The organism is Streptomyces sp. NPDC019531 (genome assembly GCF_044903305.1).
Lineage (GTDB): Bacteria > Actinomycetota > Actinomycetes > Streptomycetales > Streptomycetaceae > Streptomyces.
Genome location: NZ_JBJDQL010000005.1, coordinates 129,274 through 244,616 on the forward strand (window position 1 = coordinate 129,274; position 115,343 = coordinate 244,616).

General features: G+C 69.8%; 93 protein-coding genes, 2 tRNA genes and 4 pseudogenes (1 of these 99 running past the window's edge). 33 read left to right on the plus strand and 66 right to left on the minus strand.

Annotation, left to right across the window (positions count from 1 at the left end):
* From ACI2L1_RS08555 to ACI2L1_RS08580, 6 genes and pseudogenes are all read right to left on the minus strand, one after another.
* Positions 1-258 carry the 5' end (the start) of a glucose-1-phosphate thymidylyltransferase gene (locus ACI2L1_RS08555; protein ID WP_404738555.1) on the minus strand. It extends 810 nt beyond the left edge of the window, so the window shows 258 of its 1,068 coding nt (coding positions 1-258); it begins with the start codon at positions 256-258; its stop codon lies off the left edge, out of view.
* Between the two features lie 211 nt (positions 259-469).
* Entirely contained in the window at positions 470-4,465 is a 3,996-nt protein-coding gene (locus tag ACI2L1_RS08560) for an Rne/Rng family ribonuclease (protein ID WP_404738556.1), read from the minus strand.
* Positions 4,466-4,727: 262 nt separating this feature from the next.
* On the minus strand, positions 4,728-5,492 hold the full coding sequence (locus ACI2L1_RS08565; RefSeq protein WP_404738557.1) for a TIGR03936 family radical SAM-associated protein: 765 nt from the start codon (positions 5,490-5,492) through the stop codon (positions 4,728-4,730).
* Positions 5,493-5,540: 48 nt separating this feature from the next.
* Positions 5,541-5,778: pseudogene (locus tag ACI2L1_RS08570) on the minus strand (hypothetical protein); the annotation flags it as partial.
* A gap of 46 nt (positions 5,779-5,824) precedes the next feature.
* The gene (locus ACI2L1_RS08575; RefSeq protein ID WP_404738558.1) at positions 5,825-7,369 is read right to left on the minus strand and encodes a diguanylate cyclase domain-containing protein; all 1,545 of its coding nucleotides are present in this window, start codon (positions 7,367-7,369) and stop codon (positions 5,825-5,827) included.
* Between the two features lie 4 nt (positions 7,370-7,373).
* The gene (locus ACI2L1_RS08580; RefSeq protein WP_404738559.1) at positions 7,374-10,160 is read right to left on the minus strand and encodes a response regulator; all 2,787 of its coding nucleotides are present in this window, start codon (positions 10,158-10,160) and stop codon (positions 7,374-7,376) included.
* 231 nt (positions 10,161-10,391) lie between these two features.
* On the opposite strand from ACI2L1_RS08580, the gene ACI2L1_RS08585 reads away from it, so the two are divergent.
* Together ACI2L1_RS08585 and ACI2L1_RS08590 are read left to right on the plus strand one after the other, a co-directional pair.
* Positions 10,392-10,766: a hypothetical protein gene (locus tag ACI2L1_RS08585; protein ID WP_404738560.1), complete on the plus strand. Its 375-nt coding sequence runs from the start codon at positions 10,392-10,394 to the stop codon at positions 10,764-10,766.
* Positions 10,767-10,832: 66 nt separating this feature from the next.
* The gene (locus tag ACI2L1_RS08590; protein ID WP_404738561.1) at positions 10,833-11,321 is read left to right on the plus strand and encodes a glycoside hydrolase family 16 protein; all 489 of its coding nucleotides are present in this window, start codon (positions 10,833-10,835) and stop codon (positions 11,319-11,321) included.
* 23 nt (positions 11,322-11,344) lie between these two features.
* On the opposite strand, the gene ACI2L1_RS08595 is transcribed toward ACI2L1_RS08590, so the two are convergent.
* The 6 genes from ACI2L1_RS08595 to ACI2L1_RS08620 form a co-directional block, all read right to left on the minus strand.
* Entirely contained in the window at positions 11,345-13,444 is a 2,100-nt protein-coding gene (locus ACI2L1_RS08595) for an ATP-binding protein (protein WP_404738562.1), read from the minus strand.
* On the minus strand, positions 13,441-14,919 hold the full coding sequence (locus ACI2L1_RS08600; RefSeq protein ID WP_404738716.1) for a glycosyltransferase family 2 protein: 1,479 nt from the start codon (positions 14,917-14,919) through the stop codon (positions 13,441-13,443). The genes ACI2L1_RS08595 and ACI2L1_RS08600 overlap by 4 nt, the downstream gene beginning before the upstream one ends.
* Positions 14,920-14,924: 5 nt before the next feature.
* Positions 14,925-16,025, minus strand: coding sequence for a HEAT repeat domain-containing protein (locus ACI2L1_RS08605; RefSeq protein ID WP_404738563.1), 1,101 nt, complete (start codon positions 16,023-16,025; stop codon positions 14,925-14,927).
* Positions 16,022-16,396: a response regulator transcription factor gene (locus ACI2L1_RS08610; protein WP_404738564.1), complete on the minus strand. Its 375-nt coding sequence runs from the start codon at positions 16,394-16,396 to the stop codon at positions 16,022-16,024. The genes ACI2L1_RS08605 and ACI2L1_RS08610 overlap by 4 nt, the downstream gene beginning before the upstream one ends.
* Positions 16,396-16,776 (minus strand): response regulator, encoded by a 381-nt coding sequence (locus tag ACI2L1_RS08615; protein WP_404738565.1) that lies wholly within the window; start codon positions 16,774-16,776, stop codon positions 16,396-16,398. The genes ACI2L1_RS08610 and ACI2L1_RS08615 overlap by 1 nt, the downstream gene beginning before the upstream one ends.
* Before the next feature lie 153 nt (positions 16,777-16,929).
* Positions 16,930-18,120 carry an MFS transporter gene (locus tag ACI2L1_RS08620; protein ID WP_404738566.1) on the minus strand — a complete coding sequence of 397 codons (1,191 nt, stop codon included), beginning with the start codon at positions 18,118-18,120 and terminating at the stop codon, positions 16,930-16,932.
* Positions 18,121-18,581: 461 nt separating this feature from the next.
* On the opposite strand from ACI2L1_RS08620, the gene ACI2L1_RS08625 reads away from it, so the two are divergent.
* The 4 genes from ACI2L1_RS08625 to ACI2L1_RS08640 all read left to right on the plus strand — a co-directional run bounded on the left by ACI2L1_RS08625 (position 18,582) and on the right by ACI2L1_RS08640 (position 26,347).
* Positions 18,582-21,758 (plus strand): putative bifunctional diguanylate cyclase/phosphodiesterase, encoded by a 3,177-nt coding sequence (locus ACI2L1_RS08625; RefSeq protein WP_404738567.1) that lies wholly within the window; start codon positions 18,582-18,584, stop codon positions 21,756-21,758.
* Between the two features lie 77 nt (positions 21,759-21,835).
* Positions 21,836-25,111, plus strand: a complete 3,276-nt coding sequence (locus tag ACI2L1_RS08630; RefSeq protein WP_404738568.1) for an amino acid adenylation domain-containing protein — start codon at positions 21,836-21,838, stop codon at positions 25,109-25,111.
* Positions 25,105-25,908 (plus strand): leucyl/phenylalanyl-tRNA--protein transferase, encoded by an 804-nt coding sequence (locus ACI2L1_RS08635; protein ID WP_404738569.1) that lies wholly within the window; start codon positions 25,105-25,107, stop codon positions 25,906-25,908. The genes ACI2L1_RS08630 and ACI2L1_RS08635 overlap by 7 nt, the downstream gene beginning before the upstream one ends.
* A gap of 139 nt (positions 25,909-26,047) precedes the next feature.
* Positions 26,048-26,347: a hypothetical protein gene (locus ACI2L1_RS08640; protein ID WP_404738570.1), complete on the plus strand. Its 300-nt coding sequence runs from the start codon at positions 26,048-26,050 to the stop codon at positions 26,345-26,347.
* A gap of 249 nt (positions 26,348-26,596) precedes the next feature.
* Here the strand turns inward: ACI2L1_RS08640 and ACI2L1_RS08645 are convergent, their stop codons facing one another.
* From ACI2L1_RS08645 to ACI2L1_RS08705, 13 genes are all read right to left on the minus strand, one after another.
* On the minus strand, positions 26,597-26,980 hold the full coding sequence (locus ACI2L1_RS08645) for a hypothetical protein (RefSeq protein WP_404738571.1): 384 nt from the start codon (positions 26,978-26,980) through the stop codon (positions 26,597-26,599).
* Between the two features lie 594 nt (positions 26,981-27,574).
* Positions 27,575-28,258, minus strand: coding sequence for a DUF4389 domain-containing protein (locus tag ACI2L1_RS08650; protein ID WP_404738572.1), 684 nt, complete (start codon positions 28,256-28,258; stop codon positions 27,575-27,577).
* A gap of 349 nt (positions 28,259-28,607) precedes the next feature.
* A complete protein-coding gene (locus ACI2L1_RS08655; protein WP_404738573.1) occupies positions 28,608-30,578 on the minus strand; it encodes a TIGR03960 family B12-binding radical SAM protein in 1,971 nt (656 codons plus the stop codon).
* An 88-nt stretch (positions 30,579-30,666) separates the two neighbouring features.
* Positions 30,667-32,166 (minus strand): CHAD domain-containing protein, encoded by a 1,500-nt coding sequence (locus ACI2L1_RS08660; protein WP_404738574.1) that lies wholly within the window; start codon positions 32,164-32,166, stop codon positions 30,667-30,669.
* An 81-nt stretch (positions 32,167-32,247) separates the two neighbouring features.
* The gene (gene rodA, locus ACI2L1_RS08665; protein WP_404738575.1) at positions 32,248-33,447 is read right to left on the minus strand and encodes a rod shape-determining protein RodA; all 1,200 of its coding nucleotides are present in this window, start codon (positions 33,445-33,447) and stop codon (positions 32,248-32,250) included.
* Positions 33,444-35,699: a penicillin-binding protein 2 gene (mrdA, locus tag ACI2L1_RS08670; RefSeq protein WP_404738576.1), complete on the minus strand. Its 2,256-nt coding sequence runs from the start codon at positions 35,697-35,699 to the stop codon at positions 33,444-33,446. Before mrdA ends, rodA begins: the two co-directional genes overlap by 4 nt.
* An 80-nt stretch (positions 35,700-35,779) precedes the next feature.
* On the minus strand, positions 35,780-36,457 hold the full coding sequence (gene mreD / locus ACI2L1_RS08675) for a rod shape-determining protein MreD (protein ID WP_404738577.1): 678 nt from the start codon (positions 36,455-36,457) through the stop codon (positions 35,780-35,782).
* An 11-nt stretch (positions 36,458-36,468) separates the two neighbouring features.
* Complete coding sequence (gene mreC, locus ACI2L1_RS08680) at positions 36,469-37,416, minus strand: rod shape-determining protein MreC (RefSeq protein WP_404738578.1); 948 nt, start codon at positions 37,414-37,416, stop codon at positions 36,469-36,471.
* A 115-nt stretch (positions 37,417-37,531) separates the two neighbouring features.
* Positions 37,532-38,551, minus strand: a complete 1,020-nt coding sequence (locus ACI2L1_RS08685; RefSeq protein ID WP_004931372.1) for a rod shape-determining protein — start codon at positions 38,549-38,551, stop codon at positions 37,532-37,534.
* A 307-nt stretch (positions 38,552-38,858) separates the two neighbouring features.
* Complete coding sequence (gene ndk / locus ACI2L1_RS08690; RefSeq protein ID WP_404738579.1) at positions 38,859-39,272, minus strand: nucleoside-diphosphate kinase; 414 nt, start codon at positions 39,270-39,272, stop codon at positions 38,859-38,861.
* 65 nt (positions 39,273-39,337) lie between these two features.
* Positions 39,338-39,757 carry a DUF4233 domain-containing protein gene (locus ACI2L1_RS08695; RefSeq protein WP_404738580.1) on the minus strand — a complete coding sequence of 140 codons (420 nt, stop codon included), beginning with the start codon at positions 39,755-39,757 and terminating at the stop codon, positions 39,338-39,340.
* A 10-nt stretch (positions 39,758-39,767) separates the two neighbouring features.
* Positions 39,768-41,252, minus strand: coding sequence for a bifunctional folylpolyglutamate synthase/dihydrofolate synthase (locus ACI2L1_RS08700; protein ID WP_404738581.1), 1,485 nt, complete (start codon positions 41,250-41,252; stop codon positions 39,768-39,770).
* A gap of 183 nt (positions 41,253-41,435) precedes the next feature.
* Positions 41,436-44,060: a valine--tRNA ligase gene (locus ACI2L1_RS08705; RefSeq protein WP_404738582.1), complete on the minus strand. Its 2,625-nt coding sequence runs from the start codon at positions 44,058-44,060 to the stop codon at positions 41,436-41,438.
* Positions 44,061-44,195: 135 nt separating this feature from the next.
* On the opposite strand from ACI2L1_RS08705, the gene ACI2L1_RS08710 reads away from it, so the two are divergent.
* Entirely contained in the window at positions 44,196-45,221 is a 1,026-nt protein-coding gene (locus ACI2L1_RS08710; RefSeq protein ID WP_404738583.1) for a hypothetical protein, read from the plus strand.
* A 97-nt stretch (positions 45,222-45,318) separates the two neighbouring features.
* Here ACI2L1_RS08710 and clpX read toward each other — a convergent pair whose 3' ends face one another.
* The 5 genes from clpX to ACI2L1_RS08735 all read right to left on the minus strand — a co-directional run bounded on the left by clpX (position 45,319) and on the right by ACI2L1_RS08735 (position 50,084).
* Complete coding sequence (gene clpX / locus ACI2L1_RS08715; protein ID WP_404738584.1) at positions 45,319-46,605, minus strand: ATP-dependent Clp protease ATP-binding subunit ClpX; 1,287 nt, start codon at positions 46,603-46,605, stop codon at positions 45,319-45,321.
* Positions 46,606-46,765: 160 nt separating this feature from the next.
* A complete protein-coding gene (locus ACI2L1_RS08720) occupies positions 46,766-47,446 on the minus strand; it encodes an ATP-dependent Clp protease proteolytic subunit (RefSeq protein ID WP_404738585.1) in 681 nt (226 codons plus the stop codon).
* 70 nt (positions 47,447-47,516) lie between these two features.
* Complete coding sequence (locus tag ACI2L1_RS08725; protein WP_404738717.1) at positions 47,517-48,122, minus strand: ATP-dependent Clp protease proteolytic subunit; 606 nt, start codon at positions 48,120-48,122, stop codon at positions 47,517-47,519.
* Between the two features lie 303 nt (positions 48,123-48,425).
* Positions 48,426-49,811 carry a trigger factor gene (gene tig, locus ACI2L1_RS08730; RefSeq protein ID WP_404738586.1) on the minus strand — a complete coding sequence of 462 codons (1,386 nt, stop codon included), beginning with the start codon at positions 49,809-49,811 and terminating at the stop codon, positions 48,426-48,428.
* 196 nt (positions 49,812-50,007) lie between these two features.
* Positions 50,008-50,084, minus strand: a tRNA-Pro gene (locus ACI2L1_RS08735).
* 793 nt (positions 50,085-50,877) lie between these two features.
* Between ACI2L1_RS08735 and ACI2L1_RS08740 the strand changes: the two genes are divergently transcribed.
* A tRNA-Gly gene (locus ACI2L1_RS08740) sits at positions 50,878-50,948 on the plus strand.
* A gap of 76 nt (positions 50,949-51,024) precedes the next feature.
* Here ACI2L1_RS08740 and ACI2L1_RS08745 read toward each other — a convergent pair.
* From ACI2L1_RS08745 to ACI2L1_RS08790, 10 genes are all read right to left on the minus strand, one after another.
* Complete coding sequence (locus tag ACI2L1_RS08745; protein WP_404738587.1) at positions 51,025-52,188, minus strand: tyrosine-type recombinase/integrase; 1,164 nt, start codon at positions 52,186-52,188, stop codon at positions 51,025-51,027.
* A complete protein-coding gene (locus ACI2L1_RS08750) occupies positions 52,188-52,412 on the minus strand; it encodes an excisionase family DNA-binding protein (RefSeq protein WP_404738588.1) in 225 nt (74 codons plus the stop codon). The genes ACI2L1_RS08745 and ACI2L1_RS08750 overlap by 1 nt, the downstream gene beginning before the upstream one ends.
* Positions 52,409-53,833: a replication initiator protein RepSA gene (repSA, locus tag ACI2L1_RS08755; protein WP_404738589.1), complete on the minus strand. Its 1,425-nt coding sequence runs from the start codon at positions 53,831-53,833 to the stop codon at positions 52,409-52,411. Before repSA ends, ACI2L1_RS08750 begins: the two co-directional genes overlap by 4 nt.
* A 4-nt stretch (positions 53,834-53,837) precedes the next feature.
* Entirely contained in the window at positions 53,838-54,023 is a 186-nt protein-coding gene (locus tag ACI2L1_RS08760) for a hypothetical protein (protein ID WP_404738590.1), read from the minus strand.
* Between the two features lie 92 nt (positions 54,024-54,115).
* On the minus strand, positions 54,116-54,487 hold the full coding sequence (locus ACI2L1_RS08765; RefSeq protein WP_404738591.1) for a hypothetical protein: 372 nt from the start codon (positions 54,485-54,487) through the stop codon (positions 54,116-54,118).
* Between the two features lie 16 nt (positions 54,488-54,503).
* Positions 54,504-54,689 carry a mobile element transfer protein gene (locus ACI2L1_RS08770; protein ID WP_280898902.1) on the minus strand — a complete coding sequence of 62 codons (186 nt, stop codon included), beginning with the start codon at positions 54,687-54,689 and terminating at the stop codon, positions 54,504-54,506.
* A 19-nt stretch (positions 54,690-54,708) separates the two neighbouring features.
* Positions 54,709-55,356 carry a DUF2637 domain-containing protein gene (locus ACI2L1_RS08775; protein WP_404738592.1) on the minus strand — a complete coding sequence of 216 codons (648 nt, stop codon included), beginning with the start codon at positions 55,354-55,356 and terminating at the stop codon, positions 54,709-54,711.
* Between the two features lie 76 nt (positions 55,357-55,432).
* On the minus strand, positions 55,433-55,600 hold the full coding sequence (locus ACI2L1_RS08780) for a hypothetical protein (protein WP_404738593.1): 168 nt from the start codon (positions 55,598-55,600) through the stop codon (positions 55,433-55,435).
* 82 nt (positions 55,601-55,682) lie between these two features.
* A complete protein-coding gene (locus ACI2L1_RS08785) occupies positions 55,683-57,029 on the minus strand; it encodes an FtsK/SpoIIIE domain-containing protein (protein WP_404738594.1) in 1,347 nt (448 codons plus the stop codon).
* 2 nt (positions 57,030-57,031) lie between these two features.
* Complete coding sequence (locus ACI2L1_RS08790; RefSeq protein WP_404738595.1) at positions 57,032-57,367, minus strand: hypothetical protein; 336 nt, start codon at positions 57,365-57,367, stop codon at positions 57,032-57,034.
* Positions 57,368-57,557: 190 nt separating this feature from the next.
* Between ACI2L1_RS08790 and ACI2L1_RS08795 the strand changes: the two genes are divergently transcribed.
* On the plus strand, positions 57,558-57,878 hold the full coding sequence (locus tag ACI2L1_RS08795) for a putative quinol monooxygenase (protein WP_404738596.1): 321 nt from the start codon (positions 57,558-57,560) through the stop codon (positions 57,876-57,878).
* A complete protein-coding gene (locus tag ACI2L1_RS08800) occupies positions 57,875-59,110 on the plus strand; it encodes a helix-turn-helix domain-containing protein (protein ID WP_404738597.1) in 1,236 nt (411 codons plus the stop codon). Before ACI2L1_RS08795 ends, ACI2L1_RS08800 begins: the two co-directional genes overlap by 4 nt.
* A gap of 1,688 nt (positions 59,111-60,798) precedes the next feature.
* Here the strand turns inward: ACI2L1_RS08800 and ACI2L1_RS08805 are convergent.
* Complete coding sequence (locus ACI2L1_RS08805) at positions 60,799-60,993, minus strand: hypothetical protein (protein ID WP_020136157.1); 195 nt, start codon at positions 60,991-60,993, stop codon at positions 60,799-60,801.
* 364 nt (positions 60,994-61,357) lie between these two features.
* On the opposite strand from ACI2L1_RS08805, the gene ACI2L1_RS08810 reads away from it, so the two are divergent.
* Complete coding sequence (locus tag ACI2L1_RS08810; RefSeq protein ID WP_404738598.1) at positions 61,358-62,497, plus strand: acyltransferase family protein; 1,140 nt, start codon at positions 61,358-61,360, stop codon at positions 62,495-62,497.
* A gap of 15 nt (positions 62,498-62,512) precedes the next feature.
* On the opposite strand, the pseudogene ACI2L1_RS08815 reads toward ACI2L1_RS08810, so the two are convergent.
* From ACI2L1_RS08815 to ACI2L1_RS08825, 3 genes and pseudogenes are all read right to left on the minus strand, one after another.
* Positions 62,513-62,704: pseudogene (locus ACI2L1_RS08815) on the minus strand (IS5/IS1182 family transposase); the annotation flags it as partial.
* A 216-nt stretch (positions 62,705-62,920) separates the two neighbouring features.
* Positions 62,921-63,316, minus strand: a complete 396-nt coding sequence (locus ACI2L1_RS08820; protein WP_404738599.1) for a hypothetical protein — start codon at positions 63,314-63,316, stop codon at positions 62,921-62,923.
* Positions 63,306-63,785 carry a cupredoxin domain-containing protein gene (locus ACI2L1_RS08825; protein WP_404738600.1) on the minus strand — a complete coding sequence of 160 codons (480 nt, stop codon included), beginning with the start codon at positions 63,783-63,785 and terminating at the stop codon, positions 63,306-63,308. Before ACI2L1_RS08825 ends, ACI2L1_RS08820 begins: the two co-directional genes overlap by 11 nt.
* 144 nt (positions 63,786-63,929) lie before the next feature.
* On the opposite strand from ACI2L1_RS08825, the gene ACI2L1_RS08830 reads away from it, so the two are divergent.
* Together ACI2L1_RS08830 and ACI2L1_RS08835 are read left to right on the plus strand one after the other, a co-directional pair.
* Complete coding sequence (locus ACI2L1_RS08830; protein WP_404738601.1) at positions 63,930-64,511, plus strand: RNA polymerase sigma factor; 582 nt, start codon at positions 63,930-63,932, stop codon at positions 64,509-64,511.
* Positions 64,504-65,274 (plus strand): zf-HC2 domain-containing protein, encoded by a 771-nt coding sequence (locus ACI2L1_RS08835; RefSeq protein ID WP_404738602.1) that lies wholly within the window; start codon positions 64,504-64,506, stop codon positions 65,272-65,274. The genes ACI2L1_RS08830 and ACI2L1_RS08835 overlap by 8 nt, the downstream gene beginning before the upstream one ends.
* Positions 65,275-65,341: 67 nt before the next feature.
* Here ACI2L1_RS08835 and ACI2L1_RS08840 read toward each other — a convergent pair.
* The 3 genes and pseudogenes from ACI2L1_RS08840 to ACI2L1_RS08850 form a co-directional block, all read right to left on the minus strand.
* Positions 65,342-65,443: pseudogene (locus tag ACI2L1_RS08840) on the minus strand (nucleoside/nucleotide kinase family protein); the annotation flags it as partial.
* 18 nt (positions 65,444-65,461) lie between these two features.
* Positions 65,462-65,923 (minus strand): HD domain-containing protein, encoded by a 462-nt coding sequence (locus ACI2L1_RS08845; protein ID WP_404738603.1) that lies wholly within the window; start codon positions 65,921-65,923, stop codon positions 65,462-65,464.
* A 97-nt stretch (positions 65,924-66,020) separates the two neighbouring features.
* On the minus strand, positions 66,021-67,202 hold the full coding sequence (locus ACI2L1_RS08850; RefSeq protein ID WP_404738604.1) for a PP2C family protein-serine/threonine phosphatase: 1,182 nt from the start codon (positions 67,200-67,202) through the stop codon (positions 66,021-66,023).
* A 168-nt stretch (positions 67,203-67,370) separates the two neighbouring features.
* Here ACI2L1_RS08850 and ACI2L1_RS08855 point away from each other — a divergent pair, with 168 nt between their 5' ends.
* Entirely contained in the window at positions 67,371-68,600 is a 1,230-nt protein-coding gene (locus ACI2L1_RS08855; protein WP_404738605.1) for a GNAT family N-acetyltransferase, read from the plus strand.
* A gap of 19 nt (positions 68,601-68,619) precedes the next feature.
* Here the strand turns inward: ACI2L1_RS08855 and ACI2L1_RS08860 are convergent, their stop codons facing one another.
* Both ACI2L1_RS08860 and ACI2L1_RS08865 read right to left on the minus strand, forming a co-directional pair.
* Entirely contained in the window at positions 68,620-69,435 is an 816-nt protein-coding gene (locus ACI2L1_RS08860; RefSeq protein WP_404738606.1) for an Fpg/Nei family DNA glycosylase, read from the minus strand.
* 149 nt (positions 69,436-69,584) lie between these two features.
* Positions 69,585-70,070 carry a ribose-5-phosphate isomerase gene (locus ACI2L1_RS08865; protein ID WP_404738607.1) on the minus strand — a complete coding sequence of 162 codons (486 nt, stop codon included), beginning with the start codon at positions 70,068-70,070 and terminating at the stop codon, positions 69,585-69,587.
* A gap of 205 nt (positions 70,071-70,275) precedes the next feature.
* Here ACI2L1_RS08865 and ACI2L1_RS08870 point away from each other — a divergent pair, with 205 nt between their 5' ends.
* Positions 70,276-71,688 carry an amino acid permease gene (locus ACI2L1_RS08870; protein ID WP_404738608.1) on the plus strand — a complete coding sequence of 471 codons (1,413 nt, stop codon included), beginning with the start codon at positions 70,276-70,278 and terminating at the stop codon, positions 71,686-71,688.
* Positions 71,689-71,693: 5 nt separating this feature from the next.
* Here ACI2L1_RS08870 and ACI2L1_RS08875 read toward each other — a convergent pair whose 3' ends face one another.
* Positions 71,694-74,690 (minus strand): protein kinase, encoded by a 2,997-nt coding sequence (locus ACI2L1_RS08875; RefSeq protein WP_404738609.1) that lies wholly within the window; start codon positions 74,688-74,690, stop codon positions 71,694-71,696.
* Positions 74,691-74,947: 257 nt separating this feature from the next.
* On the opposite strand from ACI2L1_RS08875, the gene ACI2L1_RS08880 reads away from it, so the two are divergent.
* Together ACI2L1_RS08880 and ACI2L1_RS08885 are read left to right on the plus strand one after the other, a co-directional pair.
* A complete protein-coding gene (locus tag ACI2L1_RS08880; RefSeq protein WP_404738610.1) occupies positions 74,948-75,673 on the plus strand; it encodes a hypothetical protein in 726 nt (241 codons plus the stop codon).
* Between the two features lie 70 nt (positions 75,674-75,743).
* Complete coding sequence (locus ACI2L1_RS08885; protein ID WP_404738611.1) at positions 75,744-75,872, plus strand: hypothetical protein; 129 nt, start codon at positions 75,744-75,746, stop codon at positions 75,870-75,872.
* On the opposite strand, the gene ACI2L1_RS08890 is transcribed toward ACI2L1_RS08885, so the two are convergent.
* Positions 75,862-76,437 (minus strand): biotin transporter BioY, encoded by a 576-nt coding sequence (locus ACI2L1_RS08890; protein WP_404738612.1) that lies wholly within the window; start codon positions 76,435-76,437, stop codon positions 75,862-75,864. The genes ACI2L1_RS08885 and ACI2L1_RS08890 overlap by 11 nt on opposite strands.
* Before the next feature lie 420 nt (positions 76,438-76,857).
* On the opposite strand from ACI2L1_RS08890, the gene ACI2L1_RS08895 reads away from it, so the two are divergent.
* From ACI2L1_RS08895 to ACI2L1_RS08925, 7 genes are all read left to right on the plus strand, one after another.
* Entirely contained in the window at positions 76,858-78,042 is a 1,185-nt protein-coding gene (locus tag ACI2L1_RS08895) for an ROK family protein (protein ID WP_404738613.1), read from the plus strand.
* A gap of 180 nt (positions 78,043-78,222) precedes the next feature.
* A complete protein-coding gene (locus tag ACI2L1_RS08900; RefSeq protein ID WP_404738614.1) occupies positions 78,223-79,290 on the plus strand; it encodes an ABC transporter substrate-binding protein in 1,068 nt (355 codons plus the stop codon).
* Positions 79,287-80,132, plus strand: a complete 846-nt coding sequence (locus tag ACI2L1_RS08905; protein ID WP_404738615.1) for an ABC transporter permease — start codon at positions 79,287-79,289, stop codon at positions 80,130-80,132. The genes ACI2L1_RS08900 and ACI2L1_RS08905 overlap by 4 nt, the downstream gene beginning before the upstream one ends.
* Positions 80,108-80,833 carry an ABC transporter ATP-binding protein gene (locus tag ACI2L1_RS08910; RefSeq protein WP_404738616.1) on the plus strand — a complete coding sequence of 242 codons (726 nt, stop codon included), beginning with the start codon at positions 80,108-80,110 and terminating at the stop codon, positions 80,831-80,833. The genes ACI2L1_RS08905 and ACI2L1_RS08910 overlap by 25 nt, the downstream gene beginning before the upstream one ends.
* Positions 80,830-82,167 (plus strand): LLM class flavin-dependent oxidoreductase, encoded by a 1,338-nt coding sequence (locus ACI2L1_RS08915; RefSeq protein WP_404738617.1) that lies wholly within the window; start codon positions 80,830-80,832, stop codon positions 82,165-82,167. Before ACI2L1_RS08910 ends, ACI2L1_RS08915 begins: the two co-directional genes overlap by 4 nt.
* Before the next feature lie 15 nt (positions 82,168-82,182).
* Positions 82,183-83,079 (plus strand): TauD/TfdA dioxygenase family protein, encoded by an 897-nt coding sequence (locus tag ACI2L1_RS08920; protein ID WP_404738618.1) that lies wholly within the window; start codon positions 82,183-82,185, stop codon positions 83,077-83,079.
* A 112-nt stretch (positions 83,080-83,191) separates the two neighbouring features.
* Entirely contained in the window at positions 83,192-84,535 is a 1,344-nt protein-coding gene (locus tag ACI2L1_RS08925) for an amino acid permease (protein ID WP_404738619.1), read from the plus strand.
* Between the two features lie 120 nt (positions 84,536-84,655).
* Here ACI2L1_RS08925 and ACI2L1_RS08930 read toward each other — a convergent pair whose 3' ends face one another.
* The 3 genes from ACI2L1_RS08930 to ACI2L1_RS08940 all read right to left on the minus strand — a co-directional run bounded on the left by ACI2L1_RS08930 (position 84,656) and on the right by ACI2L1_RS08940 (position 87,744).
* A complete protein-coding gene (locus ACI2L1_RS08930) occupies positions 84,656-85,432 on the minus strand; it encodes an SAM-dependent methyltransferase (RefSeq protein WP_404738620.1) in 777 nt (258 codons plus the stop codon).
* Between the two features lie 12 nt (positions 85,433-85,444).
* A complete protein-coding gene (locus tag ACI2L1_RS08935) occupies positions 85,445-86,074 on the minus strand; it encodes a histidine phosphatase family protein (RefSeq protein ID WP_404738621.1) in 630 nt (209 codons plus the stop codon).
* Positions 86,075-86,142: 68 nt separating this feature from the next.
* Positions 86,143-87,744 carry an FGGY-family carbohydrate kinase gene (locus ACI2L1_RS08940; RefSeq protein WP_404738718.1) on the minus strand — a complete coding sequence of 534 codons (1,602 nt, stop codon included), beginning with the start codon at positions 87,742-87,744 and terminating at the stop codon, positions 86,143-86,145.
* A 97-nt stretch (positions 87,745-87,841) separates the two neighbouring features.
* On the opposite strand from ACI2L1_RS08940, the gene ACI2L1_RS08945 reads away from it, so the two are divergent.
* Together ACI2L1_RS08945 and ACI2L1_RS08950 are read left to right on the plus strand one after the other, a co-directional pair.
* Positions 87,842-88,885 carry a 2-hydroxyacid dehydrogenase gene (locus tag ACI2L1_RS08945; protein ID WP_404738622.1) on the plus strand — a complete coding sequence of 348 codons (1,044 nt, stop codon included), beginning with the start codon at positions 87,842-87,844 and terminating at the stop codon, positions 88,883-88,885.
* Positions 88,886-88,910: 25 nt separating this feature from the next.
* Positions 88,911-90,338, plus strand: coding sequence for an FGGY family carbohydrate kinase (locus ACI2L1_RS08950; RefSeq protein WP_404738623.1), 1,428 nt, complete (start codon positions 88,911-88,913; stop codon positions 90,336-90,338).
* Between the two features lie 292 nt (positions 90,339-90,630).
* Here ACI2L1_RS08950 and ACI2L1_RS08955 read toward each other — a convergent pair whose 3' ends face one another.
* On the minus strand, positions 90,631-91,293 hold the full coding sequence (locus tag ACI2L1_RS08955; protein WP_404738624.1) for a DsbA family protein: 663 nt from the start codon (positions 91,291-91,293) through the stop codon (positions 90,631-90,633).
* A gap of 137 nt (positions 91,294-91,430) precedes the next feature.
* On the opposite strand from ACI2L1_RS08955, the gene pepN (ACI2L1_RS08960) reads away from it, so the two are divergent.
* Both pepN (ACI2L1_RS08960) and ACI2L1_RS08965 read left to right on the plus strand, forming a co-directional pair.
* A complete protein-coding gene (pepN, locus tag ACI2L1_RS08960; protein WP_404738625.1) occupies positions 91,431-94,016 on the plus strand; it encodes an aminopeptidase N in 2,586 nt (861 codons plus the stop codon).
* A gap of 206 nt (positions 94,017-94,222) precedes the next feature.
* A complete protein-coding gene (locus tag ACI2L1_RS08965) occupies positions 94,223-95,278 on the plus strand; it encodes a hypothetical protein (protein ID WP_404738626.1) in 1,056 nt (351 codons plus the stop codon).
* Between the two features lie 260 nt (positions 95,279-95,538).
* Here the strand turns inward: ACI2L1_RS08965 and ACI2L1_RS08970 are convergent, their stop codons facing one another.
* Together ACI2L1_RS08970 and ACI2L1_RS08975 are read right to left on the minus strand one after the other, a co-directional pair.
* Entirely contained in the window at positions 95,539-97,305 is a 1,767-nt protein-coding gene (locus ACI2L1_RS08970; RefSeq protein ID WP_404738627.1) for a TIGR03767 family metallophosphoesterase, read from the minus strand.
* 233 nt (positions 97,306-97,538) lie between these two features.
* The gene (locus ACI2L1_RS08975; RefSeq protein ID WP_404738628.1) at positions 97,539-97,988 is read right to left on the minus strand and encodes an NUDIX hydrolase; all 450 of its coding nucleotides are present in this window, start codon (positions 97,986-97,988) and stop codon (positions 97,539-97,541) included.
* Between the two features lie 510 nt (positions 97,989-98,498).
* Here ACI2L1_RS08975 and ACI2L1_RS08980 point away from each other — a divergent pair.
* Positions 98,499-101,801, plus strand: a complete 3,303-nt coding sequence (locus ACI2L1_RS08980; RefSeq protein ID WP_404738629.1) for a S8 family serine peptidase — start codon at positions 98,499-98,501, stop codon at positions 101,799-101,801.
* A 95-nt stretch (positions 101,802-101,896) separates the two neighbouring features.
* On the opposite strand, the gene ACI2L1_RS08985 is transcribed toward ACI2L1_RS08980, so the two are convergent.
* Entirely contained in the window at positions 101,897-102,601 is a 705-nt protein-coding gene (locus ACI2L1_RS08985) for a hypothetical protein (RefSeq protein ID WP_404738630.1), read from the minus strand.
* 1 nt (position 102,602) lies between these two features.
* Positions 102,603-103,124: a sigma-70 family RNA polymerase sigma factor gene (locus ACI2L1_RS08990; protein ID WP_404738631.1), complete on the minus strand. Its 522-nt coding sequence runs from the start codon at positions 103,122-103,124 to the stop codon at positions 102,603-102,605.
* A gap of 208 nt (positions 103,125-103,332) precedes the next feature.
* Between ACI2L1_RS08990 and ACI2L1_RS08995 the strand changes: the two genes are divergently transcribed.
* Entirely contained in the window at positions 103,333-104,349 is a 1,017-nt protein-coding gene (locus ACI2L1_RS08995) for an aspartate-semialdehyde dehydrogenase (protein WP_404738632.1), read from the plus strand.
* On the opposite strand, the pseudogene ACI2L1_RS09000 reads toward ACI2L1_RS08995, so the two are convergent.
* A pseudogene (locus ACI2L1_RS09000) lies at positions 104,339-104,461 on the minus strand (DUF1203 domain-containing protein); the annotation flags it as partial. The gene ACI2L1_RS08995 and the pseudogene ACI2L1_RS09000 overlap by 11 nt on opposite strands.
* 279 nt (positions 104,462-104,740) lie before the next feature.
* Between ACI2L1_RS09000 and pepN (ACI2L1_RS09005) the strand changes: the two are divergent.
* A complete protein-coding gene (gene pepN / locus ACI2L1_RS09005) occupies positions 104,741-107,317 on the plus strand; it encodes an aminopeptidase N (protein ID WP_404738633.1) in 2,577 nt (858 codons plus the stop codon).
* A gap of 28 nt (positions 107,318-107,345) precedes the next feature.
* Here the strand turns inward: pepN (ACI2L1_RS09005) and ACI2L1_RS09010 are convergent, their stop codons facing one another.
* From ACI2L1_RS09010 to ACI2L1_RS09025, 4 genes are all read right to left on the minus strand, one after another.
* On the minus strand, positions 107,346-108,599 hold the full coding sequence (locus tag ACI2L1_RS09010; protein ID WP_404738634.1) for a M14 family zinc carboxypeptidase: 1,254 nt from the start codon (positions 108,597-108,599) through the stop codon (positions 107,346-107,348).
* 232 nt (positions 108,600-108,831) lie between these two features.
* Complete coding sequence (locus ACI2L1_RS09015; protein ID WP_404738635.1) at positions 108,832-109,590, minus strand: SDR family NAD(P)-dependent oxidoreductase; 759 nt, start codon at positions 109,588-109,590, stop codon at positions 108,832-108,834.
* 77 nt (positions 109,591-109,667) lie between these two features.
* Positions 109,668-110,717 (minus strand): RNA polymerase subunit sigma-70, encoded by a 1,050-nt coding sequence (locus ACI2L1_RS09020; protein WP_404738636.1) that lies wholly within the window; start codon positions 110,715-110,717, stop codon positions 109,668-109,670.
* Between the two features lie 296 nt (positions 110,718-111,013).
* Complete coding sequence (locus tag ACI2L1_RS09025; RefSeq protein ID WP_404738637.1) at positions 111,014-111,946, minus strand: EamA family transporter; 933 nt, start codon at positions 111,944-111,946, stop codon at positions 111,014-111,016.
* Positions 111,947-112,050: 104 nt separating this feature from the next.
* Between ACI2L1_RS09025 and ACI2L1_RS09030 the strand changes: the two genes are divergently transcribed.
* Positions 112,051-112,563 (plus strand): MarR family winged helix-turn-helix transcriptional regulator, encoded by a 513-nt coding sequence (locus tag ACI2L1_RS09030; RefSeq protein ID WP_404738638.1) that lies wholly within the window; start codon positions 112,051-112,053, stop codon positions 112,561-112,563.
* A 52-nt stretch (positions 112,564-112,615) separates the two neighbouring features.
* On the opposite strand, the gene ACI2L1_RS09035 is transcribed toward ACI2L1_RS09030, so the two are convergent.
* A complete protein-coding gene (locus tag ACI2L1_RS09035) occupies positions 112,616-114,055 on the minus strand; it encodes an FAD-dependent monooxygenase (protein WP_404738639.1) in 1,440 nt (479 codons plus the stop codon).
* Positions 114,056-114,210: 155 nt separating this feature from the next.
* Here ACI2L1_RS09035 and ACI2L1_RS09040 point away from each other — a divergent pair, with 155 nt between their 5' ends.
* On the plus strand, positions 114,211-114,777 hold the full coding sequence (locus tag ACI2L1_RS09040; protein WP_404738640.1) for a TetR family transcriptional regulator: 567 nt from the start codon (positions 114,211-114,213) through the stop codon (positions 114,775-114,777).
* A 109-nt stretch (positions 114,778-114,886) separates the two neighbouring features.
* Here ACI2L1_RS09040 and ACI2L1_RS09045 read toward each other — a convergent pair whose 3' ends face one another.
* Entirely contained in the window at positions 114,887-115,162 is a 276-nt protein-coding gene (locus ACI2L1_RS09045; protein ID WP_404738641.1) for a hypothetical protein, read from the minus strand.
* Positions 115,163-115,343 lie beyond the last annotated feature (181 nt).

Consider the following 115,343-nt stretch of genomic DNA (forward strand, 5'->3'; position numbering starts at 1 on the left):
GGCGAGGCCCAGCGGCGCTTCCTGCGGGATGTAGGTGACCTTGATGCCGAACTGGGAGCCGTCACCGACCGCCTCGCGGATCTCGTCGGCGGTGTCGCCGACGACGATGCCCACCTCGCTGATCCCGGCCTCGGCGATCGCCTCCAGGCCGTAGAAGAGCACTGGCTTGTTGGCGACCGGCACCAACTGCTTGGCGGAGGTGTGGGTGATCGGGCGGAGGCGGGTGCCCGCTCCCCCGGAGAGCACGAGAGCCTTCACGAGAATCCCTATTTGTCTAAATTAAGCGTCAATCTCGGCTCACATCATAACCCTGGGGACAGGCCAGGGATTCACCAGCCATTCACATGATCGATCACCGGTTGACAACTTTCCGTCGGACGCAATACCCACAGAATCACGAAATCCGCTCCCGGCGAACCAAGAGCGGATTTCGATCTTCAGACGGCTGAAACTACTCGGTGACCCTCCGTCAGTCCTCGTCGGCCTGGGTCGAGACGGAGCGCGGCGACTGCTGCTCGGCCGCCACCGTCTTCTTCGACGCCGCCTTCTTGGCGGTCGTCTTCTTGGCGACGGTCTTCTTCGCGGCGGTCTTCTTGGCAGCGGTCTTCTTGGTCGCGGCCTTCTGCGCCGTGGCCTTCTTGGCCGTCTTACGAGCCGCCTTCTTGACCGGAGCCGCCTCCTCGGCGGGCTCCTCCGTGTCGGCCGGCGCCTCCGCCGAGGGCACGACCACGACGGCCGCCTCCTCGGACGCGGTGGGCGCGGTGGCCTTGCGGACGGCACGGCGACGGGGACGGGCCGGGGCGGCGCTCTCGGCGGCGGCCTCGGGCTCGGCCTGGGCGGCCACCGGGGCCTCCTCGGCCTGTGCCTCGGCCACCGGCGCGACCTCGGCGACCGTCACCACGGTGGCCTCCGCCCCCGCGGGCGACCCGGCGGGCGCGGACACCTTGCGGGTGGCGCGACGACGGGTACGGCCCTTCGGAGCGGCCTCCTCGGCGACCGGCGCCTCGGCCTGCGCGGCGACCACCGGGTCCTCCGCGGCCACGGGCTCGGCCTGCGCCTCGGCGGCCGTCTCCGGCTGCACGGGACGCTCGGCTTCCACCTCGGCGGGAACGCCCTGCGCGGTCGGGGCCTCAGGGCTCTCGAAGCTCTCCTGAACCTCGGATTCACCCGTACGCTTCGACCCCGCGCCCCTCGGCGCCCCGGCCGGAGCCGACGCCCGACGGCCCGCCCTGCGACGGCCACGCCCGCGCGTGGCCGCGGCCTCCGCCTCGGCGACGCTGCTGTACAGCTCCTCGTCGACAGCGAACTCGGTCGGGGTGAGCGCGATCGGCTCGGCCACCTCGGCGGCGACCTCGGCCTCGGTCTCGAGCTCTTCCGGCGTCTCCACGACCGCCACGGCCTCGTGGGTGTGCTCGTGCCCGTCGCCGCCACGCCCGCGCTTCTTGCGCTTGCCGCCGCCACCGGCGGAGGTCGGCGTCTCCATGTGCACGATGACACCGCGGCCGTTGCAGTGGACGCAGGTCTCGGAGAAGGACTCAAGGAGGCCCTGGCCGACCCGCTTGCGGGTCATCTGCACGAGCCCCAGCGAGGTGACCTCGGCCACCTGGTGCTTGGTCCGGTCCCGGCCCAGGCACTCCAGCAGGCGCCGCAGCACCAGGTCCCGGTTGGACTCCAGCACCATGTCGATGAAGTCGATGACGATGATGCCGCCGAGGTCGCGCAGCCGCAGCTGACGCACGATCTCCTCGGCCGCCTCCAGGTTGTTCCTGGTGACCGTCTCCTCCAGGTTGCCGCCCTGACCGGTGAACTTGCCGGTGTTGACGTCGACGACGACCATCGCCTCGGTCCGGTCGATCACCAGCGAACCACCGCTCGGCAGCCAGACCTTGCGGTCCAGCGCCTTGGCGAGCTGCTCGTCGATCCGGTACGTGGCGAAGACGTCGACCTCGGAGGTCCACTTCGACAGCCGGTCGGTCAGGTCGGGGGCGACGTGCGAGACGTATCCGTGGATGGTCTCCCATCCCTCGTCACCGCTGACGATGACCTTGGAGAAGTCCTCGTTGAAGATGTCGCGGACGACCCGGACGGTCATGTCCGGCTCGCCGTACAGCAGCGTCGGGGCGTTGCCGCCCTTCGCCTTCTTCTGGATGTCCTCCCACTGCGCCTGCAGCCGCTCGACGTCGCGGCGCAGCTCGTCCTCGCTCGCGCCCTCGGCGGCGGTGCGCACGATGACGCCCGCGTCCTCGGGGACGATCTTCTTGAGGATGGTCTTCAGACGCGCGCGCTCGGTGTCGGGCAGCTTGCGGCTGATCCCGGTCATCGAGCCCTCGGGCACGTACACGAGGTAGCGGCCCGGAAGAGAGACCTGGCTGGTCAGACGTGCGCCCTTGTGCCCGATCGGGTCCTTGGTGACCTGCACGAGCACGGACTGCCCGGACTTGAGAGCGGACTCGATGCGCCGCGGGCCATTGGACATGCCCAGCGCCTCGAAGTTCACCTCACCGGCGTAGAGCACAGCATTGCGCCCCTTGCCGATGTCGATGAACGCGGCCTCCATCGACGGCAGCACGTTCTGGACCTTGCCCAGGTAGACGTTGCCGACGTACGAGGTCGACTGCTCCTTGTTGACGTAGTGCTCGACGAGCACGCCGTCCTCCAGGACGCCGATCTGCGTGCGCTCACCGCTCTGCCGGACGACCATCACCCGCTCGACGGCCTCACGGCGGGCGAGGAACTCGGCCTCGGTGATGATCGGAACGCGTCGGCGCCCCTGCTCACGGCCTTCCCGGCGGCGCTGCTTCTTGGCCTCCAGTCGGGTCGAGCCCTTGATGGACTGCACCTCGTCGGACGGCTCCGCCTTCGGGCGCGGCTCCCGCACCTTGACGACGGTCCGCTCGGGGTCGCCGTCGCCGGGCTCGGCTTCGGCGGAGGAGTCCCCGGCCCGACGCCTGCGGCGACGGCGGCGACGACTGCTGGAGCTGGAGCCACCGGCCTCGTCGGAACGGGCGTCGTCCTCCTCGTCGTCCTGCTCGTCGTTGTCTTCTTCGTCCTGTGCGGACCGCGTGGCCCGCCCGGTCTGCTCGGCGGCGGCTTCGTCGGAGTCCTCCGACTCCTCGTCACCGGACGCCTCGGCGGACTCGCCCCGGCGACGGCGACGGCCACCGCGGCGACGGCGCCGACGCGAACCGGTCTCCTCGGCCTCGTCCTCGTCGACGGAGTCCTCGGCGCCCTCGTCCGTCTCCTCTTCCGCTACGACGGTCTCGGCGGCGGTCTCCTGGGCCTCGGGCTCGTCACCGGCACCTCGGCGGCGACGGCGGCGCCGCGACCCGGTCTGCTCCTCGGCGATCTCCTCGACCGGCGCGGGGGACTCGACCGACTCGGCCGGCTCGCTCTGCCCGGCCTCCGCCACGGCGGCGGCCTCGGCGGCGGCCCGCTGCGGGGTCTGGAACTGTGGCTCGGTGAACACGGGCGCCTGGAACACGGCGACCGCGGGCCGCGCGGGCCGGCGCGGCGAGTCGTCCTCGTCCTCGGTGGCCTTTCGCGCGGGCTCGGAGAACCCGGTGGCGGCCTGACGCACGGACCGCCGACGGCCACGGCGGGGAGAGACGTCCTCGGCGGGGGCCTCGGCAGGCGCGGCGGTCTCGGCAGCCGGCTCGGACGGCGCGGGCTCGACGGCCTCGCCCTCGCGAGCGTCGGCAGGCGCGGAGCCGCGGCGCGTGGTACGCCGACGGCCACGACGCGGAGCCGCGTCCTCGGCCTCGGGCTCGGCCTCTGCCTCGACGACCGGCGCGCTGTCCACGGCCTCGGCGGCCTCCGCAGCGGCCTCGGGCGCGGACGCACGTCGAGTGGCCCGGCGACGCGTACGTGCGGCGGGCGCGGCGGTTTCGACAGCGGCCTCGGCGGCAGGCGTCTCGTCGGCGGGCTCGGGCTCGGCCGCGGCGGGCGCCTCGACGATCACCGGCGCCTCGGTCCCGGCGGCCTCAGGAGTCCCGGCGGGCGTGGACACCCGACGCGTGGCACGCCGACGGGTACGACGCGGAGCCGCGTCCTCAGCCTCAGCCTCGGTCTCTGCCTCTGCGGCAGGCGCGGCGGGCGTCTCGGCGGCCACCGGCACCACGGTCTCGGCAGCCTCGGCCGCCTCCGGAGCCCCGGCGGGCGCGGACACCCGACGCGTCGCACGCCGACGCGTACGCCCGGCAGGCGCGGCAGTCTCGACGGCGGCCTCGACCGACTCCTCGGTCTCGGCGCTCTCGACGTTCTCGTCGAGCTTCTCCTCCTCGTCCGTGACGAGGTCCTCGGCCTCCGCGACCGGTATGGCCGGAGCGACGACCTCCTCGCCGTCCGAGACGGCGGCGACCGGCGGTCCCGCCGGCCTGGACGCGGCACGGCGCCGACGGCGCGGCGGCAGGGTGTCGCTGGGAGTGTTCGGTTCGGAACCCTCGATGGGTTCGGTCGGTTCGAGCATGCGGGCTTTTCTCCCGTCAGGCTCCCGGGCGCCGCACCTGGTCCGGCGGGGATGCCGGTGACGTCCGCGGCTCGCGCGATGCGCGGTGCCGCCGTCCGGGGCGCGGGCGCCGCACGGGAGCTCTCTGTGTCCTGTCTCGCCGGTTCCGTACGCCCTCTTGGGTACGGCCTGGCGAAAGTCTTGTGGTCAGTGCGCTGCCCGACCCAGGTGGCTCCCGAGTACGAGGGCTGCGCTACGACGCCCGTCCTTCGCGGGACCTTCCTTACGCCGACACCTTCGCGGCGGCAGTCGATTCGGCCGTTGAGTGGGCCTCGACTGCCTCGCGGTCGGGCGCGAGCGGGTCGGTCACCGTGCCGGTCTCTTCATCGAGCAGCCCCTGCGCCAGCCTGGTCACCGCTGCGGGGACCGGCGGCGCCAGGTCGGCCACGGCGCGGAGACCGGACAGGACGTCGTCGGGTCGAACGGCAGGCGTCACGTGCCGAACAACCAGCCGCAGTATCGCACAGGGCTGGTCGGTCGGCCTATCAGCAGGTTCACTGTGCGTTTCAAGTTGTACGACCGCGGGGCGGGCGTCGAACGTCCTGAGGCCGTTCTTGGTGGTCCGCTGGACCTCCACGGCCTCAGCGGCGTTGAACGCGGCGACCGCGCGCCCGGCCTCCGCCGGCTCCACGCCGTCCAGCCTGAGCTCCCACACGGAAGCGGTGAGCCGGTCGGCGAGTCCCGAGGTCCTGACCTCGACCGCGTCGACGACGTCGAGCCCGGTGGGCAGCGACTCGTCAAGGAGGAGCCGAAGCTTCTCCGGGTCCCGCGCCTGAGTGAGCGCGATCTCCAGGTACTCCGCCTCACTGCCCGTGCCGGTGGGTGCGGCATTGGCGTACGACACCTTCGGATGCGGCGTGAACCCCGCCGAGTACGCCATGGGCACCTCGGCGCGGCGCAGCGCACGCTCGAAGGCGCGCTGGAAGTCACGGTGGCTGGTGAACCGGAGGCGGCCGCGCTTGGTGTAGCGCAGTCGGATGCGCTGCACCGCCGGTGCGGGCGGCGGGCCTTCGGGCTGTCGCTTGCCCAGTGTCGCTCAGTCCTTCGTGAGTGCGGTCGTACTGCTACCAAGAGTACGTGTGTCGGCGCCCGTCGGTTCCCGGCGGGCCACGGCTTCCCTCGCACGGGGGTTCGCCGGAGAGCATGCGCCGGAAGTCGGCGCGGGCCTCCCGTACGGATTCACGAGCGGAGGCCGGCGCGGCGCGGGTGATCCGGCCCACACCGCGTGCGGCCTCGGCGACGGGGCGCAGCACCACGTCCCGGATCACATGCCCTGCGTAGACGTCTCGGCGCTCCGTCCGGATGCTGGTTGCACGCTCACTACTGCGAGGATTCGAAGAACGCGGCCTGGTTCTTGCCTGCCGTTTTGGCTCTGTAGAGGGCCGTGTCGGCGTCCCTCAGCACCTCCGCAGACGTGGTCGGCCTGCTGATGCTCATGGCTCCGATGCTGGTCGTCACGTGGACTGAATGACCGTGGGCAAGGACGAAGGGGGCACTGAAGGAGTCGAGGATGCGCGTGGCGTAGTCGTGCAGCGTGCTCTCGTCCACGCCTTCCACCAGGAGCGCGAACTCGTCGCCGCCGAGCCTGGCCACCAGGTCCTGTTCTCGGACCCTGCCCGTCAGCCGCCCTGCGACGTCGACCAGCAGTTCGTCACCGGCCGGGTGTCCCAGCGTGTCGTTCACGTCCTTGAAACCGTCGAGATCGAGCAGGAGCATTCCGGCGGAGAAGTGGGCGGAGCACCGGCAGAGAGCGGATTCCAGACGCTCATTCAGCAGTGCTCGATTGGCCAGACCCGTCAACGGGTCGTGGGTCGCCTGATGGCTCAGCTGCTTCTGGAGCTCCGCCTGCTCCTGCAGCGAGGCGCTGAGGGCGAGGGCCCGCGTCCTCGCCGCCATGGCCCGGTCATGGGCGTACTGGGCCAGGAACGCGACGCGCAGCACCAGCAGCAGCGACAGGCCCGCCATCATGGCGACGAGCACCGTGACGTGCGTGGGCTGGTTCCGGATGCCTCCCACGTCGACCAGTACGATCAACGGCCCCGTCAGGATGAGCGCGATCTGGACCGACAGCCGCCGCCGGGGCAGCGTCTCCTGGTCCTCCGCGAGCCGCGTCGACCGTGCGACGGAGGGGTGCAACGCCGCCGCCCCCAGCAGGAGGGACGAGACCATCCACCCCAATTCGGACACGTCCTCCCAGATCGCGGCCCCGTTCGTCGCCTGGGTGCCGTAGTAGAGGCCGTCGGCGGCGAGCAGGACGAGCAGCCATCCGACGCACAGCAGGAACGACGGCGTGTGCGTGCCGGTGGTGAGCATCAGCCGTGCGGCCATGGACAGCAGCACCAGATCGGTGACGGGATAGGCGATGGACACCGCGAGCGGCCACGAGGACAGCTCGCTGCGCAGGTACGGGGCGATGATGAACGCCCATGCCAGAGTGCCGAATCCCAGCGTGACGATTCCCGCGTCCAGCAGCCCCGCCCAGTGCAGCCGACCCGCTTGCTGCCGGGCCAGCATCACCAGTCCGGCGGTGAACAACAGGTAGCTGCCCAGGTAGAGCACGTCGGCCACACCGGGGAACGGCACCTCGGCGCTGCGGACCTGGTAGAGGCCCCAGATCGCGTCCGCCGCCGCGTACGGTGCCATGGCTGCGGCCAACAGGTACCACGGAAGGGCCGATGGCGGCTTGTTCCTGGCCACACCCACCACGATCGCGAAGACGACCAAGGCGGATATCAGCGCGGGCAGCATGTAACGCGCCGAAGAGGAGGTGACCAGGAAGGTGACGATCACAGCGGCCCCTGCTACCGCATACGACCAGACCGCCGCGTCACGGCTGCCAGGCAGCCGCTTCTGAACGTTGCCCACGCCCTCATCCAGGTCCGTGGCGGCGACGATGGGAACGGAGCGTCTCCAGGGTGTGGCAGGTGCGGTCCAGTTCGTGCTGGAGACGGGGGGCGGCCTGGGTCAGTGGGGCCGGGTCTCCGGCGTCGGCATACCGTTCCAGCTCCTGGCAGCAGGCGGCGAGGCCGTGCGCCCCGATGTTGCCGGCAGCGCCTCTGAGGCTGTGTGCCTGCTCCGCGATTTCCCCGCTGTCGTGGCGGTCCAGTGCGTGGAAGAGGGCGTTGATCATCTCGGGCGCCCGGACGAGGAAGTGATCGACCAGCCGGTCCACCAGTTCGTTCTCGGCCGGGGAACCGGTGCCGCGTAGTTCGTTCAGCCGCTGCTCGATGGAACCGCGAGGCGCCTCGTCGTCTGCCTGGGAGTCGGGCGGGCGGACCCAGCGGGCGAGCGTCTCCCCCAACTCGTCGGCGCTGACGGGCTTGGAGACGTGGTCGTCCATGCCCGCGGCCAGACACCGTTCCCGGTCCTCGGCGAGAGCGCTGGCGGTCATGGCGATCACCGGCAGGTGTGTGTCTCCCCTCGCTTCGCGGCGGCGCAGTTCCTCGGTGGCGGTGTAGCCGTCCATCCGGGGCATCTGGCAGTCCATCAGCACGGCCTGGTAGCTGTGTTCCTCGGTCATACGCAGCGCCTGGATGCCGTCGGCGGCGACATCCGTGCTGTACCCGAGGCGGGTGAGCATGCCCTGGGCCACCATCTGGTTGATCTCGTTGTCCTCGACCAGCAGCAGACGGCCGCGTTGAGCCGTTTCGGGGATGGCGGGAGCGGGAGCCGATGCCGCGGTCGTCACCGGTGCTGTCCGGAGGGTGAGTTCGACCATGGCATCCATGAGCTGGGACTGCTGGACAGGCTTGGGCAGGCTGCGGGCGATGCCGGCGGCCTGCAGCTCGACAGCGGGCAGTTGGGAACCGGAGGTGAGCAACAGCAGCCGTACACGGGCGAAGTTCTGGTCGGTGGTGATCCGGCGGGCGAGTTCCAGTCCGTCCATTTCCGGCATGTGCATGTCGAGGAGAGCCAGCGTGAAGGGACGGCCCGCGGCCGCCGACTCATGCAGGGCCACCAGGGCCTCGGCGCCGCCGGCGACCGTCGTCGGCTGCATGTGCCACCTGCGCAGCTGCGCATCCAGAATCAGCCGATTGGTGTCGTTGTCGTCGACGACCAGGACTCGAAGCCCGCGAAGAGTGGCGGGGTCCACCGGGATCGGAGGTTGTTCGGGAGCCTCCGGTGCGCGCACGGGTACGGTGAAGAAGAAAGTGCTCCCCTGGCCGGGCCGGCTGGTGACGCCGATGGAGCCGCCCATCGCCTCGGTGAGCCTGCGGCAGATGGCCAGGCCCAGTCCGGTGCCCCCGTAGCGGCGGGTGGTGGAGGCATCGGCCTGGGAGAAGGCGTCGAACATCCGCTCCTGATCGGCCTCGTCGATGCCGATGCCGGTGTCGGCCACCTCGAAGTGCAGCCATGGCGAGTGCTCTGCGGGCGGCCGGGACGGCGCCGGGCGGGCCCTGAGCACGACCTCCCCGGATTCGGTGAACTTCACCGCGTTGGACGCCAGGTTGAGCAGGATCTGCCGGAGGCGGCCGGCATCCCCGAGCACCATCGCGGGCAGCTCGGGATGACAGTCGCTGAGCAGTTCCAGGCCCTCGGCCTGGCTGGTCTGTGCCACCAGCGAGACGACCTCTTCCACCAGCGCCTGCGGGCTGAAGGCGACCTCATCCAGTTGGATCTTGCCCGCCTCCAACTTGGAGAAGTCCAGGATGTCGTTGATGAGCGTGAGCAATGCCGAGCCGGCGGCCTGAATGCCCTCGGTGTAGCGGCGCTGTTCGGCATCCAGTGCGGTGCCCAGCAGCAGGTTGCTCAGCCCGATGACCCCGTTCATGGGGGTACGGATCTCGTGGCTCACCGAGGCGACGAACTGAGACTTCGCCTGGGATGCGGCAATCGCCTGGTCGCGCGCCTCAGCCAGGGCGGCTTCGGCCTGTTTACGCTCGCTGATGTCGCGGATGAACGCGTTGAAGCAGCGCGCCTTGGCCGACTTCATCCGCCACACCGTCAGTTCGACCGGGATCTCGTGGCCGTCGTGGTGCAGGGCGCTGAGTTCGAGACGGCGTCCCAGCACATGAGCCTCTCCGCCGGCCAGCACCCGCCGGAGACCGGCGGCGTGGGCGGCGCGGTATCGCTCGGGCATGATCGTCTCGCTCAGCGGACGGCCCATCACCTCGCGGTTGCTGAACCCGAACAGCTTCTCGGCGCTCTGGTTCCAGTCGATGACGAGGCCGTCCTCGTCTATGGAGACGAACGCGTCCCAAGCGGTTTCGATGACGGAACGCGCCTGGTCCTGCAGCAGTCGCAGCGCTTCCTCCCTGCGCCGCTGGCCCTCCGCCTCCCGGGCGAACCCGCGCACCTCCGACGGCTCGCCCGCGGCGTCCCGCACCACCCAGGACGTCGCCTCCACCCACACCTGGTGCCCGTCCTTACGACGCAGACGCAGACACACCACCACACGGCCGTGGCGGTGCAGATCCCGCTCCGCCCACTCGAACTCCTCCACGTCGCCGGGATGCACCCAGGACTTCACGCTTGTCCCGACGGTCCTCTCGACCGGCTGCCCCAGCAGCGCCTCACCCGCGGAGGACACCTCCTGGTAGACACCGTCGAGCGTCCGGCGGAAGACCATGTCCGCGGAGTTCTTCAGCAGCAGCCGAAACCGCTCCTCGTCGTCCGCCGCGTACTGCCCCGGCGTGGTTGGGGGCTCCTGATGCATGGTCCGCCTCCACATGAACTTCCGACAGGCCGCGACAAAAGGTGCGGTGCGGACATTTCCAGGACGTTTCCAGCCAAGAGCGAACCATCGAAGATCGCAAATCGAGCCTCCGGGGCCGTTTGCGGCATTCGGGTGGCCCGGTCGCCCGGCACCACCGCACCGACGGCCGCCCGTGCCAGTCTCCTGACGGCACGTCAGCCATGGCTCCCCCGCACGGAAGGCACTCGTCCGATGACCACTTTCGCCCTGGCCTTCTGGAAGAGGAACGCCCGCGCAGTCGTCGCGTCGGGGCTGCTCTGCGCCGCCCTCACCGGTACCACCGCACACGCCTCCGGCCAGGGCACGGCGACCGCTCAGCCCTTCGCCGGCCCGGCGCTGTTCGACGACTTCGACTACACCGGCTACAGGGATCCGCTGATCTCCCGGCACGGCTGGACGCTGAAGTCGGGTCAGGGCGGCCCTGGGGTGCAGGGCGCCACCTGGAGGCCGCGGAACATCACGTTCGGCACCGAGGCCGGCAACTCCGTCATGACCCTGCGCTCCGGCACCGACGGCACCAGGGCCGGTACCGAACAGACCGAGATCTACCACCAGCGCAAGTTCTAGTACGGCACCTACGCCGCCCGGGTCCGGTTCAGTGACGCCCCGGTGTCCGGGCCGGACGGCGACCACATGGTGCAGACGTTCTTCACCATCTCGCCGCTGAACCAGCCGATGGACCCGGACTACAGCGAACTCGACTTCGAGTACCTGCCCAACGGCGGCTGGAGCGTCCCGAGCAGCGCCCTGCTGGCCACCTCGTGGGAGACCTACCAGGAAGACCCCTGGCAGGCCGTCGACATCACCACCCAGGAGCGCGCGAGCTTCGCCGGCTGGCACAACCTGGTCGTGACGGTCGACGCCGAGCACATCACCTACCACGTCGACGGCCGGCTCTTCGCGACGCACCCCCAGCCGTACGTACCCGAGACGACGATGACCCTGCGCTTCAACCACTGGCTGATCGACCTGCTGGGAACGAACAGCAGGAGGCCGCGCTCGTACGAGGAGAAGGTCGACTACGTGTACTTCCTCAAGGACCAGGCGCTGAACCCGTCCCAGGTTCAGGGTGCCGTCGACGACTACCGGGCACGGAAAGTGACCTTCGAGGACGGTGTATGAACCCACGGCCAGGACACCGCCGTTCAGGGGGAGTCCGGCGCATGGTCGGGGTCGGTGAGCGGCAGCCGGGCGGTGATCGTGGTACCTCGGCCCTCCTGGGAGCGCACCCGCGTCTCACCACCGTGGTTCGCCACGATCGTGCGCACGATGGTCAGCCCCAGGCCGGTTCCCGGGATGGCCGCGTCGGTGGCGTTCGAGGCGCGGAAGAACCGTTGGAAGAGCTTCTCCTGCTCCTTCTCGGGGATGCCGATGCCGGTGTCGCTGACACTGAGGATCACCTCGCCGTCCTCCCGCTCGGCACGGACGCTGACCTTCCCGCCCTCCGGGGTGAACTTGACGGCGTTGGACAGCAGGTTCATCAGCACCCGATCGAGTTGTTCGCCGTCCGCGTGCAGGACCAGCGGCCGTTCGTCGCACCGCGTGTCCAGCGAGACCGAGGCGGCCTCGGCGGCCGGCTTGATCGCGTCGACGGCCGAGGTCACCAGACGGCGCAGGTCGACCGCTGCCTTGCGGGAGGTGAACGCCCCCGACTCGATCCTGGAGAGGGTGAGCAGGTCCTCGATCAGCGCCCGCAACCGGTTCGCGTTCCTGTCGACGACGTCCAGCATGTGCAGCTGAGGCTCGGTGAGCGGTCCGGTGTCCTCGTCCTTCAGCAGCTCCACGTATCCCACGATGCTGGTCAGCGGGGTGCGCAGCTCATGGGAGACGGTGGACAGGAAGTCACTCTTGGCCTTGTCCAGGGCGCGCAGCTTCTCCACCAGGCTCGACTCCTGCTCGTATAGCAGCGCGGTGTGCAGCGCCCGGCCGACGCCGCTGGCCATGGACTCGGCGATCTCGATGTCCACCGGACGCCAGGGCCGGTCGGCGCTGGTGCGGGCGACGGACACGGCACCGATGGGTTCCTCTCCCACGCCCACAGGGATGATCACCGCCGAGTCCAGGCCCAGCGCCGCAGCGGCGACGCGGTTCTCGGCGGGCATGCCGGTCCTCCCGAAGGAGCCCGGCGCACCCGGCATGGGCGTGGTGTCGGACACGTACCGGTGCAGGTCGGTGGCCAGCCAGACCGTGCCGCGCCGGTAGTGGTCGCGGACCACGTCCGCCGGGAGCGTCGGAATCGCCCTGCGCTCCTCGTCGGACAGCAGACCCCGCTCCGCGGACCACACCCGGGCCACCGGGAATGCGGAGCCGTGCTTCTCGGCGAGCAGGATGAAGACGTAGTCGGCGGCCAGGACCTCGCCGATGCCGCGGCTCGCGGTGTCCAGGACGTGGTCGACGTCGAGCTGATCCCTGATCCGGATGCCCGTCTCCCTCGCGGCCCGCGACAGCTGCTGCCGCACCTCCTCGACCCCACGCAGCCGGTCACCCTCGTCGGCGAGCGAGTTCACCGACCGGGCCACCACCCTGATCTCCTCCGGCCCCATCTCCTGGGCACGCGCCGAATGGTCTCCCACGGTGAGCCGGCCGAGCGTCCGCTCGACGTCGCCGAGCGGACGCGTCAGGGCGCGAGTGGTACGTACGGAGGCGTACACCGCCAGGCCCAGGGCCAGGGCCACCGTGGCGCCGAGACCGGCCGTACCGGCCCGGAACACCGTGTCGCCGTGCCGGTCCATGCTCTTCTCTTCCGCCTTCAGTTGACTGTTCAGGCGGTCGTTGGCCAGCTCGAACGCCCTGAACCGCCGGGTCGCCTCACGGGTGAGCACCGCGGCCTGCTCGCTTCTCGGAGTACTGCGCGTCTGCTCGTCGGCGACACGGAAGTAGGCAGCGAGATCTCGCTGCTGCGGTGCGATGTCACTCTCGTCCACGACGTCGTGCCCACGCAGGTCGTCGATGACCGACGGAATACGACCCTGGGACACGCGAAAGGCGGCGAGCTCACTCTGGTCACCGGTGATCAGATAGCCCCGGACCGACCGCTGCGCATTGATGGCCTCGGTGCGCAGGCGCCGGTTGTCGTCGTCGGCGGGATGGATCCGGTCGATGATCTGGTCGTAGTGGCTCTGCAGAAGCTGCGCACCGATCAACGTGCCGATGCCGCACAGCGCGATCAGAAAGGTCAGCAGCCCGAACGTGTACCCGAGCCGGCGCCCCACGGAGCCGTTGACCCGGTCGGCGATGCCGTTCATACGCGATCACCTCCGCCTTCCTTCACCTCGCCGGGCGAGTCGAATCCCGCGCGGGTCAGCGGCGTCCACACCTGGGGAGTCCGGTGCAGCGCGTCCCACATGCCGCGCAACCGCCACCACGCCGTGAGCTGGCGGTAGCCCAGGTTCTCGGCGACCACGCCGACGACGGCGCCCCAGACGTCCTTCCATCGCGAGAACCGGTGGAAGGCGTACTCCTCCACCGCGACCGAGACGAGGCTGACCACCGCCGCATAGGCATAGGCGGCGAGCAGGAACTTCCACAGGAAGTCCACGTTCACCGCGCCGAGCAGGACGCTCAGCGGAACCAGCACAAGACCGGAGAGTTCCACCAGCGGCGCCAGCAGTTCGAAGAAGAGGTAGAAGGGCAGCGCCAGCATGCCTACGACGCCGTAGCGGGGATTCCCGATCATGCGCCAGTGCTTGAGCATGATCTCGGTCAGCCCGCGGTGCCACCGCCGTCGCTGGGAGGCCAGGTCCGCAAGTCGGGTGGGCGCCTCGGTCCAGGAGATCGGCTCGGTGACGAAGGCGATGCGGTACGCGCGGCGCTGTCGGCGCATGTCCCGGTGCAGCCGGATGACCAGCTCGGCGTCCTCGCCGATGCAGTTTGCGTCCATCCCGCCCGCCGCCACCACGGCGTCCCGGCGGAAGAGCCCGAAGGCACCGGAGATGATCAGCAGGCCGCCGATCTTGGACCATCCGGTGCGGCCCAGGAAGAAGGCACGCAGGTACTCGACGACCTGAATGCGTGCGAGCAGTTCGGAGGGGACGTGCGGATCGACCACACGGCCGGCGACCACCCTGCAGCCGTTGGCGATACCGATCACACCGCCGGTGCCCACCATCCGCACCGGATCGTCGCTGAACGGTTTGGCCACGGTGAGCAACGCCTCCGCATCGAGGATCGAGTCGGCGTCCACCAGGCACACCAGCGGATAGCGCGCCAGGTTGATCCCCGCGTTGAGCGCGTCGGCCTTGCCGCCGTTCTCCTTGCGGGCCACCACCAGTGGTACCGGGCCGCCCCTGGGCAGGTTGACCGAAAGGATCCTGCCGCGGGTGGGGACGTCGTACGACACCACGTACTCGACCTCCGAGAGGTCGAAGGCCTCCCGCAGGACGTCCAGCGTGCCGTCGGTGGAGCCGTCGTCGACGACGATGACCTCGAACATGGGATAGCGCAGCAGCAGCATCGCGCGCACCGCCTCGACGATGCCGGCCGCCTCGTTGTGCGCGGGCATGATCAACGACACGGGCGGAGTGAAGGTGCTGGTCGCGGCGTCGTCGTAGCCCGCGAAGGGGGCCCGGCGCAGCCGTCTGACGAACTCCCCGAGGGCGATGAGGATCAGGATCAGCTGGCCGGAGTTGATGACGAGGAAGTAGCTGATGATCACGGTGTCGCAGACGGAGATCAGTGTGTGCGCCGCGCCGAGCAGCCACTCCCAGGGCTCGCCGGCCATGGTGCTCACAGCGGCACCTCCACGCGAACGTCATGCTGGGAGCCGGCGACCGCGGCCTCGGCGAGCGCGGCCCTGGCCTGCGCGGCGGCCTGCTCGCCCCGCGCACCCGCCGCGGCCGTCTGCAGCGCCGTCTGCCCGGTCGGACCGAGCCGCAGCAGCGCGCGGGCCGCTGTCGACGCCACATGCCGGTTGGCGTCGCCGAGCAGTTCCGCCAGCCGGTCGGTCGCGGAGACAGCACCGAGATTGCCCAGGGCCCCGGTGCCCACGATGCGCAGGGCGAGCGGCTGACCGGGCCCGACGGCCTGCAGCAGTGGTTCCAGGCCATCGGGCATGCCCAGTCTGCCGAGCGCGCGGGCCGCCCGGATCCGTACCTCGTCGGAGGGATCCGCACACAGGGCACGAGCGATGTCGGAGGTGCGGGAGACCACGCCGGTCGCGCCGAGGACCTCGATGGCCACAGCCCTGGCGAGTGGTTCGGGGTGGTCCAGCCCGGCCGCGACGTTCCGCTGCGCCTGCGGCCCCAGCGAGACGAGGGCGCCGGTGACCGCTCCGGGCGGTACGGTCCGCGATCCGCTGAGCGCGTCCAGGAGGTGCGGCGCGGTCGCCGGTCCCCCGCATCGGCCCAGCGCCCGTACGGCGGCCAGGCGGACCTCGGGGTCGCGGTCGGCCAGCAGACGGTACAGCGACGGCTCCGCGGCCCGGTGCGAGAGCTGGCCGAGCACCTGGGCGGCGCGTCCCCGCCTGGCCGCGCTGCGGCTTTCGAGGTCGGCGACGGCTTCCACGGCGACCCCGCGCTCCTCGTACAGCCGGACCAGTGCCGTGCGGGCGGCGCCGGAGACCTTGCCCAGCAGCGCCGTCAAGGACGGTTCGAGGGCGGTCCAGGTCCGCTGGTCGACCTCCGCCAGCTGCCGCAGCAGCTCGTCCTGCTCGTCCTCCTCGGCACACAGGAGCTGCAGCAGCAGACCGCGCACCGGTTCCGCCCGACGCTCACGTCGGCGCTGCCTCAGTCTGCGGACGCAGCGGTTGGAGACGATCAGCAGACCGAGCGCCAGGAGCACCGCCGGCAGGCACAGCAGTGCGCCGCTGACGATGCCGTTCGGAATCACCGCTCCACCCGGCCGAGCACCGCGGTGACCCGGCTGGACAGCTCCCGCGGGCTGAAGGGCTTGATGATGTAGTCGTCGGCGCCCGCCGCGAAGCCGACCTCGACGTCCCCCTCCTGGGAGCGGGCGGTGATCATGATGACGGGGAGGGTCGCGGTCTCGGGCGCCGACCGCAGCTCCCGGCAGACGTCCAGGCCCGACATCCCGGGCATCCGGATGTCGAGCAGCGCCAGGTCCACCGGCTGCTCACGGGCCGCCTTGAGGGCGGCCATGCCGTCCTCCACGACCGTGACCTCGTGGCCGCTCTGGGTCAGCTTGAAGGCCACCAGGTCCCGGATGTCCGAGTCGTCGTCGGCGATCAGGACACGCGCCATCAATCCTCCTGGGACTCCTGGGCCACGGAACTCCGGTACGAATCCAGAAGCCGTGCCACCGACGACTGCCTGAACGGCTTGGCCAGCACCTCGTCCGCGAGGTCGACCAGCACCTCCTTGTCGAGCACCGAAGAGACGACCAGCCGGCATCTCTTCGTACGCTCGTCCGCCCGCAGGGTCCGGAGTACGTCCCGTCCGTCGATACCGGGGAGCATCACGTCGACCACCGCCATGTCCGGCGGGTCGGCGAAGGCGAGTTCGAGGCCCTCCTCCCCCGAGGGCGCGACGACCACCGGGCATCCCAGCTCCCGGAAGTGCCGCGCCAGCAGGGCGCACACGTCCGGGTCGTCCTCGATCACGAGCACGCGAGGTGGGTTCATCACCGTCCTGTCCACGAAGCAAGACCGTCAGGAACAAAATAGAATCAATAATCCACTTCCACCACATATGCCCCACCCGCCCCGATCGACGACAGAGCCACAGGGCGGCGGCGACCAGGGTGGGGATCCGGCGCGCGGCGGAGCCCGGCCCGCTCATCGCGCACCGGCGCGGTTCAGCCGTGGCAGGCCGAGGAAGACCGTCGAGGCGGCGAGCAGGGCAGCTACGAACGGCACCCGAAATCCCGCCGAGGCTCCCGCCGCGTCGACCGCCCACCCGGCGGTCGCGTAGCCCAGCGCCACCCCGACGGAGAGCCCCGAGACGATCCAGGTGATGCTCTCGGTGAGCTGGGCGGCCGGCGCCAGCCGGTCCACCAGAGCCATCGCGGTGATCAGAGTCGGCGCGATGGCCATGCCCGCCACGAAGAGCATCCCCGCCAGCGCCGCGAGACCCGGCGCGAACAACAGCGGTGCCGTCGTCACCGCCATCGCGCCGACGCTGAGCAGCAGCCGCCGCGTGATCGCCCCCCGCGGCGCGATCGCGCCGAAGACCGCGCCTGCCAGGCCCGAGCCGAGGGCATACGCGCCCAGCAGCAGGCCGGAGAGGGCCTTGTGGTGGTGTGCGCCGGCGAACGCCACGGTCGCGACGTCCATCGAGCCGTAGGCCACGCCCACCGACGTCAGCGTCAGCACCAACAGGCCGAGTCCCGGGATGCGCAGTGTGCCGCCCCCGGCGCCTTGCTGCTCGGGGCGCACCAGCGGTTCCGTACGCCGCTGCGCGGCGAACAGCAGGACACCGACGGCGAGCAGGACCGCGGCGGCCAGTGGTCCGGCCTCGGCCCAGGCCCTGGTCGACAGCGTGATCGCCAGGATCGGGCCGACGACGTAGATCACCTCGTCGAGCACCGACTCCAGCGAGTACGCGGTGTGCAGCAGCCGCGGCGACTTCCGGTGGATCTCCGCCCACCGGGACCTGACGAGCGCACCCATGCTCGGCATGCACCCTGCCACCGCAGCCGCGGCGTAGAGCGTCCAGACCGGCGCGGCATACCGGGCGCACAGCAGCAGCGCACAGATGGCGGCGACCGTCACGGCCATCGCCGGGAGGACGACCCGGCGCTGGCCGTGACGGTCGACCAGCCGGGAGATCCGCGGCCCGATCGCCGCGGTGGCGAGCGCCTGCGTGGCGGAGACCGAGCCGGCGAGCCAGTACGCACCGCCGAGCTGCGACAGCATGGTGACGATGCCGACGCCGACCATCGCCATCGGAAGGCGTGCGATGAAGCCCGCGGCGGAGAAGAGCAGACTGCCCGCGGGAGAGAAGATCCGGCGGTAATCGGAGAGCATGAGACGCCACGCTCCGTCAGGAGCCGGTCGTCGCGGGCAGATCCGGTCCGCGAGTCCACGCTCCGTCAGGAGCCGATCCCCGCCGGGTGGATCCGGTCCGGTTTCCGCGCTTCCTTTCCGCGTCCCCCATGTCCTCCATATTCACGCATGGCCCGGTGTACCGCTACGCGACCGGCATCTCTCCGTGCGCGTGCGGGAAATGGCGAGCCGGGTAAGCTGGATTGCAGACACGTCGATGTCTCGGCGAGAAGGAGCCTCTATACCGGCGACCGCGAATTCCGGCAACCGCGCACTCCGGGACCGCGTATACGCCAATCGTGTTCACAGGCGACCAATACCGAGTCCTGGATCCGATAATTCTCCTTCGTCAGCCCGGCCCCACGGGCTCTTCCGCCGTAGTCCGGTGCTTTTGGCCCAGCTCGGTCCGCCCGGCAAGTGGCCCTCCCAGGAGGTGAGTTGGGTTGAACGCGCGACTGCGTAGCCAGGCCGTCATGGTCGCCTTCAGCGTATGTATCGTCGCACTTACGGCGATCTACTACGCATTTCCGGCGCAGCGGCTGATCTTCGTCGGCATTGGCGTGACCGGCGTCCTCGGTATTGTTCTGGGTGTCATTCTCAACCGCCCTACGCATCGGCTCCCCTGGCTGTTGCTCGCCGCGGGAAACCTGGCCTTCGCCGCGGGCCAGGCCGCCCAGATCGTCCTCATCCAGTGGCTTGACGAACAGAGCTTTCCGTCGATCGCCGACGGCTTCTATCTCCTGGCATATCCCCTGTACGCGGCCGGGTTGCTCGGCTTCGTCCACTGGCGCACGAGTTGGCGCGACCGCGCGAGCCTCGTCGACGCGCTGACGCTGACCGTCGGTCTGGCGCTGCTGTCGTGGCTCTTCCTCATCGATCCGTTCGCCCACCTCGCGGGTCTCACCTGGGTGCAGAAGGCGTTCTCCATCGCCTATCCGCTCGGCGACATCCTCGTCCTGGCGATGCTGCTGCGCCTGCTCGCCGGCCGAGGCGGCAAGAGTCTCTCGCTCATGCTGCTCACCGTCGGCACCGTCGGCCTGCTCACCTCCGACGTGCTCTACGGCCTGATCCAACTGAACGGAACATGGCGCACCGGAACTGCGGTCGAGCTCGGCTGGGTCATTCTGTACGGCGCCTGGGCGATCGCCGCGCTCGATCCGTCCATGCGGTCGCTGACACAGCCGGTGCCATGGCGCGGCGAGGCCGGCACGGGCCGGCTGAGCCTGCTCATCCTGGCGTCGCTCATCGCGCCGGCCATCCTCCTGACGGAAGCCGTGCGTGGCCAGAGCGCCGACATCGGCGTCATCGGCGCGTTCTCCGCGGCGCTCTTCCTCCTGGTGCTCTATCGCCTGGCGGGCGTGGTGGCGACACACCGGCAGGCGGTCGGCCGGGAGAAGGTGCTGCGCAACACGGTGTCGTCGCTGGGCGGAGCGGGAGATCTGCGGGATGTGGCCGCCACCGTCCAAACGGCGGTGACTGAGCTGATGCCGCACGGCCCGCCGCGTTCCGCGCTGCTCACCGTGCCGGACAACACCCTCTGGGTGAACGGGAGGAACGACACGGCACGAGGGCCCGTGTCCGCGCAGGGGACGGCAGCCATAGCGGAACTGGCCGAGTCCGGCCAGAACCGCCTGGTGGCCCTCGCCGGTGTGGGGCCGGACCTCGCCACCCGGCTCAGGGACCCGGACAGGGAGCCGAACCGCATCGAACACGCGCTAGTCTGCCCGCTCATCTCGCAGGATCACCCCTCGGGCGATTCGCTGATCGGGACCCTGGTCGTGGCCGGGGACGAGCACGACCTGCTCGTGCTCCGGGACGCGCTGGCAACTCTCGCCTCGCAGACCGCACTTGCCGTGGCGCGGGTCGCCCTCGCCGAGGAGGTCAACCGGCGCAACAGCGAGGCGTACTTCCGCACGCTGGTGCAGAACGCCTCCGACGTCATCCTGATCCTCGACGAGGAGGACCGGATCCGTTACGCCAGCCCCTCCGCAGACCAGGTGCTGGGCGTTCCGAACCTGGAGGGCGCCCAACTCGTCGATCTGGTGCCTCCGCAGGACAGCCAGACGGTGGTCGAGACACTCGCCCGGGTACGGAGCCACGAGTACCAGACCAGGCGCGAGCACTGGCGCATGATCCGCGTCGACCAGACGTCCATCGAGGTCGAGGTGAGATGGAGCGACCTGCGCGAGGAGGCGACCGTCGGCGGGGTGGTGCTCACCCTGCGGGACGTGACCGAACAGCGCAAACTGGAACGCGAACTCACCCACCAGGCTTTCCACGACTCGCTCACCGGTCTGGCCAACCGCGTGCTCTTCCAGGACCGGGTCAACCACGCCCTGGTGCAGGCACAGCGCGAGGGCACGGTGGTCGGCGTGCTCTTCCTCGACATCGACGACTTCAAGGTCGTCAACGACATACACGGCCACGGAGTGGGCGACGAACTCCTGGTCGCGCTCTCCCTTCGCCTGCAGACCACCGTCCGTGCCTCCGACACCGCCGCGCGCCTCGGTGGCGACGAGTTCGCGCTGCTGGTGGAGGGTTCCGCCGCGACGGAAGGCGTGGAGCGGTTCACCGAACACGTGATGGAGGTGTTCGCCGAGCCGTTCCGGCTCAGTGTGGGACCGATGACCGTGTACGCCAGCGTCGGCTTCGCGACGACGGAGGACAGCGTCGACTCGGTCGAGCTGCTCGCACACGCCGATCTCGCCCTGTACGCGGCGAAGACGGCAGGCAAGCGTCAGTGGCGTCGCTACCGCCCGGAACTACAGAGCGGCATGGCCGAGCGTGCCAAGTTGCAGGCAGGGCTGGACAGTGCGCCGATCGAGACGTCGTTCCTGGTGCTCTACCAACCCATCGTGGAGCTGACCAGCGGGCGGATCTCCGGCTTCGAGGCGCTGCTTCGCTGGCCCCACGCCACGCGCGGCATGGTGATGCCGGAGCAGTTCATCACGCTGGCGGAGGAGAGCGGGCAGATCGTCCCGCTCGGCGCCTGGGTGCTTGACCAGGCCGCCGCCGAGGCCGTCCGGTGGGAGGAGTCCGTGCATCGCGACGGGACCACCAACCGCAAAACGCCTTACATCAGCGTGAATGTGTCACCGCGTCAGTTCCGTGACGAGGAGTTCTACGACGTGGTCCGACGCGCCCTGGATCTCTCCGGCATCGATCCGTCGTCTCTCGTACTGGAACTGACCGAGAGCGTGCTGATGTACAACGACGAACGTATCCTGCGGGAGATGAGTTCGCTCACCGACCTCGGGATCCGTATCGCGATCGACGACTTCGGCACGGGCTACTCGTCGCTGAGCTATCTCCGTGAGTTCCCCATCTCGATCCTCAAGATCGACAAGTCGTTCGTCGACGAACTCGGTCGCTCGCCCGAACAGTACGCGCTGGTCGAGGGCATCACGCATCTCGCCGACACGCTCAACCTCACGGTGATCGCCGAAGGAGTGGAGGCCGTGAGGCAGCAGGAACTGCTGATCTCCATGGGCTGCCCGCTCGGCCAGGGTTACCTCTTCGCCGAGCCGGTCAGCGCCGAGGAGGCAGGGCAGCTCGTCCTCGCGCCGCCACTCGGCCGCCTGGCCGAAGCGTCTGTGGCGCCCGCGGACAGGAAGCGGTGATGACGGGGCCCTCGCCCCTCGACGAAAGGGGCGTGCATCGTGCTCCGTTGAGTTCCTCGCGAGGCAGGAGACCCAAGGTGACGGAACGTGACCACCCCCCGGAAGAGTCGGCTGAGCCGTGCGCCGTGCTGCGCAACGACGAGAAGCAGTACGCGATCTGGCCCGCCGATCAGGGGATTCCGGCCGGGTGGCGCCGGATCGCCGGACCGATGTGCGCCGTGTCATGCGAGGACCTTGTCGACCGCCTCTGGAGGGACATGCGGCCCGCCAGTGCCCGTTCCGGGGCGCGCCCCCTGGGGTCCGGGCCGAGCACCGTGCCCGAGTTGATCCGCAAGCGGGCGCAGCGTGCGCCGTCCACGCTCGCGGTGCTCTCGGACGAGGGCCTGCTCAGCTACGCCGAGCTGATCGGCCGCGCCGACCTGCTGGCCCACGAGCTGCGGGAGTCGGGCGTCGGCGCAGAGTCCGTGGTGACCGTCTGTCTCGACCGCGTGCCCGAGCTGATCGTGACGCTGCTGGCGGTCATGAGCTCCGGTGGCGCGTTCCTGCCCCTCGACCCGGCCAGTCCGCGGCAACGCATGGTCGCACTGGTCGAGGAGACCGGTTCACGCCTCATCGTCTCGAGCCGCGAGCACACCCCGATGTTCGCCGGGTGCGAGGCACGGATCGTCCACCCGGATGAACCGGCCGCACAAGTGCAGCCGACCGAACAGCCGGCGGCACCCGGCCCCCGGCCGGACGACCTCGCCTACGTGATCTACACCTCCGGATCCACCGGACCTCCCAAGGGCGTGATGATCACCCACCGGTCGCTGGCCCACTCCCTCACCACCGTGGCCCGGGCATACGAACTGACGCCCGGCGACCGGGTGCTGCACGCCGCTGCGCTTGGCTTCGACACCTCACTGGAGCAGATCTTCGCCCCGCTGATCAGCGGCGCGACCCTCGTACTGGCGGGAACACAGACCTGGGCACCCACCGACCTCCTGCGCCGACTCCCGGAGCACCGGATCACCGTCGCGGATCTGACCCCCGCCTACTGGCACCGGATCGTCTCCGTCGCGGACCGCGGCGACATCCTCGCGTCGCTGAGGCTCGCCATCGTCGGCGGCGAGATCGTCACCGCGAAGGACTGCCGCGCGATTCGGCGCCGGATGCCCGGCGCGCGCCTCGTCAACGCCTACGGGCTCACCGAGACCACCATCACCTCCACGCTCTGCGAACTGAACGAGGTAGTGCTCGCCGCGCCGGACACCGCAGTCGCCCCGATCGGCACGCCCCTCGAGGGCAGTCACGTCCATGTGCTCGACGCTCAACTGCGCCCGGTGCCACCGGGCGAGCGCGGCGAGATCTACATCGGCGGACCCGGCCTCGCACGTGGCGTGTGGGGGCAACCCGCCCTGACCGCACGGCAGTTCGTGCCCGACCCACATGGCTCGGCACCCGGGGACCGGATGTATCGCACCGGGGATCTGGGCCGTCGGCGCTCCGACGGCAACCTGGAGATCCTGGGCCGGGTCGACGACCAGATGAAGATCCGCGGATTCCGGGTCGATCCGGCCGAGATCGAGGCCGCGCTCGTCTCCCACCCGGAGGTCGGCCAGGCGATGGTGGTGGCCCGGGCACGCGACAACGGCGACCGGGACCTCATCGCGTACTACACCCCGAGCGCCCCGCCGAACGGCGGTGAGGGAGCGCTGCGCACCAGGCTACGGTCGGCACTCGCCGAGGCCCTGCCGAGCTACATGATCCCGACAGCTTTCCGCGCCGTGGCGCAGTTGCCCGTCGCACCCAGCGGAAAGCTCGACAGAAAGGCCACGCCGGAATCCGGAACCCCGGCGACGACGGCCGGCGTCGACGACCGTCCGGTCCCGCAGGGAATGGCCCAGTTGTGGGGTCAGATCCTGGATGTGGAACGCGTCCGTCCGCACGACGACTTCTTCGAGCTGGGCGGCAACTCGCTGCTGGCCATGGAGATGCTCGCCCGGACCCGCGTCATCTTCGGCATCGGTGTCGGCCAGATCCGCGAGCTGACCCGTTCACTGCTGCGGCAGCCGGTACTCTCCGCGTTCGCCGAGTCGGTGCGCCAGGCGCGGGCCGGCACACTGGCCCCACCGGACGGCGGGAGCGTCGACTTCGCCGCCGAGACCGATCGGAGCGTTGTGGCGGTGGGCCACGCGGCGCCGGCTCCGCGCACCGGCGATCCCGGCGACGTCCTCCTCACCGGGGCGACCGGGTTCTGCGGGGCACACATGATCGGCGAGCTGCTGCGCCGGACGACGGGACGGGTCCTCTGCCTGGTCAGGGCCGACGACGAGCAGCAGGCCATGGAAAAAATCCGCCAGAGCCACCAGCGCCATGTCCTCAGCGATCTGTCCGGCGAGCGCGTCCAGCCAGTCGTCGGCGACCTGAGCAAGCCCGCACTGGGGCTGTCACCCGGCCGGTTCGAGGAACTGGGAGCGACCATCGACGCCGTCTACCACTTCGGCGGACAGGTCAACTTCATCTACCCGTACCACGACTTGCGCGCGGCCAACGTCGACGGCACATACGAGATCATCCGCCTCGCCGCCCCCAGGGCCGTACCCGTCCACTTCACCTCCAGCATGGCCGTGCTCGCCGGATTCGGGCCGGCCGGGGTGCACCAGGTGTCGGAGAGCACGCCCCTGCGCTTCCCGGACTATCTGTCGGTGGGATACGTGGAGACCAAATGGGTCGCCGAGGCGCTGCTGAAGCAGGCGTCCGACGCGGGCCTGCCGATCGCCGTCTACCGCCTGATGGACATCACGGGCAGCAGTGGAACCGGCGTGATGAACACCAGCAGCGAGCTGGCCGCGCTTTTCGACTTCATCACGCGGACCGGACTGTGCCCCGACGTCCGGCTGCCGCTGGACTTCCTGCCGGCCGACCATCTCGCCCGCGCCATCGGACACATCTCGACCCGCCGTCCCGCCCGCGGCGAGGTCTACCACCTCACCAACCCCCGTCCCACACTGCTGGATTCGCTCGCCGCGTGCCTGCGCCGACGGGGCCACCCGGTCCGGGAGGTCCCCTACGCCGAGTGGATCGCCTCGCTGGTGAAGTACGCGGCCGCGCATCCCACCGACCCGATCACCCCGTTCGTCCCACTGTTCGTCGACCGGTGTGCCCGAGCTGACATCACGGTGAGCGAGATGTACTTCCAGGGCGTCTTCCCGGAGTTCACCCGCGGCAACGCGGAGCGGGCGCTGATGGATGCCGGGATCGACGTTCCTCCGGTGGACGCGGAGATGCTGGACCGCTACATCGACTTCCTCCAACAGACCGACTCCGTCGGGTCGGTGAGGAGCCGGGAGCCCGGAGCGGCCCGGTGGTGAACCGTTGCGCCTGCTGGGAGGCGCTGGACGTGTCGGATGCGGCGCCCGACGGTCCGGTGGCCTTCTCCGCCGACCTCAGTCCCGCGAGCCTCCTGGCGGCCTACCGCGCCGGGGTCTATCCCTTCCCGGCATCCGACGAATACACCCGCGCACTCAACGAGGTGGTCTTCGCCGATCAGGTCCAGGAGGGCCGTATCCCGCTCGTGGGGGTGGATGCGGGGGAGGAAGCAGCCGATCCCTACGCCGTCTCCTGGTGGTCGCCCGACCCCAGACCCGTGCTGCCCGTCTCGGCCCCACACCTCGGCCGCAGCCTCGCCCGGCGGCTGCGCAACCGGCTGCAGTGGTCGACCAGCCTGGACCGGCGGTTCGAGCGGGTCGTCCGCGAATGCCGCGCCGACCGTGTTCCTCTGTGGCTCACCGACGAGCTGATCGCAAGCCTGGTCCGCCTGCACGATCTGGGTCATGCGCACAGCGTCGAGGTGTGGGAGGACGGCGATCTGGTCGGCGGCGTCTTCGGCCTCCAGGTCGGATCGGTCTTCAGCATGGACTCGATGTTCTTCCACCGTCCCGGCGCCTCGAAGGTCGCGGTGACCGACCTCGCGGCACGCTTCGCAGAAGCCGGCGGCGTACTGCTCGACGCACAGCGGGACAGCCCGCACGTCCGCGACCTGGGCGGCATTCTCGTACCGCGAGAGCAATACGTACGACACCTCTGCCACACCACGAGCGACAGCCTCCCGATACCCACCGCCACCCTGCCCGCCCGCCGCCTCGCCAAGCCGACGGGATCTCCCTGACCGCCCCACGCCACACCGCTCGCGGAGATCTGCCTGAATGCCGGCGATCGCCTCCACGAACGGCCTACAACGACAGGCGATCGACTGCACGCGCCGGTCTACTGGGCGGAGGAAAGCGAACGACAAAGGAGAGATACCCATGGCTGTTGTGCTGTCATTGCGCTGGCCGGGAGTCACACCCGCGCAGTACGACACCGTGCGAGACGCGGTGCGCTGGGAGGATGAGGAGCCAGAGGGCGCGGTCCTGCACGTGGCCTGGTTCGAAGGAGGCTCGCTGCACGTGATCGACGTGTGGAACAGCCAAGCGGACTTCGAGCGGTTCTTCTCCGAGCGGCTCGTGTCCGCCATCAAGGAAGCTGACATCGCCGGTGAGCCCGAGACCGAGTTCTCGCCCCTCTACCGGCGCTTCGTGGCCTCCGGCATCAGCGGTGCCGCCTGACAGCGCCCTTCTTCTGGTGGATCGTGCGGCCAGCGGCGTTGCCACACCATCCGGCGCGGGACCCTGGTGCCGGGGCTGAGCACCCAGCGCCCCCAGGACGGCAGCAGCCTCTTCGGCAGCCACCGTCCTCCAGGGCCTCCACCCTGCGCCACAACGCAAGACGCTGCGGCCGGCGGACAGAACGTGCGGCGAACTCCTTCGTGCGTCGACTGGTGGAGGACAAGTCGTCCGGAACGCACCTGGGCCTGCTCAGTAGGCAGCAGTGCGGTTGAAGCTGGTGACGTTGAGCTTGATGCCCTGCACGCTCTTGAGCGTCGTGGGGAACTCACCCCGAGCGGTCTGGCCGGCTTGCACGTTGGTCTCCAACTGCGAACCGTTCGCCATGCGAGTGCCTCTTGCGTCGACCGCCTCCCAGTCCCACGAGTAGTTGGACTTCTCGCTGCTGCTGTTCTTGATCGTCCAAATGAGCCAGATGTTGGTGATACCGGCTTGCGAGCGGTCGTCCAGCTTGAAGCTGACGAGGTCGGCTCGTTCCCCCTCGGGCTCCTGTGTCCGCCCCTGCTGCGTCTTCGCGGTAGAGCTCGTACTGGGCGCAGGGGTGGTGCTCCCATCGTTGTCCCCTGACGCGATCACCAGCACAACGACGACGATGACAACGACCGCGGCCAGAGCGCCGGCACATCCCCAGAGACAGCCACGGCCTCGCCGCTTCTTCTGCGGTGGCGCAGGGGGCGATGCCCACTGCCCGGGAGGAGGAGAGGCTTGGCCCGGACTTCCCCACCGAGGATTGTCCCCAGATGGCTCGCTCGCTGACATGGCGCCTCCTTGCTAGCGGATATCGCCACGCTAGGAAGCCACGGGGCACATCGCGAACCGAGAGCAGCCAGTCAGGCGACAGCCACCGGGTACGGGGCCCTCCTGGACTCGCAACTCCTCAGACCCACTGCGCCTCGGAATGGCCAGCAGCCGAGCCCCCAGGGCGCGGCAAGGTCGTTCTCGGTGTCTCCCGCACAACCGCTGGCTCCCACTCTCCGCACCGAGCGCCCTCAGGACGACAGCCGTTTCCTCCTCGCTGGCGTCCCCCAGGGCGTCCACAATGCACCGTCCGGTTTCTGAAACGCGTCGCACCATTCCTGGTGGTTCACAGGTAGCCCTGCGCATACATGCCTGTCCGGTCGCGAATTGCTCGCGCGGACGACGCGTCGGCCCCGACCGTGCGACAAACCACTACAGTCCGGAACCGCTCCCCGAGATATCCGCCGACGAGGAGGCCTGACCGCCCATGTCGAGACGGAATGGCGGGTACACATCGGTCATCAGCGCGGCATAGACACCCACACGGGCGACCCATCGGGCCAAGCCCATCAGGAAGTCGAACAGGTGAACCGGGTAGCGAGCGGTAGCCGCGAGGATGATCACGGCGACCAGGGAGAGGAAGGGAATCAGGCCACCGCCATGCCAACTGTCCCCTGACGCCCAGCCCCAGTCACCGGTGAACATCCCGATGACGATGTACTGCGGGATCACCAGCAGCCACCATTTCACGAGGACCAGGCCGCGCGAGAGGCGCTCGGGATAAACGACGTCGAAATGCGCGGGATAGTCGGGCACATCCTCGAGCGTGAACGGCGGGTATCGGTCGGTGCCCAGCGCGGTGTGGGCGTAATAGCTGACACGCCAGTTCCAGCGCAGTACGCCGACATTGAAGTCGAAGAGCGACCTGGGATATCGGGCTGTGAACAGGATGGCGAAGAACGCAATGACGGTCACGCAGACGAACGCAATCCACAGGAAGAACAGCACGATGTAGTGCGGGATGGCGAGGAACCACTTCACCAGCCAAAGCCATCTGGACAGCCGAGGGTCCAGAGAGGCCTCGATACGCACCGGGGACGCAATGACTGGATTCATACGGCGCAAATCCTTTCGAACGTCTCCGCCCGGCGGTCACCTGCCGTACCCCGCCCGAGCAGGCGGGCGGCCAGGTGGCCGCCTGATCACGGACTCAGGCTCGCACGCGAAAGGGAACACCGCGACCGGGGTTGATCCGCTCGTCAGGGAAAGCAGAGCTGTGCCGAGAACGCCGCTGTCGCAGAGGGGATGACGACCTGCCCGGCGGCACCTCGCGAACTGCGCACAGCCGCTCGGGCGATGATCGCCGCGCAAAAGTCTCTCCCGAGCCGTCAGGCCTCAGACCCACTCCACCTCGGTTCGCCGCCGCCCCCCGATGCCTCCACCATGCCGCAACGCCTCACTCACCTCAGTGAGCGTGTCCGCCGGCCGCAGCGTCCTTCTTGACCGTCAGCGGCAGCAACTTCTTCCCGGTAGGACCGATCTGAATGGACGTGTCCATCTGCGGACAAACGCCGCAATCAAAGCAAGGCGTCCACCGGCAGTCCTCGACCTCCGTCTCGTCGAGGGCGTCCTGCCAGTCCTCCCAGAGCCAGTCCTTGTCCAGGCCCGAGTCCAGGTGGTCCCAGGGGAGGACCTCCTCGTAGGTCTTCTCGCGGGTCGTGTACCAGTCGACGTCCACGCCGAAGGCGGGCAGTGTCTTGTCGGCGCAGGCCATCCAGCGGTCGTAGGAGAAGTGCTCGCGCCAGCCGTCGAAGCGGCCGCCGTCCTCGTAGACGGCGCGGATCACGGCGCCGATGCGGCGGTCGCCGCGGGACAGGAGGCCCTCGACGATGCCCGGCTTGCCGTCGTGGTAGCGGAAGCCGATCGAGCGGCCGTACTTCTTGTCGCCGCGGATCTTGTCGCGGAGCTTTCCGAGGCGGGCGTCCGTCTCCTCCGCGGAGAGCTGGGGCGCCCACTGGAACGGCGTGTGGGGCTTGGGGACGAAGCCGCCGATCGACACCGTGCAGCGGATGTCGTTCTGGCCGGAGACCTTGCGGCCCTCGGCGATCACCTTCGTCGCCATGTCGGCGATCTGCAGGACGTCCTCGTCGGTCTCCGTCGGCAGGCCGCACATGAAGTACAGCTTCACCTGGCGCCAGCCGTTGCCGTACGCCGTGGAGACGGTGCGGATGAGGTCGTCCTCCGAGACCATCTTGTTGATGACCTTGCGCATGCGCTCCGAGCCGCCCTCGGGGGCGAAGGTCAGGCCGGAGCGACGGCCGTTGCGGGTCAGTTCGTTCGCCAGGTCCACGTTGAAGGCGTCCACGCGGGTGGAGGGGAGGGACAGGCCGATCTTGTCCTCCTCGTACCGGTCCGCCAGGCCCTTCGCGATGTCGCCGATCTCCGAGTGGTCCGCCGAGGACAGGGAAAGAAGCCCTACCTCCTCGAAGCCCGTCGCCTTCAGGCCCTTCTCCACCATGTCGCCGATGCCCGTGATGGAGCGCTCGCGGACCGGGCGGGTGATCATGCCCGCCTGGCAGAAGCGGCAGCCGCGCGTGCAGCCGCGGAAGATCTCCACCGACATGCGCTCGTGGACCGTCTCGGCCAGGGGGACCAGGGGCTGCTTGGGGTAGGGCCACTCGTCGAGGTCCATGACCGTGTGCTTGGACACGCGCCACGGGACACCCGACTTGTTGGGGACCACGCGGGCGATACGGCCGTCGGGGAGGTACTCGACGTCATAGAACGCCGGGATGTACACCCCGCCGGTGCGCGCCAGGCGGAACAGGACCTCCTCGCGGCCGCCCGGCCGGCCCTCCGCCTTCCACTCACGGATGATCTTCGTCATGTCGAGGACGGCCTGCTCGCCGTCGCCGATGATCGCCGCGTCGATGAAGTCCGCGATCGGCTCGGGGTTGAAGGCCGCATGGCCGCCGGCCAGCACGATCGGGTCGTCCAACCCACGGTCGCGCGACTCCAGCGGGATGCCCGCCAGGTCCAGGGCCGTCAGCATGTTCGTGTAGCCCAGTTCCGTGGAGAAGGAGAGGCCGAACACGTCGAAGGCGCCCACCGGGCGGTGGCTGTCCACCGTGAACTGCGGGACCTGGTGCTCCCGCATCAGCGCCTCCATGTCCGGCCACACGCTGTAGGTGCGCTCGGCGAGGACGCCCTCCTGCTCGTTCAGAACCTCGTAGAGGATCATGACGCCCTGGTTGGGGAGACCCACCTCGTACGCGTCCGGGTACATCAGTGCCCAGCGGACGTCACACGACTCCCACGGCTTGACGGTGGAGTTGAGCTCTCCGCCGACGTACTGGATCGGCTTCTGCACATGCGGGAGCAGAGCTTCGAGCTGCGGGAACACAGATTCCGCGGCCGCAGCGACTTCGGCAGGCATCTCGCGCACCTTCGTGGGCTGGACTGAACTGACAGGGGTGACCATCTAGCCTAACGCGATCGCGGCCACCCCCCGCACGTCCGAAGGTTCAGAGGGCCGATGCCCCGTCCTTGATCCCGTCCCAGAATCCGGGCAGCTCGGCCTCCACGGCGGCCGCCCGCTGCTCCTCGCGGCCGTAGAGCAGCCCGTACGTGAAGGCACTCTCGCCCGCCGCGTGGGCGACCGCGGACAGCTCGCGCAGGGTCTGCCGGGACATCACGCTGTCCTGGTGCTCGCCCAGCAGGTTCTGCAGCGACTTCATGGACTTCACCATGGTCTTGGCCGGCTTGCCGAGGGCCGGTCCCGCCGCCTCGGCCGCGTAGCGGGTGCGCTTGGTCTTCTTGCGGGCCTCATGGATGGCGACGTCCCGGTCGGTGCCGGGTTCCAGGTCGAGCGCCTGCTCGACGAGCCCGGTGACCTTCCCGAAGTCCTTCTTCACGGCCTTGGCGAGCACCGGTTCGGGCTTCTTCCCGGCCGCCTTCAGCAGCGGCGGGTCGGCGATCAGCGCGTCCAGGGCGTCGAGCAGGGTGAGATAGCGGTGCGAGTCCAGGACACCGATCAGCCGCGCGCTCGCCCCGCCGGGCCGGTCCCCCGCCCAGGTGCTCAGTCGCTCGGCGACGGGCCCTGAGACCAACGCCGGGGGCACCTCGTCGAGGACGGCCGTCAGGCGTTCGTTGAGCACCTCCCGGTCCCGGTCCACACCCAGCTCGCCGGCCAGCCACTTCAGCTCGTCGCCGATCGGGTCGGTGACGCTTCGGTCGAGGACTTTGCCGTACGACTTGAAGGTGCTGCGCATCCGGCGGGTGGCGACCCGCATGCTGTGCACCGAGTCCTCGGCGTCCTGGCGCACGGCCGGGTCGAGCCCGACGATCGCGTCCCGCTGGGTGCGGACGTACGCGAGGACGTGGTCGCCCGCGGTCACCGGATCCCCGGTGACGGGGCTCTTCTTCTTGGGTGCCGTCTCCTCAAGGGCCCGGGCCAGCTTCGAGGAGGACGCGGACGGCCGTACGCCCGCGTTGCGCAGCCGCTTCTCCACCTTGTCGAGGAAGGCCGGGTCGCCGCCGTCGGCGAGCTCCACCTCGATCTCGGTCCACTGGGCGTCCCCGACGCCCCCACTGAGCCGTTTCGCCTGCACGGCGTCCACGCTGACCTCGGCGAGCAGCCGTCCCTCCGCGTCAAGGAGGTGGCGCACGTCGCGGTCCGAGCGCAGCTGGACCACGGGCAGGACCTCGACGTTCCGGATCCGGGAGCGCACGAGTGCGGCGAGTTCGTCGGGGAGGGTGTCTGCGAGGGGGGCCCGGATCTCGTCGCGCACGCCCTCGGAGACCGGGAACTTCAGGTGCCAGCCCGCGTCCGATCCACCCGTGCGGCGGCGCAGGGTGATCGAGGACGCGATGAGGCGTTCGTCGGCCGTGTCGTAGTAGGTGGCGTCCAGATGCGCGACGCCCTTGTCGACGACGGCTTCGACCCCGGCGACTCCCGTCAGGTCGGGCAGTCCGCTCTCTTCGGACTCGTACTTGCGCTCGATCTCCCGCTTTGTGTCCGCCATGATTCGAATCTAGTGGGAGTCAGGGCACGAGGACAGGGCCCTCTGAGGGCGAATCGGAGGGGAAAGGACGATGACCGGCGACTATGCCGACATCGGCCGCTGCACCCTGATCGACTGCAACAACCCCACCGCCACCCACACCGCGAACATCGATGATCCGCCGTACGACACGAACGGCAGCGGCAGGCCGGTGACCGGCATGATCCCGAGGGTCATGCCGATGTTCTCGAAGGCCTGGAAGGCGAACCACGCGACGATCCCGGCGGCCACGATCGTGCCGTACAGCTCGGTCGTCTCGCGGGCGATCCGGCAGGCCCGCCACAGGACGATCCCGAGCAGGACGATGATCAGGCCCGCGCCGATGAAGCCCAGCTCCTCGCCGGCGACGGTGAAGACGAAGTCGGTCTGCTGCTCCGGCACGAACTGGCCCGTGGTCTGCGAGCCGTGGAACAGGCCCGCGCCGGTCAGACCGCCCGAACCGATGGCGATCCGGGCCTGGTTGGTGTTGTAGCCGACGCCTGCCGGATCGAGGCTCGGGTTGGCGAAGGCGGCGAAGCGGGCGATCTGGTACTCGTCCAGCACCCCGAGCTGCCACACCGCGACCGCGCCGAGCGTCCCCGCGCCGAGCAGCCCGAAGACCCATCGGTTGGAGGCGCCGGAGGCGAGCAACACTCCGAGCACGATGATGACCATGACCATGACGGACCCGAGGTCGGGCATGAGCATCACGATCAGCATCGGTACGGCGGCGAGGCCGAGCGCCTGGAGCACCGTGCGGTGGTCGGGATGGGGCTTGTCGCCCGCGTCGACCCGGGCCGCCAGCAGCATCGCCATGCCCAGGATGATCGTGATCTTCACGAACTCCGAGGGCTGGAGCGAGAAGCCGCCGCCGAGCACGATCCAGGAGTGGGCGCCGTTGACCGTGGAGCCCAGCGGGGTGAGCACCAGCAGGAGCAGAAAGACCGAGGCGCCGTACAGCAGGGGCACGGCGGTGCGCAGGGCGCGGTGGCCGACCCACACCGTGCCGATCATCAGGGCGAACCCGATGCCGGTGTTCATGATGTGCCGGATCAGGAAGTAGTACGGGTCGCCCTGGTTGATCTCGGTGCGGTTGCGGGTCGCCGAGAAGACCAGGATCGAGCCGATCATGGACAGGGCGAGGGCCGAGAACAGTATCGGCCAGTCCAGCCGGCGGGCGAGCGAGTCGCGGGCCAGCAGCCGGGTCCAGCCCGCGCGCTCGGGGCCGTACCCGGAGACCTGGAAGCTGTTCGCCCCGGTCATGTGAGCATCCTCCGGCTTCCCCGCTTGCGGCGGCGCCTGCGTGTGTCACGGTTGCCGGTCGTCGGCGTGTTCACGGTCGCCGCCTGCTGGGTCTCGTCCGGCTCGGGCGCGCCCTCCTGGCTCGCCCGCTGGTCCTTGGCCGGGTCCTTGACGACCTTCGGGGACTTGATCGTCCCGTCGGTCTGGATCTTCGGCAGGCTCTTCTCGGGGGTCGGCAGCAGCGCGTTCTTCTTGTCGATGGTGCCGTCGTCCGAGACGCCGTACAGCGCGTCGTAGATGTTGCGGACGGCGGGGCCCGAGGCGCCGGAGCCCGTACCACCCTGGGAGATCGTCATGACGACCGTGTAGTCCTTGGTGTACGTGGCGAACCAGGACGTCGTCTGCTTGCCGTAGACCTCGGCGGTACCGGTCTTGGCGTGCATCGGGATCTTGTCCTGCGGCCAGCCGACCTGGGCGAAGCGCCAGGCGGCGGTACCGCGGGTGGCGACGCCGGCGAGGGCCTCGTCCATCTTGGCGAGGTTCGTCTGGCTTATGGGCAGCTTGCCGTGCGAGGTGGGCTTGATCTCGTCGACCGCCTTGCCGTCGGCGCTGACGATGGCCTTGCCGACGGTCGGGTCGTGCAGGGTGCCGCCGTTGGCGATCGCCGCGTAGATCGTGGCCATCTGGATCGGGGTGACGAGGGTGTCGCCCTGGCCGATGGAGTAGTTGATCTCGTCACCGGCGCGCATCTTGTTGCCTTCGAGGCAGTTCTCGTACGCGATCTTCTCGACGTAGGAGCCGTTCTTCTTCCCCGTCTTGCACCAGGCGTCCTTGTTGGCCTCCCAGTACGACTCCTTCCACTGGCGGTCGGGGACGCGGCCGGTGACCTCGTTGGGGAGGTCGATGCCGGTCTCCTTGCCGAGGCCGAACTGGTGGGCGGCCTTGAAGAAGTAGTCCTTGGGCTCGCCCTTCTTCGGGTTGATCCCGCCGTCCTTCTGCCATTCCCTGTGGGCGAGGCCGTAGAAGACGGTGTCGCAGGAGACCTCAAGGGCCCGGCCGAGCGAGATGGGGCCGAAGTTCTCCGACTCGAAGTTCTTGAAGACCTGACCACCGACCGAGTACGAACTCGTGCACGGGTAGTTGCCGTTGAAGTCGTAGCCGGCTTCGAGCGCGGCGGCCGTGGAGATCACCTTGAAGGTGGAGCCGGGCGCGGACTGACCCTGTATGGCCCTGTTGAGCAGCGGGTAGTTGGACTTCTTGCCGGTGAGCTTGGCGTAGTCCTTGGCGGAGATGCCGCCGACCCAGGCGTTGGGGTCGTAGGTCGGGTTGGACGCCATGGCGACGATGCGGCCGGTCTTGGCCTCCATGACGACGACCGCGCCGGAGTCGGCCTTGTAGTTCTCGCCGGTGTTGTCGTCGAACTCCTTACGGGCTTGCTTCATCGCGTCGTTCAGTTCGTACTCCGCGACGCGCTGCACGCGGGCGTCGATGCTGGTGACGAGGTTGGAGCCGGGCTGGGCCTCGTCGGCCTCGGCCTGGCCGATGACACGGCCCAGGTTGTCGACCTCGTAGCGGGTCACGCCGGCCTTGCCGCGCAGTTCCTTGTCGTACTCGCGCTCCAGGCCCGAGCGGCCGACCTGGTCGGAGCGCAGGTAGGGCGAGTCGGTGTCCTGGGCCTTGGTGATCTCGTCGTCGGTGACGGGCGAGAGGTAGCCGAGCACCTGGGCGGCGTTGGACTTGCCGGGGGCGGCGTATCGGCGCACGGCCTCGGGTTCGGCGGTGATGCCGGGGAAGTCCTCGGCGCGCTCACGGATCTGCAGGGCCTGCTTGGCGGTGGCCTCGTCGGTGATGGGGATCGGCTGGTACGGCGAGCCGTTCCAGCAGGGCTGGGGGGTCTTGGCGTCACACAGCCGGACCTTCAGCATGACGTCCTCGGGCTTCATGCCGAGAACGCCGGCCAGCTTGGTGAGGACGGCCTTGCCGTCGTCCTTCATCTTCAGCAGGTCGGTGCGGGAGGCGGAGACCACGAGGCGGGTCTCGTTGTCCGCGAGGGGCACTCCGCGCGCGTCCAGGATCGAGCCGCGCACGGCGGGTTCGACGACCTGCTGGACGTGGTTGCCGGAGGCCTCCTTGGCGTACTCGTCGCCCTCGCGGATCTGGAGGTACCAGAGGCGGCCGCCGAGGGTGCCGAGGAGGGACAGCACGAGGATCTGGATGACGACGAGCCGGATCTGGACCCGTGGGGTCCGTCCGGTCTCGGGGATGTTGGTCACTGCGGCTGCCGCCCCCTCTCAGTGTGTGTATGTGTCATATACGGCGAACCTGTGAACGCGGTCCGCCAACTTCCGTGGGATCACAGCCGCTTGACTCCCTTGATGCGGCCCGCCCGGGCCGTACGGGTGCGTGCCTTGGTCTTCAGGCTGCCGAGGCCGCCGCGCTGGCTGCCGATCTTCAGGCCCGTGCCCGAGGAGAGCCACCCTGAGGAGATGTCCGTCGACTTGGCCGCGGAGCCGGTCTCGGCCAGCGGGTCGTTCTCGGCGCGGCGGGCGAGCGCCATGATGCCGGGGACGACGAACGGGGCGAGCAGCAGGTCGTACAGGGCGGCCGTGAACAGCAGGCTGCCGAGGCCGACATGGCGGGCGGCGGTGTCGCCGACGAGGGCGCCGACCCCGGCGTACAGCAGGGTGGTGCCGATGGCGGCGGCGACCACGACGACCATGGGGCCGGTGGCCGACTTGAGTCTGCCGCTCTCCGGCTTCGCGAGGCCGGCGAGGTAGCCGATGACGCACAGCACCAAGGCGTAGCGGCCGGCGGCGTGGTCGGCGGGCGGGGCGAGGTCGGCGAGGAGACCGGCGCCGAAGCCGACGAGGGCGCCGCCGACATGGCCGTAGACGAGAGCCAGGCCGAGGACGGTCAGGAGCAGCAGGTCGGGGACGGCGCCCGGCAGGTGGAGGCGGGCCAGGACGCTCACCTGGAGCACCAGGGCGACGACGATCAGGGCCGACGAGAGCAGGATCCGGTTGACGCGCATGACTACAGCTCCTACTGCTCTTGCTGGATCTCGCCGTCGGCCGGCGCATTGGCGGACGGGGTGACGGTGACCGTCACGGTCGGCGTGGGCGTCTTTTTCGGTTTGGCGGGCAGCACCGTGTCGCGCGGGTCCTTCTTGGGGGCCTCGACTACGACGCCGACGATGTCGAGCTTGGTGAAGCTGACGTACGGCGTGACGTAGAGGGTGCGGGTGAGGTCGCCGCCGGAGGGGTCGACGCGGGAGACCACGCCGACCGGGACGCCGGGCACAAAGGGCTTGTCGGCCTGTGAGCCGAAGGTGACCAGGCGGTCGCCCTTCTTCACCTCGGCCTTGCCGTTGAGGAGTTCGACGCGCAGCGGCTGGTCGCCCTGCCCGGAGGCGAAGCCGAGTTCGTCGGTGGCCTCCATGCGGGTGCCGACGGTGAAGTCGGGGTCGTTGGCGAGGAGCACGGTGGCGATGTTGGGACCGACCGTGGTGACGCGGCCGACCAGGCCGTCGCCGTTGAGGACGGTCATGTCGCGCTTGATTCCGTCGTTGGCTCCGACGTCGATGGTGATCGTCCAGGAGAAGCCCTGGGCCGCTCCTATGGCGATGACCTCGGCACCCTTGATGCCGTACTGGCCCTCGCCGGCGATCTTCATCATCTTGTCGAGCTGCTTGAGCCGGCTGGAGTTGCGGTCGTCGCTGCCGAGTCTCGCCTTGAGGGCCGCGTTCTCCTTCTCCAGCGCGGCGAGCCGGTCGTGCCGCTCGCCGGAGTCGCGGATGGCCGACACGGCGTTTCCGACCGGATTCACCGCGGTCGACACACCGTCCTCGACCGGGCCGAACACGGCAGCCGCGGCCTGGCGGGCACCGTCGACCGGTGAGTCCTCCCCGCCGCGGATGTCGACCGTGATCAGCGCGAACGCGACGGCGATCAGCAGCACCAGGAGCAGCCGGCTCTCTCGTGTGTCCCTCACGTGCGGCGGCCGTGCCCTTCTTATTGGAGTTGCGTTTGTGGGAGCTTATGCCTCTATATCAACGATCCGCCGCACGAGAGGAGATCATCTCGTACGGCGGAATCGAAGAGTTGCGTCATCTGCGCGGCTGGGCGTCCAGCACCTGCTGGAGCGCCTCGAACTCCTCGACGCACTTGCCGGAGCCGAGCGCCACGCTGTCCAGGGGGTCCTCGGCGATGTGGATCGGCATACCGGTCTCCCGGCGCAGCCGTTCGTCGAGTCCACGCAGCAGGGCGCCGCCGCCGGTGAGGACGATGCCGCGGTCCATGATGTCGCCGGAGAGTTCCGGCGGGCACTTGTCGAGGGTCGTCTTGACGGCGTCGACGATGGCGTTGACGGGTTCCTCGATCGCCTTGCGGACTTCGGCGGCCGAGATGACGACGGTCTTGGGCAGTCCGGAGACGAGGTCCCGGCCGCGGATTTCGGTGTGTTCGTCAGCGTCGAGGTCGTACGCCGAACCGATCGTGATCTTGATCTGTTCGGCCGTCCGCTCACCCAGCAGGAGGGAGTACTCCTTCTTGATGTGCTGGATGATCGCGTTGTCCAGCTCGTCACCGGCGACCCGGATGGACTGGGCGGTGACGATGCCGCCGAGGGAGATGACCGCGACCTCCGTGGTGCCGCCGCCGATGTCCACCACCATGTTGCCCGTGGCCTCGTGGACCGGCAGGCCGGAGCCGATGGCGGCCGCCATGGGCTCCTCGATGATGTGCACCTGACGGGCGCCGGCCTGGGACGACGCCTCGATGACGGCGCGGCGCTCGACGCCCGTGATGCCCGAGGGGACACACACGACGACGCGCGGCCTCGCGAGATAACGCCGCTTGTGGATCTTCAGGATGAAGTAGCGGAGCATCCGCTCGGTGATCTCGAAGTCGGCGATCACGCCGTCCTTCAGCGGCCGCACGGCAACGATGTTGCCGGGGGTCCGCCCGATCATCTTCTTCGCTTCGGCGCCGACCGCGAGGATGCCACCGGTGTTGGTGTTGATCGCGACGACGGACGGCTCGTTGAGTACGATCCCGCGACCCCTGACGTACACCAGCGTGTTGGCGGTCCCGAGGTCGACAGCCATGTCACGGCCGATGAACGACATTGAGTTCCCCATCAGGATTCGACTGGCCTTCCCAGGAGCTTTTGAGGGCTTTTCAGGTCGGCGAAGTGGGTGCGGTGACGTGAAGGCTTCCATCGTAGACGCGCCTGCACGAACACTGCGCGAGGGTCTTCGCCATTGTCAGCAGATCAAACGCCGCCTCGCTTGTGGAGACGGTCCATAGGGGGCACTCGTTCCCCCGATCGGCACGCATATGCCGAGGGACGGCCGAAAATGTACGGCCGTCCCAGGTCAGACAGAAGAGCGAGCTGACACCCCGTCAGAAACGTCCACCAAAACTCCGTAAGGGCTACGAGCGGCCCGGGAAGAAGATCTTCACCTCACGCTCGGCCGACTCCTCGGAGTCGCTCGCGTGGATCAGGTTCTCGCGGACGATCACGCCGTAGTCACCGCGGATGGAGCCGGGCGCGGCGGCGATCGGGTCGGTGGGGCCGGCGAGCGCGCGGACGCCCTCGATGACCCGCTCGCCCTCGACGATCAGCGCGACGACCGGCCCTGAGGCCATGAACTCCACCAGCGGCTCGTAGAAGGGCTTGCCCTTGTGCTCGCCGTAGTGCTGCTCCAGCGTGTCCTGGTCCAGGGTGCGCAGCTCCAGCGCGGTGATCTGCCAGCCGGCCTTGCGCTCGATACGGCTGATGATCTCGCCGGTCAGGCCACGACGGACGGCGTCGGGCTTGAGGAGGACGAGGGTGCGCTGGCTCACGAGGGGCTCCTTGGCTGCTGACATGTGCGGTGGGGACGAGATTACAGGGCGTGTCGATGCGTCCGTCACACAGCGTCAGGTGTAGCGGAATCCGCCTGGGCGCCTTTGGTGGCTTGGGTGTCTTGGGTGGCTTGGGTGGCTTGGGTGTCTTGGGTGGCTTGGGCGGCGAATCTCGCCTTCGCCTCGTCGATCTTCCGGCCGTAGTGCACGGAGGCCCACCACAGCGCCGCGAAGATCGCTCCCATGAAGAACATGGTCGGGATGACGAAGCCGGAGGCGATCAGGGCGATCTGCAGCGCCCAGCCGAGGGCGATGCCGCCGGGCCGGGTCACCACCCCGCACAGCGCGAGGCAGAGGAACATGGCGATGCCGCTGACCGTCCACACGGTGGAGGTGGCCAGGTCGGGGTCCTTCATCGCGACCAGTCCGGCGAAGCCGATGACGAAGAACTCGCCGATCAGCGTCGAAGCACAGAGCGTACGCATGGCTGATGCCTCAGCCCCTTCCGAGCAGCAGCCGAGCCTCGCCGACCGTGATGACCGACCCGGTGACCAGCACCCCGCCGCCCGCGAACTCGCCGTCCTCCTCGGCCAGCGTGATCGCCTCCTCCAGCGCGTCCGGCAGCCGCGGCTCTACCTGGACACGCTCCTCGCCGAACACCTCGACGGCGATCGCGGCGAGCTCGTCGGCGTCCATCGCGCGGTGGCTGGAGTTCTGGGTGATCACGACCTCGGCGAAGATCGGCTCGAAGGCCTCAAGCAGCCCCCGCACGTTCTTGTCGCCGCTCGCGCCCACCACACCGATCAGCCGGCTGAAGTCGAAGGCCTCGCCGACCGCCTCGGCCGTGGCGCGGGCGCCCGCCGGGTTGTGAGCGGCGTCCAGGACGACGGTCGGGGAACGCCGTACGACTTCGAGGCGGCCCGGCGAGGAGACGGCCGCGAACGCCTTGCGGACCGTGTCGATGTCCAGCCGGTCCGGGCGCTGGGCGCCGACACCGAAGAACGCCTCCACGGCGGCGAGCGCCACGGCCGCGTTGTGCGCCTGGTAGGGGCCGTGCAGCGGGAGGTAGACCTCTTCGTACTCGCCGCCGAGGCCGCGCAGGGTGAGCATCTGGCCGCCGACGGCGACCTGGCGCGCGACCACGCCGAACTCCAGGCCCTCGCGGGCCACGGTGGCGTCGACTTGCACGGCCTTCTTCAGCAGCACCTGTGCCGCGTCCACCGGCTGCTGGGCCAGGATCACGGTCGCGTCCTGCTTGATGATCCCGGCCTTCTCGACGGCGATCTCCCCGGCGGTCTCGCCGAGCCGGTCCGTGTGGTCCAGGTCGATGGGGGTGACCACGGCGACATCGCCGTCGATGACGTTGGTGGCGTCCCAGGAGCCGCCCATCCCGACTTCCACGACGGCCACGTCGACGGGGGCGTCCGCGAAGGCGGCGTACGCCATGCCGGTCAGCACCTCGAAGAAGGACAGCCGGTACTGCTGCGAGGCGTCGACCATCTCGATGTACGGCTTGATGTCGTCGTACGTCTCGATGAACCGCTCGGCCGAGATCGGGGCGCCGTCCAGGCTGATGCGCTCGGTGACGGACTGCACATGGGGGCTGGTGTAGCGGCCCGTACGCAGTTCGAAGGCACTGAGGAGGGCCTCGATCATGCGGGCGGTGGAGGTCTTGCCGTTCGTGCCCGTGATGTGGATCGAGGGGTACGACCGCTGCGGCTCGCCCAGTACGTCCATCAGCGCGGCGATCCTGCTGACCGAGGGCTCCAGCTTGGTCTCGCCCCAGCGGGTGGCGAGTTCCGCCTCGACCGCGCGCAGGGCCTTGTCGACCTCGGGGTCTTCGGGCCGGGCTGGCACGTCTGCCTCCGGCGGGCCGCCCTGGGTACGCAGGGTGCGGCTGCCGGCCTCGATGACCGCGAGGTCGGGGTCGCGGTCGGTCTCGGCGGCGACGATCTCGTCGAAGGGGTCGGTCTCACTCACAGGGCCAGTCTACGGAGGCCGACTGACAGAGTGCCTTCGGAGTGGGGTGGCCGGCCTTCGCGGGCGGCTGCGGGTGTGTGGGGCTGGTCGCGTGCACGCGGCGGAGCCGCATATCGATACAGCCCCGCGCCCCCAAAAGCCACAGGGCCCCGGAGTCCAGACGACCCCGGGGCCCCATGAGCCTTACGCCTCAGGCAAGCGGTCCAGTTGCTCCTGGATCCTCGCGATGTCCTCGTCCGCCTTGGCCAGGCGGCCGCGGATCTTGTCGACCACGTTGTCCGGGGCCTTCGCCAGGAACGCTTCGTTGCCGAGCTTCCCTGTCGCCTGGGCCTTCTCCTTCTCCGCCGCCGCCAGGTCCTTCGCGAGGCGCTTGCGTTCCGCGACCACGTCGATCGTGCCGGAGAGGTCGAGGGCGACCGTGGCGCCGGCGACCGGGAGGGTCGCCGTGGCCGCGAACGTCTCGCCCTCCGGCTGGAGGCGCAGGAGCTGGCGGATGGCCGCCTCGTGCGGGGCGAGGGCGGTGCCGGTCAGTTCCAGGCGGGCGGGGACCTTCTGACCGTCCTTCAGTCCCTGGTCCTTGCGGAACCGGCGGACCTCGGTGACGACCCGCTGGACCAGCTCGATCTCGAGTTCGGCGTCCTTGTCGCGGAAGCCGCTGTCCTGCGGCCACTCGCCGATGACCAGGGACTCGCCGCCCGTGAGCGTGGTCCACAGGGCGTCCGTCACGAACGGGATGACCGGGTGGAGCAGACGCAGCGTCACGTCGAGGACCTCACCGAGGACGCGTCCGGAGACCCTGGCCTGCTCGCCGCCCGCGAAGAACGTCGTCTTCGACAGCTCGACGTACCAGTCGAAGACCTCGTCCCACGCGAAGTGGTAGAGCGCGTCGGCGAGCTTGGCGAACTGGTAGTCGTCGTAGTACGCGTCGACCTGCGCGACCGTCGTGTTGAGGCGGGAGAGGATCCAGCGGTCCGTCGCCGACATCTCGGAGGCGTCGGGCAGCGGGCCCTCGACCGTGGCGCCGTTCATGAGGGCGAAACGGGTGGCGTTCCAGAGCTTGTTGGTGAAGTTCCGGGATGCCTTGACCCAGTCCTCGCCGATCGGCACGTCCGCGCCCGGGTTGGCGCCGTTGGCGAGGGTGAAGCGGACGGCGTCGGAGCCGTAGGCGTCCATCCAGACCAGGGGGTCCACCGCGTTGGGGTTCGACTTCGACATCTTCTTGCCGAACTCGTCGCGGACCAGGCCGGTCAGCGCGATGGTGTGGAAGGGGGCCTGGCCGTCCATCGCGTACAGGCCGAACATCATCATCCGGGCGACCCAGAAGAAGATGATGTCGTGGCCGGTGAGCAGGACGTCGGTCGGATAGAACTTCCGCAGGTCCTCGGTCTGTTCGGGCCAGCCGAGCGTGGAGAACGGCCACAGGCCGGAGGAGAACCAGGTGTCCAGGACGTCGGAGTCCTGGGTCCAGCCCTCCCCGGTGGGCGGCTCGTCGTCGGGGCCGACACAGACGACCTCGCCGTCGGGGCCGTACCAGATCGGGATGCGGTGGCCCCACCACAGCTGGCGCGAGATGCACCAGTCGTGCATGTTGTCGACCCAGTCGAAGTAGCGCTTCGACATGTCCTCGGGATGGATCTTGACGCGGCCGTCGCGGACCGCGTCGCCGGCCGCCTTGGCGAGCGGGCCGACCTTGACCCACCACTGCATGGACAGGCGCGGCTCGACCGTGGTCTTGCAGCGCGAGCAGTGGCCGACGGAGTGCATGTAGGGGCGCTTCTCGGCGACGATGCGGCCCTGCTCCTTGAGCGCGCCGACGACGGCCGAGCGGGCCTCGTAGCGGTCCAGGCCGATGAAGGGGCCGTGGACGGTGATCACGCCGTGCTCGTCCATGATCGTCAGGGACGGCAGGTCGTGGCGGCGGCCGATCTCGAAGTCGTTCGGGTCGTGGGCCGGGGTCACCTTGACCGCGCCGGTGCCGAACTCGGGGTCGACGTGGGTGTCGGCGACGACCGGGATGGTGCGGTCGGTCAGCGGGAGCTTGATCTGCTTGCCGATGAGGTGCCGGTAGCGCTCGTCGTCGGGGTGGACGGCGACGGCCGTGTCACCGAGCATCGTCTCCGCGCGCGTGGTCGCGACGACGACGCTGTCCTCGCCCTCGCCGTAGCGGATGGAGACCAACTCGCCCGCGTCCTCCTGGTATTCCACCTCGATGTCCGAGATGGCCGTCAGACAGCGCGGGCACCAGTTGATGATGCGCTCGGCGCGGTAGATCAACTCGTCTTCGTAGAGCCGCTTGAAGATGGTGAGGACGGCCTTGGAGAGGCCCTCGTCCATCGTGAAGCGCTCGCGGCTCCAGTCGACGCCGTCACCGAGGCGACGCATCTGGCCGAGGATCCGGCCGCCGTACTCCTCCTTCCACTGCCAGACGCGCTCGACGAACTCCTCGCGCCCCAGGTCGTGTCGGGACTTGCCCTCCTCGGCGAGCTGCTGCTCGACCTTGTTCTGGGTGGCGATACCGGCGTGGTCCATGCCCGGCAGCCACAGCGCCTCGTAACCCTGCATGCGCTTGCGGCGGGTGAGGGCGTCCATGAGCGTGTGCTGGAAGGCGTGGCCCAGGTGCAGAGAGCCGGTGACGTTCGGCGGCGGGATGACGATGGTGTACGGGGGCTTGTCGCTCTTCGCGTCGGCCGCGAAGTAACCGCGCTCCACCCAGCGCTCGTACAGCGTCCCCTCTACCTCGGCCGGCGCGTACTGGGTCGGCAGTTCGGTGCTGGGCGCTGTGGGCTGCTGCTGAGCGTTCTCGGTCACGGGGTCAGTTTAGGGGTGCCGTGGGCGTGCCCCGAAACTCGTTTGTTCTGTAACGGTGGGGCCCCGACGCAGTGCGCCGACCGTGCCTGAGCCAGGATGTCGGGAACACATAAACATCTGGAGGGGAACCCAGAGATGAGTCACAACCAGCCGGGCCCGTACGGGCAGCCCCAGCAGCCCGGGCAGCCGCCGCAGCCCGGTCCGTACGGTCAGCCGGGCCCCTACGGCCAGCCGCCGCAGACCCCGCAGGCTCCCCAGCCCGGCTACGGCTACCCCCAGCAGGCACCGCCGCCCCCGCAGGGCCAGCCACAGCCCCAGCCGCAGCCCGGTTACGGCTACCCGCAGCAGGGCGGGGTGCCGCCGCAGCAGGGCGGCGTCCCTCCGCAGACCCCGCCGTACGGACAGCCGCAGGCTCCCTACGGCCAGCAGGCCCCGTACGGGCAGCAGCCTCCGTACGGCCAGGCGCCCTACGGCGTGCCGCAGCCCCCGGCGCCGGGCGGCGGCAACGGGAAGAAGATCGGCATCATCGTCGGCGCGGTGGCGGTCGTGGCCGCGATCGCGGTCGGGGCGTACCTCGTGATCGGCGGCGGGAGCGGGAGCGGGGGTTCCGATGTCCCTGACGACGGGGCGCACAAGCTGGCCGCGCCGGCGACGATCCTCGACGGGGACTACAAGAAGGGCAGCGACGCCGGCCTCGGTGCGCTGAGCGAGAGCGACGTCAAGGACGCCGAGTCGTGGGGCGTCGAAGGTGCCAAGGACCTCAGTGCGACCTACACCTCGGGCTCGGGCCTCAGCGTGAAGACCCTGATGTTCGCCGGGGTGTACGGCACCATCGACGACCCGGAGAAGGTCGTCGACTCGATGTTCGCCCAGGCCAAGAAGGGCTCCGCGAGCAGCTCCGGCTCGGGCTCGTTCGAGGGCAGCCCCAAGGAGTTCACTCCGGCGGGCTTCGAGAACGGCGTCATGAAGTGCCAGGAGATCAAGACCACCGAGTCCGGCGAGACCCTCACGATGCCGGTGTGCATCTGGGGTGACCACAGCACGGTCACGTACGTGTTCGCGTACGACATGGCCGCCCTGACCGAGGGCAAGAGCAGCACGATGACGGAAGCGGCCGAACTGACCGCGAAGGTCCGCAACGACGTGCGCGTCAAGTCCTGACGAACACCGGCACCTCAACAACTGTGAAGGGGCCCCGGTCGGTTGACCGGGGCCCCTTCACATGTCCGTGACGACTACGCCGTCTGTCCGTGGACGGCTACGCCGTCTTCTGCTCCCCCGAACCCCGCCCCCGCGCGTCCCGCGGGATCAGTGTCGGGTTGACGTTCGAGTGGACGACGTCCGCCGTGATGACGACTCGGGCCACGTCCTTGCGGGACGGGATCTCGTACATGACGCCCTGGAGGACCTCTTCCATGATGGCGCGCAGGCCTCGCGCGCCGGTCTGGCGGAGGATGGCCTGGTCGGCGATGGCCTCCAGGGCCTCGCGCTCGAAGTCCAGCTCCACGCCGTCGAGTTCGAAGAGGCGCTGGTACTGCTTGACCAGCGCGTTGCGGGGCTCGATCAGGATCTGGAGGAGGGCCTCGCGGTCGAGGTTGTGGACCGAGGTGATGACCGGGAGACGGCCGATGAACTCGGGGATCATGCCGAACTTGACCAGGTCCTCGGGCATGACGTCCTCGAACTGGTCCTTGGCCTCCAGCTCGCGCTTGGAGCGGATCGTCGCGCCGAAGCCGATGCCCTTGGCTCCCGCCCGGGACTCGATGAGCTTCTCCAGGCCCGCGAAGGCACCGCCCACGATGAACAGGACGTTCGTCGTGTCGATCTGGATGAACTCCTGGTGCGGGTGTTTGCGGCCGCCCTGCGGCGGGACGGAGGCCGTGGTGCCCTCCAGGATCTTCAGGAGCGCCTGCTGCACACCCTCACCGCTCACGTCCCGCGTGATCGAGGGGTTCTCACTCTTGCGCGCGACCTTGTCGATCTCGTCGATGTAGATGATCCCGGTCTCGGCCTTCTTGACGTCGTAGTCGGCCGCCTGGATCAGCTTCAGCAGGATGTTCTCGACGTCCTCGCCGACGTACCCCGCCTCGGTGAGCGCGGTGGCGTCCGCGATCGCGAACGGGACGTTCAGCATGCGGGCGAGGGTCTGCGCGAGGAGTGTCTTGCCGGAGCCCGTGGGGCCCAGCAGGAGGATGTTGGACTTGGCCAACTCGATCGCGTCGTCACGGCCGTTGCCGCCGCCGTTCTCGCCGGCCTGGACGCGCTTGTAGTGGTTGTACACCGCCACGGAGAGGGCCTTCTTGGCCGAGTCCTGGCCCACCACATAGCCCTCGAGGAACTCGAAGATCTCGCGGGGCTTGGGGAGTTCCTCCCAGCGCACCTCGCTGGTCTCCGCGAGTTCTTCCTCGATGATCTCGTTGCAGAGATCGATGCACTCGTCGCAGATGTACACACCAGGCCCTGCGATGAGCTTCTTGACCTGCTTCTGGCTCTTGCCGCAGAACGAGCACTTGAGCAGATCGCCGCCGTCACCGATGCGTGCCACGGTGTGCTTCCCCTTCGCCTGGGAGACGCCTAGGTCCAGCGGCTCCTGGTGCTGCCTTATGTCCGACGGTACCTTGCCGGGCCCCCCGTTCGGGCCCCCCTTGGCAGGGTTCACTTTGACGTGCACGGTGCCAAGGGGCGGCATATCCTACGGGGTCCGACTAACGGACGGCGGCGTTGTTCATCTTCCGGGTGGAGATGATCTGGTCGACCAGGCCGTACGCCAGCGCGTCCTCGGCCGTGAGGATCTTGTCGCGCTCGATGTCCTCACGGATCTTCTCGATCGGCGTGGTGGAGTGCTTGGCCAGCATCTCCTCCAGCTGAGCGCGCATCCGGAGAATCTCGTTGGCGGCGATCTCCAGGTCGGAGACCTGACCGCGGCCGGTCTCACTGTAGGGCTGGTGGATCAGCACACGGGCGTTCGGCAGCGCCATGCGCTTGCCCGGCGTACCGGCGGCCAGCAGGATCGCGGCGGCGGAGGCGGCCTGGCCCATGCAGACCGTCTGGACGTCCGGCTTCACGAACTGCATCGTGTCGTAGATGGCCGTGAGCGCGGTGAAGGAGCCGCCGGGGCTGTTGATGTAGACCGAGATGTCCCGGTCGGGGTCCATCGACTCCAGGCACAGCAGCTGCGCCATGACGTCGTTGGCGGAGGCGTCGTCGATCTGCACGCCGAGGAAGATCACGCGCTCCTCGAAGAGCTTCGCGTACGGGTCGTACTCGCGGATGCCCTGCGAGGTGCGCTCGACGAAGCGGGGGATCACGTAGCGGGACTCCGCGACGGGCACCGTGCTCTCGGCGCGTGCGCGGTCGTACAGGCTGCTGCCGGGGTAGTCGTTCACTGTCTGTCTCCTAGGGGCTGTGGCGGTCGGCTGGGGGCTGTGCGGGGGTGTTTCCGGCCCCGCATGGGGCTCAGGCCCCGGTGCCGCCGCCGCCCGGCATGCCGGCGGCCGTGGCGATCACGTCGTCGATGAGGCCGTACTGCTTGGCCTCGAAGGCGTCGAACCAGCGGTCACGGTCCGAGTCTCGGGTGACCTGCTCGACCGTCTGGCCGGTGTGCTGGGAGGTGAGCTCGGCCATGCGCTTCTTGGTGTGCAGCAGCCGCTCGGCGTGGATCTTGATGTCCGAGGCCGAGCCGGCGAGACCGGCGGACGGCTGGTGGATCAGGATCTCGGCGTTCGGCAGTGCGAAGCGCTTGCCCGGCGTGCCCGCGCTGAGCAGGAACTGGCCCATGGAGGCCGCGAGGCCCATGGCGATGGTCACCACGTCGTTCTTGATGTACTGCATGGTGTCGTAGATCGCCATGCCGGCCGTGATCGATCCGCCGGGGCTGTTGATGTAGAGGTAGATGTCCTTGTCCGGGTCGGCGGCAAGGAGCAGCAGCTGTGCGGTGATCTTGTTCGCGATGTCGTCGTCGACCGGCTGGCCGAGGAAGATGATCCGCTCGTTGAGCAGCCGGTTGTAGACATGGTCGCCGAGGCCACCGCCGATGGAAGGCTCACCGGCGGCGGAGGGCATCAGATTCGTCACGTATCCACCTGCTCGTCTTACGACGGCGCCGGGCCGTCTTACGTTTCCCTATCAAGGGACCCTAACGCGCTGGTCCCTTCGGGGAATCCCGGATCAGTGGCTGTTCGCCGGGGGCGTAGAGCCTCCGGCGGGGTGCCGGGTGCCTATTCGCCGTGACGGTGACCGTGCCTGGGCGGCTGCGGGTCGTGGGTGGCTTGTCGCGCAGTCCCCGCGCCCCTTCAGGTAGGCCGACGGGCCCCGGGTGCATACGCTCCCGGGGCCCGTCGTACGACAATCAAGGCGCTGTGGGTGTCAGGCCTCGGTCTTCTCCTCGGCGGCCGGGGCCTCGACGGTCTCACCGTCGGTCGCCTCGGTGGTCTCGTCCTCGTCGTCGTCCAGGTCGATGACCTCGCCGTTGGTGTCCTTGACCGTGGCGGCCTCGACCACGACGGCCAGGGCCTTGCCGCGGGCGACCTCGCCGACCAGGAGCGGGACCTGGCCGCCCTCGACGACGGCCTGGGCGAACTGGTCGGGGGACATACCGGAGGAGGCCGCACGCCGCATGAGGTGCTCGGTGAGCTCCTCCTGGTTGACGTTCAGCTTCTCGCGCTTGACGAGCTCGTCGAGGACGAACTGGGTCTTGATGCCCTTGACCGCGGCGTCCTTGGTCTCGGTGTCGAACTCCTCGGCCGTCTTGCCCTGGATCTCGAGGTACTTCTCGATGTCCAGGCCCATCTGGCCGAGCTGGTGGTGCTCCAGGTTGTGCTTGCGGGTGTTGATCTCGTCCTCGAGCAGCTTCTCGGGGACGGGCACCTCGACGAGCTCCAGGAGCTTCTCCAGGACGCGCTCCTGGGCCTGGGTGGCCTGGTCGTACTGCTTCATGTTCTCGAGGCGCTTGCGGCTGTCGGCCTTCAGCTCGTCGAGGGTGTCGAACTCGGAGGCGAGCTGCGCGAACTCGTCGTCCAGCTCGGGCAGTTCGCGGGCGGCGACCTGGGTGACCTTGACGGTGACCTCGGCCTCCTTGCCGGCCGCGGAGCCGCCCTTGAGCTCGGAGGCGAAGGTGGCCTCGCCACCGGCCTCCAGGCCCTTGACGGCGTCGTCGATGCCGTCGAGGAGCTCGCCGGAGCCGATGGTGTAGGAGACGCCGCTGGCGATGCCGTCCTCCAGCACCTCGCCGTCGACCTTGGCCTCCAGGTCGATGGTGATGACGTCGCCGTCCTCGGCGGCACGCTCGACGGGGGACGTCGAGGCGAAGCGCTCGCGGAGCTGCTCGACCGACTTGTCGATGTCCTCGTCGGTGACCTCGACGGCGTCGACCTCGACCTCGATGCCGGAGTAGTCCGGGATCTCGATGCTCGGACGGACGTCGACCTCGGCGGTGAAGTTCAGCGTCTCGCCGTCCTTCAGCTCGGTGATGTCGACCTCGGGCTGACCCAGGACGTCGATCTCGGCCTCGTTGACCGCCTCGGTGTAGAACTTCGGAAGCGCGTCGTTGACCGCCTCCTCCAGCACGGCACCGCGGCCGAACCGCTGGTCGATGACGCGGGCCGGGATCTTGCCCTTGCGGAAGCCCTTCACCGTGACCTGCTGGTTGATCTTCTTGTACGCCGCGTCGAGGCTGTCCTTGAGCTCCTCGAAGGGCACCTCGATGCTGAGCCGAACCCGGGTCGGGTTCAGGGTCTCCACGGCGCTCTTCACGGTTCGGTCTCCTTGGGGGCTGACTTCTTGGTTTCTGCCGGAGCCAGAGCGGCTTCGGCGGATTCGCAGCCCGGAGGACTTACCAGTGGAGATCCAGTGGATGAGGCACACGGGCGTGCAGCTTGCATAGTAACGGCAGCGGCGACACGTCCCAAAGGCGATCACTCGGTACGGACGCGCGAGGTGATCGCGCAGGTGGTCGGGGTGGCGGGATTTGAACCCACGGCCTTCCGCTCCCAAAGCGGACGCGCTACCAAGCTGCGCCACACCCCGTCTGGTGCGACACGTAGGGTACATGCCCGCAGGCAGCAGGGTTACCGCATTTCGCGAGTGCCGGGCCGGAGCGGGTGCCGTGCGGCGCGGACCGGGAGTTTCGCAGACTCTGCGGCGCGGTTCCCTGTGGGCGACGGGGCCGGGTGCAGGACGGATGCGGTTCGCGGCACGCGGTTGACCCGACCCAAGGCCAGCCGCTTGCACTGCGGCACCAGGTCTCGGGCGAGCTGACCCGCGCGGTCGACTCCGCAGCGCCGCTCCCTGCCCGCGACCAGGCCAGGCGCAGGACGGATGCGGTTCGCGGCACGCGGTTGACCCGACCCAAGGCCAGCCGCTTGCACTGCGGCACCAGGTCTCGGGCGAGCTGACCCGCGAGGCCGACTCCGCAGCGCCGCTCCCTGCCCGCGACCAGGCCAGGCGCAGGACGGATGCGGCACGCGGCACGCGGTTGACCCGACCCAAGGCCAGCCGCCTGCGCTACGGCTCCGGGCCTCGGGCGAGCTGACCTGCGGCGCCGACTCCGCAGCTCGTCGCGATGGCGGCATGCCCGGACGGCGGGCACCAGAGGGCCGGCGAGGCACGTCCAGAGGACCGGCCGTCGAGACGGCGCTCGACTCGGAGCGGGCGCTGCCGGCGGCCGGAAGTCCTGTTCCTCAAACCCCAGCTCCTCCGCCGACGTGCCCGTGCAGCGCGTGGCCGTTCGGGGTGTGAGGTGGAAGGGGTGTGCGACGAGGGGTGACGACCCGCTACGATGCTTCCGTGCCGCTGGTCAGTGATCCGTGGCGCGTGCTGTGCGGGCGTAGCTCAATGGTAGAGCCCTAGTCTTCCAAACTAGCTACGCGGGTTCGATTCCCGTCGCCCGCTCTGAACGACGAAGGCCCAGGTCAGGTAGTAAATTTACTACCCCTGGGCCTTCGCTCACTTCCCGAGCCGTTCAGGTCTACGTGTCCCCCGCGTGCCCCTTGGGCTTTCGATCTTGCTTCTTCTTCGCCTTTCGGGCCTGTTTCCGGCCCTTGTTGACGAGGCCGCTCACGGCGTCGGCGATCAGCCGGTCACGGTCGGCGCTCGCGTGCTGGTAGATCAGCGCGGCGCGGGCGGTGCTGTGGCCCATGCGCGACATCAGCTCTCGCGTGCTGGCGCCGGTCGAGGCGGCGAGGGTGTTGCCCGTGTGCCGAAGATCATGGAAGTGCAGGCCCTTGATCCCGGCATCAGAACACGCCTCGTGCCACAGCCGGTTGAAGTGGTTGCGGCGCGGAGTGGCCCCTTTGGCTCCGACGAACACCCGACCGTCCGCGCCGTGTTCGGCGTAGACGTCCAGGTGCGCGCGGATCTCCGGGACGATCGCAGCGGGGATTGCCACGGTGCGCTTGCCCGCCGCACTCTTGGGCGCCTTGATCTCCCGCTGGCCGTTGTTGAGCTCGGCGACGGCCCGGCGGACGCGAACGGCCCCGTGGTCGAGGTCGACGTCCCGGCGGTGCAGGCCGACCAGCTCACCCCAGCGCAGGCCGAGGAAGCCAGCCATCAGCACGAGCGCGCGGTAGCGGGGCTGGATCGCGTCGGCCAGGTCGTAGACCTCCTGCACGGTCGCGGTGGGCCGCTCGGGGGTGTGCACGGTGCTGGCTCCCTTGATCGTGCACGGGTTGCGGCGGATCAGGAGGTCTGCCACGGCCGTGCCCAGGATGGCGCGCATCAGGGCGTACGCCTTGGCGACGGTGGTCGGGCCGGTGCCGCCGGCGAGCTTGTCGGCCCGCCAGCGACGCACGAGCGGGGGCGAGATGTCGGCGACGTTGACCGTCCCGAAGGTCGGCGCGAGGTGATGCCGCAGGAGCGAGCCGTAGAGCTGCCGTGTGGTGGTCGTCAGCTCCCGTTCCCTGATCCAGGCGGCGGCGTACTGGCCGAACGGCACCTTCCCCGCGTCCGGGTCGTGCCAGTCGCCACGGCGCATCTCTGTCTGCTTGTCGGCCAACCAGTCGTCAGCGTCCCGCTTGGTGGCGAAGGTCTCCGGGGCGGGCCTCAGCAGCCCGTCAGGGCCGACGTAGCGGGCCTGATAGCGGCCGGACGGGAGCTTGCGGACGCGGCCGAACTGTCGGCGCTTGCTGGCCATCAGGCAGCCACCCCATGGAGGGCACCACCACGGCGACGCGGCTGCACCGTGTTGGCCTCAATGAACGCCTCTACGACGCTCTCCTTGATCCGGACGTACCGGCCTACCTTGACGAAGGCGATCCGGCGCTCTTCGATCAGGCGACGCGGGAAGCGCTCCCCGCTCTCCTTCCAGGTGCCGAGCCGTACGGCGACCTCCGCCACGTCCAACAGTCGATCAGTCATGCGGCTACTCCTTCCAGTTCGAGCAGGGCGGGCAGTTCGTCGCGGGCCGTTTCGCGGTTCTGTTGGATGTCGCGGCGGATGTTGGCGGCGAGCCAGGATTCGCCGGGGGTGTGTCCGTGGCCGGCGTAGGACCAGTGCGCGAGGGTGAGCGTGGTTGCCTCCGGGTTGTCGTCGGGTTCGGGCAGGCCGAGGGCTTCGCGTTGCTGGGTAGCGCGGTAGTCGGCGCGGACCTGTCGCAGGGCGCCGAGGGTGGTGGAGTAGCGGCGGGACTTGGTCGAGAAGTGCCCGCGGAAGCCGAGCATGTGAGCCCAGTCGAGGAGCTTGCGCTCGGGGTAGAGCTTGTGGAGGTCCAGGCAGGCTTCGATGAGCCGGCGGGGGTGGTCCGGGATGCCGAGGAGCACGAGGGCTTCCTTGTTGCCGACGCGGCGGTCGATGGTGCCGGTGGTCTCGGCTGCCTTGGTGGCGTACTTGGCGACGTAGGAGGCAACAGCGGCTTCGGTGATCTCTTCGCCCTGGCCGAAGGCGCCGATCGGCTGCACGTCGAGCTGAGCGCCCCATCGCAGGGTGCGGGCCGGTTGCGTGATCGCCGGTTGCTTCGGGTCCGGCTGGTAGCGGGCCGGGGCCACGTCAACCGTGACGCGGGCGGCGGCAGCCCGGATCGCATCGGTGAGCAGGTCGAGGGTGGCCCAGACCGGGGGTGGATCGTCGGGTCCGCCCGGTCCGTCGAAGCGGATCACGGCGTGGAAGTGCACGGCACCGCGCTTCTGGTACTCAGCGACCTTGCCGAAGGAGACCCGGGACTGTTCGCGCGCGTCCTTCTGGGTGAGTCCGGCCCGCTTTGCGATCTCGCGGCGGAGGTAGATCGTGAAGTAGCGCCACAGCTCGGAGGCGTGGTTGTTCCACAGCACCGCGCCCGCGTAGTCGTACTCGGCCGGATTGAGGGGGGCGCCCAGCTCCGGGGAGTCTTCGCCGTGCCGTGCACCGCAGCGGCAGGGCCGGTTTCCGGGGCGGTTGTGGACCGGGCCGAACGAGGGCGCGGTGAGGGTGGCGAAGACTCTCGGGTGATCCCGGACCGTGTGCGGAGTGCCCTTGGCAGGGTCGCCGACGAGACCGGCGCGGATGAGGTGGTAGGTGTCGCCGGCGTAGGTCCAGGCGCACGAGGGGCAGCGCGAGGCACGGCGGTTGCCGCACGCGATGCGGAGCCGTCCGCCGGGTTCGGTATCGGTCGAGTAGGTGTGCAGAGCCTGTCCGGTGACCCGGTCGCGGGTGACCGTAGAGCCTTGCAGGTGGATCGGGTCGGAGCAGCCGCCGGTACGGCGGATCTGGTCTTGGATGCGGTCGAAGCCGTCAGACCCGGCCAGCCTCAGCACGTCGGCGAGGGTGGCCGGGTCCAGGCCCGCCATGGTGGCGGTGTCGGTCACACGATCACCTTCCGGCCCGGGTGAGGGCGGCGGGGGCGTGGTGGGCGTGGCCGGTGCCCCGGCAGACAGGGCAGACCACGCGCAGGGTCACGCGGGAACCGTCGGGGCGGCGGACGCCCGTGGTGATCGAGACGACGGGGAAGTCGTCGCAGTGGTGGCAAACCGGGCGGTTGGTGAGGCGGACAGGCATGATGGACGAAGCCCTTTCGGATCAGTGGTCTGGAAGAGGTCGAGCCGTCCGGGGCGGCGGAACTTTGGCGAGTGAGGCCGCCCCGGGGGGTGCTACTTGCGGTAGCGGTGCTTCGAACGGACCGGTCGGGAACGAACCGGCTTGCGCGGCGCGCGGGAGCGCCGCCGGGTGCCCGCGCGGGATAACTCCCGTTTCTTCGCGCGGTTGATCGTGTAGCTCAGGCCCCCGGTCGCGGACAGAACCGCGACGGCAGCGCCGGCGACGATCTGAGCCACGAACGCGATCACCAGCAGCACGACCACGGCGGACGTGGCGATGACCAGGGTGAGGACGATGGGGCCCTTGTAGGAGCGGGGGGCTTCCTGCACGATCACGACCTTGCGCAGGTCGGAGCCGTGCGGGATGCGCTGGTAGATCTCGCTGGGGATGTGCCCGGCGCGGAGCTGATCCTCGGGTAACTGCATGAGCCCGTCCTCCTTGTCAGCCGGTGCAGCGATGCGTGCGGGCAGCGAGTTCGGCGGCCGAGCGGTCGCGGTGCTCGGTGGAGAAGCCACAGTTCGGAGCGGTGCAGGCGGCGGTGTGCCGGGTCTGGCCGCGTCCGTTGTTGAACGTGCCGACCTTCACGGGGCCGATGCGGATCACGTTGAAGAAGCGGTTCGGTCGCACGGGTGAACCTCCTTGTCAGTCAGGCGAGTTGGGCGGCGATTGCGCCGGCGAGGTCTTCGGGGATGCCGAGCCGGGCGCGCAGGGTGGCGGTGTCGATCTCGGCACCGGTCCGGGCGCGATGCTCCGTGGCGATCTTCCGGGCGTGATCCACCAACGCCGGGGGCACGGCCGGGGCCGGAGCTTCCGGCAGGGCCGGGACCGGTTCGGGGGTGGTGATCTCGGGGGCCGGGGCAGCCGGCTCGGGACGGTCGAGGTCGATCACCGGCGCAGGCCGGGCGGGCGACTCGGGAGCCAACTCCGGTGCAGGTGCGGCGGGTTGGTGGGCGAGCAAGGTGCCGCCGAGGAAGGCCAGTGCGGGCCAGCCGGCGACGAGGATGCGCAGCCAGGCCGGGACGTGCTCCAGGTCGAGGAGCCCGGCGGTGGCGATGTTCGCGCCGAGCGAGGCGACGAGGGCGACCAGGAACCAGAACCAGGCCAGCTTCGAGCGTTCGGTGCGCAGCCGGCGCCACACGGCAACCAGGAGCAGATCGACGGAGACGGGGTAGGCCCAGGCCTTCCATCCGCTCTGTCCGGCGGCGGCGGCGAGGTCGTGCAGGTGGGCGAAGGACAACGCACCGGCGATCACGGCCTGAACAAGGACAGCGTCCGGGCGGAACGATCGGGGCATGGTCTTCACCTCCTTCGCGGGGATCGGGCCGGGGGCGGGGCGGGGAGCGGTGTCCGGCCGCCCGGCCCCGGCGAGTTCAGTCGTCGGCGGGGATCTCGCCGGCACCCAGGCAGCCCAGGCAGATCCCGGTCTGTGCTCCGGCGACGCGCTGTTTGCGGCCGACGCGGACGGTGCGGGAGACCTCACCGGTGCCCTTGCAGGTCGGACAGGGCGTGGTCTTCGGCTTGGTGGTCTTGCGTGCCATGGGCGATCTCCTGACGGGTTTTCGGCATGGCTCGGGTAGGGACCTGACGCGAGACGGTCACGCCGACCGGTAAAGCGGGGGATTACTCCGTGACGGGCCGGGGCCGGACCACGGGCGGGGTGGTCGGCATCGGCGGCACGGTGATCTGTCCGACCGGCCGGAACGGGGCCAGGAAGGGCAGCTCCGGGACCAAGTGGGCGAACTCGCGGCAGGTCGCGGCCGCCTCGTCGGGCGTGATCTCGGGGGTGCGGATGCGGGACCAGCCACCGGAGGTGTCGCCGGCCACCGCGACGCCGGGACGGTCCGGGGCGATCGTGGTCACCGCGGTCACCGCGTCGGGGGCGATGTCGCCTAGGCCCATGTCGGCGGTCTGCTTGTCGTTGACACGGTGCACCACACGGCCAGTGAGCTGGGCACGCAGGGCGGTTGCGCCACGGCCGAGGTCGGAGCCGAAGCGCTGCCCGCACACCTCCAGGTAGATGCCGACCGCACGCGCCATCTGCCCGAGGCGGACCAGTTGCATGACGGTCTTGTCGCGGGCCGGCTCATCCTTCTTCGAGGTCACGAAGAACAGTTCCGCGATCTCGTCGATCAGAACGACCAGCGGCACCGGACGGGCCGAGTCGGGCAGTTCCCACAGGTCGGAGACGCCGTGCAGGGCAAGGATGTCGAAACGCTCCTCCATCTCCATGACCAACGCGTCGATCAGCTTGCCGGCGTCCTCCGGGCTGGTCACCAGCGCCGACAGCCGCGAGGCATAGCGACCCTGCTCGACACCGCGCTTGCAGTCGATCCCGATCAGGCCGACCGGCAACTGCGCCAGACCCTTGATCAAGTTGCGCTGATACACAGACTTGCCGGACAAGGTCGCGCCCAACGTGAGCGCCATCGGGACCTTGCGGTAGTCGCGCTCGAAGACCGTGCCGTCCTCCCGCAACGCGACCGGAACCACCAGGTCACGAGGCCGAGCCGTGCGCGGCAGCTTCACCCGGTTCAGGACGTCCCAGCCCGTCATCCGCAGTTCGACATAGCCCGGCTTGGTCTCCATCACGGTCACCGACCGCACCCCGAACGCGTGCCGCAGACGCTCCGTCGAGGCGGCGATGTCGGCAGGCTCCAGGCCGGCGGGCAGGCGCAGGGTGATGCGCAGTCCGGTCGAGGTCGGCTGGACGCGGCGGATCTTCGGGGGCACCGGCCGCACCTCGCTGCGCGCCACGTTGCGCTTGACGAAGGCGCGGAACCCGGACGGCTGCACGGTCAGCCCGCACACGTCCATCGTCGAGTTGTAGTTCCAGATGAACCGACCCCACGTGACCGGCATCCCGACCAGCGACCAGTACACGCGCGGGGCGCGAACCTTGGCGTAGCCGAGACCACCGGCGCCGGCCGCTGCCCCCGTCAGTTCGACGTAGGTGACCAGGTCGGTCATGGTCAGGCCCCCAGCGGGGTGATCGCGACCGCACGGAAGCTGATCCCGTGCCGCTTCTGGCCGTTGAACTCGTTCTCCCAGTCCCGGGCCTTGAGACCGATGACCTTGACCGGCGTACCCGGTGCCAGACCCTCCGGGTAACCCGTCTCCGGCACGGTCACCTGGTAGAGGTTGCCCTCCCCCTCGTCCGAGATCAGCAGGCCCACCGTCGACAGCCCCAAGTCGGGGTTGTCGCGGTCCATGGCCCGCTCACCGGTCTTCTTGTTGATCAGCTTCGGTTCCGGAGCGGTCGCGACGAAAACGAGAGCGGTCGAAGTGTCGATCTTGAAGGACGGCATACTTGGCTTTCCCCTTTGGGGTAGGCCCCGGGCTGCGTTGTGATCTTGGCGGATGCACGCAGTCCGGGGCTGCTTTTTCTTCCGACACGATCGAAGCTACTCGCAGAAAAACTGCGAGTCAACAGAAAAGCTGCGACTAGTAGTAGTTCTTCGACTCTGCGAGACTGGGTGCGACATCAAGGAGGAAGATATGAACCAGTTCGGTCTTTTTGTGCGCTTCACCTTGCGCGATGGCGCGGGTGAGGCGTTCGACGCACTGATGGAAGAGACAACCGCAGGCATCCGGGCGCACGAGCCCGGCACGCTGGTCTATGCGTGCCACAAGGTCGAGGGCTCGCCCAATGAGCGGGTCTTCTTCGAGATCTACGCCGACCACGACGCATTCGAGGAGCACGAGCGCCAGCCCCACACACGGCACTTCCTGGCGGAGCGCACCAAGTACGTCGAGAAGACCGAGGTGGATCGGCTCCAGCCGTACGCCGGAAAGTACCCCAACGGGGTCGAGAAGTGACGAGCGCCGACACCAAACCCTTCGGCCAGAGAATCAAGGAGCTGCGCCGCGAGGTAGGCATGTCGCAGAGCGACCTCGCCGCAGCCATGGGGCGTTCAGAGAGTTGGGTGTCCCAGGTTGAACGAGGCGTGCAACCCGTCGAACGCCTATCGGTGCTCCAGGCCCTTGCTGATGCGCTCAAGGTGTCCGTGCGAGAGGTACGCCCCGAGGCCGCTCCCGCCGACGAGGTCGAGCCCGAGGAAGAGACGCCAAGCAACGACCTTGACGGGCTGCGCGTGGCTCTCACCGGACACCCGGCGCTCAGCAGCTTGTTCGAGCAGCCGCCGGCCGGGCCCACGCCGTCTCTTGCAGACTTCCGGCGCAGCGTAGAGGAGGCTTGGACACTGACCCACGCGTCGAGCTATGCAGCGCTGAGCGATCATCTCGCCAGACTGCTACCGAGCATCGAGGCCGCCGTACGTCACGCGCCGGCCGGTGAGCGTGCGGAGCTTCACTCACTGCGCGCGAAGGCGTACCAGGCCGCTGCGTCGAGCTTTACACGGCAAGACCAGGCGGATGCTGCCTGGGTCGCGGCAGACCGTGCGCTGCAAGCGGCCGAACTCGCGGGCCAGCCCCTGGAAGTGGTCGCGAGTCTCTTCCGCATGGCCCACGCGTTCATGCGGCAGCAGCATATGGAGCAGGCCGAGCAGGCGGCGAGTTCCGCTGTAGCCGTCTTGGATCCTCGGGTGGCGGCACCAACATGCCCGCCTGAAGAACTGTCGCTCGTGGGCGCTATGAACTTGGTTCTCGCAGTGATCAACGCGCGGGAGGGCAACCGTGCTCGCACTCACGAACACATTGAGCGGGCACGCGAGATCGCGGCGAGGTTGGGCGAGGATCGGAACGACTTCGACACGGAGTTCGGGCCGACAAACGTCGAGATCCATGCCATGAGTACGGCAGTTGAGTTGGGGGACGCCGGCCTTGCCCTGGAAGTAGCCCAGCGGGTTGACGCATCTGGGCTTTCGCCTGAGCGGCAGGCCCGTTTCCTGCTTGACGTGGCGCGAGCACACGCGCAGCGGCGACACGTCGGCGAGGCCACAGCCGCTCTCTTGGAGGCCGAGGCCCTTACGCCCGAGCAGATTCACGATCACCACCTGGCCCGCGAGGTCATGCGCGACCTGATCCAGCTCTCAGGCGCTCGTGTCCCCGAAGCCCTGCGCGATCTGGCAGAGCGGAGCGCGGTCGGCTAGTTGATGTTGTTACAGGTTTCTCTACCTCATCAAGCCCCGCCGTTCCGGCGGGGAGGGGTGGTGCCGCCGCAGCAGCCCGCAGGCTCCAACGAAGCCCCCAGCCGTCGCGCACTTGGGATAACAGGACTCGACAGCACCCCTAAGGTTCCTCAGCTTCCCCATGCTTCACAGCCCCTCAGAGCTTGAGCCTCCATCCCTTTGGCACCGGTCCTCCGGCGGATCACGGTCCAAGGTGGGGGCTCTTGGCCTTCGGCCATCCGGTCGCTGTGTCCCCTCCGGCTTTCCGGCCGCCACTGCGTTGATCACACACCACCGGCCCGCACTGCGGGCCGGCGCGCGGCTCGGGGCTCGGGGCTTCGCTCCGCCTTCGGCCCGCGCCGCCCCAGCCCCGGCCCCGCGCCACCAAGTTGCCCCGGGGTGATCACGCTTTTCGCTCTGGCCCCGCCAAGGGCCGACGCACCGGACCGAGCCTGATTCCCAACCATGGCCCCGACACCGCCAAGCCCTGACCTTGGGGAAGACGGCATGGGCCCACAGGTCCGCATGCACGGTGTAGCCACGGACCAACAGACGCTTTGATCCAAAAGCAGGTACGCGACGGCTGGGGGCTTCGTTGAAGCCTGCGGGCCACAGCAGCTCAGAGTGAGAACGATGCCTCCGGCGGGGGATCGGCCGACACCGGGATGGAGGGGGCGCCGTTCCCGACTGCGGGTCCGTGGTGGCGTGCGCGGGGTGCTCCCATCCCGACCACCGTCAACCCAGGCAGAGCCGAGCAGACGCGGTTCATGGCGTCCAGGTCGTTCGTACAGTGGCGCGCTCCACCTGGACGCCATGAACCACGCCCGCTCCACGGTGTGTGGGTCGACGGCGGACGGGATGGGAGCTGAGGAGGGTGGTGGGTTGAGGAGGTAGCAAGAGCCAGGCCGACGTTTACTCAGGACGAATGACCTTCTGAGCTGGGCATATGGCCAACTACCAAGACTGCTGGGGCAGTTACCGAACGCCTCGTGTACGCTACGGCTTCACGTCAGTACCCGAGCATGCCTATATGGACGTCTGCCCACTCTTCCAGGGGCCGGCAGCGTCCATTGGCAGAGATGAGGCGACACCCTTGTACGAGAAGCCGCTCAACCTCACCCACCCGTCCACACCTTGCATGTGTAAGACATGTACGAGTAGGGAGGACTGTAGCTACAAGCCCCGCCCTAGTGCAAGCGCAAGTGCATCAGGGTGTGACACCACCGAGGAGTTGCACGCCCATCGATCCCGACGGCCGTTCCGCGACCCAACAGCCTGGCTGGTGGGGCTGTCCCCGATCATCGTCGCCATCATCGAACGCTTCCCGCAGTTGAAGTGATTCAATCGGGGCCCCTACGGTTCAACATCGCGCCTCAGAGGCCGCGTGAGGGCCGAACGGAACCGCAGGGGCCCAGAGGGCCAGATCGCCCCCGCAAGGACGTCAGGGATGCACGTGCCCCCTGCGTGCCCGATTGGGTGGCGACCGTCGGGGAGCAACGGGGAGTCCCGGTGGGCGCTCCAGGAAGTTCCTGGTCAGCGTCTTGCCAGGTCAGCGCCCATCCGCATACGCGATCTTCCAAACTAGCTACGCGGGTTCGATTCCCGTCGCCCGCTCTGATCAGGCCGTCGGCCCGGACCCCCTGCGGGTTCGGGCCGACGGCCTGTGGCGTTTAGAACTGGATCGAGTTGATGGTGTCCGCTATCGAGTCCAGGAAGCGTTGGATGTCGTCGGCCATGCCGGTCGAGGCGAGGAAGAAGCCGAAGAGCACCGCGACGATGGCGGGCCCGGCCTTGATGGAGCCTCCCCGCATCAACACCACCAGGATGATCCCCAACAGCAGCACCACTGACAGCGAAATGGCCACAACTGATCACACCCTCGGTCGGACTGCTCTCCCGGCCCGGGGACGCGACCCCGCGACCCCCGCCAGAACCATCGTGCCACCAACGCGGCTCGCATATGCGGCCGGTGAGGCAACGTTTGGCCATGCCGATACACGCTCGGCACCCCGTGGCCGGTTCCTTTCGGTGTCCACCCACCGCGTCCACACATCCCGTTCGCAGCACATTCGAATTGCCGACACAGCTGTAGGACAACCGGAGTTATGCACTGTTTCGGAGGGATGAATCATGACAATACAGGCTCGTTGAAGTCGGCCCAGAAGTGAACAACGGGCAACCAAACAGCCGGTTTTACGGAAACACACAGCCGAGGCTAGGGTGCCTCAAATGTTTCCAGCCGCCGCCGACGCAGTCCCCCGTCCGCGCTCGCCGCAGAACAGGCAGAACAGGCAGAATCCGCCGCCCGGCAAGCAACGCGACGCCTTCTTCGACAACGCCAAGTACCTGGCCATCGTCCTGGTGGCGGTCGCGCACTCCTGGGAGCCCCTCAAGGGCGACAGCAGGATCCTGGAGGGCGTGTACACGGTCGTGTACTCGTTCCACATGCCGGCGTTCATCGTCATCTCCGGGTTCTTCTCCCGCAGTTTCGACATGCGCCCGGACCGGCTGCGGCGGCTGATCACGGGCGTTGCCGTGCCGTACGTCGTCTTCGAGACGGCGTACTCCCTCTTCAAGCGCTACGCCGATCACGACCCGGGCATGGACATCAGCCTCCTGGACCCGTGGTTCCTGACCTGGTTCCTGGTGGCGCTGTTCATCTGGCGGCTGACCACGCCGATCTGGAAGCTGGTGCGGTGGCCGCTGCCGCTCGCCCTCGGTATCGCGATGCTGGCGTCCGTGACCCCGGACATCGGTGACGACCTGGACCTCCAGCGGGTACTGCAGTTCCTGCCGTACTTCGTGCTGGGCCTGGTCATGAGGCCGGAGCACTTCCGGATGGTGCGCAGGCGTTCGATGCGGATCGCGGCGGTGCCGGTGTTCGCGGCCGCCCTCGCCGTCGGCTGGTGGGCGGTGCCGCGCATGAACACCGAGTGGTTCTACCACCGCGACGCCGCCCAGGAGATGGGCGCGCCCTGGTGGACCGGACCGGTCATGGTGCTGGCCATGTTCGGCGCCTCGCTGCTCCTGACGGCCTGCTTCTTCGCCTGGGTACCGGGCCGGCGGATGTGGTTCACCGCGCTCGGCGCGGGCACGCTGTACGGCTATCTGCTGCACGGCTTCCTGATCAAGGGCGCCGGTTTCGCGGGCTGGTTCGACCACGCATGGCTGCACCGGCCGCTCGGCGAGCTCTTCGTCAGCGCCCTCGCCGCGCTCGCCGTCACCCTGCTGTGCACCTCGCCGGTACGCCGGGTCTTCCGGTGCGTGATGGAGCCCGACATGAACTGGGCGTTCAGGCAGGACTCGGTCGAAGTGGCGCGGGTTCGCGAGCAGAAAGCGCCGGCCCCTCGGGAGAAGGTCAGCGCCTAGGGCCTGTCCGCAATGTCATGGGAGCCAGAGTCGTAGGCAGGCGATGGTGACGAGGGCTTGGTAGTGGCGGGCGCGTTTGCCGTAGCGGGTGGCCAGGGCTTTGTTGTGCTTGAGCCGGTTGAAGCAGCGTTCGACGACGTTGCGGCGGCGGTAGGCCGCACGGTCGAGTCGGCACAGGCTCTCGCCGCGGCGGATGCGTCCGTTGAGTGTGACCAGCTCGGCATCGGTCAGTTGCGGAGCGATCCCGACCGTCGGACGCCAGGGCGCCAGATGCGGTGATGCCTTCAGCAGGTCGTCGGTCTTCACATAGAGTGCGGTCGCGAGGGAGTGCAACTCTGTCTTCACGCACTGACGTTGGGCTCCCTCTCTTTAGGCGCGCAGCCGATCGATCATCTAGGACCGCAGCGGCCGGAAACTCATCGGTCACATCCGTCCGCGTCTGCTCAGCAAGGCCAGCGCCACCAACAGAACACACCCTGCGGCTTCGACGGCGAGGGTGGGCTTGACCAGGTTCGCGTCGAGAGTCTCCTGGAACCCGAAGAGACCGGAGGTGAGGCTGACGATCAGGGCCACCAGTGTGCCGGCCGCGAAGAGCGTTCCCAGCGTGGCGAGGACGGGCAGGAGGCGGGTGGGTGTGATCAGCAGCGACAACGCGAGCAGCCCGGCCCCGATCGCGTTGAGCAGGAACAGCGTGCCGATCGTGTCCAGATATCGGTAGCCGTCGTACCAGAGGCGGAGGTGGATCGCGCCCATGGCCACGACCGTTCCCGCCGCGGCCAGCCGGAGGGCGATGAGCGCGACCGTGCGCTCAGTAGCCATTGCCGTCGGTCGTGTTGGTGCCGTTGCCCGTTGAGGCGCTGCCGCCCACGGTGAGCTCGGTCTTCATGCCCAGGTCCTTGTGGCCGTCGACAGGGCAGTAGACCTGGTACTTGCCGTCCTTCAGCGAGACGGTGAGATTCACCGACTCCCCGGGGGCCAGCGTCCGCGTCTTCTGTTCCGTTCCCGAGCCCTCGATCTCCATGGCGTGGTCGTGATGGCCGTCGTTCTTGACGACGAAGGTGTAGGCACCCGCCTTCAACGTCTTCTCGGACAGCTGCATCTTGAAGTCCACCAGCTTCACGTCCACCTGGGTGGTTCCCGGCTTGCCAGTCTTTTCCGGGGCTGACGGTGACGAGCCGCCACCGTTGCCGTTTCCGCCCCCGCACGCCACGAGGATGCCCGCCAGTGCCCCGGCGGCCAGCCCGGGCCCGACGTTCCTGCGCACGAACGTCATGAGCGTCATCGCCATGTCTCGGCCCTCCATGAGAAGTCGTTCCTGCACAGAGATACGGACGGACCGCGCCAGGGGATTTCCGGCAAGCGGGAGAATGGGGCTGTGGTCCCGCGTGGAACTGGGGGAATCCGTTCGGCGAGGTTCGCCGTATCCACTGGTATGCGGAGATTGGGCCTACCACTCGGACGGCTCTCGGACGAGGCGCTGCTGGCGGGAATGGCGGCCGGCGCCCCGGAGATCGCCCTCGCGTTCGTCCGCCGGTTCCAGCGCATGGTCTTCGGTATCGCCATCGCTGTCGTCGGCGACCCCCAGCTCGCCGAGGACATCGCTCAGCAGACCTTCGAAAGAGCTTGGCGTCATGCACAGGTCTACGACTCCCGGCGTGGATCGGTGAAGACCTGGCTGGGGACCATCACGCACAACCTGGCGATCGATGCCGTCCGCGCGCGCAAGGAGACCCCGGTCTCCTCCGAGGACCTCGACGCTCTGCTCGGCATCGTGACCCGGACGCCCGAACAGTGGGCACTGGCCGATGAGGCGGCATCCCGGATACGGGCCGCGGTGGCGGGCCTACCGCGCGAGCAGGCGCGGGCCGTGGTCATGGCCGGGATCTACGGGATGACCGCACGGCAGATCTCCGAGTTCGAAGGGATCCCCCTGGGCACGGCGAAGACACGGATCAGGACGGCGATGGGGAGACTGCGGGCAGTTCTGGAACTCGAGCGAGCCGATCATGACTGACAGGGACTGCGAGTGGCTGAGGGCCGTCGCCGACGAGCTGGCTCTGGGTATCCTCCCCGGTCAGGAGCGCGCCGAGGCCATCGCCCACCTGGACGGCTGCCCCACCTGCCGGGAGCACGTCGAGCAGTTGACGCTCGTCGGAGACGGACTGCTCTCTCTCCTGCCGGGCAGCGAGCCGCCCGCCGGCTTCGAGACACGGGTGACGGACGGGCTGGGCCTGAACCGGCCGGCGCGACGGCCGCGACCACGGGCCGGCGTGGCGGTCGCGGCCGCCGCCGCGATCGCCCTCGGGTTCGGCTTCGGTGGCTGGGCCGTCGGAACGGCCATCGAGGGAGCGTCGGCTCCCTCCTCGCGGAGTTCGCAGCCCCCCGGCTCGGAGCACGGCCTGCTCACAGCGTCTCTGCTGGCCCCCGACCACCGCCCGGTGGGCCGGATCTTCGCCTATACCGCGTCTCCGGGCTGGGTCTACATGTCGGTCCACCTCGGCCGGGCCGGGTCCGCATCCGACTCCCAGGCCGGAGACGAGTCCGAGGCCGCAGGCTCGCGCGACGGATACCCGGAGGCCGGAGAGGTCAGCTGCCGACTGGAGCGTACGGACGGCACGTCGGTCCACATCGGGGAGTTCTCCCTCGACGACGCCGGCCGGGGTTACTGGGGAGCACCCACACGTGTCGACCCGGACACGGTGTCCGGTGCCCGGCTGCTGGCCGCGGACGGCTCCGTACTGGCCACGGCCCACTTCGACGCACGGCAGAACCAGTGACCGCAGATCACCCCTCATGCCCGGTCCGGTTCGGTCAGCGGCGCCAGACGCGGCGTCCGGAGTAGCCGCCACCGCCGAACTCCTCGTGGCGGGCCACGAGCCGCTGCACGCGCTCCGTCTCGTCGATCTGGCAGAACCAGACCTCGTCGAGCCGGGGACGGACACGCGCCCCCTTGGAATTGATCATCTAGTCGGCCGACGAAGGACCCAGACCGAGAAGCGCGCGCATGCCCGCGTACTTCTCGGTCAGTCGTTTCCGGGTCGCCTCGTCGAGGACCGCGAGGCGTGCCGGGTCCGCGTTGTGCGCCAGGTCGGCCTCCTTCACCAGCAGCGCGCCCGGGGTCGCGAGAATGCGCCCCGCGTACGCCTCGGGCGGCTCACCGGCCCGCTTGGTGACCGCGAGCACGATGTCCTTCGTACGACGGCTCAGCGCCGCCTCGTCGAGCCAGTGCGCGGAGAGCGCGTCGTCCTCGACGGAGTCGTGCAGCCAGGCCGCCGCGATCTGCTCGTCGTCGCCGCCACGCACGCGTACGCCCTCGGCGACCGCCCGCAGGTGCTCGGCGTACGGCCGTCCCGCCTTGTCGGTCTGGCCCTCGTGCGCGGCGCGGGCGAGGGCCTCGACCTCGGCCAGGGTCAACTCATGGGTCATTCGTCCAGTGTGTCGCGACGCGGGGCCGCGCGGGCGGGGAGGCCGGCCGGAGTCAGGCCAGGTGGCGCGACGGCGGTACCCCACCCTGAGGTCCCGGTCAGCGGGGCATGGCGTGGGCTGTGGGCCCTTCCCGGCAGATCAGCAGCAGTGCCCGGTCGTCGTTGACGTCCTTCGCGACCGCCTCGATCAGATGCCAGGCCGCCCCGTGGAAGCCGCCGGCGACATAGCGGTCGGCCTCTCCCGTCAGCCGGTCTATGCCCTCGACTATGTCCCGCTCGGACGTCTCCACCAGACCGTCGGTGAAGAGCATCAGCACGTCACCGGGGCGGAGCGAACCCTTCACGGGGTCGAACTGGGCACCGTCGTAGACCCCGAGGAGGGGCCCCTCCGCGGCCTTCTCCTTCCAGCGCCCGCTGCCCGCGCTGAGCTGCAGACCCGGCGGATGTCCTGCCGAGTAGAGCTCGTAGTCGCCGGAGTCCAGGTCCAGGACCAGGTGGATGGAGGTCGCGAAACCCTCGTCCCAGTCCTGTCGGAGCAGATAGCCGTTCGCGGCGGGCAGGAACGCGTGCGGGGGCAGTGAGCCGAGCAGACCGCCGAAGGCCCCGGACAGCAGCAGCGCCCGCGACGCCGCGTCCATGCCCTTCCCGGACACGTCCGTGAGCACGACCTCCAGCGTCCGGCCGCCGTTCGTGCGGGCCGCGACCACGAAGTCGCCGGAGAACGACTGCCCGCCCGCGGGCCGCAGCGCCATCTCCCGGTGCCAGCCGTGCGGCAGCTGCGGCAGCTTGCTCTGGACCCGGATGCGTTCGCGCAGGTCGAACAGCATGGTGCCGCCGCGCCGCCAGGGGACCCCGACCCGGCTGCGGAACTGGGCGATCAGCAGACCGAAGAAGCCACAGGCGGCCACGACCAGGACGACGCCCGGGGTGACCCGGGACGGCCCCTCGGTGTACGGCCCGAGCTGCACCGACTCCACGATCAGCGCGGTCGCCGCGGCCGCGTACAGGCCGAGCAGGCTCGCAGGGCGCAGCAGCAGACCGCCGGCGACGATCGGCAGGACCAGCGCGGCCGGTGAGCACCACACGGAGTTCATCAGCGTGATGGCCGCGATCACCGGGACGGTCATGAGCAGACCGGCCAGCGCGACCCAGTCCGAGCCGTCGCCGCGGAAGTAGTCCACGGCACTTCTGCGCAGGCCGACGCGGACCCGGTGCCACTCCATCTTCAACCGGGCCGTGAACGTCTCGGCTTCCGCGCGCCGCTCTCGTCCTGCTGCCATTAGTTCGGGACCTTATCCGTCGAACCCCCTGCTTGGCACAGGAGGTACGACTTGTCCCCCGTGCGAGGTTCAACTTCACAGTCTCGCAAGGCTCGTGAAACCCCCGGTCGACGGCGGTCCGGCCGAAATTCCCTTTCTCGTCCCGCAATGCGCTGGTAGGCATGGTTCATGGGGACTGACTTGCGGGTGCTTCGGCAGGACGACTGGGACGAGTGGTACGACAACCTGATCCGCGCCTTCGGCGGGGTCCCGGAGTCGGCCGAGGAACGGGAGCTGTTTCACGAGCTCACCGAGGAGGACCGGTCCATCGGCGCCTGGGACGGCGACCGGTGCGTGGGCACGGCGGGCGCGTTCGCCTTCCGTATGACCGTGCCGGGCGGCGCCTCCGTGCCCGCCGCCGGCGTGACCATGGTCAGCGTCGCCGGCACGCACCGGCGGCGCGGGGTGCTGACCTCGATGATGCGGCGCCAGCTGGACGATGTGCGCTCCTGGGACGAGCCGCTGGCCGTCCTCACGGCCTCCGAGCCGGTGATCTACGGCCGGTTCGGATACGGCGTCGGCACCTACCACCTCAACGCGGACATCGACACGGCACGCGTACGACTGTCCGTGCCGCCCGGCACCGACGACGTACGGCTGCGGTACGCGGCGCCCGCCGACGTGCTCGACGCGTGTGAGGCGGTGTACGCCCGGCTCGTGCCCCGACGGCCCGGGATGATCGCCCGCGGCCCCGGCTGGGAGCGGCTGTGGCTGCTCGACCCGGAGAGCGAGCGGGACGGCGCCTCACCGCTGCAGTGTGTGGTCGCGGAGCGGGACGGGGAGGTCGTGGGGTACGTGCGCTTCCGGGTCAAGGCGAAGTGGGAGGCGGCCGGGCCCAAGGGCACGGTGGTCGTCTCCGACCTGGAGGCGCTGGATCCGGCCGGGCAGGGCGCACTGTGGCGGTTCCTGTTCGACCTCGACCTCACCTCGCGGATCGACGTCCGACGACGGCCCGTGGACGAGGCCTGGCAGTACCTGGTCTCCGACGTCCGGCGCTGCTCGCTGCTGGTGCGGGACTCGCTGCATGTGCGACTGGTGGACGTCGGGGCGGCGCTGGAGGTGCGGACCTATCAGGCGCCGGTGGATGTGGTGCTGGAGGTCGAGGACGCCTTCTGTCCCTGGAACGCGGGGCGCTGGCGGCTCAGCGGGGACGCCAAGGGCGCCTCGTGCGACCGTACGACGGACTCGGCCGATCTCGTGCTGTCCGTACGGGAGTTGGGGGCGGCCTATCTCGGGGGCGTGAGCCTGGTCTCGCTCGCGGGGGCGGGGCTGGTGCGGGAGGTACGACAGGGGGCGCTGGCGGAGGCCTCGGTGGGGTTCGGGTCGCCCGTGGTGCCGTGGCTGCCGCACGGCTTCTAGAGCCCGGCTCTGAGGGTTCTCAGGGCTTTTGGCAGGTCGGGCACCAGAAGAGGTTGCGGGCGGCGAGATCGGCGGTGCGGATCTCTCCGCCACAGATGTGACAGGGCAGGTTGGCCCTGCGGTACACGTAGACCTCGCCGCCGTGGTCGTCGACGCGGGGCGGGCGGCCCATCGCCTCCGGTGTGTGTTCGGGGCGGACGGTGTCGATGCGGTTGTTCCTGACGCCCTCGCGCATGAGCTCGACGAGGTCGGTCCAGATCGCGTCCCACTCGGCGGGGGTGATGTCCCTGCCCGCGCGGTACGGGTCGATGCAGTGCCGGAACAGGACCTCCGCCCGGTAGACGTTGCCCACGCCCGCGATGACCTTCTGGTCCATCAGGAGGGCGGCGATCGTCGTACGGCTGCGGGAGACGCGGGTGTACGCGGCTCGCGGGTCGGTGTCGGTGTCGGAGCGCAGGGGGTCGGGGCCGAGGCGGTCGTGTATCGACTGCTTCTCGGTGGGGGTGATCAGGGCGCAGGTCGTGGGGCCGCGGAGGTCGACGTAGGCCGTTTCGTTCGCGAGGCGGAGGCGGACGGTCTCGGTGGGCGGGGGTGCGGGGGTGGCGCCGAAGGTGACCTTGCCGAAGAGGCCCAGGTGGATGTGGACCCAGTCGGTGTGCCTGAAGCCCAGGAAGAGGTGTTTGCCGTGGGCCTCGGTGCGGGTGAGTTCTGAGCCGGTGAGGAGTTCGGCGGCGTCGGAGAACTTGCCCTGGGGGCTGGTGACGTGGGGGGTGGTGCCGGTGAAGGCGGTGCCGTAGTCCTGGGCCAGGCGGTGGATCGTGTGGCCCTCGGGCACGGTGGCTCCTTGTTCGTCCACGGGTGGGGGTGCGGGCGGAATTTCTCGCCCCCGCCGCCCCTACCCGTCCCATCCTCCGGGGGCTCCGCCCCCGGACCCCCGCTCCTCAAACGCCGGAGGGGCTGAGTTACCCAGGGGCGCGCTCCCGCCTACTGCTGCGGGTGGTGGGCCGGGATCTCCGGCAGGTCGCCCGTCGTCTCGTAGGCGGACAGCATGTCGATGCGGCGCTGGTGGCGCTCGTCGCCGGAGAACGGCGTGGCGAGGAAGGTCTCGACGAACTTCGTCGCCTCCTCCGTCGAGTGCATACGGGCGCCCACCGCGACCACGTTGGCGTTGTTGTGCTGGCGGCCCAGCGACGCGGTCTCCTCGCTCCAGGCGAGGGCCGCCCGGACGCCCTTGACCTTGTTCGCCGCGATCTGCTCGCCGTTGCCGGAGCCGCCGATCACGATGCCGAGGGAGTCGGCGTCGGCGGCGGTGCGCTCGGCGGCGCGGAGACAGAACGGCGGGTAGTCGTCCTGGGCGTCGTAGATGTGGGGGCCGCAGTCGACCGGGTCATGGCCGGCGGCCTTCAGCCAGTCGACGAGGTGGTTCTTGAGTTCGAAGCCCGCATGGTCGGAGCCGAGATACACGCGCATGGGATGAGTGTGACACGGCTGTTTCCGGGCAGCAGCCTCGGGTGTCGACCAGGAAAAATCCGAACTTGACGATGGAACCTCAAGGAAATCTCAAGTAACGATCTGGATTCAGAGGTTCAGGAATTCCGTTACCTCCGATTCACTGGACCGACCCGTACACCGCTCGTACGGGAGCCCCCACACCCGGTGCGAAGGAATTCCCCGTATGACTGGTCTCCAGGCCGGACTCAAGAACCGTCACCTCTCGATGATCGCCATCGGCGGTGTCATCGGCGCGGGCCTCTTCGTGGGCTCCAGCTCCGGTATCGCCACCGCCGGACCCGGCATCCTGCTGTCGTACGCCCTCGTCGGCACGATGGTCGTCCTCGTGATGCGGATGCTCGGTGAGATGTCCGCCGCGAATCCGAGCTCGGGCTCGTTCTCCGCGCACGCCGACCGGGCGCTCGGGCGCTGGGCCGGGTTCTCCATCGGCTGGCTGTACTGGTTCTTCTGGGTCGTCGTGCTCGCCGTCGAGGCGACCGCCGGTGCCAAGATCCTCGAAGGCTGGATACCCGCCGTACCGCAGTGGGGGTGGGCGCTGATCGTGATGGTGGTGCTGACCGCCACCAACCTGGTCTCCGTGGCGTCCTACGGCGAGTTCGAGTTCTGGTTCGCCGGGATCAAGGTCGTCGCCATCGGTGCCTTCATCGTGATCGGTGCACTCGCCGTCTTCGGCGTGCTGCCCGGGGTCGACAGCGACAAGGCCGGGCTCTCCAACCTCACCGACCACGGCGGCTTCCTCCCCCACGGAGCCGGTGCCATCCTCACCGGCGTACTGCTGGTCGTGTTCTCCTTCATGGGCAGCGAGATCGTCACCCTCGCCGCCGGAGAGACCGAGAACCCCCGCAAGGCCGTCACCAAGGCGACCAACAGCGTCATCTGGCGTATCGCCGTCTTCTACCTCGGCTCGATCTTCGTCGTCGTCACCCTGCTGCCGTGGGACGACAAGTCCATCGCCGACAAGGGTTCCTACGTCGCCGCGCTCGACTCCCTCGGGATCGCGCACGCCGGTCAGATCATGAACTTCATCGTGCTGACCTCGGTGCTGTCCTGTCTCAACTCCGGTCTCTACACGGCCTCCCGGATGGCCTTCTCGCTCGGTGAGCGGGGGGACGCGCCGAAGGCGTTCGCCCGGGTCAACGGGCGGGGTGTGCCGATGGCGGCGATCCTCGCGTCGGTGGTGTTCGGCTTCGTGGCCGTCTTCTTCAACTACCTCTCCCCCGACACGATCTTCCTCTTCCTCGTCAACTCCTCCGGTGCGGTGGCCCTGTTCGTGTGGCTGGTCATCTGCTTCTCGCAGCTGCGGATGCGGAAGATCATCCAGGCCGAGGCGCCGGAGAAGCTGGTCGTCAGGATGTGGCTGTACCCGTATCTGACCTGGGCGACGGCCGCGCTGATCGTGTTCGTCCTCGGGTACATGCTGACCGACACCGAGCACGACGGGCGGGAGACCGTGCTGCTGTCGCTGCTCGTCGCGGCGGCGGTGATCGTGATCGCGGTGGTGAAGGACAAGGCCCGGGGCGGGCGTTCGGACACCGGCCCGGCGGGTGAGGTGACGGACAAGGTGTCCGTCGGCTGACGCGTTCAGAGGGCGGTGAAGCTGTCCTTCACTCTGTCGTAGGTCTTGAGAGCCTGCGTCTCGATGTCCGGCTGGTACCAGGTGTTGATCTGGTACGACTTGTCGCCCACGTTGAAGCCGAGCAGCCGGGCGTGCCAGGGGACGCCGTCGAGGGTGAAGGTGTACTCCCAGACGACCGCGGGGTGGCCGCGGAACGTCGTCTCCTCCAGGCGGAGCTTGCGGTAGTCCCGGCCCTGGTGGGCGTTCTGCTCGGAGGTCTTCCAGGTCTCCATCAAGTCGCCTCGTGCCAGGGAGGACTTGGCCGCGAGCTCCTGCTTCCCGTCGGGTGAGGTGTAGTGGACCTCCGCACCCGTCTTCACGTCGCGCCGCCAGCCGGTGGGGGTCGCCCACGCGAACCCACCGGCTTCCTCATGCGCGCCGGGCGGGAGGGAGCGGGGGCGGGAGGTGCCCTCGACGGTGGAAGACGGCGTGTCGCTCGGCGTACCGCCGGAGGTGGCGGGCTGCGAGGCGGAGACGGAGGAGGACGGCGAGCCGCCCGCCTTGTCGTCGCCGCCCGGTGAACCCGAGGTGGTCGCCAGGACGACCGCCACGACGGCCCCCGCCACGACCACGCTCCCGACGGCGAGCAGGGCGGTCCGGCGGCGACCGCGTCCCGGGGTGACCGGGCGGGCGGGGCCGGGGAGTTCGCCCTGGGGCATACGGAGCGGATGCGGGCCGAGGACCAGGGCCGAGCCGGGGTCGGCGCCGACGTCCGGATCCGGGCCGGAGTCGGGGCGGCGGACCCTGCCGGGGGCCGGGCTGCCGGCTGGGGTGAGCTCGGGGTCGGCACGGGGGCCGGTACGCGGGGTGGTCGCGGAGCCCTCGCCAGTACCGGCCCCGGCCTCGGAGGCACCGGGAGCGGAGCCTGGACCGCCAGGGCCGACGCTTCCGATGCCGGGGACACCCATGACGGGGTCAGGCTCGCCGGTGCCTGCGCCTGGGCCGCCGGTTACCGGGGCAGGACTGCCGGTACCGGCTCCAAGCTCGCCGGTGACCATGCCAGAACTGCCACTACCGACACCCGGGTCACCCGTGGCCGGGCCAGGACCGCCGGTGCTTCCCGTGCTCGGTGTGTGTCCGGGCCCGGTGTCCGGGGCGCGGCGCCGGTCGGGGACGGCCTGGGGGCCGCGGACCAGGGAGACGCCGGGGCGGGAGCGGCGCGGGCCGAGCCGCGTGGGGCTGGAGGCGGCGTGCGTGGGGGCGTCCCGCGTCGGCGCGTCCGGCATGGGGAAGTGCTCGGTGGGGGCGCCCGCCGAGAGGGAGTCCTGGGTGGGAGCGCTCGCGAGGGGCGTACTGGTCGTGGTGGCGCCTGCCCTGAGCACGGCTCCCACCGAACTCCCGGACGGCGTCTCCGACCGGACCTCCGAGCGCTCCTCCGAGGCGGCCTCGGTGGAGGCACTGGCGGGGTGCGGGGTCGAGGGCTGCTGCCGGGGTTCGGGCTCTTCGGCTACGGCGTCGGCGGCCACGTCGGCCCCGATGCCGGACCGGCCGCCCTCCGGCGGTGTGTCCGAGGGCGGGGGCTCTGGGTCCGGGGCGTCGACGGCGACGGCGGCGTCCGAGGAACCGTGCCCGTCCGGCACAGCGTCCGAGGGCTCCCCGTCCACAGCATTCCGCCCCAGGGCGGGTACGGACTCCGGCTCCATCTCCGACGCATCCCGCACCAGGGCCGGTACAGACTCCGGCTCCGTCTCCGACGCATCCCGCACCAGGGCCGGTACAGACTCCGGCTCCGTCTCCGACGCATCCCGCACCGGCTCCGACCCGGTCTCCGGCTCGGGCTCGGGCTCGGGCTCGGGCTCCGGCACCCGCGGATCCCGCACCGCCCGCACGACCCGCGTCCCCAGATAGGCCGGCGTGGGCAACTCCCGCGGAGTCCACGGCGACGGAGGCGTGGCTTCCGAGGTGTCCGGCGAGGCCGCCGACGGGTCCGACGGGAGGTTCAGTGGGTCCGACGCGACCCCAGGAGGGACCGCCTGAGGCCCCGCCACGTCCGGAGTCCCCACATCCGGCGAACCGGCCGGCGCTTCCCCTGCTCCCCCCGCCAACGGCCCCCGCCCGGCGGGCTCGTGCCTCGCCGGCGTCTCCTCATCGTCTGTCTCGCCGGCTCCGGTGTGCCGTCCGCGCCGCTCACCCGGCTCCGCCGCCCGTTCCTCGTCGGACTCGCCGACGCCTCCCCCCGGCCCCACCCGCAGTGTCGGTGTGGGGGTGGATGCCGGGAACGCCACCGTGTGCAGGGCCGGCTCCACCTCGTCCAGGCCGGGTCGTATCGACGGGTCCTTCTCCAGCAGTGCCGTCAGGATGTCGGTCAACGGACCTGCGGCGGCGGGGAGTTCCGGCTCCTCGTAGAGGACGGCATGCAGTGTGGCCAGGGTGGTGTCGCGGGAGAACGGGGAGCGGCCGCCGAGGGCCGCGCAGAGTGTCGCGCCCAGGGACCAGATGTCCGAGGGCGGCCCTTGAGGGCGGCCGGAGACCCGCTCGGGAGCCATGTAGTCGGGGGAGCCGACGAGCATGCCGACCATGGTGAGCGCCTCGGCGTCCTGCATCGCGGCGATGCCGAAGTCCGTGAGGACGATCCGACGGCCGGACCGGTCGCCGGACTCCACCAGGACGTTGCCGGGTTTGATGTCCCGGTGCAGCACGCCGCGTGCGTGCACCTGGCGGAGTGCCTCCACCAGGCCGAGGCCGAGGAGCGCGGCCGCGCGTGGGCCCAGCGGGCCGTCCTCCACCATGATGCGTTCCAGGGAGCGGCCCTTGACCAACTCCATGACGATCCACAGGCGTTCGCCCTCGTCCACGACGTCGTAGACCCGTACGACGTTGGGGTGGTCGATCCGGGCCGTGGCCCTGGCCTCGCGCAAGGTGCGTTCACGGCGGGTGCGGGTGTCCTCCGCGTCGAGGCCGTCGATCCGCATCTCCTTGACCGCGACCTGCCGGTCGAGCATCTCGTCGGCGGCTCGCCACACCCGCCCCATTCCCCCCTGGCCGATACTCTCGACCAGGCGATAACGACCCGTCACCAGGAGCCCTGGAACTCCACCGCTCCTTGAGTTTCCCGCATTCCCCGTGTTTCCCGCGTTCCCCGGCAATCCGCTGCACCCCCTCAACGACGCCCTGACTGCCACACAATGGTCACACTTCGAGCCGTAACAGCATAGTGCGGAGAAATCTTGTGGTACCTCTTCAAGTACTGCGAATTCAGGCGCAGCCAAGGGGGACGAACATGAGTTCTCGTCGTATGACGACCATTGCCGGATCGCTGGTCACGGCATCTTTCTCGACGGTGATGATCCTGTCCTTCACCGCGAGCGCGGACGAGGGACCCGCAAGCAGCAAGGGGGGAAAGGCCGTCGACCAGGCACCGGCCGGCGTGGAACTGACGACGACACTGCCCGAGACGATCTCCGTCGACAACAGCTCGCAGGAGACCGACCTCACGGCCACCGTGAAGAACGACGGGAGCAAGGACAGCGGAAAGATCAGGCTTTTGGTCGTCGGTTTCGACGGCCTTACGGTCAAAAACGTTCAAGGCTGCTCTCCGATTGCGGAAAAGGATCTGCCGGAGGGTTCGAACAGCGGTTTCGCCTGCCCGATCGACAATCTCGCGGCCGGTAAGTCGAAGTCGTACGCGGTGGACGCCACATTCGATCTCGACAAGACCGGAAAGATCTGTCTGCCGGTGCAGACCAGCGACGGAAAGAAGACGTTCTGGCAGCAGGGCCCGGTTCCGTTCGGTACGACCAACCCGTCACCGAACGCCCCGGCCACCCCGCTGCTGCTGGGCACCGACAACAAGCCGGTGGCACCCGGTGGCGACACGGCGGGCGAGCTGCCCAAGACCGGTGTCGCCCGTGACCTGCTGCCACTGGGGGCGGCGGGCGCGTCGCTGATGGCGGCGGGCGTGGCCGGACTGTGGTGGTCGCAGCGGCGGCCGCAGCGCACCGGCTGATCCACGGCGGGAAACCGATGGAGGCCTGACCTGACGGAAGTTGTCGGGTCAGGCCTCCACCCTGTCCGCCATGAACACCTCGCCCCACGACGAAGATCGGGTCGAGGGGCTGTACGACGGCGAAACGCGGAAGAGGCTCGCCGGGTTGGAGTCGGTGGACGACCCGGCGAGCCTCTTCCGGAGGAGTGTCAGTGCTTGACGAGCTTCCAGGTGGTGGGGAGGACTCCCATCGCCAGGGCCGCCTTGAGGGCGTCGCCGAGGAGGAACGGGGTGAGGCCTGCGGCGATCGCGACGGAGGCCGACAGGTCGGCGGCGTAGGCGAGGTAGGGGACGCCGATGGCGTAGATGATCGCCTCGCCGACCAGCATCGTGCCGGCCATGCGGAGCATCGAGCGGTCGGCGCCGCGGCGGGCCAGGGCGCCGACGGCGGCGGAGGCCAGGATCATGCCGAGGATGTAGCCGAAGGAGACCGAGATCCCGGAGGTGCCCTGGGCGAACCACGGGAGTCCGGCGAGGCCGGCCAGCGCGTACAGGGCGAGGGAGGCGACACCCCGGCGGGCGCCGAGCGTCGTGCCGACGAGCAGCGCGGCGAAGGTCTGGCCGGTCACCGGCACCGGGGAGCCCGGGACGGGCACGGAGAGCTGCGCGGCGAGGCCGGTGAGGGCGGCGCCGCCGACCACCAGCGCGATGTCCCGGACGCGGGAGGCGGGGATCAGGTCGGCGAGGACCTGGCCGGTGCGGACGGGGGCGACGGCGGTGCTCATGGGGACTCCGCGAGTGTGAACGACAGGGGACACGGTGACGCTATCCCGGCGTCCTCGGGCCGATCACCGTCAACGGTCGACAAAGCCGGGAACGGGGGCTTGGTGGGCTCCGGACAAAGAGTGTGGGTGACATCCGGTTCGGCGTGACCCCTGTCACTGAGGTGAGGTGGCCCGGGATACACAGAGCGGCGTGCGGCCCGCTGTGGGGAATCACCAAATGAACCCTAGTGGTCTGGTGGGATTCACCGTTTCTGGCCTACCCTTCCTGACATGGTCGCCCAGTCCCGGTACTTCTCGTCGCGTCGCCATGTCGACCTGCGACGCGTGGGCACGGCCACCTGTCGCCGTCCGGTGTGAGGCGGGTTCCGGCGCGCCTCATCCTCCGAGACGTGTCGGCCCCCGTTCCCAGGACGGTCTTCCATGCCCCGTACCGCGGCACCCCCTGTCACCCCCACCCTCACCTCCCGGCGCCGGACGAGCGCGAGCGTCGTCCTGCGCTCCGTGCTGGAGCACGGACCGGTGGCACGCAGCACCATCGCCCGGCTGACCGGACTGTCCCCCGCGTCGGTGACGGACTACTGCACCCGGTTCACCGAGCTCGGCCTGATCCGTGAGTCGGCCGTGCCCCGGCGGTCGAACGGCGTGGGGCGCCCGCACGTCCCCGTCGACCTGGACGACTCACGGTTCGTGGTCGGCGGCGTGCACGTGGCGGTGCCGTACACCACGGTCGCGCTGCTCGATCTGCGCGGCCGGGTGCTGGCCCGGCGCGAGCTGAAGCACGAACGCACCGCTCCCGAGCCGGTGTTGGCCCGGGCCGCCGAAGCGCTCGGGGCCCTGCTGGACAACGCCCCCGGCTGCCGGCCGCTCGGTGTCGGCGTGGCCGTCGGCGGCTGGGTGGACCGGGACTCCGGGACCGTCGTCGAGCACCCCCTGCTGGACTGGCACGACGTGCCGGTGCGGCAGGTGCTCGGCACCCTGACCGGCCTGCCGGTCCATGTGGACGGGCACGCGCGGGCGTTGGTCAACGCGGAGCGGCTGTTCGGGCGGGCGCGCGGCAGCCGCAGCGTGCTGCATCTGTTCGTCGGCAATGTGGTGGACGCGGCGTTCGCCACCCACGACGAGGTGCACCACGGACCGCGTTCCCAGGCGGGCGCGATCGCCCATCTGCCGGTGCCGGGCGGCACCGAGCCCTGCGACTGCGGGCGGGTCGGCTGCCTCCAAGTCGAGCTGAGCGAGCGGACGTTGTGCCGTCGAGCCCGGCGGGCGGGGATCACCGAGGGTGTGAACCCGATGCATGTGGTCGCGGCGGCGGCCGCGGGCGACCCCGGGGCGGTACGGCTGCTGGTGGAGCGGGCCGGGGCTGTCGGGCGGGCGGCACGGCTGCTGCTCGATGTGCTGAACCCGGAGACGGTCGTGGTCACCGAGGTCGGTGTCCTGCACCGGGAGGACTGCCTCGCCGCGTTGCGCGAGGGGGTCGGAGACGAGCGTGCGGCCTCCGTGGTGCCGTCGAGTTTCCCCGATTCCGTGCTCGCCGTGGCAGGCGGTTCGGTGGCGCTCGACGTGCTTTACCGGGATCCACTGACCCTGTCACCTGAGCGGAATTAATTCAGAAACTCCGAATGTTGACAGGGACTCCGAATGACCGCGAGCATCGTGTTCATGAGCCCGAACCTGCACTGTCGCGCCCTTTGTTGCTGACACGTTGCCCCGTGTGACGCGCTCATTTCCCCTGCATGAACGCATTTCTTCGTGACTTTCCCATGCACTGATCCATGGAGTCTTCCCATGCCGTATTCCCGCACGTCCGGTATCGACCGGCGGCTGTTCCTCTCCTCGGTCCTCGGTGCCGCGGCCGGTGTCGCCGGTCTCAGCGGCTGCGCCGGCAGCAGTGCCGCCGCCGACAGCGAGGACGCCCTGTCCGCCCCGATCGCCGCCAAGGTCCCGGCCGGTACGAGTCTGAAGATCGCCTCGTATTCCGGCACCCAGCAACTCCAGTTGAGACTCGGCAAGCTGGGCGAGTTGCCGTTCAAGGTGACCGACTGGCCCAATATCAGCGCCGGGCCCGATGTCATCAACGCCTTCCGGTCCGGCTCCCTTGATATCGCCAACAACGCGGGAATCCCGCCGATCCAGTCGCACTTCCAGGGCTACGACGCGAAAATCGTCGCGATCAACATCACCCGCAAACCGAACTACCTGTTCGCCACCAAGCCCGGCAGCGACATCCGCGCGGTCGAGGATTTCAAGGGGAAGAAGCTCGCGTTCTCACAGGGGCAGGCCCAGGGGGTCGTTCTGCTGCGGGCGTTGAAGAAGGCCGGGCTCTCCTACGACGAGGTGAAGCTCGTCCCGCTGACCAGCAACCAGTTCTTCACGGCCCTGCAGTCCGGCCAGGTGGACGTGGCGCCGCTCGCCAACAGCCAGGCGCCCGCCTATCTCCAGCAGTACGAGGCCAAGGGCGCCCACGCCATCACCACCGACGTGGTCGACCTGCTCAACCTGCTCTGGGCGCCCACCTCGGTGCTGGGCGACCCCGCGAAGGCCGCCGCGATCGCCGCGTACATCCCCTACTGGGCCAAGGGCCAGGTGTGGACGTACGAGAACCCCGACATCTGGAACGAGGAGTTCTACGTGAAGACGCAGAACCTGACCCTCCCGCAGGCGAAAGCGGTCACCGCGCTCGCCAACAAGCCGCTGTTCCCGCCGAGTTGGGACGAGGCGATCAAGTGGGAGCAGGAGACCGCGGATCTGCTTGCGGAGGGCGGCTTCGTGAAGAAGTTCGACGTGGGCGAGCTCTTCGACCACCGCTTCGAGGGCATCGCGGCGAAGTCCGTGGCCGCGGAGTACCGGAGGTGAGCGCCGTGACCACCACCGCGGCCGCCCCAGCCGTGGTCGCCGAGGACGCTTCCCGGGTCCGCAGGCGCCGCCGGCTCTCCCCCGGCAGGCGGCTGCCCGCCGCCCGGCTCACCGGACCGGTCCTGTTCCTCGCCCTGTGGGCCGCCGCGTCCGCCGCCGGACAGCTCGACCCGGCCGCGATCCCGGCGCCCTGGACGGTGGTGAGGACGGGCGCCCATCTGTGGACCGAGGGAACCCTGACCACCGACATCCTGACCTCGCTCCAGCGGGCCGCGACCGGATTCGCGATCGGGCTGGTCGCCGGTGTCCTGCTGGCCCTGGCCTCCGGCCTCAGCCGGGTCGGCGAGGCGCTGATCGACGGGACGGTGAGCCTCAACCGGGCGATCCCGACCCTCGGTCTGATCCCGCTGTTCATCCTCTGGCTGGGCATCGGCGAGGCCTTCAAGGTCGCCATCATCGCGATCGTCGTCTACATCCCGATCTATCTGAACACCCATGCCGCGCTGTCCGGCATCGACAACCGCTTCGTCGAACTCGCCGAGGTGCAGGGCCTGTCGAGGTTCGCCTTCGTGCGGCAGATCGTCGTCCCCGGCGCGCTGCCCGGATTCTTCGTGGGACTCCGGCTCGGCGTCACCGGCTCCTGGCTGGGCCTGGTCGTCCTGGAGCAGATCAACGCCACCAGCGGACTCGGCTACATGATGTTCCAGGCCCAGAACTACGGCCAGAGCGATGTGATCCTCGTCGGTCTCGTCGTCTACGGCGTCTTCGGCCTGGTCTCCGACAGCGCGGTCCGTCTCATCGAACGGAGGGTGCTGTCATGGCGGCGCACACTGAGCAGCTGACCCGGCCCGCGGTCCGACTCCGGGGGCTCACCCGGTCGTTCGACGGGCGCACGGTCCTCGACGGCATCGACCTCGACATCCCGGCCGGGCAGTTCGTGGCCCTGCTCGGGCACAGCGGCTCCGGAAAGAGCACGCTGCTGCGGGCGGTGGCGGGGCTGGACCACGAGGTGGTGGGGAGCGGGCAACTCGCCGCTCCCGAGCGGGTGTCGGTGGTCTTCCAGGACTCGCGGCTGCTGCCCTGGCGGCGGGTGCTGGACAACGTCCTCCTCGGCACGGACGGCGAGGAAAGGGGCCGCGAGGCGCTCGCCGAGGTGGGCCTGAAAGGCCGCGAACAGGCCTGGCCCAGCGAGCTCTCCGGCGGCGAGGCGCAGCGCGCCGCCCTGGCCCGCTCGCTGGTCCGGGAACCCGAACTCCTGCTGGCCGACGAGCCGTTCGGGGCGCTGGACGCACTGACACGCATCAGGATGCACACGTTGCTGCGTGAGCTGTGGAAGCGCCACCGGCCGTCCGTCCTGCTCGTCACCCACGACGTGGACGAGGCGATCGTGCTCGCGGACCGTGTGCTCGTACTCGAACAGGGCCGTATCGGCCTCGACCTGACCCTGGACCGCCCGCACCCGCGTTCGTACCGGGGCCCCCTGCTGGGCGAGTACCGGGAGCGGCTGCTGGCCGCGCTCGGTGTGACGGAGGACCACGCATGACCAACAGACAGCTTCACCTGAACGCGTTCCTGATGAACACCGGCCACCACGAGGCCTCCTGGCGGCTCCCGGAGAGCGACCCGTTCGCGCACGTCGAGCTCGACCACTTCGTGCACCTCGCCCGGATCGCCGAGCGCGGCACCTTCGACTCGCTCTTCCTGGCCGACGGACCGCAGCTGTGGAGCAACCTCGCACAGCGGCCCGCCGGCGCCCTGGAGCCGCTCACCCTGCTGACCGCGCTGGCGACGGCCACCGAGCACATCGGGCTGATCGCGACCGCCTCCACGTCCTACAACTCGCCCTACAACCTGGCCCGCAAGTTCGCCTCGCTCGACATCATCAGCGGGGGCCGGGCGGGCTGGAACATCGTCACCACCGCGGGCAGGGAGGCCGCGCGGAACTTCGGTCTTGAGCACGAGCCCGCGCACGCGGACCGCTATGCCCGGGCCGCCGAGTTCCTCGACGTGGCCCTCAAGCTCTGGGACAGCTGGGAGGACGACGCGATCGTCGGCGACAAGGCCGCCGGCGTCTGGGGCGACGACACGAAGATCCACCCGCCCCGCCACCAGGGGACGTACTTCAGCGTCGAGGGCGCGCTCAACGTGCCCCGCACACCCCAGGGTTACCCCCTGCTGGTGCAGGCGGGCTCCAGTGAGGACGGCAAGGAGTTCGCGGCCCGGTACGCCGAGGCGGTGTTCACCGCCCAGCAGACCATCGAGGACGCGCGGGCCTTCTACGCCGATCTCAAGTCCCGTACCGTCGCGGCCGGTCGCGACCCCGAGCACATCAAGGTGCTCCCCGGCATCGTCCCGGTCATCGGCGCCACGGAGACCGAGGCGCTCGCCAAGGAGCGGGAACTGGAGGACCACATCGTGCACCGGCACGGTGTGGCCAACCTGGAGCGGCTGCTGCAACTCCCCCTTGGCACCCTGGAGTTGGACCGCGAACTTCCCTCCGATCTGCCGCCCGAGTCCGCCATCGAGGGCGCCAGGAGCCGCTACACGCTGGTCGTGGAGCTGGCCCGGCGCGACCGTCTCACCGTGCGGCAGCTGATCGGCCGGCTCGGCGGCGGGCGCGGCCATCTCACCTTCGCCGGTACGTCCGAGCAGGTCGCGGACGCCATCGAGACCTGGTTCACGCAGGGTGCCGCCGACGGCTTCAACATCATGCCCGCGGTGCTGCCGTCCGGCCTCGACGCCTTCGTCGACCACGTCGTCCCGATCCTGCGCACCCGCGGCCTGCTCCGCGCGGAATACGGCCCCCGCCGGACCCTGCGGGAGCGCTACGGCCTCCCCCGCCCCGTGAACCAGTACGTCCAGCCCGTCCACGCCTAGGAAGGACCCCCGCACATGTCCGGTATCGAGATCCGCAAGGTCACCGCGAACATCGGCGCCCACATCTCCGGCGTCGACCTCTCCAGGCCCCTCGACGAGGAGACGGCCACCGCCCTCCGGGACGCCCTCAACGTCCACAAGGCGCTGGTCTTCAGCGACGTGAACCTCGACGACGAGGGCCAGCAGGCCTTCGCCCGGCACTTCGGCGAGCTCACCACGGCCCACCCGACCGTGCCCGCCGTGGACGGCGCCCCGAACGTCCTGCCCGTCGACAGCGAGGGCGGCCAGGCCGCCAACAACTGGCACACCGACGTCACGTTCGTCCTCAACCCGCCGCAGGCCAGCACCCTGCGCAGCCTGACGATCCCGCCGTACGGGGGCGAGACGCTGATCGCCAACTCGGCGGCGGCCTACCGGGATCTGCCGGAGCCGCTCAGGCGCCTCGCCGACGACCTGTGGGCCGAGCACACAAACGACTACGACTACGCCGTGCCGGAGGAGACCCTGGACGAGCAACAGGCCGCCCGACGCGCGCAGTTCACCTCGATCAAGTACCGCACGGCCCACCCCGTGGTCCGGGTGCACCCCCTGACCGGTGAACGCGGGCTGTTCATCGGCGGGTTCGCGCAGCGGATCGTGGGCCTGTCGACGGGCGAGTCACGCAAGGTCCTCGACCTGCTCCAGGCGTATGTGACCCGCCCGGAGAACCTGCTGCGCCACCGCTGGTCCGAGAACCAGCTCGTCCTCTTCGACAACCGCATCACCCAGCACTACGCCGTCGACAACTACGACGGTCTGCCGCGCCGCCTGCACCGGGTGACCGTCGCCGGGGACGTCCCGGTGGGCATCGAGGGCAAGGAGAGCTACGTGATCCAGGGCGACGCCTCGCACTACACGGCCGTAGCGGCGTAGTCACAGCGGGTTCCGCGGACGTCCGCATGCTGGGCGGTCTCCCCTCTGACCTGGGGAGACCGCCCAGACTGTGGGCGTTTTTGCCGTCTCACGCACTGGACGAACCACGCCCATGCCCAGCACCACCGTCACGACTCCACAAGAGTCCGACGCCTCCCTGTCCCACGGTCTCAAGCAGCGCCATCTGTCGATGATCGCCCTCGGCGGGGTCATCGGCGCCGGTCTGTTCGTCGGTTCCGGCGCGGGGATCGCCGCCGCCGGGCCGTCGATCGTCCTCGCCTACACGCTCTCCGGCCTCCTTGTGATGCTGGTGATGCGGATGCTCGGCGAGATGTCGGCCGCGCACCCCTCCTCCGGTTCCTTCTCCGCGCACGCCGAGCGCGCGATCGGTCCCTGGGCGGGCTTCACCGCCGGCTGGTCGTTCTGGGTCCTGCTCTGCACGGCCGTGGGCCTGGAGGGCATCGGCGCCGCGAAGATCGTGACCGGCTGGCTCCCGGGCACCCCCGAATGGGCCTGGGTGGCGCTGTTCATACTGGTCTTCTGCGTCACGAACCTGGCCGCGGTGAAGAACTTCGGCGAGTTCGAGTTCTGGTTCGCGGCCCTGAAGGTCGGCGCGATCGGCCTGTTCCTGATCCTCGGGGTGCTGGCGATCGCCGGTGTCCTGCCCGGCACCGACTCCCCCGGCACCGCGAACCTGACGGACTTCTTCCCGGGCGGCGGCGAGGGCCTGGTCGTCGGTCTGCTCGCCTCCGTCTTCGCGTACGGCGGTCTGGAGACGGTCACCATCGCGGCCGCCGAGTCCGAGGACCCGGTGCGCGGGGTGGCGAGCGCGGTCCGTACGGCGATGTGGCGGATCGCCCTGTTCTACGTCGGCTCGATGGCGGTGATCGTCACCCTGGTCCCCTGGGACGCGAAGGCGGTCGTGGAGAAGGGCCCGTATATCGCCGCCCTCGACGAACTGGGCATCCCGGGCGCGGGTCAGATCATGAACGTCGTCGTGCTGGTCGCCCTGCTCTCGGCGATGAACGCCAACATCTACGGCTCCTCGCGCATCGCCTACTCCCTGGTCGAGCGCGGTCTGGGTCCGAGGGTCCTTGGCCGGGTGTCCGGCGGTGTCCCGCGGATCGCCGTCCTGGCCTCCTGTGGCTTCGGTTTCGGGTGTGTGGTGCTGAGCCACTGGCGCCCCGACGACGCGTTCTCCTGGCTCCTCAACATCATCGGCGCGGTCGTCCTGGTCGTCTGGGGCTTCGTCGCCGTCTCCCAGCTGCGCCTGCGCCGGGCCCGGACCTTTCCGCTCCTGACCTGGGTCGCGCTGGCGGGCATGGCGGCGATCCTCGTCCTGATGGCCCGGGAACCCGCCACCCGGGTGCAGCTGTACTCGACGGGCGCGATGACACTCGTCCTGGCAGGGGTCGGATACGCGCGACAGAAGCGCCTTTTTATTGCTAGCCTGTAGTTGCAATATACTTGCAATAAGGCGCCCGGCCTCGTGATCGTCTTCTCAACCTTCATGCGGGCGGGCGGAATGACGGAAGCCCCCGCGAGGACCTGACTCGCAGGGGCTTCCCAACTGTGGTCAGGCCTTTCGCCCCACACCACCGTGCTGGCCGATCGGCGCCGGTGCCGAGTCGCCGTCCGGGCGCCACAGCGGGACCGAGACCACGCCCGGGTCCACCAGCTCCAGACCCTCGAAGAACGCCTCGATCCTGTCGACCGGGCGCAGGAAGTAGGGGACCGCGCCGGTCTCGTTGTAGGCGTCCTGGGCCTGTTCGTAGTCCGGGTCGGTGCCGCGGGAGCCGTCGTTGACGCAGAGGTAGCTGCCGGAGGGCAGGCCGGCCACCAGGCGGCCGACCAGGTCACGGGCCAGGTCGTAGTCGGCGACATGGCCGAGGATGCCGCTGAGGATCAGGGCCGTGGGACGGGTGAGGTCGAGGGTCCGGGAGGCCGCGTCGAGGATCTTCTCCGGCTCGTAGAGGGTCAGGTCCTCGTACGCCGTCTCGCCCTGAGGAGTGGAGGTGAGCAGGGCGCGGGCGTGGGCCAGGACCAGCGGGTCGTTGTCGACGTAGACGATCTTCGATTCGGGGGCGCTGCGCTGGGCGACCTCGTGGGTGTTGTCGACCGTGGGCAGTCCGGTGCCGACGTCCAGGAACTGGCGGATGCCCGCCTCCTCGACCAGGTACCGGATGCTGCGGCCGAGAAAGGCCCGGCTGCTGCGGGCGATCGTGACGATGCCGGGGAAGACGGCGGTGTAGGCATCGCCGGCCTCCTCGTCGACGGGGTAGTTGTCCTTGCCGCCGAGCCAGTAGTTCCAGATCCGGGCCGAATGCGGCACCGAGGTGTCGATCTCCGTCATGGTCCTATCGTGCTACGACCGGTCCGGCTCGCACGGCACATTGAGCGAGAGAAGTGCGGCGGATCCCTCCTTGTCGAGGCGGAGTTCGGTGATCGCCGCGTTGCGCAACCGCGGGAACACTCTGCGGTACTCCCGGGCCGGGATCGACAGCAGCGAGCACAGGACCAGCCGCAGCAGGGTGTTGTGGGCGACGACCAGGACGCGCTCGCCGGGGTGGGCGGCGGCGATACGGCGGAGCGCCCGCGTGCCCCGGGCGGCGGCCGCCGTCGGGTCCTCCGCGCCAGGGAAGGGATATGTCACCGGGTCCGCCCGGAAGGCCTCGGCCGCGTCGGGCACCTCCGCCGCGAACTCCGCGAGGGTACGGCCCTCCACCACCCCGAAATCGCACTCCCTGAGCCCGGGTTCGCGGTGCGCGGTGACTCCCAGGGCACGGCAGGCCGGGTCTGCGGTGGCGACCGCCCGCGAGAGGGGGGACGTCCAGACCGCGTCGGGACGGTGTACGGCGGCCCACCGCCCGAGCGCCTCCGCCTGGGCCCGCCCCTCGTCGGTGAGCCCGATGTCGCTCACGCCCGCGTAACGGTTCTCGGCGTGCCAGATCGTCTGCCCGTGCCGGGCCAGCAGCAGGGTCGTGCTCGTGCTCATCGCGTAGTCCCGTCGGTAGGTGCGGCGCCGTCGTGGCTGGTCGCGCACGCGCGGCGGTAGCCGCACATTCAGTACTGCCCAGCGCCCCTGGGTGGGGGGTGGCACAGGTTGGTGTCCCCGTTCAGCCGACTGTGCGCGTGCGCCGCGACCGGGGCCGGGAGCCAGCCGCGGCTCGTGAGTTCGTCGACGAGACGGGCGTACGGCTCGGCGAAGAGTGCTGTGCGGTCTGGGCGTGGTTCCAGGATCGTGTGGATGCGGACCATGCGTTCGGCGATGTCAGGCAAGAGCTCCCCGGTGACGCCGTGGGCCGCCAACGCGGCCATTCCCAGGGCCGGTTCGGGCTGTTCGGGGACGCGGGCCGGGCGGGCGAGGATGTCGGCGCGGAGCTGGTTCCAGTACGGGCTGCGGGCGGCGCCGCCGGTGAAGGTGAGGGGTCCGTCGAGGGGTGCGCCCAGGTGGTGCAGGTAGTCCAGGCACAGGCGCTCCGCGAATCCGACGCCCTGGAGGATCCCGGCCCAGCGGTCGGCGTCGTCGGCGGGGGTGCCGAGGAGGACGGCGGTGGCGTCCGGGGCCAGGAAGGGGAAACGCTCCCCCGGTGACACCAGCGGGTAGGTGACCGTGCCGGACGGCTCGAAGGCGGCCGCCCGCTCGTCCATCGCCGCGGGGTCGGTGACCGCCGGGAGCGCGCCCGCGCCCACGCTCGACGCCCCGCCGGGCAGCCATGTCCCGCCCGGCGCACGGTGGTTGTAGACCACGCCGGTGGGGTCCGGGACCGGCTCGGGGGCGGCCCCCTTGAGCACCAGGGTGGTGCCGAGCACCGAGTTCCAGGAGCCGTGCCGCAGGGCGCCCGCCGCGATCTGGGCCGCGCAGCCGTCGGTCATCCCCGCGATCACCGGAGTGCCGGCGGGGATACCGGTGGCCTCGGCGGCGGCCGGGCAGACCTCGCCGAGCCGGGTGCCGGGAGGTACGACGTCGGGCAGCGCCTCGCCGAGGAGATCAAGGGCGACTTCAGGCCAAGCGGCCCGCTCAAGGTCGTAGCCGGTCTTCAGGGCGTGACTGGAGTCGGCGGCGGCCCGGGTGCCGATGAGCCGAGTGACGATCGCGTCGGGCTGGTGGGCCAGGCGCAGGCCGGACGGGAGCGGGCTGTTCCGACGCAGGCCGGGGCCGGGCTGCCTGCCCGCGAGCCCGCCGCTGTCAGCCCCCTGGCCACTGCACGCTCCCCCACCACCGAACGGCCGGCCGGAACCCGGCCTTCCCTCGTGCTCCCGCGCCAGCCACAGCGCCTTCGGCAGTGCCCACGTGTCCTGGACCGTGAGGCCCGCCTCCCGCAGCCACGCCGCCTCACCCGCCGCGCGTCCGTCGTCGTACATCAGGGCGGGACTCACCGGGCGCCCCTCCCCGTCCGTCAGCAGGACCGTCCCGGACGTCCCGCACACCGCGAGCCCCCCGAGCCGTACGCCCATCGGAGTGGTGAGCGCGGCCCGGGACGCCGTACGGACCGCCTCCCACCACTCCCCCGGATCCTGCTCGTGCCGCACACCCTCGCGTCGGCCGCCGAGCGGGGCGGAACCCCGGCCCAGCACGGTTCCGTCGGCCGTGACCACCAGCGCGCGCACACTCTGCGTGCCGAGGTCGATCCCCAGCCACGCCGTCTCGATCTCGTCCGTCATCTCTGTCATCGGGGCCTCCCACCCGCACGGGGTCTATGCGTACCCCGGACAGGCAGCTCAACATCGTGTGAGTGAAGCGACGACTCGGAGGTCGACGATGACCCAGAGGACCGATCCCGTACGTGTCGTGGCGGCCGGTGACCACTTCGTGCTGCCAGGGCTGATCGCCGGGGCCGTCGAGGCCGAGCTGGGCGACATCGCCGTACGGACGACGGAGTTGACACTCGGCTGGCCCCTCGAACCCTTCGGGCCCGTCTCGGAGGTGACGGAGGCGAGCGACGCCGAGGACGAACTGATCGAGGCGCTGGACGGCGCGGAGGTCCTTGTCACCCAGATGGGCCCGGTCACCGAGCGGGTACTGAACGCCGCCGACGACCTGCGGCTCGTGGTCGTCTGCCGGGGCGGGCCGGTCAACGTGAACCTCGACGCGGCCAAGGCCCGGGACGTCCGCGTGTGCTTCGCGCCAGGACGCAACGCCGCCGCCACCGCCGAGTTCACCGTCGGCACACTGCTCGCCGCCCTGCGCCGCATCCCCCAGGCCCACGACCTCCTCGCCGGACAGGGCAGTTGGGAGGGCGGCGCCGCCTACTACACGTACGAGCACAGCGGCCTGGAGCTGGAGGACCTGCCCGTCGGACTCGTCGGCTACGGCGCCGTCGGCAGCCGGGTCGCGCGCGTGCTGTGCGCCTTCGGCGCGCAGGTCATGGTGTACGACCCCTATGTGCGCGGCGAGATCCACGGCCTGCGCGTGACCTCCCTGGACCAGCTCCTCACCCGCTCCCGGGTGATCACTCTGCACGCCCGTCTCACCTCCGAGACCCGCGGCCTGATCGGCGCCCGCGAGCTGGCCCTGCTGCCTCAGGGGGCGGTCTTGGTGAACGTCGCCCGCGGACCGCTCATCGACGAGTCCGCCCTGTGCGACGCCCTGGAGAGCGGCCGGCTGTCGGCGGCGGCCCTCGACACCTACGAGCACGAGCCGCTGCCCGCGGACTCCCGGCTGCACGCCCTGGCCGACCGGGTCGTCCTCACCCCGCACCTCGGCGGGGCGAGCCGCGCGGTGGCCGAGAAGGCGGCGAGGATCGCGGCGGAGGAGGTGGGCCGCTGGGCGCGGGGGGAGCGGTTGGCGCACTGCTTGACGTGACCTAGGCCCTAGGAGGGATTTCTTCATGTACGTCGGTATCGATGTGGGCACGTCCGTCGTCAAGGCCGCCGCCTTCGACGGCGAGGGCCGTCAACTGGCCGTCGAGTCACGCCCGGTGGAGCTCTCCCTGCACGGCGGATTCGTCGAGCAGGACATGGAGGAGGTGTACGGCGCGGTCGTCGAGGTCCTCGGCAAGCTGACCGGGCGGGTGCCGGAGCCGGTGGAGCTGGCCGGGCTGACCGGGCAGGGCGACGGGGTGTGGCTGGTCGACGCGGAAGGGCGGCCGGTGCGGTCCGCGGTGTCCTGGATGGACGGGCGGGCACACGAACTCCTCGACCAGTGGCTGGCGGACGGCACCTTCGAGACGGTGTTCCGGCGGACCGGCGGCGCGATGTTCCCCGGCTCACCGGGTCCGCTGCTGGCCTGGCTCGACCGGTACGAACCGAAGTCCCTGAATGCCGCCGCCGCGGCCGTGTACTGCAAGGACATGGTCTTCCAGCGGCTGACGGGTGCGGTGCGGGCGGCCACGGACGTGTCGGACGCGTCGATGCCGTTCCTCGATCCGCGGACGAGGTCGTACGACAACCGGGTGGTGGAGCTGCTGGGGCTCACCCGTCGCCGACGGCTGCTGCCCGCCGTCGAGGACCGGATCGCCACGGGTTCGGCACGGGGCGAAGGGCTGCCGTCCGGGACCCGGCTCTCGAACGGGCCGTACGATCTGCCGGCCTGTGCGCTGGGGGCGGGGGTGACCGCGCCGGGGGACGGGCTCCTCATCGTCGGTACATGTCTGGCGGCGCTGGTCGCCACGACCGAGCTCGACCTGAGCGGTGAGCCGGCCGGGCTGTACATCTCCACCGACCGGCACGGGCATCGGCTGCGGGCGATGCCGGCGATGGTCGGTACCGCCGCGCTGGACTGGGTGCTGTCGACCACGGGCGTCACGCATGCGGAGGTGGACGGCCTGCTGGCGTCGACCCCGCCGGGGGCGCACGGGGTGCGGGTGCTGCCGTACTTCGCTCCCTCCGGGGAGCGGGCTCCGTTTGTCGAGCCCCATCTGCGGGCCGAGCTCAGTGGGGTCTCGCTGGAGACGACGCCTGCCGATCTGATCCGGGCGACCTGTGAGGGGATCGGGTACGCGGCCCGGCACTGTCTGGAGGCGGCGGGGCTGACGGGCGCTCTCGCGGTGTGCGGCGGGGGGACCCGGAGTCCGGCCTGGATGCGGTTGCTGGCCGATGTGCTCGGGCGGCCGCTCAAGGTGGTTGAGGGGGAGGTGGGGGCTCGGGGGGCGGTGTTGGCTGCCGCTGAGCGGTACGGGGTTTCGCTGGATGCGGGGGGCTGGACCGAACCCACGGCGATCGTTGAGCCGGATGCGGGGCGTTCCGCGTACTACGCCAAGGGGTTCCAAGAGCATTTGGTTCGGTTGGATGTGGCTCGGGGGAAGGCCGGACGTTAGCCGCGGGTTTCGTTGTGGCTGGTCGCGCCCACGCGGCGGAGCCGCATATCGATACAGCCCCGCGCCCCTAGGTGGGTGGGAGTGCACGGTGTTCATGCGGTGCTCGAATTGTGGTGGGTCGCTTCAGGAGTTTCGGGCGCTCACCGACGAGGAGCAGAGGTTCGTACGGGAGCACAAGCCCAGGCATACCCGCCTGGGCTCGTACTACCGGTGTGCCCGTGAGGGCTGTCTTCGCTACCAGCGGCTCGGGGATCAGAAAGACGGGGGGTCCTTTCCCAAGCCCGAGAAGTGACTACAGGTTGCTGAAGTCCGGGCCCTTCGTACGGGTGCGCTTGATCTCGTAGAAGCCCGGGACCGAGGCGACCGCCAGGGTGCCGTCCCACAGCCTGGCCGCCTCCTCGCCCTTGGGGGCCGGGGTGACGACCGGGCCGAAGAAGGCGATCTGCTCTCCGTCGGCGCCGGGGACCGCGATGACCGGGGTGCCGACGTCCTGGCCGACCTTGTCGATGCCCTCCTTGTGGGAGGCCCGCAGTTCGGCGTCGAACTCGAAGTCCTTCTGATCGAAGTAGTCGATCAGGTCGGCGGGCAGGCCGACGTCCGCCAGGGCGCCTTCGACGGCCTCGCGCGTCGGGCCCTGTCCCTCGTTGTGGATACGGGTGCCGAGTGCGGTGTACAGCGGGCCGAGGATGTCGGAGCCGTGCTTCTGCCAGGCCGCGGTGACCACCCGGATCGGCTGCCAGGCCTTGGTCTCCAGCAGCTCGCGGTACTGCTCGGGCAGCTCGTCGATCTTCGGCTCGTTGAGCACCGCCAGGCTCATGATGTGCCAGCGCACCTCGATGTCCCGGACCTTCTCCACCTCCAGGACCCAGCGGGAGGTCATCCAGGCCCAGGGGCACAGCGGGTCGAACCAGAAGTCGACGGGGGTCTTTCCGGAGGCGCTCACGGTCTCGGACATGGGTCTCCTAGATAAGGGTTCGTTTCAAGGGACAACACCGCTCGTCGCCCACCCCATTCCCGGCTGACCGATGTCAGGGGCACATGGCAGGATCGGGCCTGTCCGCATGCTGAACACCATCCGAGGGAGCATCGCCCGTGCCCGGTGAGAATCTGTCCCGTGACGAGGCCCGGGAGCGGGCCGCCCTGCTGTCCGTCGACGGGTACGACGTGTCCCTCGACCTGCGCTCGGCGGTCGGCGACCAGACCGGGGACGGCCCGCGCACCTTCCGGTCCGTGACCACGATCCGCTTCCGGTGCAACGAACCGGGGGCGTCGAGCTTCGCGGACCTGATCGCCCCGAGCGTCACGGCGGTCTCGCTCAACGGCCGGGACCTCGACCCGGGTGAGGTCTTCGACGGTTCCCGGATCGCCCTGGAGGACCTCGCCGCCGACAACGAACTGATCGTCGACGCCCAGTGCGCCTACTCCCGCACCGGTGAGGGCATGCACCGCTTCGTCGACCCCGAGGACGGCGAGGTCTACCTCTACACGCAGTACGAGCCGGCCGACTCCCGCCGCGTCTTCGCGAACTTCGAGCAGCCGGACCTCAAGGCGCCCTTCCGCTTCGAGGTGCGGGCGCCCCAGGGCTGGACGGTGTGGAGCAACGGGGTCGGGGACCTGGCCGACGGGGTCTGGCGGTTCGCGGAGACGAAGCCGATCTCGACGTACATCACGTGTGTGGTGGCGGGGCCCTACCACTACGTCACGGACTCCTACTCACGTGATCTGGGCGACGGCACGACCCTGGAGATCCCGCTCGGCGCCCTGTGCCGCAAGGGGCTCGCCCCCTACTTCGACTCCGACGACGTCTTCCTCGTCACCAAGCAGGGCCTGGACTTCTTCCACGAGCACTTCGACTACCCGTACCCCTTCGGGAAGTACGACCAGGCGTTCGTGCCCGAGTACAACCTCGGGGCGATGGAGAACCCGGGGCTCGTCACCTTCCGCGAGGAGTTCATCTTCCGGGGCAAGGTGACGCGGGCGTCGTACGAGGGCCGGGCCAACGTCATCCTGCACGAGATGGCGCACATGTGGTTCGGCGACCTGGTCACCATGGTGTGGTGGGACGACCTGTGGCTGAAGGAGTCCTTCGCGGACTTCATGGGCACCTTCGCCAACGTCGGCGCAACCCGCTTCAAGGACGCCTGGATCACCTTCGCCAACCGCCGCAAGGCCTGGGCCTACCGCGCCGACCAGCTGCCCTCCACGCACCCCATCACCGCCGACATCCGCGACCTCCAGGACGCCAAGCTCAACTTCGACGGCATCACGTACGCGAAGGGGGCCTCGGTCCTCAAGCAGCTCGTCGCGTACGTCGGCCAGGACGCGTTCCTGGAGGGCGCGCGGCGCTACTTCAAGCGGCACGCGTACGGCAACACACGCCTCGGCGATCTGCTGTCGGTCCTTGAGGAGACCAGCGGGCGGGACATGGGCGCGTGGGCGCGGTCCTGGCTCCAGACGGCCGGTGTCAACTCCCTCACCCCACAGGTGCTGTTGAGCGCCGAGGGGCGGGTCGACGAGCTGGCGGTCGTGCAGGAGGCGGCCGAGTCGCACCCCGAACTGCGGCCGCACCGGGTGGCGGTGGGGCTGTACCGCCGTACGCCCGAAGGGGCTCTGGAGCGGTACGCGCGCGCCGAGGCCGACGTCGACGGGCCGCGTACGGTCGTGGCGGAGCTCGCCGGTGCCGAGGCCCCGGAGCTCGTGCTCGTCAACGACGACGATCTGACGTACTGCAAGACCCGCTTCGACGCGGGCTCTTTGGAGACCCTGAAGGCGGGGCTCGGCGACCTCACCGACCCGCTCGCGCGCGCCCTGTGCTGGTCGGCGCTGTGGAACATGACGCGGGACGCGCTGCTCCCGGCCAGGGAGTTCATGGACATCGTGCTGCGCTTCGCGGGCCGCGAGTCCGACATCGGCGTCCTGCAGATGCTGCACGCCTGGGCCGAGTCGGCGGTCGTGCACTACGCGGCGCCCGATTGGCGGGACGAGGGTGCGGGGCTGCTCGCCGAGGGCGCCGAGCGGGAGCTGCTCGCCGCCGAGCCGGGCAGCGAGCAGCAGCTGGCGTGGGCGCGGTTCTTCGCGCGGACGGCCGAGGACCCGGGCGGTTTCGAGCTGTTGCAGGGCCTGCTGGACGGCACCTCGGCCATCGACGGGCTGGACGTCGACCAGGAGCTGCGGTGGGCGTTCCTTCAGCCGCTGACCGCGTGGGGGGTCGCCGACGAGAAGGCGCTGGCCGCCGAACTCGCCCGCGACGACACCGCGTCCGGCAAGCGCCACCAGGTCCGGTGTCTGGCCTCCCGTCCGTCCGAGGCGGTGAAGGCGCAGGCGTGGGCGCAGGTCGTGGAGTCGGACACGCTCTCCAACGCCCTGGCCGAGGCGACGATCTCGGGCTTCAACCAGCCGTCCCAGCGGAACCTGCTGGCGCCGTACACGGAGAAGTACTTCGCGGTGATCGAGCGGGTCTGGCAGGACCGTTCGATCCAGATCGCGATGAACATCGTCTCGGGGCTGTTCCCCTCCCTGCGGGACTCGCGGGCCACGCTGGACGCGGCCGACGCCTGGCTCGCGGCGCACGAGGACGCGGCGCCGGCGCTGCGGAGGCTGGTGCTTGAGGGGCGGGACGATCTGGCGCGGGCGCTGCGAGGGCAGGCGTGCGATGCCGGGACCGTCAACCACGAGTGACTTTGGCCTGAGCCTGGGCGTACGAGGGCCGTTACGAAATACGTTCCACGGCAGCCGTAACCCCTGGTCCCCACCCGAATGGACCAGGGGTTTTCGCTCCCTACTCGGCACCCGAACACCCGTCCTTTAGTGCCATCTTGTCCGTGTTTGTCGACGGACGTGTAACAGCGGTTAGGAGGCGGATCAGGTGCGGGAAGCTCCGCTGCATGAACCACAACACCCCGGTCCCCCCGCTCTCCCCCCGCCCCCTGCGTCACCTCTCCGAGGTGCACCGCCGTCTCGTGACGGCCGCCCATCTCCGTACGCAGGGCGTCTCGGCCGCCGAAGCGAGCGAGCAGTGCAGGGCCGGCGGCCCCTGGCAGCAGATCCTCCCGGGGGTCTTCCTGCTCCACCCGGGACCGCCGACCAGCGAGGAGCGGCTGCACGCGGTGCTGATGTACGCGGCACGGGAGCGCGGCACCGGGGTCCCGGCACAGCCGGGCGCGCAGGAGCACCGCCCGGTCTACGCGGAGGCGATGATCACGGGCCTCGCGGCACTCACGCTGTACGGCTTCAGTTCGACCCCGCCCCTGCTCTCCATCGACCGGATCGACGTCCTGGTCCCGAGGCTCCGCCGACTGCGCTCGACCGGCTACGCCCGGGTCGTCCGCACATCGTCGCTCCCCGCGCCCGAGCAGGTCACCGGCGTCCCGGTCGCCCCGGTCCCGCGCGCCCTCGCCGACGCGGTCACGGAACTGACGGACGCGGGCGCGGTGCGCCGACTGCTGACGGAGGCGGTGCGCGGCGGGCACTGCGAACCGGCCGCGGTCGTCCGGGAGTTGAACAACGCCAAGCTGCTGAGCCGCCCGCACGTGGTGGACGCCGTGGACTCGCTGCTCGCCGAGGGCCGGGCGATCGCGGAGGACCGCCTGTACCGCATGGTCCAGGAGTACGGCCTTCCGGACCCGGTCTGGAACGTCGACCTGCGACTCCCGGGCGGCCCCCACCTCGGCGGCCTGGACGCCTACTGGCCGGAGCAGGCGGTCGCGGTCGAGCTCGACACCCGGGCACCGCGCCAAGGCCATCGGGAGGACGACGACGCGCTCTGGTCGGAGTACGCCCGCAAGCGCGAGCACCTGGAGCGGCTCGGCATCACAGTCGTCCACATCACCCCGCGCAAGCTCCGGGACGCGATGGAGCAGCAGGCGGCGATCGTCCGTACGGCCCTGATGGCCTCCGGCGACCGAGATCCCGCAGCCTATGTCGTGGTGCTGCCCCGGTAGTCACGGGGCGGGATCAGGAGGGGAGAGGAGGGGCCTTCGGCACTGGGGAGCCGGGGTCCCTCCTCGGTGTGTACGCGCGGGTTCCAGAACGGATTCTCGTACGGCTGAAGCGTTCATGGCTCGCGGCGAGTACCGGTGCCAGGCCCGCCCGTGGGGCCGCCTCCCCCCAGGCGGAGGTGAGAGCGACGGCGTCGGAGGCGGCGGGAGGGACCCGCGCCGGGAGGGGAAGGTCGAGGTGGGTGCGGCCGGTTGAGCCGGTTTTAGCCCTTCTTCAGCACCAGCTCCGTGTTCCGGTCCCCCGAGGCGCCGCCCAGCTTGTCGCTCGAACCGGGGGCGTTGTAGGCCAGTTCGCGGTAGAGGGCGGCGAGGCCGGTCTGGGAGAGGTCGGTGAAGTCCGTGCGGTGCGGGGCCGCCGACTCGATCAGGGTGGTGAAGATCGAGACCGTGCCGTCCTTGTTGTCGACCAGCTCGATGACCCGGGCGAGGTGCGGGAAGTCGATGTGGGAGGCGGTGGAGATCTCCCAGAAGGAGCGGCCGTCGGGGGCCGAGTGGGCGGTGATCACATTGCGGTGGATGTGCCCGTTGACCCAGGCCAGGACGTTGCTGTGGCTGCCGAGGAGGGCGACGACCTCCTGGCCGTTGTGCCGCCGCTCGCCCGGGTGGGCCGGGTCGGGGCGGGTGTTGTCCATCGAGTCGCTGGTGTGGTGGCTGAAGACGACGACGTGGGAGTCCTTGTTCTCCCGCAACATCCGGTCCAGCCAGCGCAGCTGCTTGGTGCCGATGGACCCCTGGTAGTGGCCGCCCGGGTCGGTGGTGTCGAGGCTGATGCCGACGACGTCGTCGGCGATGCGGAAGCTGTAGTACTGGGTGCCCGCGTCGAGGTTGGCGGTGGAGTAGCCGTGGCCGACCGGGCCCACGCCCCGGTGCGCGGGGTCGAGGTGGGCCTTGAGGTAGTCGCGGGCGGTGTAGGGGGCGCGCCGCTCGTCGGGGGTGACCGAGCGCATGCTGCGGGCGTGCGCCTTGAGCAGGTCGCGGAAGGCGTGGCCCTGGGGGTCGTTGGCCTTCCTGATCATGTCCTGGAGCTTCTTCGACTCGGACGCCGGCAGCGACATCAGCTTCTTCCCGCCGACGGCGTACTCGGCGAGCCAGGAGTCGCCGTGGCCGTAGCAGCCCAGCGGCAGGCTGTCGTGGTTGCCGACCGTGGAGTACCAGGGGATGGAGAGGCCGGGGCTGTTCAACTCCCGGATGGCGGCGGCCAGATAGCCCTGAAGGTGCGGGAAGCCGAGCTGCTTGTCGGCGTCGCGGGTGGTGGAGTCGGGCTGCCAGTACTGCTTGAGGCCGCTGTTCTGGACGCCCTCGTAGTGGCGCGGGTCCCCGGAGTTGGGGGTGATCCGGCCGCCGCTCATGACGGTGAGGAACCAGTCCAGCTCGGTGCGCGAGTTGTTGTCCGTGTTGTCGCCGGTCGTCATGGCGAACTGGAGCGGGGCGCCGGTGACGGGGGCGCCGCGCAGGGCGTTGATCCGCTCGACGAGCGAGATGGCGCCGGGCACGGTCAGCGCCTCCTGGGGCCGCCAGGCGTGCACGTCGGTGGAGCGCAGGTACTCCAGGCGCATCGGGTGCTGGCTGTCCATCAGATGCAGGTCGGTGAGCTGCACGAACGCGGCCAGCGAGGTGCGTCGGCCGGCCCGCCCGGACTTCGGGGCGGCGAGTTCGGAGCGCACCTTGCGGCTCCAGCCGGGGCCGTCGCCGAGGCGCCGGTAGCCGGAGCTCGTGCGCGGGGCGGCGATGGAGGCGACGGTGGTGCCGCGGGTGTACGGGGCGAGCGGGGCCGCGGCCGGGGCGGCCTTGTGCAGGGACTGCACGGACTGGGCCACCGGTGCCTCGGCGGTGGCGGTCGCGGCCTGGCTGTCGGTGGGCCGCAGGGCGTAGCCGACGCCCACGGAGACGGCGGCCGCGCCTGCGGCGGCGAGGACGGTACGGCGGTGGACCCCCAGCGTGTCGCTGGCGACAGAGCGTATGCGCGACATGGCGCGATCTCCCCGAGTGCGAACTGCGTCGGCAGTGGTCGCGGGGTGATCGCGTTCGCGAACAACCCGCTCGCTCTGGATGCTTGGCACCGGGGATGACCTGCGCGTGAACGAGACGGCAACGCGCAACGCCGATCACCGTACGTCGATCTTGGCCCACCCTGCGCGTTCAGGAGCGCTCGTCGAACAGCCGGGGGGCGGTCACTCCGTGTTCATCTTCCGGGGTACGACACCTATTCCCTGGGCCGTCCGGTCACCGGGCGCTCCCGCCACAGCCGCAGTCCCTCGTCGACCAGCGGCACCCGGTTCAGCGCGGGTACCGCGTCCAGATCGTGCCACTGGGCCATGTCCGTGGAGCCGCCGACCTCGAAGCGCAGCTCGCCTCCGGTGACCTCGGCCGCGTACACGAGCCCCACGCCGTGGTGGTCGACCCTGCGGCCGAAGCGGCGGCGGAGCGTGTGCCGGCGGGTGCAGACACCGAGCAGGCCGGTGCCCTCGATGCGGTAGCCGGTCTCCTCCTCCACCTCGCGCAGCACGGTGTCATAGGGATCCTCGCCGTGCTCCATACCGCCGCCGGGCAGCGTCCACTCGGGCCGGCCGTCGTCGCCGATCCACCGGGCGAGCAGGAGCTGTCCGTCACGAACGCATATGGCGTAGGCCGCCACCCTCAACGTCTCGCGCATACGAGGAAGTTAGCCCGCCGACTCCGGATCGGCAGGTGAGTATGCGGGCGCGGACCAGCGCGGCGGACGCTCCGAGGGGTCTCCTCGGCCTCCCGTACACCGGGCACGGGTGTGTCCGGATCTCGCCGACTCTCCAAGGGCCCGTCGAGCGGCCGGAGTTGAGCTGCCCCGCCCTGGGTTCCGCCGGGCTCGCCGCCCGCGACCAGCGGCGCCGACGCTCGAAGGAGCTGCGACAACCGCGCGAAGGCGTCCCGGCATTACGCGCGCACCAGGGGCACCTGAGGGTCATCGAGGCGAATTGCCCGCTTCCTCACGCACCTTCACCGATGTCCCCAAAGGGCATCGCGGGTTTTCCCCATACACCCATATCGATTCGGTCAACTCTCCCTAAACATCCTTCCCATGCGTAAAGCTGTGCGGTCATCCGGGGTCTCATTCCGGATGACCGTGGCCAGGATCGATCGGTTCTGGTCACACGCCAGCTCGTTCCTTTACCTACAAGGGATGCCGATGACCCTCACCCCCCAGCGCGCTCCGATATCCGGCGCGAGACGTGTGGCGCGGACAGCCGCTGCCGCCGGTCTGGTCGCCGCGCTCTCCGCGGCGGGGCCGATACCCATGGCCTACTCCGCCGTCGCGGACGACGCCCCCGCCACGTCGGACCTGGGCCTGAAGTCCGCCGCCGAGAAGCTCGGTTCGGACGACGCCGACGCGCTCGCCGAGGCCAAGGCCGACGGCGACAAGACCATCACGCTGATGGTCGCCACCGCCCCCGGCAAGACCGAGCAGGTCGCCGAGGAGCTGGACGCGGTCAAGGGCGGCCTGGTGGGCCAGACCTACGACAAGCTCGGTTACGTCCGGGCCACCGTCCCCACCACGAAGGCCGACTCGGCCATCGCCGCCGCCGCGAAGCTCTCCTCCGTGCACGGCATCGACGTCAAGCAGGACATCCCGCTGGACGACCCCACGCCGAGCGCCGACACCGCGAAGGGCGCCGCGAACGCCGAGAACAAGGCCACGACGACCTACCCGGCGCCGAACAAGAACACCCCCGCCGAGAACCCGTACAACCCGTCCTTCGAGACGGGCGCCGTCGACTTCGTGAAGGACCACCCGAAGGCGGACGGCCGCGGTGTCACGATCGGCATCCTGGACTCCGGCGTCGACCTCGGCCACCCGGCCCTGCAGAAGACCACCACCGGTGAGCGGAAGATCGTCGACTGGGTGACGTCGACCGACCCGGTCTCCGACGGCGACGCCACCTGGCGACGGATGACCACCGCGGTCTCCGGCCCGAGCTTCACCTTCGACGGCCGCACCTGGACGGCGCCCGCCGGGTCGTACCAGGTCAACCTGTTCCGTGAGGCCGCCACCACGGGCGGCGACGCCGCCGGTGACGCGAACCGCGACGGCGACACCACCGACACCTGGGGCGTGCTGTACGACAAGGCCGCCGGGACCGTCCGGGTCGACCTGAACAACAACCAGGACTTCGGCGACGACACGCCGATGAAGCCGTACAAGGACGGCTACCAGGTCGGATACTTCGGCACGGACAACCCGTCGACCGATGTCGTCGAGCGCCAGCCGTTCGTCGTCGAGATCCGCAAGGACGTCGTCTACGACGCCGCTGGCAACAAGGCCGACTACGTCAACATCGGCGTCATAGAGTCCGAGCACGGCACGCACGTCGCCGGTATCACCGCCGCCAACGGCCTGTTCGGCGGCAAGATGAACGGCGCGGCCCCGGGCGCGAAGCTCGTCTCCTCCCGTGCCTGCACCTGGACCGGCGGCTGCACCAACGTGGCGCTGACCGAGGGCATGATCGACCTCGTCGTCAACCGCGGTGTCGACATCGTCAACATGTCGATCGGCGGCCTGCCGGCCCTGAACGACGGCAACAACGCGCGCGCCGAGCTCTACACGCGCCTCATCGACACCTACGGCGTCCAGCTGGTGATCTCCGCGGGCAACTCCGGCCCCGGCGCCAACACCATCGGCGACCCCGGCCTGGCCGACAAGGTCATCTCGGTCGGCGCGACCATCTCCAAGGCGACCTGGGCCGCCAACTACGGCTCCGCCGTGGAGAAGAAGTACGCGATGATGCCGTTCTCCTCGCGCGGTCCGCGTGAGGACGGCGGCTTCACGCCGACCCTGTCCGCCCCGGGCGCGGCCATCAACACCACGCAGACCTGGCTGCCGGGCTCCCCGGTCGCCGAGTCGGGCTACTCGCTGCCGGCCGGCTACTCGATGCTCCAGGGCACCTCGATGGCCTCCCCGCAGGCCACCGGCGCCTCCGCGCTGCTGCTGAGCGCCGCCAAGCAGAAGGGCATCGCCCTGACGCCGGCCACCCTGCGCACCGCCCTGACCTCGACCGCCGACCACATCAAGGGTGTGCAGGCGTACGAGGAGGGCGCGGGCCTCATCAACATCGTGGACGCCTGGGACTCCATCAAGGACGGCGCCACGGCCCACGAGTACACCGTGAAGGCGCCGGTCGACACCGCGATCGACCAGTTCCTGAAGACCCCGGGCTTCGGCACCGGCATCTACGACCGTGAGGGCGGCCTGAAGGCCGGCGTGAAGAAGTCGTACGAGGTCACCATCACCCGTACGTCCGGCGCCGACAAGGCGATCCGCCACGAGCTGCACCTGGAGAACAACGCCTCCGGCACCTTCTCCATCGTCGGTTCGGACGAGATCAAGCTGGGCCTGAACAAGCCGGTCACCGTCAAGATCGCCGCCAAGTCGCCGACCGCCGGCCTCAAGAGCGCGATCCTGGAGGTCGACGACCCGAAGACCGAGGGGATCGACAAGCAGATCCTCAACACGGTCGTGGTCTCCTCGCCGGTGAAGTACACCTACAGCGCGTCGAACACCGTGCAGCGCAACAGCACGCAGTCGTACTTCGTGACCGTGCCCGAGGGCGCCAAGTCGCTGGAGATCGCGATGAGCGGGCTGAAGGACAAGAGCCAGACCCGGTTCATCGCCATCCACCCCTACGGCGTCCCGGTCGACAACACCGGCACCCCGTACTGCTACAACAACTACCTCGACGGCAACGGCTGCAAGCCGGACGCCCGTTCCTACGCCGACCCGCAGGCCGGTGTCTGGGAGATCGAGGTCGAGTCGCGCCGCACCTCTCCGCTGCTCGACAACCCGTACAAGCTGGACGTCGCCGTCTACGGCGCGGCCTTCGACCCGGAGACCGTGACCGTTCCCGAGGCCAAGGTCGGCACCCCGGTCACCGCCTCCTGGAAGGTGACCAACAACCTCGCGGCGGTCGACGGCAAGCTGGTCGGCGGCCCGCTCGGTTCGTCCAGGACGGCCCGCCCGACGATCGCCGAGGGCGCCACCCAGACCACCACGGTCGAGGTGCCCGCGGGCGCCACGTCCCTCGACGTGGCCATCGGCAACGTCTCCGACGCCTCCGCCGACCTCGACCTGACGGTCTACGACGCCTCGGGCTCCGTGGTCGGTCAGTCCGCCGACGGCGACTCGGAGGAGGCCGTCTCGGTGGCGAACCCGGCCGCCGGCACGTACACCATCGAGGTCGCGGGCTACGCGGTCCCGGCCGGTTCCACGGCGTACGACTACCAGGACGTGTTCTTCTCCAGCGCCCTGGGCACCGTCACCGTCTCCGACGCGCCGGTCAAGCTCGCCACCGGCGCCTCGACGACCGTCTCCGGCAGCGTCACCGCCCTGGCGGCCGCCCCGGAGGGCCGTGAGTTCTTCGGCCAGGTCAGCCTCGTCAACGCGCGCGGCACGGTCGCGGGCGTCGGCAACGTGAAGATCGAGAAGGTCACGCCGTAACACTTCTCCGTACGGCGACAAGGGCCGGGCAGGCCCTGTGGGCGGGCGTCCGTGAGGGCGCCCGCCCTTTCTCGTGCCTCGGCCTTTCTCGTGCCTCAGCAGGACAGCGTGCGTGACTCGGGCAGCGAGGCGGTGACCCAGGCCCGCTCCCGGGCGATCTCCTTCTCCCCGAGGACCCAGTGATCGGGGCTCGGGGAACCCTCGGACACGCCGAACAGGACGCGGGTGCCCTTGGCAAGGGGCTCCGGAAGGTCGTACGCGCCGATCAAATAGGTGACGTCCGCGACGCCGACGGTCGGCTTGTAGTAGCGGCTCACATGCACGGTGACCTGGAGTTCCCCGGTGGCGGGGAGCTCCTTGACCACGGTGACCTCGCCCTCGGCGACCGTGGTGGCGCAGGCCAGGTAGACCGGGCTGCCGAAGCGGGCCCCGGATTCCGCCTTGGAGGAGCCCGAGTCGGCGCTGCTGGCCGAGTCGGAGCCGGCCGAGCCGCTGTGCCCGATCAGCCAGCCCATGCCCGTGACCACACCGGCGACGGCAGCCACGGCGAGGGTGCCGAAGGCGAGGGTGCGGGCGCGGCGGCGGGCCCGGGAGGGTCGTACGGGAACGGGTTTCGCGGCCGGTGCCGGCTCGGCCAGTGCCCCGCCGATGATCCCGAGCTGTTCCCTCAGCAGTGCGATGTCGGCCAGGGCCGAGCGGTGCTCGGCGAGGAAAGCCGGGTCGTCGGCGGCGCTCTCGGGCAGTGGTTCGTCGGTGATGGCGGCCATCAAGGCATCGAGACCGTCGTGTTCCGCGGTCATGTCACACCACCTCGTCCTCGTGCAGACGGGCGCGCAGGGCCCGGACCGCCGTGTGCAGGCGGCTCTTGACCGTGCCCTCAGGGACGCCCAGCTCCTGGGCGATCGAGCGCACCGGCAGATCGGCGAAGAACCGCAGCAGCAGGACCTGGCGCTGCTGGTCGGGCAGCTCGTCCAGGCCCTGCGCGACGGCGAGGGAGAGCACGCTGGTGTCCTCCCCCGAGGGGTGCTCGTGCTGCCTGAGCGAGGCCAGGCGCTCCCCCAGCCGCTCCTGGCGCTTCTTGGCCCGGTGCCAGTCCATGGCGAGGTTGGAGGCGACGACCGCGGCCCACGCGGACACGTCCCGCGGCGCCTCGTACCCCTTCGCCTCCCGCTCCAGCAACCGCAGGCGGACCTGCTGCACCCCGTCCGGCAGGTCCGCCTGCGGCACCCCGCCCAGCGCGAGCACCGCCCGCACCCGGCGTTCCTGCGCCGCGTCCAGAGGATCGTCGTCCTGCTGGACCCGGCGTGCCCTTCTGCGCAGCACAAGCCACCCCCCTCACCGCGTTTCCTCTACGACGCCGCAGCGCACGGAAACGTTCGGCGGATCCCCGGGAAATGCGTTCAGAGGCGTACGTCACACCCCCGAGCAGTCCATTCCTCGGGCATGGAGCGCAAAGAATTGGACAGGCGGACCCGGGTCGGCCGCATGATGGAAACGCCGCAGACACACAGCAACACGTGAGGGAGTCACCGTGAGGGTCGGAATCGTCGGAGCCACCGGACAGGTCGGCACGGTCATGCGCGGGATCCTCAAGGAGCGGAACTTCCCGGTCACGGAGCTGCGCCTGTTCGCCTCCGCGCGCTCGGCGGGCTCGGTCCTGGACGGCGTGACGGTGGAGGACGCGGCGACGGCCGACTACACCGGCCTGGACATCGTGCTGTTCTCGGCGGGTGGCGCGACCTCGAAGGCGCTGGCCGAGAAGGTCGCCTCGCAGGGCGCTGTAGTGATCGACAACTCCTCCGCCTGGCGCAAGGACCCCGAGGTCCCCCTCGTCGTCTCCGAGGTGAACCCGCACGCCATCGCGGACCGCCCCAAGGGGATCATCGCCAACCCGAACTGCACCACGATGGCCGCGATGCCGGTCCTGAAGGTGCTGGACACCGAGGCGGGCCTGGAGACGCTGATCGCCACCACGTACCAGGCGGTGTCCGGCTCCGGCCTCGCGGGCGTGGCGGAGCTGCACGGCCAAGTGCAGAAGGTCGCCGCCGACGCGGACAAGCTGACCCACGACGGCGGGGCGGTCGACTTCCCCGAGCCGCAGGTCTACAAGCGGCCCATCGCCTTCAATGTCCTGCCCTTCGCGGGCAACCTCGTCGAGGACGGCCTGAACGAGACCGACGAGGAGCAGAAGCTCCGCAACGAGTCCCGCAAGATCCTGGAGCTCCCCGAGCTGAAGGTCTCCGGCACCTGCGTCCGCGTCCCGGTCTTCTCCGGCCACTCCCTCCAGGTCAACGCCCGCTTCGCCCGCCCGATCTCCCCGGAGCGCGCGACGGAGATCCTGGCGGGCGCCCCCGGCGTCACCCTCTCGGACATCCCGACCCCCCTCCAGGCCGCCGGCCAGGACGCCTCCTTCGTCGGCCGCATCCGCCGCGACGAGACCGTCGACCACGGCCTCGCCCTGTTCATCTCCAACGACAACCTCCGCAAGGGCGCCGCGCTGAACGCGGTGCAGATCGCGGAGTTGGTGGCGGCGGAGCTCAAGGGCTGACCCTCAGGGGCCTGCGCACCTCGTAGAGGAAACAGCCGTACTCGACGGCCCGGACGTGGACGACCGCCACGGACGGGTCGTCGAACGCGTTCCGGAGGGCGACGTCGTCGAGGGGGGGCTCCGCCCCCTTCGACCCCCGTTGCGGGGGCTCCGCCCCCGCGCCCCCGCTCCTCAAACGCCGGAGGGGCTGAAATTCGGCTGGGCCGCATCCAGCCCGTCCGGCGTTCGAGGACGAGGCCCTTCGGGCCGACGGGGATCCGGGGGCGCAGCCCCCAGGACACCGGCCGCACACGAATCCGCAGGGTAATCCCCCGATCCGTAGGAGACAGTTCGTGGAAGGATGGCCGGACCGCCGAACCTACTCATAACGAGGAAACGAGGAGATGACCGCGTGCCTGGCACAAACCTGACTCGCGAAGAGGCTCAGCAGCGGGCCGCGCTGCTCAGCGTCGAGTCCTACGAGATCGATCTCGACCTCTCCGGCGCGCAGGAGGGCGGTACCTACCGGTCCGTGACCACGGTGCGCTTCGACGTGGCCGAGAACGGGACGGAGTCCTTCATCGACCTGGTGGCCCCGACGGTCCACGAGGTCACGCTCAACGGCGACGCGCTGGACCCGGCCGAGGTCTTCAAGGACTCCCGGATCGCGCTGCCCGGGCTGCTGGAGGGCCGCAACATCCTGCGGGTCGTCGCCGACGCGGCGTACACCAACACCGGTGAGGGCCTGCACCGCTTCGTCGACCCGGTCGACCAGCAGGCGTACCTGTACACCCAGTTCGAGGTACCGGACGCCCGCCGCGTCTTCGCTTCCTTCGAGCAACCCGACCTCAAGGCCACCTTCCAGTTCACCGTGAAGGCGCCGAACGGCTGGACGGTCATCTCCAACTCCCCGACGCCGGAGCCGAAGGACGACGTCTGGGTCTTCGAGCCGACCCCGCGGATCTCGTCGTACATCACGGCCCTGATCGTCGGCCCGTACCACTCCGTGCACAGCGTGTACGAGAAGGACGGCCAGTCCGTGCCGCTGGGCATCTACTGCCGCCCCTCGCTCGCCGAACACCTCGACTCGGACGCCATCTTCGAGGTGACCCGGCAGGGCTTCGAGTGGTTCCAGGAGAAGTTCGACTACGCGTACCCGTTCAAGAAGTACGACCAGCTGTTCGTGCCGGAGTTCAACGCGGGCGCGATGGAGAACGCCGGCGCGGTCACCATCCGCGACCAGTACGTCTTCCGGTCCAAGGTGACCGACGCCGCGTACGAGATGCGCGCCGAGACCATCCTGCACGAGCTGGCCCACATGTGGTTCGGCGACCTCGTGACCATGGAGTGGTGGAACGACCTGTGGCTGAACGAGTCGTTCGCCACCTACACCTCCATCGCCTGCCAGGCGTACGCCCCGGACAGCCGGTGGCCGCACTCCTGGACCACCTTCGCCAACTCCATGAAGACATGGGCGTACCGCCAGGACCAGCTGCCGTCCACGCACCCGATCATGGCCGAGATCGGCGACCTGGACGACGTGCTGGTCAACTTCGACGGCATCACCTACGCCAAGGGCGCCTCCGTCCTCAAGCAGCTCGTCGCCTACGTCGGCATGGACGAGTTCTTCGGCGGGGTGCAGGCGTACTTCAAGCGCCACGCGTTCGGCAACACCCGTCTGTCCGACCTGCTGGGCGCACTGGAGGAGACCTCCGGCCGTGACCTCGGGAACTGGTCGCAGAAGTGGCTGCAGACGGCCGGTATCAACATCCTGCGCCCGGAGATCGAGACGGACGGGGAGGGTGTGATCACCTCCTTCGCCATTCGCCAGGAGGCCCCCGCCCTGCCCGCCGGCGCGAAGGGCGAGCCGACGCTCCGGCCCCACCGCATCGCGGTCGGTCTGTACGAACTCGACGAGGACAGCGGCAAGTTGGTCCGGGACGAGCGGATCGAGCTGGACGTGGACGGCGAGCTGACGGCCGTACCGCAGCTGGTCGGCAAGCGCCGTCCGGCGGTGGTGCTCCTCAACGACGACGACCTGTCGTACGCCAAGGTCCGCCTCGACGAGCAGTCGCTGGCCTTCGTCACGGAACACCTCGGCGACTTCGAGTCCTCGCTGCCGCGCGCGCTGTGCTGGGCGTCGGCGTGGGACATGACGCGCGACGCCGAACTGGCCACCCGCGACTACCTGTCCCTCGTGCTGTCGGGCATCGGCAAGGAGTCCGACATCGGTGTCGTGCAGTCGCTGCACCGGCAGGTGAAGCTGGCGATCGAGCTGTACGCCGCTCCCACCGCCCGGGAGGCGCTGCTGACCCGCTGGACCGACGCCACGCTGGCCCATCTGCGGTCCGCGGCGGCGGGCAGCGACCACCAGCTGGCGTGGGCGCGCGCGTTCGCGGCGACGGCCCGGACGCCGGAGCAGCTGGACCTCCTGGAGGGACTGCTCGACGGGTCCCAGGTCGTCGAGGGCCTGGCCGTCGACACGGAGCTGCGCTGGGCGTTCGTGCAGCGGCTGGCCGCGGTGGGCCGCTACGACGAGTCGGAGATCGCCGGCGAGTACGAGCGGGACAAGACCGCGGCGGGTGAGCGGCACGCGGCGACCGCCCGGGCGTCCCGGCCGACCGAGGAGGCGAAGGCGGAGGCCTGGGCGCAGGTCGTCGAGTCCGACAAGCTGCCCAACGCCGTCCAGGAGGCCGTCATCGGCGGGTTCGTGCAGACCGACCAGCGGGAGCTGCTCGCGTCGTACACGGACCGGTACTTCGAGGTGGTCAAGGACATCTGGGAGTCCCGTTCGCACGAGATCGCCCAGCAGATCGCGGTCGGCCTCTACCCGTCGCTCCAGGTCTCCCAGGAGACCCTGGACAAGACGGACGCCTGGCTCGCCTCGGCGCAGCCGAACGCGGCCCTGCGGCGGCTCGTGTCCGAGTCGCGGTCGGGCGTGGAGCGGGCGCTGAAGGCCCAGGCGGCGGACGCACAGGCCGCCCAGTAGGGCACGGCGGGAGACGGGCGGCCACCGGTCACCCGTCTCCCGCACACACCAGCCGGGCCGTGTTCAGCATCGTCCGCACATGCAGCCCGGTCTGCGCGGCCACCGGCACCCATCTGAGGTCGTACGTCTTCTCCAGCTCCTGACTCCACTCGCGCACCAGGTCGTCGAGGATCTCGCCGACCCGGGGGTCGGCGGGGGCCAGGGCGCGGCTCGCCATCGCCGCCACCCTGAGCGGGATACGGCGGGCGGAGATCCCGCGGGTCGCGAAGTGGCCGTGGAACCGGCCCGGTTCCTCCTCCCCCCAGCCCTCGACGATCGACGGCGCCACGCCCAGCAGCTCCCGCGCGGCGTCCCGCAGCGGCGCGAGATCCTCCGGTACGGCCATGTCGTCGAGCCGGGTTCCGAGGACCGCCGCGAGTTCCTCGCTCCGGCCGAGGAGCACCTCGCCCAGCCGCGCGGTCTCGCGGTCCGGGGCGGCGACGGGCCGGGCGTCGCTCACCGAGGGCACGGCCCAGGCGGGTGCCTCGATCAGGGTGGTCAGGGTGCCGTGGCGGCGTGGGTAGAACCAGGTGCTCTCGGCGACGAATCCGCTCGGGTCGCGTTCGCCCTGGCCATGACCGTCGGGCAGCACGAGGACGCCGGGCGGGTCCAGTCGCCAGTCCGGGCCGTCCACGGGGTGCCGGTCGACGGGGACGCGCAGACGGGCCGCCGTCCGCCGGAAGGTGTCCGCGGCACCGGTCACCTCCCGGGTCATCATCACGAAGGCCCCGCCGAACTCGATGCCGTGCAGGGTGAACTGGGCGACCGGCCGCAGCTCGTCCAGGAGTCGGACGAGGGCGGCCGACTCGGGGAGCGGTTCACCGGGAGGCAGGGGAAGGGACTCCGGCTGACGGGCGAACGCGGGCCGGTAGAAACCCCGGTGACATTCCGTCAGAGACGGTTCCGGCTCCTCCGGTTGCCAGCCGTGCGCGAGGTGCGCCCCGTCGGGGTCCAGGCAGAGCAGGAAATGCCAGGTGCAGCCGAGGGGTTCGAGCAGTTCGGGCCGCCCCGCGAACAGCGCGGCCAGCCGTAACGCCGAGGCCCCGCCCACGGGTTCGTTGGCGTGCGCACCGGCTACGGAGAGGATGTTCCGCTCCCCCCGTCCCGCGGACAGCAGCCACAGCGGCCGGCCGGCCCGGCTCTCCCCGACCCGGGCGAGGCGCAGCGAGCCGGGAGCGGCGCGGACCAGCGCACGGGCCCTTCGCTCCAGTTCGTCGACTGCCGGATAGAGCGAAGTCCGCACGCCGGTCCTCCGAACGCTGGTCCGATCAAGCACCCTGGGAGTTACTGTCCCCAGTGGTCTCCTTCTTGTCCAGCGGGCAAATCACGATCTTGGTGGGCATGTGATGCGCGAGCCGTGATCAAGTCGGGCCCCGGTCACTCGCTTTCGGACCGTCTGGACGGAATCGCCGTCGTCGTCACGCTCGGCGGACTGCACGCCCTGTGGCTGCGCACCTGGTGGCGGGTGCGCAGGCTCAGACGGCCACCATCCCGCCCGTGGCGTTGACGAACGTACCGGTGATGCCGCCCGCGTGGTCCGAGGCAAGGAAGGCGGCGGTGGCGGCGACCTCGGCGAGGGTGGGGTTGCGGCGGGTCATGCGCATCCCGGCCAGGTTGTCGACGATGCCCTGGACGGCACCCTCGTCGATCGCCGGGTTGACCGCGGCGAGCTTCTCGACGGTGAACGTCTCGGGCACCCCGGCCACCCACAGACCGACCGCCCGCACCCCGCGCGGCCCCAGCTCGATCGCCAGGTTGCGCACGAGCGTGTCGATCGCCCCGTCGGCAGGACCGGTGCCGCCCATCATCGGACTGCCGTGCGCGGAACCGCTGTTGAGGGCGAGGATCACACCCGAACCGCGTGCGGCCATCCGGCGTCCCGCGGCGCGGGCGGTGAGGAAGGTGGCCCGCAGACCGTCGGTGACCGGCCGCAGGAAGTCCTCGGCGGCCATGTCGACCAGCGGCACGCCCTGCACATCGCCGCGCGTGACGAGGTTGATGGAGATGTCGATGTCCCCGACCCGGTCGGCATGCGCCTCCACGGCAGCCTCGTCCAGCGCGTCCACGACGGCGATCTCGGCGTCCTTGATGTCGGCGGCCACCGCCTCCAGCGTCTCCCGGGTCCGGCCGACGAGGTGCACCCGCGCCCCCTGCCCGGCGAAGGCACGGGCCACGGCCCCGCCGATCGATCCGCCGGCGCCGTAGACGATCGCGGTCTTGTCGGTGAGCAGCATGGATGAACTCCTTGGAAGTGGTTCGTACGTGACATCCATACAGACGCACGACCCCCGGATGCTCATCGCTCGCGGGCTCACAGGCGCAGCGGCAGCCCGAACGCGGGGAAGAGATGCGGCTCGAAGGAGGTGATCTCCGCTATGCGGTCACCGTCCTCCTCGAACCGCAGGACGTCCATCACCTGGGCGCGGTAGACGCTGGTCCCGGGCCTGCGGACGTAGTTGCCCACCGCGAGCTGCCCGTTGGCACGGGCGGGCAGGCTGCGCCAGTGGCCGAGGAAGGCCGGGGATTCGGGATCGAGGCTGACCCGTACGAAGTCGACGAGCGCGTCCCGGCCGACGAACCAGAACGGGTTCGGCGGCATGGTCAGCACGACGTCCTCGGCGAGCAGCGCGGCCATCGCGTCGAGGTCGAGACGCTCCACGGCGGCCATGTACCGCTCCAGCACGGCCTGTTGCTGCTCCGTGGGCGCTGCGGCCCGCCAGTCGGCCCGCTCCCGGGGCAGGTGTTCACGCAGGACCGGTCTGGCCCGCTGAAGTGCACTGTTGACCGAGGCCACGCTCGTCTCCAGGGCCGCGGCGGTCTCGGCGGCGGTCAGTCCGAGGGCGTCCCGCAGGACGAAGGCGGCCCGCTGTCGGGCGGGCAGATGCTGGATGGCGGCCAGCAGGACGAGCTCCAGGGTCTCCCGGGAGACGGCGGCCGTCTCCGGCGACTCGTCGTCGGCCACGGGCAGTTCGTCATCCGGATAGGGCTGCAACCAGGTGATACGGGCGGGCGGCTCCCCCTCCCCGTGCCGCATCCCCGGCACCGGCTCGTACCGCTGCGGGCGGCGCGCGGTGCGTCGCAGCTGATCCAGACAGGCGTTGGTGGCGATCCGGTACAGCCAGGTCCGAGCACTGGCCCGGCCCTGGAACCCGTCCCGCGCCCGCCAGGCCCGCAGGAAGGTCTCCTGTACGAGGTCCTCGGCCTCGTCGTAGGAGCCGGTCATGCGGTAGCAGTGCACCTGGATCTCACGGCGGTACTGCTCGGTGAGGGCGGCGAAGTCGATCTCGGCGAGTTCCGTTACAGGGGCTGCTGTTACGGAATCCCCGGCGTCCTGGGCTGTGTCGCGTGCCGTACCGGCCACCCTCTTCAACTGTGCGACGGATGCCGACAGTTCGGTGACGGTCGAATAGAGGACGTCGGGGGGCTGCGGCGCCAGCCGTCCCGCCTACCGCCCGATGTCCTCGATGAGCCCCTGCACGGTCAACCCCTGAGGCTGCCGCCGTTCCCGGTAGGCCTTCTGCCGGCAGGCGGCGGAGCAGTACACGGAGCCACGGCCCGTGCGTCCGGCCCGCGCGGCGAGCGGCTTGCCTCACACCGGGCAGACGTCTGCGGCCACGTGCGCCTCCGGGAGTTGCGTAACGCGGAATCGGGGTGACGTTACACCGCCCTTGACAGGTCCCGCAGCGCCTCCGGAGTCCGCTTCCTCTCGGCGGAACCGAACGACCGGCCGACGGTGGGCGTCCGCGCCCCCAGCTGCCCCGCCAGCGTCGCCCCGAACGCCACCGCCATACCCGCCAGTTGCACCGGTGTCAGGCTCTGACCGAGCGCCGCCCAGCCGACGACCGCGGCGGTCAGCGGGGACAGCGGGCCGAGGAAGGTGACCTGGGTGGCGGTGAGGCGGCCGATGCCGCGGAACCAGAGCCAGTACGCGATCGCCGTGTTGGCGAGCGCGAGGTAGAGGCAGCCACCGGCCGCACGGCCGTCGAGTGCGGGCGGGGCACCCTCGACCAGGAGCGCGAGGGGCGCGATGAGCAGGCCGCCGGCGGTGAGCTGCCAGGCGGTGAGCGCAAGGGGCCCCACGCCGTCGGGACGGCCCCAGCGCTTGGTCAGCACGGTCCCGGCGGACATGGAGACGGCGGAGGCGAGGGCCGCCACGACGCCGACGACGTCGAGGGCCCCGGCCGCCTTGAGCACGACCAGGCTGACGCCGAACGCTGCGACGAGACCGGTGAGCACGCTCCGGGCCGTGGGCCGCTGGCCCAGCAGCACCGCCGACAGTCCCACGACGATCAGCGGTCCGACCGAGCCGACGACCGCGGCCATCCCGCCCGGCAGCCGGTACGCGGACAGGAACAGCAGCGGGAAGAAGGCCCCGATGTTCAGCGCCCCGAGCACCGCCGCCTTCCCCCACCACACTCCCCGGGGCAGCACCCGGGCGAGCGCGAGCAGCACCAGCCCGGCGGGCAGGGCACGCATCATGCCGGTGAACAGGGGCCGGTCGGCCGGGAGGAACTCGGTGGTGACGGCGTAGGTGGTGCCCCAGGAGACGGGGGCGAGGGCAGTGAGGAGGATGGTGGCCGGTCGGTTCATGACTTCCCCTCGCGATTGGCTTGGCAGGAAGTAGCTTACCCCTAAGCTACTTTTTCGCAAGCCACTTTCTTGCGGGTGACCCTGGACCCACGGATACTCGGCACATGAGTGCACAGCGCAGGGACGCCGTCGACGCGATCATCGACCAGTGGGCGGCCGTGCGGCCCGACCTCGACACAAGGGCCATGGAGGTCTTCGGGCGGATCCACCGCCTCTCCCGCGCCATGGGCGACCGCGCGGAGAAGGCATACGCCCCCTACGGCATCTCCCGTGGCGAGTTCGACGTCCTCGCCACCCTGCGCCGGGCCGGCGAGCCCTACACCCTCTCGCCGCGCCAGCTCTCGTCGACGCTGATGCTCACCACCGGCGGCATGACGGGCCGCCTCGACAAACTGGAACGCGCCGCCCTCCTGCGCCGCTCCCCCGACCCCCACGACCGCCGTGGCCTCCAAGTGACCCTGACGGAGAAGGGGTTGGGCGTCATCGACGAGGCGGTGGGAGCCGGCCTCGCGGTACAGACGGCGGCCCTGTCCACCCTCGACGAACAACAGGCCGGCCAACTGGCCGACCTGTTGCGGGAGTTGCTTGCGGGCGCGCCGGGTTCAGAGCACCACTAAGACTGCGACCACAGGCTCTGACCTGCCCGAACACGGGCTTGTGCAACACCCTTCAGCCACCCACATGGGCGGCCAGCGCCGCCTCGGCCGCCGTCGGGTTCGTCTCGTCGGCCGCCCACGCCACATACCCGTCGGGCCGCACCAGCAGCGTCGTACGGCGTCCGCTCGCCCAGCGCTCCACGGTGAGCCGGTCCTTGCGGGTGCCCTGGCCGTCGTGGTCCTCGGGGGCGATCAGGACGAAGCGGCCGCCGCGGAGGGCCTCGTAGAGGCGGCCGCCGTCGGCGAGGGTCACGTCCGGGACGCGGGTGCCGGTCAGGGGGTGGGAGCCGCGGGGGGCGGTGTACTTGTAGCCGATGCCGGTGACCTGGCCGAGCATGCGACGACGGGCGGGGGTCACATGGTCGAGGACCGTGGTGAGCGTCGCCCGCAGGGCCAGTTCCCAGGGGCGCTTGGCCATCGCCAGGCGGACGATGCCGCCGCTGCTGCGCAGGACCGCCCTGCCCACGGGGTGGCGTTCCGACTGATAGGTGTCGAGAAGCGCGGGAGCCGCGTGGCCGTTCACCACCTGGGCCAGCTTCCAGCCGAGGTTCGCCGCGTCCTGGAGGCCGGTGTTCATGCCCTGCCCGCCGGCCGGGGTGTGGACGTGAGCGGCGTCGCCGGCCAGGAAGACGCGCCCCACCCGGTAGGCGGGAGCCTGGCGCTCGTCGCTGTGGAAGCGGGACATCCAGCGGGCGTCGTACATCCCGAAGTCACGGCCCAGCGCGAGACGGGTGACCTCCTTGATCTCGTCGAGGCCGAGGGGCTCGCTGTCGGGGACGTCGCGGGCGCGGTTCCAGGCGATCACGCGGTGGTAGCCGTCGCCGAAGGGCGCGACGAAGGCGAAGGCGTCGCCCACGGTGTTGACGGTGAGCAGGGTCTCGGGCTGCTCGGCGAGGCGGACGTCCGCGAGGACGACGGAGCGGATGACCGAGCGGCCGGGGAACGGCAGGCCGATCGCGTCGCGTACGGCGCTGCGCATGCCGTCGGCGCCCACGACGTACCCGGCGCGGAGGGACTCCGTGGTCCCGTCGGGGCCCCGGACCTCCAGCGTCACGCCGTCCTCGTCCTGGGACAGGCCCGTCACCTCGGTCTCGTACCGGAAGTCGACGCCCGCCTGCACCGCCCGTCGCTCCAGGGCCTTCTCGACCTCGTACTGCGGGAGGACCAGGAGGTGGTTGAAGCGGGAGGGGAGGTCGCCGAGGTCGATGGTCAGGCGGCCGAACAGACGCAGCTTGTCGAGACGCTGCCCGACCTCCTCCAGGCCGTCGGCGAGGGCGCGGGCGTCGAGCTGCTCAAGGGTGCGGGCGTGCAGCACGAAGGCGCGGGAGAGGTTGCTGATCCGGTGCGGGCGCTTCTCGACGAGGGTGACGGGGACACCGGCGGTGGCCAGGTCACTGGCCAGGAGAAGGCCGGTGGGGCCGGAGCCGACGACGATCACGGGGGTGCCGTTCATGGTGGCCTCCTGTTGCCAACGCTTGCTTGCCTACGACCGTTGCCTACGGGCGTTTACCTACGACTGTTTGCCAACGCTTGTTGACGAAGGTAGCGGCGGCCGCAGCATGGCGTCAACACTTGTTGGCCTACAAATGTTGGCCTACGCTTGTTGGCATGAACGAGACCCCCCGGCGCCGCTCCGACGCCACCCGCGACGCGATCCTCACCGCGGCCCGAGAGCGCTTCGCCGCAGACGGCTACGAGCGGGCCACCATCCGCGCCATCGCCAAGGACGCGAGCATCGACCCGTCCATGGTGATGCGCTACTACGGCAACAAGGAGGGCCTGTTCGCGGCGGCCGTCTCCGTCGACCTGAGGCTGCCGGAGCCCGGCTCACTGCCACGGGAGGACATCGGCCGGGCGCTGGTGACGCACTTCCTCGGAATGTGGGAGGAGAACGAGGTGCTCACCGCGCTGCTGCGGGTCGGCGCGACCAACCGGGCGGGGGCCGAGCGCATGCAGGGCATCTTCCGGGAACAGGTGATGCCGGTCGCCCTGCGGGTGTGTCCGGATCCGGAACAGGCCCCGGCGCGGGCCGCGCTGGCCGCCACGCAGTTGCTGGGGCTGGCGCTGACCCGGTACGTCCTGCGGTTCCCGCCGACCGTGGCACTCCCGCGCGAGGAGATCGTGGCGTGGCTGGCGCCCACGTTGCAGCGGTATCTCACGGCGCCGAGTCCCTGAGCGGGCACAGCGGAGCATGCCCGGACATGCCGAAGGCGCCGGCCTCGCCCCCGTACGACTGACCTGACGTGCGTACGGGTGGCGGGGTCGGCGCCCCGGCGAAGTGCGGTCAGGCCTTGGAGGCGGCCCTGGGCTTGCTCTTGGGCGAGAGCACACGGTGCTCCGCCTTGGACTTGTCCAGGACCATCACCAGACCGGCGATGACCCCGAACAGCACGAGCGGGGCCACGACGAAGAGGCCCAGCGTCTCGATGACGCTCAGACCCGTGCCGGGGTCGTCGCCGTCGTCGCGGGTCAGCGCCGAGGCGGGGACCGACATGAGCAGCATCATCAGCGTCGTACCGGCAGCCAGGGCGCCGGCGCGCAGGGCGTTCTTCTTGTCCACGGGGCCAAAGTATCCAACGCCGCTCGGGGGCGCGCGCCCGGGGTGCCGTATGAGGTGCCGTATGAGGTGCCGGGGGCATGTCAGCTGACGGCAACCTCGACCCACCCAGGGGCGCGGGGCTGTATCAACATGCGGCTCCGCCGCGCGGGCGCGACCAGCCCACCACGGCCCGCAGCCGAAC

Bases quoted from the DNA above. Each gene is read 5' to 3' on its own strand.
- ACI2L1_RS08560 (WP_404738556.1), bottom strand. From the start codon at position 4,465: ATGCTCGAACCGACCGAACCCATCGAGGGTTCCGAACCGAACACTCCC.
- ACI2L1_RS08580 (WP_404738559.1), bottom strand. From the start codon at position 10,160: ATGCATCAGGAGCCCCCAACCACGCCGGGGCAGTACGCGGCGGACGAC.
- ACI2L1_RS08585 (WP_404738560.1), top strand. From the start codon at position 10,392: ATGACCACTTTCGCCCTGGCCTTCTGGAAGAGGAACGCCCGCGCAGTC.
- ACI2L1_RS08590 (WP_404738561.1), top strand. From the start codon at position 10,833: ATGGTGCAGACGTTCTTCACCATCTCGCCGCTGAACCAGCCGATGGAC.
- ACI2L1_RS08595 (WP_404738562.1), bottom strand. From the start codon at position 13,444: ATGAACGGCATCGCCGACCGGGTCAACGGCTCCGTGGGGCGCCGGCTC.
- ACI2L1_RS08600 (WP_404738716.1), bottom strand. From the start codon at position 14,919: ATGGCCGGCGAGCCCTGGGAGTGGCTGCTCGGCGCGGCGCACACACTG.
- ACI2L1_RS08610 (WP_404738564.1), bottom strand. From the start codon at position 16,396: ATGGCGCGTGTCCTGATCGCCGACGACGACTCGGACATCCGGGACCTG.
- ACI2L1_RS08615 (WP_404738565.1), bottom strand. From the start codon at position 16,776: ATGAACCCACCTCGCGTGCTCGTGATCGAGGACGACCCGGACGTGTGC.
- ACI2L1_RS08620 (WP_404738566.1), bottom strand. From the start codon at position 18,120: ATGCTCTCCGATTACCGCCGGATCTTCTCTCCCGCGGGCAGTCTGCTC.
- ACI2L1_RS08640 (WP_404738570.1), top strand. From the start codon at position 26,048: ATGGCTGTTGTGCTGTCATTGCGCTGGCCGGGAGTCACACCCGCGCAG.
- ACI2L1_RS08650 (WP_404738572.1), bottom strand. From the start codon at position 28,258: ATGAATCCAGTCATTGCGTCCCCGGTGCGTATCGAGGCCTCTCTGGAC.
- ACI2L1_RS08655 (WP_404738573.1), bottom strand. From the start codon at position 30,578: ATGCCTGCCGAAGTCGCTGCGGCCGCGGAATCTGTGTTCCCGCAGCTC.
- ACI2L1_RS08660 (WP_404738574.1), bottom strand. From the start codon at position 32,166: ATGGCGGACACAAAGCGGGAGATCGAGCGCAAGTACGAGTCCGAAGAG.
- rodA (WP_404738575.1), bottom strand. From the start codon at position 33,447: ATGACCGGGGCGAACAGCTTCCAGGTCTCCGGGTACGGCCCCGAGCGC.
- mreD (WP_404738577.1), bottom strand. From the start codon at position 36,457: ATGCGCGTCAACCGGATCCTGCTCTCGTCGGCCCTGATCGTCGTCGCC.
- ACI2L1_RS08685 (WP_004931372.1), bottom strand. From the start codon at position 38,551: ATGTCGTTCATCGGCCGTGACATGGCTGTCGACCTCGGGACCGCCAAC.
- ACI2L1_RS08695 (WP_404738580.1), bottom strand. From the start codon at position 39,757: ATGCGTACGCTCTGTGCTTCGACGCTGATCGGCGAGTTCTTCGTCATC.
- ACI2L1_RS08710 (WP_404738583.1), top strand. From the start codon at position 44,196: ATGAGTCACAACCAGCCGGGCCCGTACGGGCAGCCCCAGCAGCCCGGG.
- ACI2L1_RS08725 (WP_404738717.1), bottom strand. From the start codon at position 48,122: ATGCCCTCCGCCGCCGGTGAGCCTTCCATCGGCGGTGGCCTCGGCGAC.
- ACI2L1_RS08745 (WP_404738587.1), bottom strand. From the start codon at position 52,188: ATGGCCAGCAAGCGCCGACAGTTCGGCCGCGTCCGCAAGCTCCCGTCC.
- ACI2L1_RS08750 (WP_404738588.1), bottom strand. From the start codon at position 52,412: ATGACTGATCGACTGTTGGACGTGGCGGAGGTCGCCGTACGGCTCGGC.
- ACI2L1_RS08760 (WP_404738590.1), bottom strand. From the start codon at position 54,023: ATGCCTGTCCGCCTCACCAACCGCCCGGTTTGCCACCACTGCGACGAC.
- ACI2L1_RS08765 (WP_404738591.1), bottom strand. From the start codon at position 54,487: ATGCAGTTACCCGAGGATCAGCTCCGCGCCGGGCACATCCCCAGCGAG.
- ACI2L1_RS08775 (WP_404738592.1), bottom strand. From the start codon at position 55,356: ATGCCCCGATCGTTCCGCCCGGACGCTGTCCTTGTTCAGGCCGTGATC.
- ACI2L1_RS08780 (WP_404738593.1), bottom strand. From the start codon at position 55,600: ATGGCACGCAAGACCACCAAGCCGAAGACCACGCCCTGTCCGACCTGC.
- ACI2L1_RS08785 (WP_404738594.1), bottom strand. From the start codon at position 57,029: ATGACCGACCTGGTCACCTACGTCGAACTGACGGGGGCAGCGGCCGGC.
- ACI2L1_RS08790 (WP_404738595.1), bottom strand. From the start codon at position 57,367: ATGCCGTCCTTCAAGATCGACACTTCGACCGCTCTCGTTTTCGTCGCG.
- ACI2L1_RS08795 (WP_404738596.1), top strand. From the start codon at position 57,558: ATGAACCAGTTCGGTCTTTTTGTGCGCTTCACCTTGCGCGATGGCGCG.
- ACI2L1_RS08810 (WP_404738598.1), top strand. From the start codon at position 61,358: ATGTTTCCAGCCGCCGCCGACGCAGTCCCCCGTCCGCGCTCGCCGCAG.
- ACI2L1_RS08820 (WP_404738599.1), bottom strand. From the start codon at position 63,316: ATGGCTACTGAGCGCACGGTCGCGCTCATCGCCCTCCGGCTGGCCGCG.
- ACI2L1_RS08825 (WP_404738600.1), bottom strand. From the start codon at position 63,785: ATGGCGATGACGCTCATGACGTTCGTGCGCAGGAACGTCGGGCCCGGG.
- ACI2L1_RS08830 (WP_404738601.1), top strand. From the start codon at position 63,930: ATGCGGAGATTGGGCCTACCACTCGGACGGCTCTCGGACGAGGCGCTG.
- ACI2L1_RS08835 (WP_404738602.1), top strand. From the start codon at position 64,504: ATGACTGACAGGGACTGCGAGTGGCTGAGGGCCGTCGCCGACGAGCTG.
- ACI2L1_RS08845 (WP_404738603.1), bottom strand. From the start codon at position 65,923: ATGACCCATGAGTTGACCCTGGCCGAGGTCGAGGCCCTCGCCCGCGCC.
- ACI2L1_RS08850 (WP_404738604.1), bottom strand. From the start codon at position 67,202: ATGGCAGCAGGACGAGAGCGGCGCGCGGAAGCCGAGACGTTCACGGCC.
- ACI2L1_RS08855 (WP_404738605.1), top strand. From the start codon at position 67,371: ATGGGGACTGACTTGCGGGTGCTTCGGCAGGACGACTGGGACGAGTGG.
- ACI2L1_RS08865 (WP_404738607.1), bottom strand. From the start codon at position 70,070: ATGCGCGTGTATCTCGGCTCCGACCATGCGGGCTTCGAACTCAAGAAC.
- ACI2L1_RS08870 (WP_404738608.1), top strand. From the start codon at position 70,276: ATGACTGGTCTCCAGGCCGGACTCAAGAACCGTCACCTCTCGATGATC.
- ACI2L1_RS08880 (WP_404738610.1), top strand. From the start codon at position 74,948: ATGAGTTCTCGTCGTATGACGACCATTGCCGGATCGCTGGTCACGGCA.
- ACI2L1_RS08885 (WP_404738611.1), top strand. From the start codon at position 75,744: ATGAACACCTCGCCCCACGACGAAGATCGGGTCGAGGGGCTGTACGAC.
- ACI2L1_RS08890 (WP_404738612.1), bottom strand. From the start codon at position 76,437: ATGAGCACCGCCGTCGCCCCCGTCCGCACCGGCCAGGTCCTCGCCGAC.
- ACI2L1_RS08895 (WP_404738613.1), top strand. From the start codon at position 76,858: ATGCCCCGTACCGCGGCACCCCCTGTCACCCCCACCCTCACCTCCCGG.
- ACI2L1_RS08900 (WP_404738614.1), top strand. From the start codon at position 78,223: ATGCCGTATTCCCGCACGTCCGGTATCGACCGGCGGCTGTTCCTCTCC.
- ACI2L1_RS08910 (WP_404738616.1), top strand. From the start codon at position 80,108: ATGGCGGCGCACACTGAGCAGCTGACCCGGCCCGCGGTCCGACTCCGG.
- ACI2L1_RS08915 (WP_404738617.1), top strand. From the start codon at position 80,830: ATGACCAACAGACAGCTTCACCTGAACGCGTTCCTGATGAACACCGGC.
- ACI2L1_RS08920 (WP_404738618.1), top strand. From the start codon at position 82,183: ATGTCCGGTATCGAGATCCGCAAGGTCACCGCGAACATCGGCGCCCAC.
- ACI2L1_RS08925 (WP_404738619.1), top strand. From the start codon at position 83,192: ATGCCCAGCACCACCGTCACGACTCCACAAGAGTCCGACGCCTCCCTG.
- ACI2L1_RS08930 (WP_404738620.1), bottom strand. From the start codon at position 85,432: ATGACGGAGATCGACACCTCGGTGCCGCATTCGGCCCGGATCTGGAAC.
- ACI2L1_RS08935 (WP_404738621.1), bottom strand. From the start codon at position 86,074: ATGAGCACGAGCACGACCCTGCTGCTGGCCCGGCACGGGCAGACGATC.
- ACI2L1_RS08940 (WP_404738718.1), bottom strand. From the start codon at position 87,744: ATGACGGACGAGATCGAGACGGCGTGGCTGGGGATCGACCTCGGCACG.
- ACI2L1_RS08945 (WP_404738622.1), top strand. From the start codon at position 87,842: ATGACCCAGAGGACCGATCCCGTACGTGTCGTGGCGGCCGGTGACCAC.
- ACI2L1_RS08950 (WP_404738623.1), top strand. From the start codon at position 88,911: ATGTACGTCGGTATCGATGTGGGCACGTCCGTCGTCAAGGCCGCCGCC.
- ACI2L1_RS08955 (WP_404738624.1), bottom strand. From the start codon at position 91,293: ATGTCCGAGACCGTGAGCGCCTCCGGAAAGACCCCCGTCGACTTCTGG.
- ACI2L1_RS08965 (WP_404738626.1), top strand. From the start codon at position 94,223: ATGAACCACAACACCCCGGTCCCCCCGCTCTCCCCCCGCCCCCTGCGT.
- ACI2L1_RS08970 (WP_404738627.1), bottom strand. From the start codon at position 97,305: ATGTCGCGCATACGCTCTGTCGCCAGCGACACGCTGGGGGTCCACCGC.
- ACI2L1_RS08975 (WP_404738628.1), bottom strand. From the start codon at position 97,988: ATGCGCGAGACGTTGAGGGTGGCGGCCTACGCCATATGCGTTCGTGAC.
- ACI2L1_RS08980 (WP_404738629.1), top strand. From the start codon at position 98,499: ATGACCCTCACCCCCCAGCGCGCTCCGATATCCGGCGCGAGACGTGTG.
- ACI2L1_RS08985 (WP_404738630.1), bottom strand. From the start codon at position 102,601: ATGACCGCGGAACACGACGGTCTCGATGCCTTGATGGCCGCCATCACC.
- ACI2L1_RS09015 (WP_404738635.1), bottom strand. From the start codon at position 109,590: ATGCTGCTCACCGACAAGACCGCGATCGTCTACGGCGCCGGCGGATCG.
- ACI2L1_RS09025 (WP_404738637.1), bottom strand. From the start codon at position 111,946: ATGAACCGACCGGCCACCATCCTCCTCACTGCCCTCGCCCCCGTCTCC.
- ACI2L1_RS09030 (WP_404738638.1), top strand. From the start codon at position 112,051: ATGAGTGCACAGCGCAGGGACGCCGTCGACGCGATCATCGACCAGTGG.
- ACI2L1_RS09035 (WP_404738639.1), bottom strand. From the start codon at position 114,055: ATGAACGGCACCCCCGTGATCGTCGTCGGCTCCGGCCCCACCGGCCTT.
- ACI2L1_RS09040 (WP_404738640.1), top strand. From the start codon at position 114,211: ATGAACGAGACCCCCCGGCGCCGCTCCGACGCCACCCGCGACGCGATC.